Genomic DNA, 115,343 nt, shown 5'->3' on the forward strand with positions numbered 1-115,343 from the left:
TGTGTTTGTTTTAACTTTACCACGTTGAATACGACCAATACCGATAACACCAACGAAGCTATTGTAATCAAGGCTGGAGATTTGCATACGGAATGGCGCATCTGCATCAACCTGTGGCGCTTGTACCACATCAACGATAGTCTTGAATAGTGGCGTCATATCATCAGCTAGATTGTCTGACTCTAGACCTGCAACACCATTTAATGCTGATGCATAAACGACTGGGAAATCTAACTGCTCGTCAGTTGCACCTAGATTGTCAAACAAATCAAATATTTGATCCATTACCCAATCAGGACGTGAGCCAGGACGGTCAATTTTGTTAATAACAAGAATTGGCTTTAGACCTTGCTCAAATGCTTTTTGTGTCACAAAACGAGTTTGAGGCATTGGACCGTCAACAGCATCGACAACTAGAAGTACGCAATCGACCATTGACATTACACGCTCAACTTCACCACCGAAATCGGCGTGACCTGGGGTGTCGACAATATTGATACGATATTCAGTGTCTTCAGTCTTATCTGTCCATCGAATGGCTGTATTCTTAGCCAAAATAGTAATACCACGTTCTTGCTCAATATCACCTGAGTCCATTGCACGTTCAGCAATGTTTGCACGGTCGCCGAAAGTACCAGATTGATGTAATAACTTATCAACCAAAGTCGTTTTACCGTGGTCAACGTGGGCAATAATTGCAATGTTACGCAGGTGTTTGATATCGTTCGCCATATAAAATGCTCGTTTTGTCTTAAAAAAATGCAGTAGCAGTAAGCGCCGCTGGATAAACTTCTATAATAAACCAGACAGACATTGAATATCTATTTTTAGAAAACCTCATAATACTGAAGGTCAAAAAATATCAAATAATTTTAATATAATCAAATATCTATGCTGATGAATTCATCGTACAGATGGCTATGCTAATGTACATTCTGTCAATTTACAGAATGTTTGGGCGGCTAGTATAACATTATTGCTTCATAAATTTATGTAATAACTTGCCTTTCTCAATACATAAATAAAAAAAAGCCACCCAGTGGGTAGCTTTTTTTGTAACTAACTATTTAATATCATAGCCAATTGGCTAATACTTACTGAACAACCATATCTTTAGTTTGTTCAACAGTCATTGTTTTGTCACCAGTGATGATGGCATAAACACGACGGTTCATAGCGCGACCTTCTTCAGTATCGTTTGGCGCGATTGGTTGGTCATAACCATAACCAACAGTTGATAGACGGTTTGGAGCGATACCGAATTCGTTTGTTAGCATAGATTTAACAGCAACGGCACGGGCTTCAGATAGACGTTGGTTATAACGTGCTGAAGGACCAGTTTTAGAAGCATGACCTTCTACACGTGCTACAGAGTTAGGATACTCACGCATCTTCTCTGCTACTTTAGCAATTTCTGGTTTGTATTGGTTTTTGATACCTGATTTGTCGTTATCAAAGAATACACGTAGTTCCATTTTCAGCTCATCAGTAATATCTACTGGTACTGGGCAACCGCGCTCATCAACTACTACGTTCATTGGAGTGCCTGGGCATGCATCGATGCTATCAGGTACGCCATCACCGTCAGAATCAAGATCAGATTCAACGATTACGATTGGAGTATCGTCAATCATTGGCTCTTGCATTGGTGGTACTGCTACTGTAGGTGCTAAATGGCCACCAAGAACAACTTCTAGACCGGCCAAAGCCATGCCTTCCCACCAGTTGTTATCAAAGTTATGAATCGCACGAGCTTCACCACGTAGGCTTAACGCGTCGTTGATACGATACATAGCACCAAGACCTAAGTTACCAATAGTGTCTTTAGAGCTTGCTACTTCAGTACCAGCGTCAACTACTTGACCATTAGAATTAGTATACTGTTCTTGGTTCTCTACTTCGATCTTAGATTGACCAGCACCAATTAGTACATATGGCTTAAGTGCATTATCAGTGTAACCAGTGAATTCTTCAGTACCAATTAAGAAGTTACCAGAAAGCATGGTTTGTTCAACGTCAAAGCGGTTAGCACCAGACTTTGCTGAATCTTCAGAAGCTTCGCCATTGGTGTTTGTAACACCATATTCTACTTGGAACTGAGTAGATGGAGTCAGTTCGATACCCAATGCAGCACCAGTATATAGACCACTTTCCTGAGCAACGCCACCGTTAGGGTTACCTACACGATCAGTGTTTGTTTGCAAGTTCTTACCAGTGGTAAGTAATTCACGTTGCTTATCAGATGTATCACCAAACTCTTCAGTCATGTGATAACCAAGTAACAATGGGCTGATTGTCACGCCAGCGTTAGATGCTACAGGTACGGCCGCTACAGCAATCAGAGCTAGAGCAATTTTATTCAATTTCATGGACTTCCTCCAAAGGATAATTTTAGTAATGCGTTAAGCAAAACCGATTTTCAAGACACTCTAAATTAGACATCTTTGACGCATTTTAAGTTACAAAGCAAAACCAATTAAGGAGTAGCTTAGCGATTATCAATCCAGTTTACAACTTTTTTCGTTAACGAGCTACACATTATTACACGATAATGTTGTAACTAAAACACAATAACCAGCTCAAGTTACCTAGAACTAACACACCTTACGCTTTTCATCTTTTGTATGTCAGTTCACAATAGAATAAAAACCTAATCTCATCTATTGTCTGAGCGCATTTTAATACAGTTAGTAATTTTTCTCTATTATTAAAAGCTTTTATTCACTAATTGAAACATTTTTTGACAGTACACATATATTCTGTTTATATTACAATAACCGACATTATTCTGCTATTATAACAAACGGCCATATTTTAAATTTTTTGTAACGCTCATGAATGAACCTTACATTTCAAAAACTGCTTGATTTATACCCGAATAACGATCAAAAAACAACATCACTCTACTTAAAAAAATTCCACCCTTTAGACACTGAAACCTTATGGCATTACCTTTTAAGATCTCATCAAGTTATGGAAAGCTCTCTACTGTTATTCTACTCATATTCATCTTATTCAAACATGAAACTATTCACAACCTATACCCTATCTGCACACTTCGAACTTATATTGCACTTTTTTGCAAAATTATCTTCAATGAAAACACTTCTGCAAATACAAATTTTTCTAAGACTGATTTTTCTACGACTGTAGGCAGGCAAGGTTTTACGTTGTTGGAACTCATTACTACTGTCGCTGTACTAGCGGTTATCATTGCCATCGCAACCCCAGCTATTCAAACCCAATTAGCACGCATGGAAGCCAAAAGAATCAAAAATCAGATAGAAAACACTCTGAACTTAGCGAAAGCTGAGAGTTATATTAGAAAAAAGAATGTAATTGTTTGCCTATCTGACACTAAAGGACATTGTGATAGAAACAGTGATAAGTGGCTATTGGCATTTATAGACAAAAGCCATAGTAAGAATTTTGATGCTCAAGTAGATGTACTAATAACTCAGCAGTCATTAAACCTTAAATACAGTCGGTTAAGTTTAAGAGTAGGAAATAGAAGACATTACATTAAGTTTTGGGGTGATAGTGGTACACCTCGAGGGCATTTCGGACATATCAAATATTGTCCAACCGTTGCTTATAATAAAGCAATGTATCTTATATCGTTCAATCAGACAGGCATTATCAAACAAAAATTTAATAAAAATCATCCTACTCAGTGTGGCAAATAATTAGATTAAGATATGATTTTTTTAGCTATATATCTTTTATTCATCGTATTTTTCATTATGATAACGGCTCGATCAATTCCTAAAAATACAGAATCTGCGACGAATGCATGGCCGGTGTTCAATTTGTAGTTGCTCTACACTTGCGTAATGACATTAATATTAATTATCACAAAAACAGTATTAGGCGTGCCTTGTATTGCTACTGGTAACGCTGATACTGCTGCCATAGTAAACGACTTTGCAGTGGCTGATAATCGAGCAAATGATCGATTAGATATCGATGTAGCTTTGACCAATTATTCAATGTTGTTTCAGTCATACCTAGCTGTTCCATCTCAATCAAATCAGTACCAGCGAAATAACTCTCGTTAGTAGCACTTTCTAAATGTTCAGCCTGTATATTATTCTGCAAGACAGCGACTAAACCCACATCGGGTAAAAAACGATAAGCGCAATCAGGCACAATAATATCTTGGACACTGTCATGCGTTAGCGTCAAGCTAAAACCCAGCTCGCTAAACAAGTGCTGCTCAAATTGGCGCAAACACAAGCGTAATCCATTCGCGCTCAGAGGCTGTCTCAGTTGCTGTAGACTGTTTTGATAATGCTGCCACAACACTGGCATCGGGTCTTCAGTCGGCAACAAACGCCATAGTATTTCATTCAAATACAACGCTGAGTATTGCTGTTGACCGGTAATATTTTCGTAAGGCACTGACGCTAAGGCAACGGTAGTAATATCTTCTTTTTCGATATTGGTTTGAGTGAGGTTTTGAGGTGCGATATGAATTTGGCTGAATGTCTTTAAATCACGTTTACCAGTGGCAAAGAGCTGTAAAGGCATAAATAGCGGTGCGCCTGTTTTCCCAACACCATGTATGACACCATGCTGCTGAGAAAACAAATAATATAAGGCGCGCTTTTCTTGATAGGGGCGCTGATGTAATAAATAACCGATTAACGCTTCATTACGCATTTTTTATTACCTCAGCATGGAGCTTTGTGCTGCAAGTACGAATACAATTGCCAAAAAGCTATCGTTCAATCGCTATTAATAGCCTAAACTGGTCAACGCACGTTCGTCATCAGACCAGCCGCGCTTAACTTTGACCCACAGTGTCAGCATGATTTTTTTATCGAAAAGCTGCTCCATATCCTTACGGGCATCCATACCAACTTGCTTAATACGTTGGCCTTTGTCACCAATAACAATGGCTTTTTGACCGCTGCGCTCAACGTAAATAGTAGCGTCAATAAACGTACAGGCCTTACGTGGGCGACCTGTTTTTGGATCAGTATGTGCAGGCTCATCTTTGAACGCATCAATTTGTACGGTCAAATCGTAGGGCACTTCATCGCCCGCACTACGCATAATTTTTTCGCGGATGATTTCACTGGCTAAGAAACGCTCTGAGCGATCGGTAATCTGCTCTGTATCATAGATAGGCGCAGCGACTGGTAGATGTGAGGCAATGACCTCTTGCAGACGATCTAAATTTTGATTTTTTAGAGCAGACACTGGTACGATATCGGCAAAATCAAAGCTGTCACTGAAAGTTTCAATAAGGGGCAGCACACTACCTTTATCTTTTAAGGTATCAGATTTATTGATGACCAATACGACCGTCAAGTTCGTATTGCCAAGTTTCTGTAATGTCAGTAAATCATCATCACGCCATTGATCTGAATCCACAACGAACAATACCAAATCAACGTCTACTAAAGCAGAGACCGCTGCTTTATTCATACGCTCATTAATAGCACGCACTTCATTACGATGAATACCTGGCGTATCCACAAATACCGCCTGCATCTCATGGTTCGATAAAATACCATGAATACGATGACGAGTCGTTTGCGGTTTACGTGAAGTAATAGATAGCTTTTGACCCAATAAGTGATTCATCAAAGTTGATTTACCGACGTTTGGACGTCCAACGATGGCAACGTAGCCAGCCTTAAAGTCATCAGTAATGCGCGTATGACTACTTGGCGCAAAGAACTCTTCAATGGCCATATCATTTTCTAACGTGACATCTTCTGAGTGATCAATACTATTGTGAAGGGTATCAGCATTATCTTGGTTTTGATTGAACTCTGTATTTTCGGTCATATCGTTGGCACTATCTTCATTATTTGGCGGCAAATCAGTACGATTACGCATAGATTAATCCTATAGGGTTTATAACCAGCTAAACGGTGCTTGATGATGTAGTGGTTATATCAGCACTAAAAAAGCGAAACCATCATCGACTGGAAAATATTTGGGGGTTTAAAATAAGTAACATTTATGATAAGTAGAACAAGGGCTTATCAAAATAAAAACGTATTAGAAGGCTTCAGTACAATTGAAGTTATGTTTACCACGAATCTCATATCAACTATGAACGTTTTTTAGCCGAACTTGGCAACTTATGCAACTGATTAATCATAAGTTCTGCGGCTTTTTGTTCAGCGATACGTCGGCTTTCACCAGATTCCGTAATATCGGCACAATTGCTGATGTTGACATGACAACGTACGACAAAAATCTGATTCGGTGCGTTGCCACGCGTTTCCATAAGCTCATAATTTGGCAAATCAAATTGCTTAGATTGTAGCCATTCTTGCAACCGGCTCTTCGCATCTTTCAGGGCTTTTTGGTCATTCACACTATCGATTAAATCCCCATACCATGAGAGAACACAACGACGAGTAATGTCCATATCTTGGCTGTCTAAATAAATCGCACCAATTAAAGATTCTACGGCATCAGCTAATATAGAGGCGCGATTACGACCACCGCCTTTTCGTTCACCAACACCTAGTATCAGATGATTAGAGAGCTCTAGGTTTTGAGCAATAATAACCAATGACTCTTGGCGCACCAAAGTCGCACGCATGCGAGTGAGGCGGCCTTCATTTTGGCTGGGATAACGATGATATAAAGCTTCACCCACGATCATCCCTAAAAGCGCATCGCCCAAAAACTCTAAGCGCTCATAATTTTTTTTGCTATCAAATGAGCGATGTGTCAATGCGAGTTTTGGCAGACTCAAATCATTAAACACATAGCCTAACTTGCGCGTCAGTATTGCTAAACGCTGAATAAATTCAGAGCTAATAATAAGCGTGTCAACAGACGCGTTATTGTTTGGGGGAGTAGATACCGCTTGAGAATGTTGCGAAGTTGGTTTCATGCGAGGCTTATGGTTATCCCTTCTGTTTTACTGATGTAGTTAGTAATAAGATTTATTATTTATAATCGCTTTAAGTCTTATGAGGAAAATTCGGGATTTTTTAATACCCTGTTCAACTATTTTGCGGTTGCCATTTCGATATCACCTTCAAAGCGATTCAAAATATCAATATTACCAAAAAAGTTATTGGTGACTGCATATTGCTTATGAATAGCCAACTGACCTGTTTTTTTATCAGTAAAAGTAAATACATCTTCGGCATTGGTGTCATATTCAGCATTGATAGATAACTGTCTATTGACACGTTCAACGAACTGCTTGGCCGTTTCTTTGTTGTTATTTGATTCTGCAAGCTGTGCGCTCAAGATCTTGGTCAGTTGATAATCTCCAATTTGAGCGGGAACGATAGCAATGATTAGTTTGGCAGCAATAGCCAGAAATATAATGGTTAAAACAATACCCGTTACACTAGCACCACGCTGCACGGCCAATCCAGATAATTGCTGCATTATAGTACTCCTCTACTGGTAGATAACTATATTTGGTACCTACCTATCTGATAGGTAATCATTTATTAAATAGCAACAATATTAGCATAAAACTATTATCGATAAATCAACCAATAGAGCGTCTCGTCAACTTAACTGCTCACGCATTTAATCAATGGCGCCATTGCGCTGGAATGTTGGTACATTTAGACCTGGTGGTTTGTGCATCCAGATATAAACGGCCTTACCGGCTAAGTTTTCGTCAGGAACAAAACCCCAAAATCTTCCATCAGCACTTCGATCGCGGTTATCACCCATCACAAAATAATGACCTTCTGGAACTTTAATTCGCCAAGTAGTACCTTCTGAACTCACTACTTCTGGCGATTGCTGCTGTAAAAACGGTGCATACTGAGAACTATTCATCCCATTCAAGTAGCGAACAAGATGCTTGTGGTTATCTGGCGACTCTTGGAAGTAACGCGCCTCAGATTCTTCTTGCTGCCCCAAGCCTGCGGCCCCTTCTTCTGTCAGCATCTGCCCTGGCGCAATTTCTCCGGGTGAGTAAAGCTGTGAAGTCAATTCAGCATCTGGTAAGAAATCTACAGGCTTAGTATCGATAGGCACATCATTAATAGAAATGGTACCTTGGTCGTAGCTGACAGTATCGCCAGGCAGACCAATAACACGCTTAATATAGTAAATACTTGGGTTTTCAGGGTAGCGGAATACGGCGACATCACCATGTTCCGGCTCGCCCGTATCCAATACTTTATTATAAGTCAGGGGCAGTCGTACCCCATAGGCGTATTTATTGACAGCGATAAAGTCGCCCGTGTATAACGTTGGCACCATAGACGATGACGGGATATTAAATGGCTCAATTAAAAATGAGCGTACTATCAATACTATTGCCAATACAGGGAAAAAGTCATAAGCCCAGCGGATCAATAGGCTTTCTTTGCCTCGTCCGCGAGTCTTGCGCTGCTTGAACGCCAGCTTATCTAACAGCCAGACAATACCTAAGCCTATAGTCAACGGCACTAAAATTAAATTGAAATCAAAATCCATACTAGTTTGCCTATTAACGAGCTGCTGCTTTAACGGTTGCTATTCATCAATTAATTGCACTAATGATTGTCACTTTTACACCAACAATGAATATTCACTACTTATTCGACTTGCAGTACAGCCAAGAAGGCTTCTTGTGGAATCTCCACATTACCCACTTGCTTCATGCGTTTTTTGCCCGCTTTTTGCTTAGACAATAGCTTTTTCTTGCGCGACACATCGCCACCATAGCATTTAGCCAGTACGTCTTTACGCATGGCTTTGACGGTACTACGGCCGATGATTTGACCACCAATAGCCGCTTGAATTGCTACATCAAACATCTGACGGGGAATCAGCTCTTTCATTTTACCAACAAGCGCATTACCACGATACCGTGATTGAGTTTCATGCACAATCATTGCTAAGGCATCGACTTTATCACCATTGATTAGCACATCCACTCTGACCAATTTATCGGCTTGATAACGCTCAAAGTTATAATCCAACGACGCAAATCCACGAGAAACAGACTTCAGGCGATCAAAGAAATCCATGACGACTTCGCCCATTGGAATATCAAATATCAGCTGTACTTGTCGACCCATAAAGCGCATATCAACCTGAGCACCTCGACGTTCAATACACAAGGTCATCACATTACCCAAATACTCTTGCGGTACTAGAATTTGACAGCGAGCAATCGGCTCACGAAACTCTTCAATATTGTTCGACTCAGGTAAATGTGATGGGTTATCGACATAGATAACCTCACCGTTCTTTTTCTCAATCTCATAAATCACAGAAGGTGCTGTCGTGATCAAATCCAAATCGTATTCGCGCTCTAGACGCTCTTGGATAATCTCCATATGGAGCATACCTAAGAAGCCACAGCGAAAACCAAAGCCTAATGCATCAGAAGTATCAGGCTCAAAAAACAGCGAAGCATCATTAATTTGCAGCTTTTGCAAGGCTTCACGGAATTTTTCGAAATCTGTAGACTCTACTGGGAACATACCAGCATATACTTGCGGCGTGATTTGCTTAAAACCAGGAATACGGTCAACATCAGGCGTTTTAGAATGGGTAATCGTATCACCAACTGGCGCGCCAGCAATGTCTTTGATACCAGCAATAATAAAACCGACTTCCCCTGCCTCTAAGATACCGGTATCTAATGGCTTCGGTGTAAATACACCAATAGAGCTAACGGGATGTGCTTCTTTGGTCGATTTGATATAAATCTTATCGCCTTTTTTTACGGTGCCTTGGCGCACACGTACCAAAGAAACCACACCCAAATAACTATCAAACCATGAATCAATGATTAACGCTTGTAGTGGCGCTTCACGGTCGCCAGTTGGTGCTGGAATAAATTCGACCAACGCTTCTAACAGCTTGTCGACGCCCAAACCGGACTTGGCAGATACTCGTGGTGCATCAACAGCGTCAATCCCAATAATATCTTCAATTTCTTGAATAACGCGTTCAGGCTCAACTTGTGGCAAATCAATTTTATTAAGTACCGCCATCACCTCTAAACCCTGATCAACAGCGGTATAGCAGTTGGCTACAGACTGAGCCTCTACCCCTTGCGCAGCATCGACGACCAATAGCGCGCCTTCACAAGCGGCCAATGAGCGCGACACTTCATAAGAGAAATCAACGTGTCCTGGGGTATCAATAAAATTAAGCTGGTAACGCTCACCATTAGGATGGTCATAAAACAACGTGACCGATTGCGCTTTAATAGTGATACCACGCTCGCGCTCAATATCCATGGAGTCAAGTACTTGCGCCTGCATTTCACGATCTTGCAGGGCGCCGCACATTTGAATAAAACGATCAGCAAGCGTCGACTTGCCATGATCAATGTGGGCAATGATTGAAAAGTTACGAATATTGGCTAATGCAGTCACAAAGCGCCTACTAAATTAAGGGTGATAGAATAATAAAATAAAAAGAATAAATAATGCTGATAAGCGCAATAGATAAGATCATCGTCTTTAAATAAAGAGGAGATAATCAGAATAAGCTTGTTCGTTAATAGTGCTATTTCTAATCACTGCTCAGGACACGAACTCTTATGCGCAGGCATGAAAGAGTATTCTAGCAGTTTTCCACTACAAAGTAAGGCGATTTTATTAGCAGAGGCGTGATTTACAGGTGAAGTTACGAGCAGAAAACGCTAAAGACAGAAAGTCAGGTGCTTAGCAAAGCGCTGTTACCTTCTAGCAGGTTAATAAACAACCACCATTCAAGGCAAATAAACTATTGAGGTGTATCTTTTTCGGAGAGATCACTCTTTATAGAATTGCTTCCAACTGGATACAGATATTTATGCATCCATGGCGACTTACCATAAAAAGCACCATTGATTTGAGTTTGCTCTATCAAATACTCACGGAATCGCAGATAAAACTCATTGTCTGGATTTTTAGGTTGCTGCCAAAACTCATCAAGCGGTTTTTGATCGATAAGCTGAGGCGTATTGTAAATAGCACGGCCCATAACCTTGGTCGGTTTTTTGTGATATACCGACTGCAGACCTGTTGTACTATTAATTGTCACCATGCCGATACTATGCTTCATTAAGGTTGGCAGATGCATGTCACAACCATAAAAAACCCGATGTGCCACTTGATAACGCACAGCCAAGCTCGCAACCAACTCACGGTAATCTCGATGACCTCGATCTAACGGATGGTGTTTAAATACTAATAGCTGTTGCTGATTGGCACAATCTGCAAAACTTGCAATAGACTCATCAATGAACTGCACCACGTCACGGTAATCACTATGATGCGTAATCTGTGAGTCATTGTGCACTTGTAAGCTAATCAAAAAGTAATTATGACTGTCTTGATTTGTCAGCCTGCTTTGCAATTGCTTATCAGGTAAGTATCCTTTGAGTTTACGCCATGGTGCTTTGAGCCACGCTATGGCCTCTTGCCATGCAGTCATACCGCGATAATGCGAGTAGTGCGGATAGCGACTTTTATATACCCAAGCGATAATGTAGTAGACGATAGCAGCAATACTCAAACGATAAAAACGATTGTGGGTATATATCGGATGGTCATTGGCTTTTTTGAGCGCTTTAATATCAGCCGTATTCAAGCGTGAGTAGCCATTGATGCCGTACTCTTGCAAGGTAATATAATCAGGACGCAAATACCCTTCTTCAAATACAAAAAAAGAGATACCCAATCGATCACTAGTACAGGCAGCTTGCGTATGATGCGGACGACAATCACCAAAGCATACAATAGCATCAATACTATTTTTTTCGATAAAATCCTGCAACCAAGAAGAAAAGCGCGCTAAGGTGTCGGTATATTCATAAGTATTATCATGATGATAAAAAAACGCATCGCCAGCATTAAAATTAACTTTACTAACCTTAATATCTTGAGATTGCAAAAATGTCGAAAAACGGTTAAAAAATCCGCCCATCTTCCCTTGTAGCAGCAAGACATGTCCATGAGTAAGCAAGTGAGACATCGAAACTGCCATAGTATTGGGCTACCATTAATTGACGGATAAAAAAGAAGCGCGAAAACGTATATTAAGCTGTGAAAATACACACCATTGATAGGTGATTATATCGAAAAAATCCATGCTTGTCGCAGTGGTTCTGCGTTACCCATCTACAATGGGCTAAAAGGATATGTTGCGTAGGCGCTGTTGCCATTTATGACGTTGTTGCATGAAACGCGTGGCAGCTCGGCGTTTAAGCTGGGTGGGTTTGAAATTGGCAGAAAAATTTGATAGAGACAGTATTAAGGGATTGACTGAACTATCTACTTCACTAGATATGCCAGCTTGTGATGATCCGCTTTGGTTATTTGCGAGTGGATATAAATAATCAATGACTTGCTCTACTTGCGCCAGCCCATAACCATTAGGTAGACGATATAGTGGATAACTTATGAGTACACAGTATAGCAATTGCTCAAGCGTTAGTGCAGTGTCTCGTTTACGCCGCTTTAAATATTCAGTTTTTGGCGCTAGCGTCGCGTCGATATCGGTCGTTAAGCCCCAACCTGCATAAAAGGGCAAACCATAACAGCTCACTTTCAGGCCACGGAGCAATGCCTCAAATCCTGTCAATGAGCTGATAGTATGTATCTCATCGACGCATTCTAAACAATCAGGCATCGCCGTATCATAAGCGACCGCTTGGACTTGACGCAAATAGGTTTCCGCTACCTTGCCTGCTCGCAGTCCTGCTTCCACATCAGGATGCGGCTTATAAATCAGATAAGCATCAGGATTTTCTTGGCATACACGCTCGATCAAATCGCTATTGGTTTTAATGTCCGAGCCGCAATACTGCACCGATAAATCATCTTCTACTTGACCGATAATGAGAATACGAGATTTCCCAGAACGCTTGGCATCCTGCATCCAAGCGTTCTGTTGATCATCAGCGCTGCCTGCATTCATGCCAACATTGTACTTACTCACGCGCTGAGTCAGCAGTTTGTCTTGAAGTTTTTGTACGCGCACGCTTTGCTTTGGACTCAACACCTTGCAGTGACGCAATAACGTTTCTAAATCTGACGGCTGGGTCGCATCATAATAGATGCCCTGCTGATCTATCACCACCGACAATGGTGCTAGTAACGTAGCGCCCAAACCATTTGAGCGAATAAATCCATCTTCCATACAATAAATAGTAGGCTGATTAATAAGCTTATTTTGTCGTTTTTTTCGTAATTGCTGGCGTTTGGCTAAACCCCAAACAAGCAAAGGTTGCTGATAATTGACGCGAATATGGTCTGGATGCAGCATATTTTTTAGACGAGGTTTTGGTTTGATAAATAACGTCGTACGTGGCAAATCGACAAAAGCTTTAACAAAAGGTAGCTTCCAACGGCTAAACTCATATACCGTCAAGTGACTTTCAAGGCGCGCTTGCCAGTGACGATTGGTCACCAACCATTCAATCGCTGTATCAATATCGCAAGCTTGTCTCGTCGCTGGATCGACATAGCGACTATACTCAATATAAGCGCTATAGAATAACGTCTCTAACGTCGTATTCACTTTATTGACAGATGATAGGGGAAATAAGGCTCGGTTTGGTACTGTTCCCTTTGCTCGCAGTGTTTTTGTAAAAGCGTGACGGCGTTTTTGGACCGTTTTTAGCAAACGTTTTGGTGCCTCGCTGTCATCAGTAAGACCCCAGCCACTATACCAATTGACCCCAAAGCAATGCACGGTTTTACCAAGCATCAATGCTTCAAAACCCATATGTGAGCTGACCGTATAAACGTGATCTACTTGCGCGAGTAACTCTATAGGATTGAGTGCTTGATTTAAGAGTCGGACGTTTTTGGGTAGCTTTAGATTGGTTAAGTAACCTGATTTTGCTGCAGGATGAGCCTTGACCCAAATATGAGCGTTGGGATGGTTGCGACAAGCGGCTTTTAGCATCCGTTTAAACTGACGTTTGTCAGCGCCAGCACCTTCAATAGACGCATCACCAGCCACTTGGTCAATTAATAGCACGTGTGACTTTAGCGGGTTTTTTATTGTGCCAGCCTTCTCTTCATCCACCCATTTATCTAATGATGGACACGCGATTACTGCGTTATACTTGCTGAGTCTTTCATCACAGATACGTGCTATCAATTGCTTGGCGTGTTTGTTATCTAGTGCACGTGTTTCAGATTTGGCATCGCTCTTAGCACGCTCAATGATTAATTGCTCAAGGCGTGAGCTGTGCGTCAAGTCAAAATAAATACCAATGTCATCAACAATCACGCTCAGCCCGTGGCGGCTACTAATACCTGAATCTAATGAACGCAAAAAGCCATCTTCGATACTCAAAGTCGCAAGATTTTGCTTTGTAGCGACCTTATTAGCTCGTTGATAGCTTTTTTTATGACCCCAACCGATAAAAGCATCGGGACGCGGCTTCAGTGAATGCGTTATTTGGTGCTGTATAAATGTCGGTAATGGCAATAAAGAAAGTAGCGCTGGTTTATTTTCAGTCAAGCCGTGCTGTAGATTTGACCACGGATACCAGCGCTGGATATCCGCCTGCAACACTTGGGATAACAGCACGTTATTACGACGCATGCCTTTTCCAATAACGGCTAAATGCTGCGGTATTTGGTTGTTGGCTGATGGTAAAAATAGTGCATTATCAGAGGTAGATGCAATGGGTGCTTTGTCTTTGTCTGCGACGCTTTTTGCCATCATGAATACCTTTACTTACTATTTTTACCATTAATATTACATCAACCCATAGCGCGTTTATAAATCTAGGACAACTTTAGCTGCGATAGCCAACTGATAGACAATCTGCGATAGGCCACGGGTGATTTCTACGCGTTTGGTTTTGACTTTCGGCAGCACCATAACTTCATCACCTTGTTGGATACGATAGGCCGTATTGACCACTTCACTGGCACCATTTTGATGAATAATTAAGATCTCTTTAGTGTCAGCATTGTCAGAGAAGCCACCCGAATTGGCAATATAGTCGCCAACGGTGTAATCTGGATTAAAGGTAAGCGCACCCTGAGCACGCACTTGACCATTTACTGTAACCACTGATGTTTGAGCCGGTATCTCAATGATATCGCCTTGCTGCAGAATAATGTCTTGCCATGAATTTGGTAACACAACGATTTGACCAGTCGTTTTAACATTACGAGCTTTCGCTACGAACTGTTTGACCAAATTGGCATCATCTTGACGAAGTGCTGCTTCTTCACGAGTTGTAGACTGACTAGCGAGCGTCAACTCTTCTAGACGATCAAGCGACTCATTAATCATACGTTTTTGCTGCTCGGCAACGGATTCGCGATATATGGTCAATTGCGTCAGTTTTGCCAGTGGGCTCGGTTGCAATTGCGGAACGATATCCTTCAGACGAGCGCCATAGGGTACAACCATCGCACCATTACCAGTATGCGCCCCTTTAACCTGAACGGCGATTGTGCCCGCATATCGATCCGAGGTCACCACCATTTGATCGCCATTATATACTGGGACGTTTTGTGCTGCAGAGAGAGAGTAATACTCTGCCGTTTGCGCACGTCCGGCACTACGAGTGATGCTAACATTGGTCGCATTTGCGGCTGGACTGGCAACTTGCAACACATCACCAATGGTTAAATCATTCACATCAAACTCAAACGTATATTCGTTCTGGACCTCTCCAGCCACTTCGAACGTTTTTTTCTGCGGCGCGACAGTAATCACATCACCATCACGAAACGCGAAGGACTGCAATTTACCAGCTAATAGGAAATCATACAGGTTGACTTGCTGTAGCATCTGACCATTACGTTTGATTTGAATATCAATATAACTACCACGCGTCGGATCAACACCGCCTGCTCTATCTAAGTAAGACAATACCGAGTCTGCCGCAAGCCCGCCGTAATAACCCGGCTGTTTAACAAAGCCAGTAACGAAAACTTTCACTGGTTGTGCTTGCTCTAAGGACGCATAAACGCCAACGTTCGAGCGGTAAACGCGACTGACGGCACTTTTAACCACATTTTGCAAACTACCATTCTGTACGCCAGAAATACGTACTGGACCAACATTTGGCAAGAAAATATTACCTTGTGGGTCAACGGTCGTAGTCGCCGCATATTGATAAGCGCCCCACATCCTTACTTGGACATTGTCGCCAGGGTTAATCACATAACTGTCATTAAAAGTGGAGCCTGATGTAGTCGAAAATGCACCGCGAAATAGCTGCTCACCAAACATCATATCTTGCGTATTAATATCTTGGTAAGGACGCGTGGTGTTGATGACCGATTGGCTTGGCAAGCTTGCCGCGTTAACCGCCTCTTGCGTGGTCGCCTGCCCTGGCACGCCGCCCGCAAACGCTTGCGTTGAGACATTAATATTATTACGATTCTGATCCTGACTCATACTGTTGTTGCTGGTACCAAAGCCAGACCCTGATATTTGATCAGCATAACTGCTCGCTGCCATGGCTGGCATACTAGCTGTTGCCATGGCTAAACTTATCATCGTCACGATAGCACGTGGTTTCATATTCATGCGTTGTATTCCTTTGCTGATCTATCGATCATTACTGATATCTTTTTTGTCAAAACTAGCTACGATGATCACGAACCACTGCCATGACTAAGCGCACAAATCCGTAGAATATTAATAGCAATACTAATGATGTCCAGATTATATAAGCACGGCGCGGATATAATGCTTCTTCGGCCTCATAAGGCGTAGAAATCACGATTAAGTTTTTCATCTTCTTAAAGGCTTCTAAACGGGCTTTTTCGAGTGATGATAACGATAATTTATAAAGCTCAGTGGCAAACTCGACATCAGCTTTGATGGTCTCAAATTGTACGGCTTGACGGTTCAATTTGGTCGTGTTTGGCGATGTCAATTTGGTTTGTTCTTGACCAATTTGTTCTTCAACCGCCTTAATCTGACTTCTTAATGAAACCACTTGCGGGGCATCTGGGTTCAAGTAGCTGAGCAGTTGCCGTTCCTCAGTACGTAACGAGCTAAGCTGTGCTTGCAAACTACCAATCAGCTGATTGACAACCTGAGCGTTAGACTCTGGATCATAAATCTCATTTTCGTTTTGATAGTTTAATAGTTTTTCTTTAGTATCATTTAAGCGATCTTGCGATTCATCAAGTTGCGTCTCTGCAAATACCAGCTGATCGCGAGCCACTTCTTGTGAAATACGGTTTACGAATTTTTCAGACTCATTCAAAATTGTTTTATTGAGCTCAAAAGCATACTTTGAATCAAACGCTTCTGTCGATACCGATAGCACATAACTTTGCTCATCTAAATCAATGTGTACGCGTTTTTTGAAGTATTCAAGCAGCTCTTCTTGCGTAGCATCAGGATCAATCTCATTAATCGGATCCGAGCCATCGACATAGTAAGCCTCGCGAAACTTAAACTTATTGTCAAGGCGCTTTACCATATCATTTGACAAGATATACTCTGTCAAATAAGTCGCGTCTTCTTTGCTGGTACTATTGACACCCAGTAAAGCTGATAGACCACCGCCAGAAGGCACGCTGGTATCGCTCACCTGTTTCACTACCACATCAGCAGTTGAGGTAAAACGCGGATGAGCAAGCGACATGACATAAAATATCATGAGCACCCAAGGAAGGATCACCAAGCCGATAAACAGCGAGAAGTTGATTATATTATTTTTTTGCTTTGTGGATATGCTTTTCATAAACCTCAATCGCTTCTGTTGTATCGTCAAAGACGTGTGCTGTTTGATCCATTAGCACAATACCAATATCACAATTACGCTTAATATCGCCAATATTATGCGACACGATTAAAAATCCTGCTTGCGCACGGCGTGCTGCCAGAATTTCCTCACTACGCTTACGAAAAGCGGCATCACCAACCGCACCCGCTTCATCGAGCATATAGTAATCAAAATCAAAGGCCAAGCTTAAACCAAAGGTTAAACGGGCACGCATCCCTGAAGAATAGCTTTTCACTGGCATATCAAAATAATTACCAATGTCTGCAAATTCTTCGACGAAACGAATTTTTTCGTCAATATAAGGGCCGCTTGAGTATAAACGACAAACAAATCGTACATTTTGACGACCCGTTAAGCTACCTTGAAAACCGCCTGCGACTCCTACTGGCCATGAAATCGTAGAATCGGTAATAATTTCACCGTGGTCCGGCTTATCGAGTCCACATATAATACGTAGTAAAGTGGATTTGCCCGCTCCATTACGACCAAGCAAACCCACACTTTGTTTATCACCAATGGTCAGGTTTAAATCTTTAAAAAGATAGTGCCGACCCTGTTTGGTCATAAATGACTTAGAAACATTTTTAATTTCAATCATTCGTTTGCCCTAATTTAAAGCTGGTATCACGCTTAATGATTTATTTAGAGCGTATTAAATCTCTTTCGGCTGCTTTATACATGAGAAGACCCAAGAAATTTACTGCGACTGTCCATTTCAAGAAATAACTCATATCAATATGATAGGCAGGATAATTCGGTGCTAACGCGTGTCTTATCAACTCGATATTATGAATAAAAGGATTATAGAGTAGATAACTAAAATAGGGCTCAGGAACAACATGAATAGGATAGATAATCCCAGACATGAAATATAATATAGTGAAAATAATACCAATTACTTTACTAATTTCACCACCATAATAACCGACCACCATCATGATCAAGGCGACACCAAAACTAAACATAAAAAGCGTTATCCAACAAAATAGGACAATATGTAAATTTTCTAAACTGGCATAATCGTTAAAAAAAGCTAATCCAATCAACAATATAACAAATGTTATAAAATAAATAACCAACTCTAAAGCTGATCTAGCAATGATAACATCAATGTGCCGTATCGATCGGTACATCAGAAGTCCCTGATTGGCTTCAACCGCTCCTAGTGCTCTAGTCGCAATCGTCTGAAACATACGAAAAGGCACCATTCCGGCAACCAAAAATAACGGGAAGCTCATTCCTGGTAATGTCCGTTCAATAATCACGCCAAAAATCACTAAAAATATAAGCATTTGGAAAATGATTTCTAACGGCGCCCACAAATAACCCAATCGGTAGCCGCCAAAGCGCGTTTGTAGCTCACGCATCAGCAAAGCGTGAAATGCCGCACCCATGACTTTGAGGCCACTGCGATGCTTGATAGGACGATAAGGAGGCAATTGTACAGACATAGCGTTACATGACTTTACCGAAAACAGTCCCTATGATAAGTAAGCGCGACACAAGTTACAACAATTAATCTGTTTCTAAACAGATAAACCTATGATTTAGCAAGAAACTAGTAGGTAAGTAATAGCAAATTTAGTTAAATTTGATCAGTATTTAACTATGTTATCTGTTTCTCACTCATTTATTGAACGCAAAAAAAAAACCAATCGCAAAGGATTGGCTTTTTTAATACTGCAGTCTTGCTATAAATGGTGGCGATGAAGAGACTTGAACTCTTGACCTCACGATTATGAGTCATGCGCTCTAACCAGCTGAGCTACATCGCCATTTAAGGCTCGGTATAATACCGATAGAAGTGACTAACGTCAACCCCTAATTATCGTTTTTTTGCAAAAAATAGGAATTTTATTCAAATTAATGGCAAATATTGATACTACTAACGATAAAAACGAACAATAAAAAGGTTTGGTAAACCGATAAGCCGGGTTCTGTCGTGGACAATCATTCCTCTAGGCGTATCATCGCTAATACGCTCAAGCAACCTACCCGCATCGAACGCGGGCCGCGCCATGCCGATGCCTATTTGGTCTTGCTACGCGTGGAGTTTACCATGCCGTGAACTGTTGCCAGCCACGCGGTGCGCTCTTACCGCACCCTTTCACCCTTACCGATAACATCTTGCGATGCCACAGGCGGTCTACTCTCTGCTGCACTGGTCGTCAAGTTACCCTGCCCAGCCGTTAGCTGGCACGCTGCCCTATGTAGCCCGGACTTTCCTCCCCTGCTCATCTGTTGCCAGTGTGCAGCGGCGATTGCCTAGTCTACCAAGCGCGCTAGTATAGCAAAACTAATGACTGCGTGGGAATGTCTTTTTAGATTATTTATATTCCCGTATTCGATTATTTAAATAAAATCTTTTGGTAACGTTAGCTCATTAGCATTCGAGTCGTTTTTATCTTGTTGTGCCAGCTGTAACCAGTGAGTGTCTGGATAATTTTTCTTGAGATAATGTTGTAAAAAATCAATCGTGCTATTCGCAATCTCAGCATCGGTATTATCAGCAGCATCGTGAATATGATTATAAATAACGCTATGAACCTTTAAACCACGCGACGTTATGGCTTCTAAGCTCAGCAACGTATGATTGATACTACCCAAGCGCCCAGAGGTAACCAAAATAATAGGATAATTTTGAGAGGCAATATAATCCAAGGTTAATAATTGCTCAGTGATGGGCACAAGTAAGCCACCAGCGCCTTCCAATAACACCACATCATAATCTGCTTGCAAGCGGCGTGTCGCATTGGTAATCATTTCAGGGTTGAGCGTTTGCTTTGAAAGTCGTGCTGATAAATGCGGTGACGCAGGTTTTTCATATCGATACGGACAGGTTGTAAAATCAAGGTCACACGGCTGTAGCGGCATACCCATCAATTCGCGATGGGTAACAATATCATCAGCCATGTTCATCTCACCGCTATATCTATCTATTGCGACACCTGTTTGTACCAGCTTTTGGGTTATGACATCGATGCCCTGCTGCATAAGTGCTTTGGCAAGCAGACCAGTGGCATAGGTTTTGCCAATATCGGTATCGATACCAGAGATAAATAGCACGCTCATAGCTAACCCTTTTTAGTCAAAAAAATCTGCTTCAAATAAGACGTGACGACAGTGAGTAGTGACTGGCATAAAGCCTCTAGCTCCTCATCAGTGATGATATAAGGCGGCATGATATAGACCAGTTTACCGAACGGTCTGACCCAAATGCCATTATCAATGAGCAATGACTGAAAGATCGGCATATCAACGGCATCATTTAGCTCGATTACTGCTACGGCTCCCAAACAACGCACTTCGGCGACACCCTCTAAAGTTGCAGCAGAGATGAGTTGCTGCTCCATGATGGCCTGCATATTTTCTGTGCGCGTTTCAATATCGTAAGACATTATTAGATCAATTGAGGCACAAGCGACGGCGCAAGCCAAAGGATTACCCATAAAGGTTGGGCCATGCATAAGCGCTGGATAATCACTTTGGCTAATGGTGTCCGCTATTTTTCGTGTACACAAAGTGGCAGCAAAGGTCATATAACCACCTGTCAGCGCCTTTCCAATCGTCATAATATCAGGACTGATATCGGCATGCTCACAAGCAAACAGCTTGCCACTACGACCAAAACCTGTCGCAATTTCATCAGCAATCAATAATACGTCATGCTCATCGCACAATTGGCGCAATAACTGTAAATACTCAGGGCTGTAAAAGCGCATTCCACCTGCGCCTTGAATGATTGGCTCAATAATAAATCCGGCAAGTTTATCGCTATTTTCAGCAAAAAATACGGTTAATGCATCACGCTCGCTTTGGGTTAACGCACGCTCAAATCCGAGTGGCGGTGATGGCACAAAATACTGCATCGGTAATTGTTTGCCATATAAATTGTGCATGCCAGCGACTGGGTCGCAAACACTCATCGCATGCCATGTATCGCCATAATAACCAGAGTGAGTTGAGGCAAACTGCTGCTTGGCTGGCCGATTGGCAGCAACTTGATATTGCAATGCCATTTTTAACGCCACTTCTACCGCAATGCTGCCACTGTCGGCATAAAATATCGCCTCAAGCCCAGAAGGGACAATAGACAGCAGTTTTTTACCCAAATCTATGGCGGGTTGGTGCGTCAAGCCGCCAAACATCACATGTGCCATCTTACCCAATTGCTTGATAATCGCCTCATTAAGCACGGCGTGATTATAGCCATGAACGCTCGCCCACCAAGACGACATCCCATCAATCAGACGCCTGCCATCTTGAGTGACGATATAAATGCCTTCTGCATGGTCAATAACGATATTTGGATAAGTCGGCGGCAAACTGGCGTAAGGATGCCAAAGGTGTTGCTGGTCAAAGTCGTCTGTTGATTTTGTAGATAATATTTTCATATTTTATTGACCAGTAATACGCTTATACTTTGACATCAAATCGCTTTCGGTTTCGACATAATTTGGGTCATGAGGAATACAGTCAACGGGACAGATGACCACACATTGCGGCTCGTCAAAATGACCCACGCATTCGGTGCATAAATCGGGGTCGATAACATAGATATCGTCCCCTTCTGAGATAGCCCCATTCGGGCAGGCAGGCTCGCAGACGTCACAATTGATGCATTCATCAGTGATTAATAGCGCCATAAACTGCTCCTTTTTTGTTTTACTTGTAACGGATAATTTTTGACTGCTGTACTACAGTTGATCCACTATGAAAAACACAGCGCTACTCGGATAAGTTTTGCGCCGCCTCTGTCTGCGTAAGCACAGCAAGCAAGGAAAATTTATACCAGTAGCGCGTGATAATATTTGAACTTATTTTATTTAAGACTGACTATACTTTGACTATTTTACTACTTACTATCAGCCCATACTTTATCTAATTAATGCCTGTTTTTAACTGCGTATTTAAACCTACTTGAGCTTCAGTTTTTCAACAAAGGCTTGCGAGACACAAGACGGCACAAATTTCGTCACATCGCCGCCCAGTTTTGCAATTTCACGAATCATAGTAGACGAGATAAACGAATAATTTTGGGAAGGCGTCAAAAATACCGCTTCAAAGTTTTCGTCAAGCTCACGATTCATATTAGCCAGCTGAAATTCATATTCAAAATCTGACATGGCTCGCAGACCGCGCAAAACTGCCGTGGCATTTTTTTCACGCATAAAATCGACCAGCAAACCTTTAAAACCAATCACCGATACTTGCGGTAAATCAGCAAATACGGTCTTGACTAAGCCGACACGCTCCTCGAAATCAAATAAAGGCTTTTTGTGATGCCCTGAGGCAACGGCAATGACAACCTCATCGAATAATTTGGTGGCGCGCGTGACTAAGTCCACATGTCCGTTGGTAATGGGGTCAAAAGTACCGGGATATAAAATTTTGGTGTGCAATTTTGAAGAAGTAGAAGGGTTCATAGCGTGGCTAATAAGTTCAATGATATTAGGCCATATGCTAGCAAATTTTGCTCAAACTTAATACTTATCTGCTACATTTGTCCTAACAGCAGACTTACCTTTTCGCCAAAGGCTTTGCTACAATAGCGGGTTCGACTCATCCGTCTTATTTCTTATCATTTAAGTAAAAGACAATTTAAAGGTAAGACAATCCAAATGACCGGGTTAGGATGAGGAATTAGTGGGACTAGTTAGATAAGAACGCCACATTTTTAATGGGTTCTTATGGAGAAATTATGTCAAAAAAATCAAAAAAACCGGACAATCAAATTTGTGCGAATAAAAAGGCTCGTCATGAGTACTTTATCGAAGAGGCATTTGAGGCAGGTCTGGCACTACAAGGCTGGGAAGTCAAAGCGATTCGTGCAGGTAAAATGACAATTACCGAAGCGTATGTCATCTTCCGTAATAATGAAGCCTTCTTATTTGGCGCGCATATTCAGCCATTGCTATCCAGCTCAACGCACGTCAGTCCGGATAGTACTCGTACTCGTAAGCTGCTGCTCAATCGCCGCGAGATTGAAAAACTGTTTGGTGCTGTCAATCAAAAAGGCTATGCCTGCGTGCCGCTGTCTTGCTATTGGAAAAATTCGCTAGTGAAATGCCAAATCGGCTTGGCACTGGGTAAAAAGCAGCATGACAAACGTAAAACGCTAAAAGACCGTGACTGGGAACGTGATAAGCAGCGCGGCTTTAAACAGCATTTAGATTAAAGATCGATTATTTTAATCTAACACCAAAAGGACGATTTGACATTTTGTTAAATCGTCCTTTTTATTGGATAAATCGGTTTCATTCATGACTCTTTAAACGGCATTGGCCATTTTTTCCATGTGCATTCCTTTACGAGCGCGGCGCAATTGACGTACACCGTGGATGATCAAACAAACAATGCCTAGCCAAATCAGCCCATAACTATAGATCATCGCTGATTCAAACGGATTGCCCAATACGGTTATTGCCAAAATGAACAACAATGCTGGTTCTAAATAACTCATCATGCCATAAACGTTCACGGGCAGCATTTGACTGGCATCAACGTTGGTTTTCATCGCCAAAACACTAAGTACACCCAATCCTGCCAGCATCATAATAAAGAAACCAGAACCGCTAACGAGTATCAAACTACTGGGTGCCACAAAAAACAAATAGGCCAAGGCAAATGGCGCGAATATCGTTAAATCAACCAATAATCCAGTCACTGCGCCAATACCTTGCAGACGGCGCAAGATATAATAAATAGGATAAGTGCCGCAAACCCAAAGTGTTGCCCAAGAGACACTTTGCGTGCGTACAATTTCACTGCCCACGCCTAATGCAGCAAATGCCACGGCCAACCATTGCAGGCGGCTGAGTTTTTCGCCAAATAAGACGCAACCAAACACCACCATCATCAATGGGAATAAAAAATAACCCATCGCCGTTTGTACGCCTTGCCCATTAACTGGTGCCCACATAAAGAGCCAAAACTGACTGAGAAATATCGGCGTGGGTAACAATAGCCATGCCCATTGCTTGATTCCTGTTATCGCTTTTAATTTACCAACATGCAAACCTAAGCGCCCACTAATAATCAAATAACCTATCAATGCTGCCCACATCGCCAGCATACGCCAAATAAATACTTGCGTGCCTGACAATGGCGCTAAAAAGCTGCTATAAGCATAGAGGACGCCAAACAATACGTTTGATAATACTGCCAATACTACGCCCAATATCAATGTGCGTTGCTGAGTGCTACCCGCTGTCCAAATCGCAGGCAACGGCAAGCGCGAGACAGTCGTGGCTAGTGTATTTGCGAAGACAGTAGAAAGCATTGAAGTAAACATAAAAACACCACGAGTTTGAATAGAGATCAAAAAGATCAGTTGTTATTTTTGAAAACCAAATGTCATCTGAGCTGATTATTTTTCCAATGAAGCTTGGTTTGTTAGGAGCTATTCTACTAAGGTGCTACGAAAAAATTTCTCTATATTCATTTATTATTGATTGAATTTATCAATTTATGACTAATATCTGAATTATTTATCATTTTTTAATTTATAGTGGTTATTCATAGTCATTGTTTATGATAGTGAGAGAGAGATATTTAATAATGAGACTTTTGAGGAACTATAATGAATCCAAATCTAGATGATATTGATAAAGCCATTTTAAACTTGCTACAAGATGACGCGACACTACCGTTAAAAACGGTGGCGGAACGTGTTCACATCTCTATCGCAACGGCTCAACGCCGCATCCAATCACTGATAAGCAATGGCATCATTACCAAGCAAGTCGCTATCGTTGACCCCAACAAGGTGGGCTACGGTCTGACGGCAGTGGTGATGATAGAGATGTCGCGCTCTAATAACTCGATGCAACATCGGTTTGAGCGTTTGATGCATGCACAGCCACAAGTAATGAGCTGCTATGAGGTATCCGGTGATGCCGATTTTATGTTGATGATAAATGCCAAAAATATGAATGATTATCATCAATTCACTCGTAATTTATTGACTTATGAAAATAACGTACGCCGTTTTACCAGCCAGTTTGTGATGAATTTAACTAAAAGTGGCACAAAGATTTTGCTGGATTAAGTGAGGTAAATATAACGATTAATTTTAATCCGTCTTTATTGTCAATTATAAGTAGATAATTATCGACCAAACGAGGTACGATGTGAACGGAAGTTTGATAATAAATACTAGGGCGTGTCCTCAATCTGAAAATGGTGATAAAAATAAGATAAATGGCAGCCAAACAAGGAAAATAGTGCAGATAATATCGAGATATTGACTGGCTATTTGACATAGTTTGGCAAGATTTAGCTATTTTTAGCCCGTTTAGTCGCTTTTGTTCAGATTGAGGACATGCCCTAACCAGATATGAACCTTTCATCACCGTAGTCGATTGTTACAGACAAGGAAGCCTTACCATGAACCAGCATAAAGATAGCGCTCTCGATAAATTGCAAAAAACGAATAGTAGCAAGCATAAAAATGCTTTACAGAAACGATTGAATTTGAAAACTGTGGTTATAGGCGCATCGCTCACAGCATTGCTCGCCAGCTCAGGCTGTGCCACCAGCTCATTGTTAGAAAGTGACAATCACGTCAGTACTCAAACGACTAAAACCACATTGTCTGAAGATCAGATCGTCGCCTTTGGTCGTCCTGCTCAGGCTTTACCAAAAATGCCCAACGCGACGATGGTTATCGTCGGTGAAAAAAACAGCTATGTGTTGACCCAAGGCGGGACAGAAATGGTCAATCTGTTAACTAACCTGACGCCAAAAAACATTCAAGTCGATAATGAGATGAATTTTTATGTGCCCAACAATGATGGTTACTTTCAGGGTGAGATGAAACTGTCTTACGCCAAATTAAAAGATGAGTTTAAACGCTCTGACTATCAGTTCTTTTTGCAGAATAATGGCCGCGATTGCACCTCAGCCAGTGACCAGCGTATCAATGCTCAGCGCTTTTGCTTTAGCGTGCCAGTTAAAGGGGCTATCTATCCACAAGTCAGTAACTTGAGCATCATCCAGTCGAATTATCGCGCTTTGACCAAGCCCTATATGGTGAAATTTTATACACAAAGTCAGCAAAACCAAGTCCATCGTAGTGGCGCAAATACAGTTCAGAAGCTAGTTTTATTACCCTTTGCCTTAGCATTTGATGTCGTTACCTTCCCATTTCAGTTGTTAGAAAATTAGAAAAGTAAACGTCTAATGCTTTTTTATACTAAACTTTAGTCTAAAGTAAGAATGGTTTTGACAGATTGAAAACCATTCTTACTGGTACATTCTCTCACGCTATCAATAACTTATCGCTAATCCTTTATCGCATCATGAGTGTAATTCATGTTAAAATGAGCGCCTTTAAATGAGCCGTCATTATTCTTGATGAATAACGGTGGTTTTTTAGTGCCATTTTCTACTCAACAGGTCTGCCCATGTCTGCCGATACCATTGCTCGCACCGCCTTTAAACAAGGCACCAAACCACTTTACGATTATGACAAACATTGGGCGAGCTGCTACGAGCCTGCGCCTTATCTGCCGATGAGCCGCAAAGAAATGGACGATTTGGGCTGGGATGCCTGTGATGTCATCATCATTTCAGGCGATGCGTATGTCGATCATCCAAGTTTTGGTATGGCGATTATCGGACGCTTGCTAGAGTCGCAGGGGTTTCGCGTTGGCATCATTGCCCAGCCAGATTGGAAGAGCAAAGACGCCTTTATGGAACTGGGTAAACCTGTTTATGCATATGGCGTGACAGCGGGCAACATGGACAGCATGATTAACCGTTACACCGCAGATCGCAAAATCCGTAGTGATGACGCGTACTCGCCCGGTAATGTCGCCAACAAACGTCCTGACCGCGCGGCTATCGTCTATAGCCAGCGCTGCCGTGAAGCGTATCCTGATGTGCCGATTATCTTGGGCGGTATCGAAGGCAGTTTACGCCGTATCGCTCATTATGATTACTGGTCGGATAAAGTCCGTCGCAGTATTTTGCTTGATGCCCGTGCCGATGTCTTATTGTATGGTAATGCTGAACGTGCCATTGTCGATGTGGTACATGGTTTATCAAAAGGCTATAGCTTTGAGCAAATGAGCAAGTTGCGCGGTACGTCGTATCTATTGACCCCAACGCGTCGCCATTGGCAACAAGATATGACCGAGGTCGCCAGTAACGATGTCGATACCGTTGGTCGTGTTGATCCGATTATCAATCCTTATGTGATGACCGAAGACGTCGATCAATGCTCCATTGAACAAGACAAACCTACCGATTCGCCAGTTGGACAAGCGATGATGTCGCAATCATCAATGTCATCTAAGTATCAAGGTTTCGTTTCTGAGCCAGTAAGTAACAAAATTCTCAATGCTCATCAAGTCGACGAAGAAACGCAAGTCGTACAAATGCGCGGCTTTGACAAGCCAATGACTGCCCGTAAACATAAGCTAAAAATGCCGCCACGTGAGCAAACGGTGATTCGCTTGCCTGATTATGAGCACGTTAAATCTGATCCGGTGCTTTATGCTCATGCCAGCCGTATCTTGCATCTTGAGACCAATCCGGGTAATGCTCGTGCGCTGGTACAACGTCATAGCAGCGGTGCTGGTAATTCATATACCTCCATCGATGTTTGGCTCAATCCGCCACCGATTCCGCTCTCAACTGAAGAGATGGATTATGTGTTTGATTTGCCGTACGCACGTCTGCCGCATCCAAGCTATGGCGATGCGCGTATTCCTGCTTATGACATGATTAAATTTTCTGTCAATATTATGCGTGGCTGTTTTGGTGGTTGTACTTTTTGCTCAATCACTGAGCACGAAGGACGTATTATTCAAAGCCGCTCAGAAGATTCAATCTTGCGCGAAGTTGAAGCGATTCGTGATACCGCGCCCAACTTTACTGGCGTGATTTCTGATCTTGGTGGCCCCACGGCAAACATGTACCGTCTCAGCTGCAAAGACGACACCATCGAAAAGAACTGCCGCAAGCCCTCTTGCGTCTATCCTGATGTCTGTGAAAACCTAATCACCGATCACAGCAATTTAACCAAATTATACCGTAAAGCTCGTGATATCAAAGGCGTGAAAAAAATCCTGATCGCGTCAGGATTGCGTTATGATTTGGCGGTCAAAGATCCTGAATATGTCAAAGAGCTGGTCAGCCATCATGTCGGCGGATATCTAAAAATTGCGCCTGAGCATTCTGAAGAAAATGTCTTGTCGAAGATGATGAAGCCTGGCATGGGCAGCTATGATAAATTCAAAGCTATGTTTGAGCAGTACAGTCAAGAAGCAGGCAAAGAGCAATATTTGATTCCTTACTTCATCGCCGCCCATCCGGGCACTAAAGATGAAGACATGATGAACCTTGCGCTTTGGCTAAAAAGTCATGGCTATCGCGCTGACCAAGTACAAGCGTTTTATCCAAGTCCGATGGCGACAGCGACCACCATGTATCATACGCACAAAGACCCACTACATAAGATTAGCCGTAGTGAAGGTGATATGGATATCGTCAAGTCTGGTAAGCAGCGTAAATTGCACAAAGCGTTCCTCCGTTATCACGATCCAAAAAACTGGGTCATGCTGCGTAAAGCGCTGCAAGATATGGGACGCAGTGATTTGATTGGCAAAAACCGTGGCTGCTTGATTCCGCCATTCAATGCCAGTTTGGAAGGTCGCGATGCTGCGCAAGACAGCTATCAGTCAGCGCGCAAAAAGAATAGTCGCCTTGGTAATGACTCGGTGAAGCGTAGCCATAGCTCAGCGGCAAACAGCTCGTCAACCAATAGCCCTGTTGGCAAAAACTCTACCAGCAAAAAACGCGTGAGTAAAGGCAATTTCCAAACTCAGCACACAGGTCTGCCACCGCGTAAAACGAAATAGTTTAAACGTCTTAATTCAGCTCAATAAAAGCGCCTATCGACTAAAAATCGCTAGGTGCTTTTTATTTGATAGGCGCTTCTTAGTCGGTAGACGCTTTTTATTTGAATAGCCTCATTTAATCCTGCAGTGATTTAAACTGAGCAACACTCCAAAGCACTATACATATCACGTTACATTACTCAGTGATTGGGTAACTCAGCAAATACGTAACAAACAATTTCCAACATTATCTACGAACTGTTTTGGTTACCATGTGCGCTATATACTTAACGCATTATTAAGAATATATACATAAAAACGAATTTAATTTGGAGAAACTTATGAAGACCTTAACTAAAATTGTAACTGCCCTACCTGCCCTTGCATTGCTAAGTGCTTGTGCGACCACTGCCCCTACTACTACGCCAAATGCCTCAGAAACGCCTGCTGAAGATAACATGCCTGTTAAAGATAGCATGCCTGATGCCGCTTATGACCGTATGGCAGCAGCCCCTTATACTTGTACTGATGGCAGCAAAATCATGGCAAAACAGTCTATTAATAAAAAACAAGCCATGGTAAATGCGACCTTGCCAAAAGTAAAATGGACAGAGCAAAAGATCGTCTTGAACGGCGGTGTGCAAGGTGATACGGCAAGCTATGTCAATGACTCAAACCCAGAAGCGGCCTACGCATGGCACATGAAAGGCGACAAAGGTATCTTTGCAATCAAATGGGCGAACGGTAAAGAATACCAAGTAAACTGCCAAATCTAGTTAGTAGCTACAAGCAAAATCTATAGCAAATATAAAGTAAATAAACAAAAAAACAGTCATCTAATGATGGCTGTTTTTTTGTGCGCGTTTTTAAAAATACGGCTATTACTTTGATATTTTCATAACAAGCGCATGTTTGCTGCATTTCGCTAGAGAAGCAGCACGAAAGCTGTCAAAATAGTAATAATGTAAGAAGCACTTATAAAAAAATGCTCGTCCAATCATAAAGAGGATACGTCGATGGTTAAGCGCGTTATAAGTATGATCATCATCGCAACTGTCAGTATGTGCGTGCTGCCTGCATGCGACAACAGTGCTGAAACTACCAGCCAAGCTTCTGAACCAGCGGTAACGACAGCGAAGCCTTCAGTACAAATACCAACGCCAAATACTATCGATTGGTCATTGGTCGCCAGTGGTGAAACACCTGCTAACCTCGCCAATTATCAATATCCGTTTGCGCTCGATAGTCAAAATGTAAAAGATTATGCGACATATTTCGATGTGGATAATGCCACTGCTCAGCATAATCTAACGGTGAGTACAGCAAGTAATGAGGCGCTATCCAAAGTCTTGGATCAGCTGAGCGACACCTATGTCTCACACGAGATAACCGATGGCAATGATATGAAACTTGTCATTCATACCACGCCCGATGTCGCTGCCAGCAGCTATGATTATGTGCTGTCTGATGACTTTGCTAAGGGATTGGTATTGCCTATTGAGATCAAACCTGATGGTAAGAAAGGTGATGTGAAGACGCATGGAGAAATGGCGGAGTAAGATGGGATATACTCAACTCTTTTATTAAAATGAGATAAAAAATGATATTTGGAAATCCTGGCATTTATTATGAAGATGGTACGTATAGTGAATTTGCTATCGTCATTGAGCATCTAACAGCAGAATTTTATAGTCTTAATTTATGCGTTGATATAGAAATGATTCCACCGCATCTGGCTTATAACATGAAAAGTATGTTTTTAACACCGCTCAGTGATAGAGCTGTTTTTGAAATCCAATCTCCATCGTTATTTCATCTGAGTAATAAAGAGTTGATGATTGCTTTAGCAAAACAATACTGTTCTGAGTGGAAAGTGGAAGAGCGAATAAGATTAGGTCTTCAACCGACATTGTACACACCAGCTAAGATCGAAGAATACGAAGAGAGCCTATACGATGATAGCTATTTTGATTTTGAAAATTTTGTAGATTATCTTTGGGATATAGAGCCACATGAATATGGAGACAAGGGGTGGTATCCGTTTATTATAAATCATAAAGAAGAAACCAAACTGGTCATCATTCACATACATCGTAATCCTAAAAATTTAGACGATTATCCTGAAGACTTAAAAGAGTATGAAAGGTTTTTCAACGCCGATAAGTCACCTAAACAACCTAAATATTTTGATGAGCACTATTGGTCAGTAAAAGTAATAAAGATGAAGACGGCAGAAGTGCTGTCGGTTGTAGATAAAGCCTATGAGTATTTATTTGGTGATAATGTAGACTGATAAAACGTGCTCTAGGGTGACGCACGTTTTTTCTTAATGGCTGGTATTACCCATTGAAATCAAACCTGATGGTAAGAAAAGTGATGTGAAGGCGCACAGGGAAATAGTGGAGTAGAATTTAATATCGTGTGTTTTTGCGCATACGCTACCAAGAAACTCTAAGTTGCAGGGCGCGCCCTTCGCACCAACGTCCAAACCTAAAGAAAATTAAAAGTTCTTATCTATACAAATATCCAAATGTTTAGTTATTCTTTAAAGAATTCTTTCAATTTAAAGATTCAATTCTTAAGTAGTGCGCGGAGCGCACCCTACTTTATTCATTACAATAGGAATACACATGAAAAGTAATAATGAAAAAATAGCTCTTATATCTGAATTTAAGGAAGAATCTTTTAGATTATTAGATATTAGGTTCCTACCTCCTAAAGTTTTAGTTCCTAGCGACTTAGATAACTACAAGTTTATTTCAAGAGATGTAGAAGAAGTAAATATTAAAAATTTAAAAATACAATTTTTAACTCCAAGTATGGTTGCCCTTCAGATTAATATAGCTAACGAATCAATTAGGAATATTAAAAAACTAAAAGACAGGATAAAAATAATTCCTTCCGAACAGAAAAAAGAAGATAGAGAGCTTGGTGAGAAAATGATAGGTCATACTTTGGAAGTATATGAATTTATCGAGCAAGCTCAAAAGTCTATTATATTCAGTTTTACTGCTTTAGAGACTTTCGTAAACTTATCTATACCAAAAGATTTTATTTGGGAAAAAACCACTACAAGAAAAAAAGAGATTTATAACAAAGAGCAAATTGAAAGATATATTCCGTGGAAAGAAAAAATAAATCTGGTTATTACTGATATATACAAATTGCCAGAAATCAAGCAAACTAAGTTTTGGTCAAGCTTAATGGAGCTACTAGAAATAAGAAATAGGTTGATTCATATCAAAAGTTCAGACGACACTGAAGTCTTGAGTGATATTTTAAATAAAGATATAATTAGAATATGCTTTTCTAGTCAAGAATACATAAACTATATATCTGAAAATGTTACTGAAAATGAACATATAAAAACTGTAGATATTGAAAAATTTCCTATTATTTCAGATAGTAGAAAGGTTCGTTTAATTCAAAAGGCAGGCGATATACAGCCTGTCTATATTCCAGAAGAGTTTAGATAGTAGACTTAAAAAAGGTAGTTACAAATATCAAAATCTATAACTACCTCAAAAGAAGCGCCTTTAAAACTTATATTTTCACATCATAACCAATATTCTTTCTTTAAACCTACTCCCCAACCATCGCCAAAAACTCTTCCTCACCCACTATTTTGACGCCTAGCTTCTCAGCTTTTGCCATCTTCGAGCCAGCTTTATCCCCTGCCAGCAGCGCAGTGGTTTTCGCAGAAATACTACCTGAGACTTTTGCACCCAGCGCTTGCAGTTTAGCTTTGGCTTCATCACGCGCCATGCTATCGAGCGCGCCCGTGATGACCCACGTTTGCCCATCGAGCGGCAGCCCTTCTGATGCGACCTGCTCGACATTATCCCAATGCACGCCCGCTTCTCGTAGTGCGGTGATGACTTCGATATTGTGCGGTGCGCGGAAGAATTCATACGCCAGTTCAGCAGTAATAGTGCCCACATCAGGCGTTTTTATCAGGGTTTCAATACTGGCGGCCATCAAGCTATCTAAGTCACCAAATTGCTGAGCAAAGTTCTGTGCCGTCCCTTCACCAACGCCTCGAATACCCAGCGCATAGATAAAACGTGCGAGCGTGGTATGTTTGCTGGCATCAATGGCGCTGATGATGTTTTGCACTGACTTTTCACCCAGTTTTTCAAGCGTAACCAGCTCGTCCGTATGCTTGTGCAACTGATAGATATCAGCGACGGTTTTGACCAGACCATGCTCAAAAAAGCTAATCAACCAACTCGCGCCAAGCCCATCGATATCCATCGCTCGACGTGAGACAAAGTGAATAAGTGCTTCTTGCTGCTGCGCGGGACAAAACAGACCGCCCGTACAACGCGCCAATGCCTCATCTTCGGGCAGCAAGACAGGAGAATCGCAAACGGGACAAGTTGATGGAAGTGTTACTGGTTCAGAATCTGCTGGACGTTGATCTGTCCAAACGCGCGTGACTTTGGGGATGACATCCCCTGCGCGATGAACGCTGACCATATCGCCTGCGCGCACATCCAAACGCTGAATCTCGCCAAAATTATGCAAGGTGACATTGCTAACGGTGACGCCGCCGACTTTCACAGGGTCTAATTTACCAACGGGAGTAATCGCGCCAGTACGTCCTACTTGCCACTCAATCGCGTGTAAGCGTGTCATGACCGTTTCGGCAGGGAATTTATAAGCGGTTGCCCAGCGCGGTTCGCGTGACAAAAACCCAAGCTGCTGCTGCAATGCGAGGCTATTGACCTTAATCACCATACCATCGATTTCAAACGGCAAATCACTGCGCGCATCGATCATGGACTCATAATAAGTTTGAGCTGCTTTTGGATTTTTGACGACCTCCACCGCACTGATCGTAAACCCAAGTTCTGTCAGCCATGTAAGCGCGGCTGATTGGGTTTCGATGGTTTTGGGCAATCCTTGGTTAATCGAATAACCATAGAATGCCAGCGGGCGACTGGCTGCAATGCTTGGGTCTAATTGACGTAAGCTCCCAGCGGCAGCGTTGCGTGGATTGGCAAAAGTTTTACCTTCGTTCTCTTCAGCAAGTCGATTGAGACGCTCAAAACCTGCCTTTGGCATCAGCACTTCACCGCGTACTTCTAGTAGCTCGATATCGGCAGCATCGGCTATCCATAGAGGCAAATTACGAATGGTTTTGGCATTTTGAGTGATATCCTCACCTGTTTGCCCATCACCGCGTGTCACCGCTTGTACAAACTGTCCGTGCTCATATTTTAGCGAGACCGCTAACCCATCAAGTTTTAGCTCCATCTCGTATTCAGGATTTTGCTGAGACACGCTTAGACGATCATTAACGCGGCGCATAAAGTCGCTCAAATCGGCGTATTCAAAGACATTACCCAGCGAGAGCATAGGAATATCATGGGTGACTTGAGTAAAGGCTGACAGCGGTATATCACCGACTTGATTGATTGGACTGTCAGGCTGTACCAAATCCGGATTGGCTTCTTCTAGCTCAAGTAAGGCACGGCGCAATTGATCGTATTCACTGTCTTCTAAGGTAGGATTGTCGAGCACATAATAATTATAATTATTCGTCTTAATGGTCTCGATAAGCGACCGCATCGTCGAGACAATCTCTGTACTATTATTTGTACTACCATCAGCTGTACTGGCTATATTAGATGTCGCAGCTGTTGAGTTTTCTGCTTGAGCAGATGGATTTTTAGAATTATTTGATGAGATAGAGTCAGTCATAGTCGGCGTCTTTTTTGCGATTCAAGATGCCGATATCATAACAAGTTTGCAGGAAGCTCGGATACCGTTTTATAGAAAACTATAGTCGGTCCCAAATAAAATAAGAATAAAAACGATAATGCGCTACTGGAATAATTTTTTCTTGCTTGCTGTGCCTGCGCAGACAGAGGCTGCAAAAAATTTATCCCAGTAGCACTGTATCTATTTTATAGTAGATAACCTGCAAAATTTTAGAAAAAGAACAATAAAAAAGGCAAATAACGTCAATCGCTATTTGCCTTTTAGAATACAGTTACTATTAATTAGCTTTTATTAACCAGTCTTCAGCTTCTAACCTTCAGCTTTTAACCTTCAGCCTTTAACTTTCATAGTCGCGAACTTGGTTACGCAGTTGTTGCTTGTATTCTGGGGTGATTGGTTCATTTTCTTCATCCAGCATAATGGCGTCCAAATCGCTTGCCATCATATAGGCAATGCTCATCATACTATCGAAACTGCGTACGGCTTGTGGATGCGGCAACGATAAAAACACCACCACGCCGTTGTACGTATTGGTCGCCACGCTATGCGGATCAAAAGGCGCGATACCGCTATCGGTAATACCCATCATGCTAAACCACAACATACCTGTGCCGTCTTTTTGCTCATAGCGATGGAACATATTCATCGCGCCATAGCGCAGACCGTACTTATCAATCAATGCCAATAAATCACGACCACGGATAATAGACACGGGACGATCACGATATTGGTGTGGCAAGATGGTGATATTGATATTGTCTTTGGCATTGATTAATGGGCCGTTTTGGGCTTCATCAACAGGCTCTGATAAATGCTGATCGAGAATCGGACTGTTATTGTCAAAACTTGGCTCTTCGGCGGTGTCAATCGATGGCATCAGACTGTCTGTAGCCGACATCAAGCTTGAAAACGCATCAGGCTCTTGTTCGGCATGCATCTGCTCAGTAGATTGTACAAACTCAGCATTTTCGCTACGCTGCTGCTCATCCTGCCAGCGCGCATAATCTGTATCATCGATTACGCTACTTTCATGCAGATTGCTATCATCGCTTATATCACTGCGTCCAGCCGTCAACTGTGCATCAGCATGTGGCTGGGTCATAGTTGATTGCGTCAAAGGCGCTTCTTCAACGACAGCATTTAGATAACTGCGGTCAGGGCCGATGCTGGTCTCGCCAGCAACCGTATCATCAAAGTCTGGCTGATCGACGATATTGCGCTCATGACGCGGTATGATAGGAATACCATTTTTATCATAATTGACCGCAGCAGCTTCAGCATTTTTGCGGCGCTTAAAGCTACGAATGACCATAAACAGCCCTGCAAGCACGATAAATGCGGCAACGGCAATCAATATAAACTGAATAGCGGTCATAAGAAATACATCCTAATATATGACAAAAGGGAATACATAAGAGAGGGGAAATGGCAATAGTCTAGCATGGCTAATTAACATCGTCACCATATAGTCATCGTTTATCGTCAGCCCGACACACTTGCGTTACGTTACAAACTCAATCCTAACTATACCACCAGAAACGGCTGCCAGTTATCACTTATTTTTGCTATTCAGCAATGCTTTTAATTAACAATGCTCTTAACTAGAAATGTAACGTGCAGCCTCATCGAGCGAGACGCTGACCAAAGTAGAAATCCCAGCACTTGGCATCGTCACGCCTTTGAGCTCGCCAGCAATCTGCATCGTCAGCTTATTATGACTGATAAAGACAAACTGCAAATCCTCCGCCAATTCATGAATCAAACTGGTAAAACGGGCGACGTTGGCATCATCAAGTGGCGCATCGACTTCATCCAGTACACAGAATGGCGCGGGATGTTGCTTAAATATGGCAAAAATCAAGCTCAGCGCGGTAAGGGTTTTTTCACCGCCCGACAGCACAGCCAATCGGCTATTACGCTTGCCCTTTGGTTGTGCCATCAAAGTCAGCCCTGCGCGCCATTGCTCAGACTTGTACTTATCAGCGGGTATATTGGCTGGCATATCGTCCGTGTTTAAAGTCAAACTGGCTTGCCCGCCACCAAAGACTTTGGCAAACAAATTGGCAAGCTCGTTATTGACGGCCTCTAGCGTCTGCATAAACAGCGTCTTGGTCGTCTCATCAATCGAAGCAATCGCTTCTGTCAACGTATCCATACTGGCCGCAATGTCTGCTGTCTGTTTTGCCAATGGCTCTAAGCGTTCATTAACTTCCGCCAATTCTGCCACTGCCGCTAGATTGACCGCACCAATTTTGCCCAATTGCTGCTCAAGGCTTTTATACTCTTTCTCAAGCTCAGCGATTTTGTCAGGACGTACACGGCGATCATGGGCGATAAAATCCGCCAACAGGTTTGAGACACTCATGGTTTGCTGCGGGTGCGGCGACAGGTTCGATGCCGCTTTATATTGATGACTGACACGATAATATGCGTCTAAGGCATCTTGTGTATGACTGCTGGCATCGTCCAACCTTGCAGCGCTTAGTGCCAGCTCAGTGCCGTGATTAGCCAGCTGATTTTGCTGAATTTGCAGGCTATTTTGTAGCGCCTCTAATTCTGTTTGCTGATGAGCATAATCTTGCTTAAGCGCGTTCAAGGCCATCTCGCGCTTCGTTAATACTACTTGCTGTGCATCACGTGCACTTTGAACTGTTTGCAATGCTGCTTGCAACGCTGGCAGTTTATTTTGCTGCTGCTCATGGCTGGCTTTTAGATGTTGCTCGTTTTGTAGCGACTTGTCATGCTGCTGGGTCGCACGCGCAAGACTACTGGCGCTATGCTCTAAACGTATCTCGCTTTGCTGAATACTCAGCTGCAATGCTTGCCAAGCGTCATCGTCTGCTTGACGCGCGCGGTTCAGCTCATTGCGCTCCGCTTGCAATTGCTGGCTCGTCGCTCGTGCATCCGCTATCTTGGGGGTCAATGCTGCTATTTCACTGTGAATATGCTGCTGCTCATGATTCAGCGTTTGCTGCTCTTGCGCCAATTCTTGCTGCTCTTGCTCAAGTGCCGCTTTATCAGCATTTAGGCGTTGGCTATCGGCTTGCAAGCGCTCAAAACTTGCACGCTGCGTGGTTAGCTGCTGCTGACATTGATGTTTGTCACGGGTTAACTGCTCGATTTGCGCACGCGTCTCTTCTACATTAACCGTCAGGGCATCAGCGTCACGCTGGTTATTAGCGATGGCTTTTTCCTGATCTTGTATGGTGGTTTCAAGTGCTTCAAGCAGTGCTTCTAGCGCTTGTAAACGGGTGCGCTGCTGCAAACGCTGCGTTAAGAATTGACTATTACTATCATTCTGCGTGCCAGCAAATTTGCTTACGTTAATCGTCCCTTGCCGACTGATAAGCCAACCATCTGTGCTGAGCAAAATGGCGGAAGCTGGCAGAGCTTTTAAGATATCAGTCAGCGCCTCAAGCGTTTGTTGATTGCTTATTTCAGTCGATGCGATATATAAATAGCAGTGCTGCCACAGCGTTAAGTTCGGTGCCGTAATCAGCTGTGATAATGGCAATACCTTATCAACCAGTTTGTCTGGCAAATTATCAATAAATGGCGCTGCATTCGCGTCGTTTTGCTCGGCAGATAACCACAAGCTATGCCCTGTCTCTACGGCTGACTTGTTTTTTATACTGGAATTTTGGTTTTGTAGCGTTTGATAAGTCAGTAAATCGGTTATGCCATGCTCAAGTGCTTGCCATAAGCTGGCTGATTTTTGAGAATTGCCATTATCATTATCAATGCTTGGGTAGATGGCTGATTCGGTTTGGTTTGAGTGCTTAGTTTGATTGGCTTGATCGGTAATCAGCACATGGCTGTCTAACCATAGCGCCAATACACTATCGAGCAACGAGGCGTACTCTTGCCCCTTTGCGCTCAGCTCAATCTGCTCACGCAAGGTTACAATAGCCAAGTCGTGACTGTTATTGACAGCGTTCGTGTCTGAACCCGTTTGCTCATTACGAGGCTGTTGAGATTTTGGCGTCGGTTTAGGATGCAGTATCTGATGTAGGGTATCGTACTCGCCTGCCAGTAATGCATGACGCTTTTCATGCTCGCTCAACTCGCGCTGCTGCGTCATCAGGCTTTGTTGTAACTTGTGAGCTTGCGGCTGTAACTCGGACAGGCGCTCATCGACGCTGTCTTGTTGCCGTTCAATCTGCTGCAACTGTTTGCTTAGCTCAGCAACTTGCGTCTCTAGCGTTTGGTGTAAGTCTTGAACATTTGGATTTTCTAGTGCATCACTATTGTTAGAAGGCGATATATTAGCAGAGGACATGTTAGATGGCGGCGTGTTAGAAGGCAACAGTGACCGCTGTAATTGCTGCCATAGATTCTGCCAGTTCTGCTGGCGGCGTTGCCATTTATCATCACTTTGCTGGTAGCGTTTTTGCGACTGAGTATTCATCGCTTGCTGTTGCTCAAGTGTGCGGGCATTATCTTGCAAGCGTGACAGCTGGTTTTGTGCTTCATGCCATGCACGTTGCAGGGGCTGCTCGCTACGTTTATGCGACTCGCGTTTGCTGGTCAATTCACTCAGCTGTGGACGCAATGCTGCTAGTATATTTTGCTGCTCAGCTTGCTCTGCCGTTAACTGGTTAATCTCACCAGCGGCTTGCTCGCGCTGCTGATCTAGGCTGGCCAGTTGCTGCTCGATAGTGGCCAGCTGTGATTTTGCCTCGCCCAGTTGATGCTCCGCTTGTTGATGGTTTAGCTGCTGCTGGTAATGTACGCTTTGGGCATCGTCTTTTAGCCATTGCTCTTGATTGATATGATCGGACAGCTTATCTTGCTTGGCTTTTATATTCTCATAGCTGGCTTGTAGGGTTTTAACCGCAGTAGCGCTACGCTCGTGCGCTATTTTTTGCTGCTGCTGAGTATGTTTGGCGTGATATAACTGTTGAATGGCGAGCTGCTGCTTAATATCAGCCAGCGTCAATGCCAGCGCTTCGTAACGCTGGGCACTGGCTGCTTGCTTAGACAAGGTCTTATGTTGGCGTACCAGCTCGCTTTGCATATCATGCAGACGGGCTAAGTTTTCTTGGGTTTTCTCTAGCTTTTTTTGCGTTTCTTCGCGGCGTGCTTGATAGCGTGAGACGCCTGCCGCCTCTTCGATAAATTCGCGCAATTGCATGGGGCTGGATTCGACAATACGCCCAATCATGCCTTGTTCAATAACCGCATAACTGCGCGCGCCAAGTCCCGTACCCAAGAACACATCGACCACATCACGGCGACGACAGCGCGTGCCATTGATAAAATAATCCGAGCGTCCCTCTTTATTTATTTGACGACGGACGGACAGCTCTTGATAGAGATTGAATTCATGGCGAATACCCGTCTGCTCATCTTGCGTATGCTCAAAGGTCAGCTCGACACTGGCGACACTTTTGGCCGCTTTGTCTTGCGTACCCGCAAAGATGACATCGCTCATCGCCCCGCCACGCAGCTGCTTGGCAGAGGTTTCACCCAGCACCCAGCGAATAGCGTCAATGACGTTGGATTTGCCACAGCCATTCGGCCCGACAATGGCGGTGATACCATGACGGAAGGTAAAAGTCGTTGGATTGGCAAAGGATTTGAAGCCTGCCAGTTTTAGGGATTTTAAACGCATGAAGGATCAATAAACTTAGCAAAAACAGGCGGCTATTCTACCTGAAATTATGATGGATTTTTAGGGTTTGTGAGGTTTCATCGAGTTTTCAACAATTGCATATTAGAGAGCTTAAATGTTTATTAAAGCTTGTCCCGTCTATATTAAGTAGATTTAACTGAAACAGCTTCTCTCATATTACTTTCAAGGTAGACATATTTGTTATCATTCGCTTTTCAGCAAAAATCTCTTTAACTGTATATGTTAGGTATGTCTTCAATCTAAGCAATAATATCTAAATGGGCTAATATTTTTCAAATACATGCTGAACTTTAGCGCTATTAAAACCAATGGACTTATAAAAATTATGCGCATCAATGCGAGTCTCGTTACAACGAACTCGAACCTTTCCTTTATAATTTTCTAAACTGTTTTCAACCAGATGGCGACCAATACCTTGACCTCGAAATTCAGGATGAACCAGCAAACCGCCAATTTCATAAAAATCAGCAGATGCTAACCTACGAGCATAGAAAACATGTAACCAACCAACAATTCGACCGTCAATTTCAGAAACATATACCTCGTCTTCATCAGATTTCATAATATTGAGCAGTTTTTCAGTCGCTTGAGTTTGAGAAGTCTCCGCATAACCTAGATACTGCGATAGATCATGAATTGCATCAGCGTCCGCTTCGACTGCCAGCCTAACAACTATTTGCATTTTACTTTTCCTTTTATTTTTCGACTATTTTATAATCTTATACTGGCACGCTATCCGCCACTAACGCAGTGCTAACATAACCCTATCTATCGTTTTTTGGTTGGGGTCAGCCACTTCATTACCTTGCTTGTCTAACCAAAGTTTTCTACCTTTATATTTGGCAAATACCACGCCATTATCAAACTCTCCAATGATGTCATATATCGGCGGTACGACGATTGTTCCCGATTTATCAATAAAGCCAAAGTTATCTTTTTTCATCACGATAGCTAGGCCATCAATAAAGCTCTCTGCTCGTTGATAGGTAGGTTGGATAACCATATTGCCTAAGGTATCAATATAGCCATACTTGTTTTTCTTTTCTACAAAAGCCAGCCCTTCTTTAAACTCTACTGTCCAATCAAACTGATAAGGGATTTTGACAATGCCCATTTTATTAATATAACCCCATTTATTATTGAGCTTAACAGCCGCCAATCCAGCGTTGAAGCTATAAGCCTGCTCAAATATAGGCGTGATTATCATTTGACCTTGTTTATCGATGAAGCCCCATTTTCCATTTAATTCAACCCCTGCCAAACCTTCTGAAAAATTCAATGCGTTGGTATACACCAAAGGTGTAACCAGCTGTCCTGCTAAATCAATAAAACCCCATTTACCTGCAATATCTAATTGTACGGCGGCTAAATCTTCTTCAAAACCATAAGTCTCTTCGTATTTGAAAGGGATAGTAACTTTTCCCAATGGATCAATAAACCCGCATTTCCCGTCCTTTTCTACAAAGGCTAAGCCGCAATAAAAATCGTCCGCATCATCATAAATAGTAGGAATGACCAATTTACCCGCTTCATCAATAAAGCCATACTTAACATCATCATAGCTTTCACTATCTTTCATGACACAGACAATACTGCGACCATTCTGTAGGGGCATGACGTCATGATAAGGCAAGGTAGCAACAGTATGACCATTATTATCAATAAGGCTTCTCTCGCCCAGATAGTCCATAACTTTCACCGTCTCACTAAACTTTGTAAAGTAAGGTCGTGGTTTTTTGGCTGCTTCAATTCGCGCGCGTTCGGGATGTGAAAGTAGCCAAGGAAAAACTGAATATAAGGTATTTTTGAGGCTCATAACTGCGTCCTTTCTAAGTATCATTAGCTTGTTATGCATTTATGAACATTCTATATGACGAGATAATATGAGTATGAGCACTGCTTGTATTGAACGACCATACCCTAATCCTACTTAAGAGCCACTGCCCACCAGAAAACGCTCATGCATCTATTAGTATCCTTTATATCACCAATTTAACCGTTTGTACTACTTAGCTTTTATCATAGCAACTATCATATAAGCATGATGAATTGTATTTGCCAAATGATAACCCGACCTTTATGCTGTTTAATTTATATGCGTTATCACTCTTAAATCAATCATATCGACCAAACTTATGCTATCAGCTACCCACTTATCCGATTCTAAATCATACCAGCTCGACCATTTACCTGAGCTGAATCATCGCCACCTTGCTAGTAGCAGCTCTACCAATAGTGAGCTCATCGCAGCGTTGCAAGATGGCACCTTAAATTGCGCCGAGATGCATTTATTGACCGCAGAGACCCAAAGCTCAGGGCGTGGACAACACGGGCGCTCATGGCAATCGCCGCGTGGCAATGTTTATCTGTCGCTATATCACCCAGTGCATATGCCAGTCAGTGGTTTATTGTCACTAATTGTTGGCGTTGAGCTGGCAAAAATGCCGATCGTCCACACATTAAATGAGCAACTGCGTGCGCAAGGTTTGACACCAATTGGGGTAAAATGGGCAAATGATTTGGGGTTTTATCAAAGTCAGCATCCACTTGATAGTCAACCGACCTTGGATATACTTGCCTCAGATAAACCTGAATTAGCCCAACGAACGCTACCCTTTCATAAGCTGGCTGGTATTTTGATAGAGCCAGTGACGAAATCCGGCAAGTTGGTCGGCATCGTCATAGGCGTGGGTCTCAACGTACAAGCCGCACCCAAACTCACCGCGCAAACCTCTGAAGGGATGAGTTATCAAGCGATTAGCTTGCAGGATATTTGTGAGAGTATAACGCCAAAAGCATTGGCGATTGAGCTGCCAAGCCTGCGCGTGCTTTATCAACAGATGAGCAAGGCTTTGATGGCAGCTATGACGCGCTTTGAGCATCTAGGATTAGAGAAACCTACGGGTCATACCTCTTACTTGGACAGCTTCTTCAAACAGTTTGACTCGATGGATGCGCTAGCGGGTCTGCGCCTACGTGTCACTCAAGATCACAACAGTGAAGACCAGACCGTCACCGGTCATGCTTGCGGTATTGATACACACGGATGTTTGCAATTACGCCAAGATAGCGGTAAGATTTCTGCGCTTTTTACGGGACGCATCGACGTTATTCATCAGGTTTAAACCGCTTACTTAACGAGCACTAAACGTGAGCCAAGCATTAGCTTAGTCTATTGATAATTGGTTGACTGTATATAAGGATATTTATGCTCTGGCTTGATCTTGGGAACACTCGTCTAAAATACTGGCTGACCGATGACATCGGGCAGATAGTCGCACATGATGCCAAGCAACATTTGCAAGCGCCTGCCGAATTATTGATGGGTCTGACTGATCGTTTTGAGCGTTATGCGCCTGACTTTATTGGTATCTCATCAGTGCTGGGCGAGGATCTGAATATAAAAGTTTCAGACACATTAAGTCGTCTGAATACGCCGTTTGAGTTCGTTCATGTCGATGCGATGCACCCGCTTATGAAAAGTCATTATAATGACAAACAGCTCGGCTGTGATCGCTGGCTACAAATGCTAGGGGCCGTTGATAAGAAAAAACGTCAATGCATTATTGGCTGCGGTACGGCGGTGACGATTGATTTGATCGATCATGCTGAACATTTAGGCGGTTATATATTTCCCAGTATCTATCTGCAACGTGAGTCGTTGTTTTCTGGCACCAAGCAAATTACTATCTCCAATGGTATCTTTGATAGCGTTGGTCAAGGGATAACCACACAAGATGCGGTCCATCGCGGGATATTATTGTCGATTGTTGGCGCGATCAATGAGATTAGCCATCGCCACCCAAACTTTGAATTGATTATGACGGGCGGTGACGCAGCCATTATTGCCCAACACATCAATCGCCCAGTGCGATTGCGAGATGATTTATTATTAAATGGGCTGGCGCGTTATTTTGATTATCGTAAGCAGTCATGATAAGTCGTCAGTCGTTTTAACTAAAAAAAGCAGTACGTGTGAGGCGTAATGCTTTTTATTTGGATTATCAGCTTAATACTAATTATAAAATTATTGCTGATTAAATACGATCGGTATTGTAACTCTGCCATTTACCAACTGCCCTTTTATAGCAAAAGGTTTGAAACGAGCCTTTTTAAGCGATGTAGAAAAAATAGAATCTATATTCTCCACACCACTGCTTTCAATTACTTTGACTTCTCCAATATTACCTTGCTTATCAACGTATAATGAAAAGACCATTTTAAAGGGTTTTCTATCATAAGGTCCAATAATGTTTCCATGTTGATTAATAGAGAGAGGAGTTAAATATCGCTCCATAGAACGAGCAACTCGATCAAACCTTGGCGGTCTCAGCCAGCTAGCATCTCGGGTAGAGAGTTGAATAACTGGTTCAGGATTAGACAAATCGACCAACTCTGCATGCGCTATGGTCGTATTCGCTATAAAGGTAAAGAATGCAAGCCCGATGGCTAAAAAACCATGCTTGACTATGGTTTTCAAGTGAGTAGTAATATTAGAAATAGTATTAAAGGCTAATTCGATATGTAATTTATTGATCATTATAAAAGTCTTTTATTTAAGTCATTAAAAAGTGCCACGCTATTAGCTATATAACGTAGCACATTTTTAGATCTCAGAATAAAATTATTCGATAAAAGTTAACTTTTCAGATAACTAGCACTATTTACTTGGTCTCATTAAACAGCTCACGACCGATTAGCATACGGCGAATCTCGCTAGTGCCTGCGCCAATCTCATACAGCTTGGCATCGCGCCAGTAACGACCAAGCGGATACTCATTGGTATAGCCGTTACCGCCAAATATCTGAATGCCCTCGCCCGCCATCCACGTGGCTTTTTCGGCACACCATAAGATCACACTGGCACAGTCTTTACGCACTTCTCGGCTATGACCCGCACCGCGCGCGTCTAGCATGTCGAGGTTTTTACCCACAGTGTACAAGAAGCTGCGACCTGCTTGCAGTATGGTGTACATGTCGGCGACTTTGCCTTGGATGAGTTGAAACTCGCCGATGGCTTGACCGAATTGTTTACGATCATGGATATAGGGAACGACATTATCCATCACCGCTTGCATGATGCCGATAGGACCTGCGGCCAGTACCGCACGCTCGTAATCTAGTCCACTCATGAGCACCTTAACACCTTCGTTGAGGCTGCCTAAGATATTTTCGCGTGGTACTTCGACATTGTTAAAGGTCATCTCACCCGTATGGCTACCGCGCATACCCAGCTTGTCGAGCTTTTGCGCCGTACCAAATCCTTTCATACCTTTTTCGACAATAAATGCGGTCATGCCTTTACCGCCAAGCTCAGGATTGGTCTTTGCATAGACCACCATCACGTCAGCATCAGGGCCATTGGTGATCCACATTTTGCTGCCGTTTAACACATAATGTCCGTCTTTTTCTTCGGCTTTCAGCTTCATACTGACGACGTCTGAACCAGCGCCCGTCTCACTCATTGCGAGCGCACCAATGAACTCACCGCTGATGAGTTTTGGCAAATACTTTTGCTTTTGTGCGTCTGAGCCATTGCGTTTGATTTGATTGATACACAAATTTGAATGTGCGCCATAGCTCAGCGCGACAGAGGCAGAAGCGCGGCTAATCTCTTCCATCGCAACCATATGCGCGACGTAGCCCATATCTGCACCGCCGTACTCTTCAGGAACGGTGATGCCATGTAGACCGAGATCACCCATTTTTTGCCACAAATCCATGGGGAATTGATCGCTACTATCAATCTCACTCGCACGTGGGGCGATTTCTTTTGCCGCAAACTGCTGAACGACGTCACGTAACGCATCGATGTCTTCGCCAAGCTGAAAATTTAATCCAGGTAAACTCATAACCATTCCTTGTCTATAAATGTTTTAATGCTTAAATTTTAATATGTTTTAGAGCAACTTCATTTTTGATGCCATTTTTTATGTCACGGTCAATTCTAAGTAAAGCCGATACGTTAATAATCTCGCACTACTGGTGCCAATTTTTCTTGCTTGCTGTTCGCAGGCGTGACAGAAGCTGCGAAAAATTTTCTCCAGTAGTACTTGTATCTTTTTTAAAGTAAATGACTTATATATTGGTTAAGACTGACGTTTATTAATCAGTGCTCGTGCCACATTTGAACCGTTAGGACGACCTAAGAATTTGCTAATACGCTCGCCAGCAACGACCAATTTATCCAAATCAATTCCGGTGCTAATTCCCATACCATGTAGCATATAAACTACGTCTTCAGTTGCAACATTTCCCGTTGCGCCTTTGGCATAGGGACAACCGCCAAGCCCAGCGACTGAGGTGTCAAATTCACTGACACCCATTTGTAAAGCGGCTAACGTGTTACTTAACGCTTGACCATAGGTATCATGAAAATGCCCTGATAGTATAGCGATATCCGCATATTCAAGCGCTGCCTGTAACGCTCGTTGTACTTTGAGTGGCGTACCAACACCAATGGTATCTGCAATGCCGATTTGCTCAGCACCAATCTCAAGCAAACGTTTGGTCACATAGGCCACTTGGCTGGGATCAATCTCGCCTTCGTAAGGGCAACCGACGGTACAAGAAATGACCCCACGTACTTTGATGCCTTGCGCTTTTGCAGCAGCAGCAACGGGCGCGAAACGCTCAATGCTCTCATCGATACTACAATTGATATTTTTTTGGCTAAAGGTTTCGCTGGCTGAGCCAAAAATGACGATTTCGTCGGGACGATGCAAGATCGCATTTTCAAAACCGCGCATATTGGGCACGAGTACCGAATAACAGACGTCGGCGTGCCTCGTAGACTCGATTGCTTCTAGTAAAGCGCTATTGTCGCCCATTTGCGGCACCCATTTCGGTGACACAAAGCTAGTGGCCTCAAGCTTTTGGACACCTGCCGCAATCAAGTCGTCGATAAGCGCTTGCTTTACCGCCGTCGGTACCGTCATGGACTCGTTTTGTAAGCCATCACGAGGACTGACATCAACGATAGTGACGTGTTTTGGATATGAGATACTCATACTAACTGTCCTTTCTCTGTTCTTTTTACTGATTCTCTTCACTGTCAATGCGCAGCAACTCGTCGCCATCAGCGACCAAATCACCCGCCGCAAATAGCAACTCTGCAACCACACCATCGGTCGGCGCGATAATCGTATGCTCAATTTTCATGGCTTCGATGACCGCAAGTGGCTCACCTTTTTTGACGGTATCACCAACGGCGACTTTGAAAGCAACGACCTGCCCTGGCATTGGCGATTTTAAACTGCCAACGGCGGCGGTGTCTTCATTCACGTGCGCCATAATATCAATCAATATAATCTCATCACGCCCGCTATCGCTAAAGACATAGACAGTCTCATTATGCATCCAGCTTTGCGCGCTGACACGTGCACCATCTAGCCATAAGGTATGGTTGTTTGCGTCACTACTGTCGTAACTGACTTGCCCTTCGTAGACAATTTTTGCTTGCTCATTTGTCTCTTTACTGTCTATATCGTTGTTAACGGTGTCTTTCTCAAGGATGAGGTCGAAACTACTGAGCGTTTTTGCGCCCTTTTTATTATCTGCGCAGTTTGCATTATGCCAATGGCTAATACCTGCGCGATAAGACTGCTCATCATAAATCAAGCTAAATGAGCGGGTATAGTCGCTATAAGCACGGAAGCCTGTCGCCTTGCTAAACGGATCTTTGTCTGTATTGTGCAACGTTGCTTCGCTAGCAAGTTGCTGGACAATAGCGGTCACAACCAGCGTCGATAAATTAAGCGGATGTTGATTAAACAGCACCTCACGCTCACGCTCAATCAATGCGGTATCGAGATTGGCCCCGCTAAACGAATCGGTATTTAAAATATAGCGCAAAAACGCCACGTTATTTGGTAAACCGACGATACGCGTTTGTGCCAATGCGCGATTGAGCTTTGCCAATGCTTGTGCGCGAGTGGGCGCATGAACGATCAGCTTGGCAATCATAGAATCATAGAACGGACTAATCACATCGCCCTCGCGTACCCCATCATCGATACGCACATCGTTAATAGTAAAGGTGCTGTGCTCAGGTTTTTGATAAGTGAACAACGTGCCCGTCGCTGGTAAAAACCCATTGTCAGGATTTTCAGCACAGATGCGCGCTTCAATCGCATGACCATTGATAACCAACTCGTCTTGCGTTTTGGGCAGTGGCAAACCTGCCGCTACCAACAGCTGCCACTCGACCAAATCGACGCCAGTAATGGCTTCGCTGACAGGATGCTCAACTTGCAGACGCGTATTCATCTCCATGAAATAAAAATTCATAGCATCTTCGCGCTGCTCAACGATAAATTCAACCGTGCCTGCACCAAAATAATTAACCGCACGCGCCGCTTCGATTGCAGCGGTTCCCATCGCTTCACGCATAACTGCGTCGACCCCCGGTGCGGGCGCTTCTTCTAATACTTTTTGATGGCGACGCTGCACTGAGCAATCACGCTCAAACAGATGCACATAATTGCCGTGTGTATCACCAAATACTTGGATTTCGATATGACGTGGTTTTAGCGCATATTTTTCGATCAATACTTGATCATTGCCAAAGCTAGTAATCGCTTCACGTCGGCACGAGTCTAACAAGTCAATAAAGTCGCTACTCTGCTCAACGATACGCATGCCTTTACCGCCGCCGCCAGCACTGGCTTTGATTAACACGGGATAACCAATAGCATCTGCCTGCTGCTGCAAAAATGCGGCGTCTTGGTTATCGCCATGATAACCGGGTATCAGTGGCACGCCAGCCGCTTCCATTAAACGCTTGGATTCAGATTTGCCACCCATGGCGCGAATAGCAGCGGCCGATGGTCCAATAAAGACCAAATCTGCATCTTGACAAGCCTGCGCAAAATCTGCGTTTTCACTTAAAAACCCATAACCGGGATGTATCGCTTGTGCACCAGTCTGAATCGCAATCGCAATGATTGCATCACCTTTAAGATAGCTGTCTTTTGGCGCAGAACCACCCAAATAAATAGCCTCATCACAGACAGCCACATGCTTGGCTTCGCGGTCAGCATTAGAATAAACAGCGACGGTACTGATACCTAGACGCTTGGCAGTCGCGGCCACTCGGCAGGCAATTTCACCACGGTTGGCGATCAAAATTTTAGTGAACATAACTATCCCTGTGTCTTGTCGTTTTTATTTGATGTCTTGTCTGTTTGCGCATTTATCTGTCGTTAGTCTGCTGTCAGCCAATCAGGCTTACGTTTTTGCAAGAATGCTTGCACGCCTTCTTTTCCTTGCTCTGACGAGCGGATATCGGCGATACTTTTAACAGTGTCAGCAATTAATTCATCGGTAATCGGTGCGCCTGCGACGTCATGTAATAAGCGCTTGCAGGTCTTGACCGCATCAGGGCTATTTTTGCTCATTTGATCGCACAATGCCGCAACCGTATCATCTAGTGATTCTTCGCTGACGCGCTCATGAATGAAACCAAGCTGACGCGCCTTTTTGGCATCAAATACTTCCGCACTGAGGAAGTAGCGCTGTGCAGCTCTAGCGCCCATCGCTTTTATGACATAAGGGCTGATAGTAGCGGGCGCTAACCCCAAACGGACTTCACTCAAGCAAAAATTGGCAATCTTAACGGCAATCGCCACATCACAAACGGCAACCAAACCCACACCGCCTGCATAAACGTCACCCTGAATCGCGGCAATCGTTGGTTTGGGGCACTCATAAATAGTCTTAAGCATTTGTGCCAATTTATCGGCGTCCGCAAGATTTTCTTCATAGCTATAATCTGCCATCGCACGCATCCAATTAAGATCAGCGCCTGCACAAAACGCTTTTCCAGCAGCCGCTAAAACAATGACACGTACCTCATTATCAGCGCCAAGCGTCTTGAATACGTCGGTCAATTCGCCAATCATCTCATCATTAAAAGCATTACGAATTTCAGGACGGTTCAAGGTTACGGTGGCAATATGCTGCTCAACATTAACCAATAGGCTTTTATAATTTTCAGAGTTTTTATCACTATTTTTTGTCATCATCTTCTCTATATTTTTATGTATGCATCTCTTTCTATAGACGCTTAATCAAACTTTCAGTCAATCCATAATAATACTAGTACAAGGAAACCGAATGCAGATGTACAAATCGTACTTCAAATGAGGCTGACGCAGTAGTTGCTTATTATGGGAAGATAGAATGCTTACATTCTAAAGACCCCAAAAGTCGTCTCTTCAATCGGTGCGTTATGAGCCGCACTAAGCGCCAATGCCAATACGTTACGGGTGTCAGCTGGGTCAATCACGCCATCATCCCAAAGACGTGCAGTGGCATAATAAGGATGTCCTTGCTCTTCATACATCTCACGGATAGGCGCTTTAAAGGCCGCTTCATCTTCGTCGCTCCACGCCTCGCCTTTACGATCAAAGTTATCCCGCTTGACGGTTGCCAATACTGACGCTGCTTGCTCGCCGCCCATGACAGAGATACGCGCATTTGGCCACATCCATAAGAAACGCGGGCTATAAGCACGGCCACACATGCCGTAGTTACCGGCACCGAATGAGCCACCGACAATAACGGTAAATTTTGGCACTTTGGCATTGGCCACCGCCATCACCATTTTGGCACCATGACGAGCGATACCTTCGTTTTCGTATTTACGGCCGACCATAAAGCCTGTGATGTTTTGTAGGAATATGAGTGGGATTTTGCGCTTACAACACAGCTCAATGAAATGCGTACCTTTTTGCGCGGACTCACTAAAAAGAATCCCATTATTGGCAATAATACCAACAGGCATCCCTTCAATATGCGCGAAACCACAAACCAACGTCGTGCCAAAACGCGCTTTAAATTCGTCAAAAGCGCTGTCATCGACGATACGGGCGATGATTTCTTTGATATCAAAAGGCTTGCGCTTATCGGTTGGAATAACACCGTATAACTCTTTAGCATCATAGCGCGGCGGACGCGGCTTAATTTGGTTGGGAATGTTTTTAGTAGGACGATTCAAGTGGCTGACGATATTGCGAGCTATCGATAACGCGTGCGTGTCGTTCTGTGCTAAATGATCGACCACGCCTGACAAACGAGTATGTACATCGCCGCCTCCCAAGTCTTCTGCCGTGACTTCTTCGCCTGTTGCCGCTTTAACCAATGGTGGACCGCCCAAAAATATAGTGCCTTGGTCTTTGACAATAATGGACTCATCGCTCATCGCTGGCACGTAAGCGCCGCCAGCCGTACAGCTGCCCATGACCACGGCAATCTGGGGAATGCCAGCCGCACTGAGATTGGCTTGATTAAAGAATATACGGCCAAAGTGTTCTTTATCAGGGAATACCTCATCTTGGTTGGGCAAGTTTGCGCCACCAGAATCAACCAAATAAACACAGGGTAAATGATTTTCTTGAGCAATTTCTTGTGCGCGTAAATGCTTTTTGACGGTTATTGGATAATAAGTGCCGCCCTTTACCGTGGCGTCATTACAGACAATCATGCACTCGATACCATTGATGCGACCGATACCCGCAATCACGCCAGCCGCTGGAATATCTTCGCCATACATATTGTGCGCCGCCATTGGCGCCACTTCTAAGAATGACGTGCCGACATCCAGCAAGCGCTCGACACGCTCGCGCGGTAACAGCTTGCCACGTGCTAAATGCTTGGCTCGTGCTCGCTCTGATCCGCCCTGAACCACTTTACGCAGGTGTACATATAAGTCATCAACCACAGCTTGCATAGCGGCGCTGTTTTGCTGGAATTCAGCTGCGTTTGGACTCAGTTTACTGGTTATGATAGCGCTCATGATATCCCTTTTCTTTAATACATAAATGCGAGTAACTTTTTTATAGTCGTTTTTACTCACCTATTCATTATCGTTTTTATTCAGATAAATGCTAGATGAGGTAACATATGCAATAGAGTGGCTGTTATAGACCTAACTCTTCTCTCATCTGCTCAATGATTTTATATTTCTGAATTTTGCCAGTGATGGTCATCGGGTATTCAGTCACGAAGCGATAATAGGTCGGCACTTTATAATGAGCGATGTGTTCACTACAGAATTGACGTACTTCTTCTTCGGTCAAACTGTCCGGCTCTTTTGCAATAATCCACGCCGCCAATACTTCGCCATAACGCTTGTCCGGTATACCGACGATTTGTACATCACGAATTTTGGGATGACGATACAGGTAGTTTTCGATTTCGACAGGATAAATGTTTTCGCCACCACGAATGACCATGTCTTTACTACGACCAACGATTTTGACATAACCGTCCTCATCCATCGTTGCCAAATCACCCGTCAGCATCCAGCCGTCTTGAATGGACGCGCGTGTTTTAAAACGGCTGCCCCAGTAGCCTTTCATCACCGAATAACCACGCGTGAGCAGCTCGCCCGTCTCGCCCAATGGCATAATCTCGCCAGTCTCAGTATCGACGACTTTGACCTCAAGCGCTGGCTGCACCAGTCCTACGGTAGATACTTGCTTTTCAAGCGGCGTATGCTCATTGGTTTGACAAGAGACAGGACTGGTCTCAGTCATGCCATAAGCAATGGTCACTTCCTGCATGTGCATTTTATCGATGACACGGCGCATGACTTCAATTGGGCAGCTAGAGCCTGCCATAATACCAGTGCGTAAGGTTGATAAATCAAAGTTCTCAAATTCAGGGTGATCAAGTTCAGCGATAAACATCGTCGGCACGCCATGCAGACCGGTGCATTTTTCTTCTTCGACCGCTTTTAGCACCGACAATGGCTCAAAACCATCGTTCGGATAAACGATACAACCACCGTGCGTAAGGATTGCCAAATTACCAAGCACCATCCCAAAACAATGATAGAGCGGTACGGGAATGCACAGTTTGTCCTCTTCGGTGAGATTCATGGCCTCACCGATAAAGTAGCCGTTATTTAAGATATTTCGATGGCTTAACGTGGCGCCTTTTGGCGTGCCAGTTGTGCCACTAGTGAATTGCACATTGATAGCATCGGTATTTTTAAGTTGCGCTTGGCGCTCTGCTACTCGTGGGTCGTTGGCATCGCCCTCGCTCATCCATGCAGAGAACTTCTGCATAAAACCAAATTCTTCATCGCTGCTTGGCTCATCAATCCAAATGATACGCTCAATCGTTGGAATCTCGACCAAATCAAGTTGGGTATAATCTTTATGATAAATCTCAGGGCACAACTCTCGGATCAAACTCGCATAATCACTGGTTTTAAAATGGCGCATTAGAACGAGTGCCGAGCAACCCAGTTTATTTAAGGCGTATTGCAGCTCAAAGGTACGATAAGCAGGATTGATATTAACTAAGATAACGCCGACTTTTGCGGTCGCTAATTGCATTAATAGCCATTCAGCATTGTTGTGTGACCAGATACCAATACGATCACCGATCTCAAGTCCCATCTCAATCATGGCACTGGCCAGCTGGTTAACTTGCTGCTGTAGCTGTTGATATGTCCAGCGGATGTTTTGATGACGAGAAACCAAGGCTTCACGCTCAGGATATTTAAAGACAATGGCATCAAAAAAATCACCAATGGTCGCTTCAATTAGCGGCACATCAGGACCTTTATCATAACTTTGGGTGAGTGGCGCATTGGCTGAGCGCGCGCCCATATTGATACTAGGAATAGTATTTAGAATAATATCGAAATCAGGGGTCTGAGTCATAACGAGTCCTTTCGTTTTACTTTTTATAGTGCTTATTAATCGTGCTTATTGATAGCTTGCAAATAAACCAATCTTCCTTGAACAAGTCTTACATAGTGTTCGCTACTATACCGCCATAAACGAAAGGCTGTCAATAATATCAATACAATATGTATCATTTAAAAGCGTAATATAAGATTAATGCGCTGTTGATTACTAAACTAGCATTCTCTTATGTCGTCAGTGTTAAATAAGATAAGGTCAAATATTATCGCGCGCTACTGGGATAAATTTGCCTTATTTATAGTCGGGTCAATATAAGAAAGACACAACGCAGAACTTATTCCAGTAGCATTTTGATTGTTTGATAGTAGATCGACTCTATGACTCAAATTGCAAAAGCCAGCTTTATACCATAATAGTATAAAGCTGGCTTTCGTGGTTATTAATAGTTATTAATAGTGCAAACTTACTCTAGAACCAATTCTTCTATCATTTGCTCGACGATTTTATATTTTTGAATTTTGCCAGTGATGGTCATTGGATATTCATCAACGAAGCGAAAGTAGGTTGGTACTTTATAATGAGCAATGTGGTCACGACAAAACTGCCTAACCTCTTCTTCACTTAAGCTACCCGGCTCCTTTTCGATAATCCATGCCGCCAATACTTCACCGTACTTTTTATCAGGCACACCGACAATTTGTACATCACGAATTTTAGGATGACGATAGAGATAGTTTTCGACTTCTACTGGATAAATATTTTCACCACCACGAATAATCATATCTTTGCTGCGTCCAACCACCGTAATATAGCCATCTTCATCCATCGTTGCCAAATCACCAGTATGCATCCAGCCGTCAGTGATCGCCGCACGGGTTTTAGAGCGACTACCCCAATAGCCTTTCATGACGGCATAGCCGTGCGTGAGTAGCTCGCCTGTCTCTCCAATCGGGACGACGTCGCCTGTTTCGGTATTAATTATTTTAACCTCCATGGCTGGTAGCACCATTCCCACTGTCGATACTCGCTTTTCAAGAGGCGTTTGCGAGCTGGTCTGACAAGATGCTGGGCTGGTTTCGGTCATGCCATAAGCAATGGTCACTTCCTGCATGTGCATCTTATCCATGACGCGGCGCATGACCTCAATCGGACAACTAGAGCCGCCCATAATACCAGTACGTAAACTGGACAAATCAAAGCTATCGAACTCTGGATGATCAAGTTCTGCGATGAACATCGTTGGTACACCCAGTAACGCAGTACATTTTTCTTCTTCGATCGTTTGCAATACCGTTAGCGGATCAAAGCCGTCATTGGGATAAACGGCGCAACCACCGTGGGTCAATATGGCGAGATTACCACCCACCATCCCAAAGCAATGATAGAGCGGCAGTGGAATACACAGTCTATCTTCTTCCGTTAGCCTCATTCCCTCGCCCATGAAATAACCGTCATTTAATATATTTCGATGGGTTAAGGTTGCCCCTTTTGGTGTGCCAGTTGTGCCACTGGTAAACTGTACACTAATAGCGTCGGTGTTTTTGAGTAAGGCTTGGCGCTCAGTGACGCGTGGATCATTGGCATCGCCCTCTGCCATCCAAGTAGAGAATTTTTGCATAAAGCCAAATTCTTCATCGCTGCTTGGCTCATCAATCCAAATAATACGCTCAATCGTTGGAACCTCGACCAAATCAAGTTGGGTATAATCTTTATGATAAATCTCAGGACATAGATCGCGAATCATTTGCGCATAATCGCTGTTTTTAAAATGGCGCATTAATACCAATGCCGAGCAGCCCAATTTATTCAAAGCATATTGCAGCTCAAAAGTACGATAAGCAGGATTGATATTGACGAGAATTACGCCTACCTTCGCAGTTGCTAATTGCATCAGCAGCCATTCAGCATTGTTGTGTGACCAAATACCAATACGATCACCGATCTCAAGTCCCATCTCAATCATGGCACTGGCCAACTGATTGACTTTCTCTTGTAGCTCACGATACGTCCAGCGGATGTTTTGATGGCGAGAAACCAAGGCTTCACGCTCAGGATACTTATCGACAATGGCATCAAAAAAATCACCGATGGTCGCTTCAATCAGCGGCACATCAAGCCCTTTATCATGGCTTTGGCTGAGTGGCGCATTTGCCGAACGCGCGCCAATATTAACTTTTGGAATATTAGTGAGAGTCTTGTTATTAATAATATTGCCATTAAGAGTATTGCCATGAAGAGTATTGTCATTAACAATATCGTCGAAATCGGAAAGTTGAGTCATAACGAGTCCTTTCGTTTTGCTATTTGGGGTTAGTCTTTAGTATTGCTTATAGGCATTTATTGCTTACTTATTTATGCAGTAAAAATGCATTAAGGACAAACATAATATTCTTCCTTGAATATTTTTCATCACCAATATTTCTAATAGCTGCCGTTAGTAGAAAATCAAACCAATACATAGTCAAAACACCCTAAAGACACTACGATACTGCTGATATCAATTTTTGGTAGCCTCTGTCTGCGTAGGCACAGCCAAAAAAATTAATAGTAGCAGTGCGTGATGTATCGATATTACTTTTCACTGACTATAGCGCCTTAAACAAAATTCTGTCAATAATATTGATAGATTAAGTATCGCTTATTATCCAATCAGATCAGCAGTAAGTTTACGATCTATCGAAAAATGATGATAAAAAATTAGAAAAGCCAGTGCTGCTTTATGATGGCAACACTGGCTTGAATTGAAAAACTTCTGTTTTGACCATTATGCTTTAGGTATGACAGGCGCTTTGATGGTCACGGTGGCACTCACTTCATTATTATCATCTAGCAAGTCCATAATCAGTTCATCATCGCTTTCGCTGGTGACTTGCCAATTGCCATCCGCTCGCGGTACGCCCGTTGCCATCACAGAGATGGCTTTATTTTTTAGGCGAATCATAGGCGGCTTGTGATCATAACCGCCATGCTCTATACCCAAAATCTCATCGGCGATAGTCGCAGCCTGCGCCCGTAATGGTGCGACATAACGACAGGCGACTCCATTGATCGACATACAATCGCCAATGGCATAAACGTTAGCAGCATGGGTACGCAAGGTGGACGCGTCAACGACGATGCCCGTACGGCGATCAAACTCAACACCAGCGGCAGTGGGCAGTTTATCATCGACGGTCAGACCAGTACTAGCAATGACATGATCAACGATTACTGTCTCAGATTGCACAGCCGTGCTGCTATCTGAAGTTGATGCTATCGGCTCATAGCTGACTTTCAACTTACCCTCGTCACGGCCTTCATTGCTACCCTCACTGATACGAGTGACGTCAGATACCTGATAACCGCCCAAAAAGTTAATGCCTTGTGATTTCACGGCTTGGGCAATACGAGCAGTCGCTTTTGACGGTAGCATTTGCGAGAGTGGCGCGTCATTTAGGTCAATCAATGTCACTTGATGACCCGCTTTGAGCAAGTCTTCTGCAATCTCAGTCCCAACCATACCAGCACCAACAATAGCGATATGTTGACTACCTGTTGCTAGCTTTTCTTGAAGCTGGCCAAAGCGTTCGATATGATTGACGTGCCAAACCAAATCTTCTGGCAAACTTTTTGGAAAGATAGGATGTGCCCCCATCGCCAGCACCATTTTGTCATAGCCGAGAGTAGATGATGTGTCTACCGAATCAGTCGCGGCAAGCTGCACTGTCTGACCGACAGGATCAATATCTACCACATGAGTATGAGGCAGCAACGTCACTTGTGCCGCTGCCGCTGCATCAACGCCAGTCGCACGCACCAAGTCCGATGCGCGTTTGTTTTGACTGATCGCCATCGTCAGCATTGGCTTATGATAACGGTCGCCGCTATCGGTGGTAATTAAGGTAATCGGAATGTCTTTGTCTTTCGCACGAATGGCATCAATGACGTGCCAACCTGCCAAGCCAGCGCCAATAATGACCACACCTTTTTTTGGTGCTGTTGCCGATGCTGCAAATAGGTTTTCTGCGCTCATTTTAGCTCCAGTATAAATAAGAAATTATTTTAATTATCGAGAATAATGGCAGCTATTGTACCAGTAAACAGTACGTTACTCACCTCAACGTCTTTATTGAGCGGATAAATTAATGGACAAAAAAAGCGCCCGATGGGCGCAGTTTTTATTAAAAGCATAATATTAGTGATTCAAAATCTTTGACAAGAACATCTGCGCGCGATCACTTTTTGCCCCTTCAAAGAATTCATCTTTACTACAATTTTCGACGATACTACCTTCATCCATAAAGATAATCCGGTTGGCTACCTGACTGGCAAAACCCATTTCATGAGTCACACACATCATCGTCATGCCATCACGAGTCAGCTCCACCATGACATCGAGCACTTCTTGAATCATCTCAGGATCAAGTGCCGAAGTTGGTTCATCAAACAGCATCGCCACTGGATCCATCGCAAGCGCACGAGCAATGGCTACTCGCTGCTGCTGCCCACCAGATAGCTCTGCTGGATATTTGGCGGCTTGTACCGTCAGGCCGACGCGGTCTAAATACGCCATTGCTTTTTGCTTGGCCTCCGATTCTTTGCGTCCCAACACTTTAATTTGCGCCACGGTCAAATTATCAATAATGGTCAAATGCGGAAACAACTCAAAGTGCTGAAATACCATGCCAACACGGCTGCGTAATTTGGGTAGATTGGTCTTTGGGTCACCAACAGAGATGCCATTGACCATAATCTGACCTTTTTGAAAAGGCTCAAGTCCGTTGGCCGTCTTAATTAAAGTCGATTTACCACTACCCGATGGGCCACAAACAACGACCACATCGCCTTTATGGACATGGGCGGTACAATCCTTTAGCACCTGAAAATCGCCATACCATTTGCTGACATCACTCATTTGAATGACTATCTCGTCGCTCGCATGACCATTATTGGTGACCAGTCCACCAAAATCGTTTATATACGTATCAGCATTGCTCATCACTGGCTCCTAACCACATTATTTTCGATAATCGTCATTAATAGTAATCATTAATAATCGTTGTTAAATAAAAGTCTTAAAACTAAAAAACGTGTCTTAAATACGATTAAAACCTTAAGCGTTTTTGCAGTTGTTGCACACCAATCGATGCACTCAAGCTGATGACAAAATAAACCGCACCAGCACCTAAGATATAAGGTGTCAACAAGCCCATCAGCTCACCACGGACATAAGCGGCGCGGAAAAAGTCCGTCAGACCGATGGCAAATACCAATGTCGTGTCTTGGAATAAAATAATACATTGCTGCAAAATCAGCGGGAGCATCTTACGAAACGCTTGTGGCAAAATAACCAGACGCATGGTCTGACCATACGTCATGCCCAAGGCTCTAGCCGCATTGACCTGCCCACTACCAATGGATTGAATACCTGCCCGTACGACTTCTGAGAAGTAAGCCGCCTCAAACATCATGAAGGCAACCACACAAGAAGCGAAAGCCGCATTCAGCTGTAGATAACTACCCGCTATCCAAAAATAAATCATTGGTACGGCAAAATAAAACCATAGTAGTACCAGCAGTAGTGGCACCGAGCGGAAATAATTCACATATAACTTGGCAGGTATTTCAAGTGCTTTGATGCCAGATAAGCGCATCAATGCCAAGACCGTACCCAAGCTGATACCGCCAATAATGGCTAAAAACAGTACCTTTAAGGTCGTAATCATCCCGCCCATCAAACCAGGATAGGCGGTTGCTAACTCAGTCATCATGCTCATTTCTGACCTCCTGCAATCAGCCCAGGCACACGCAGCTTACGCTCAATCAAACCCATAATGGCAATCAAGGACAGATTAAAAACCAAATAGATAATCGTCGCATATGTATAAATCTCAATACTATTTTGCGTATATTCACTGATAGTTTTGGTTTGACTAATCAACTCCATTACCCCAACTAGCGAGGCCACAGAAGCGTTTTTAAAGCAGTTGGTGAGCTCTGAGCTCAGTGGCGGCAAAATAACTCGAAAGGCTTGCGGTAATAGTACTTCTTTATAAACTTGCGGAATGCTAAAGCCCAGTGCATAAGCGGCATTAATCTGCCCATCAGGTAACGATTCGATACCAGTACGCACCTGCTCAACGATACGAGCCGCCGTAAATAAGCCAAGACCAATACTCGCTGACAGCATGGCTGACGTATTAGGCGACAACTCCCTATACCACCAGTCTTGAATCGCGGGCGTGAGCCAGCCGGGCGCAATATAAAACCAAAAAAACAGCTGCACAAGCAATGGGATATTGCGAAAAAATGTCACATAAGCCGTACCGACCGCACGAGCTGTCTTATTAGGCAATGTGCGCATGATACCAAAGATCGTACCCACGACCATGGCGATAGCCCATGCAATACTACCAATCAATAATAACCAGCCAAGACCAGTTATCATCCAATGGATATAAAGCTCGCTACCGATACCGGTCTGCTCAAAGAGCACACCCCAGTTCCAGCTATAATTCATGCTTGTCTCTCCGAGCAGCGATTAAAAAGCCTACGCACCAGATTGATTTTATATGGCAATCTGAACGCGTAAGCTGTGTTGAGGAACAAGGAGCTTTATTGTGCCGTCGCTTCTTTTGGTTCAGCGCTGTCATGCGGATTGGCAATCAGTGCTTTTAAGTTGTCTGACATCTCAAAGTTTAGATTGACGTTTTTCGGTGGCACTGGGTTCAAGAACCACTTGTCATAGATAGCATTAATTTCGCCTGACTTAAAGACATTATTAAGCGCTTCATTGACCACGGCTTTGAATTCAGGATCGTCTTTACGCATCATGCAACCATAAATCTCAAACGATTGTGGCTCGCCCACGATAACCCATTCATCAGGATTTTTTGCTTTGGCTTTTTCGCCAGCTAGCAATACGTCATCCATCATAAAGGCATCAGCACGGCCGCTTTCTAGCATCAAAAATGCTTCGCCATGATCTTTTGCAGAGATGATGTCCATACCCACTTTGTTATCATCGTTGTACTGACGGATGTAACGCTCTGAGGTCGTACCTGCTGTGGTAACCAATCTTTTACCTTTTAGATCGGTAAAATCTTTAATGCCTGAATCTTTTTTGGTGAGTAGACGCGTACCGATTTCAAAGAAACCATTAGAGAACGCTACTTGTTTTTGACGCTCTTCGTTATTGGTGGTTGAGCCACACTCAAAATCGACCGTGCCATTCTGTACCAATGGAATACGTGTTTGTGAGGTAATCAAGTTATAACGAATTTTAAGATCTGGCATGTCGAGCTTTTGTTTAACAGCTTCAACCACTTTCAGTTCTAAATCGTGGGCATAACCAATAGGCTGATTTGGATCGTCAGAGATATAAGAAAATGGAATAGAGGAATCACGGTGACCGACTACGATGGTGCCTGAGTCTTTGATTTTTTGTAGCGTACCATTGGTATTTGCTGCAGCGTCTGTCGTCGTTGCATCGTCTGCAGGGGCAGCATCAGTTGCTGTTTGATTGCTGTTATTACAGCCTACTAAGCCTAAAGCCATAAAAGCGGCCAGAGTTAACGGTTTAGAGAATAAATAGCTCATGAAATACATCCTTTTATTACATTATTCCAAGATTGAAAGAGTGCTTTGACACAGATTTTAGTCATTGACTCTATTGTCACGCATCCCTATTGTTGTTGCTGTTATTTATCACAATGCAACTTAATGTTACTGTACAACAAATTAACGGACGTGGGGGAACTTTTTTTCATGAGACTGACATTTTATGGTTTGCTGATTATTTATTTGACTGACTACAAAATAAAATGAGTGCTATAGTTGATCCACTATAAAACAGACACAGTGCTACTGGTATAAATGTTGCGCTGCCTATGTCTGCGCAGGCACAGCAAGCAAGGAAAATTAATACCAGTAGCGCGTGATAATATTTGTACCAGCGGGCCGATACTTTAAACGTAACTCTTTTATAATAGATTGACTATATGTCAAATTGAATTTGCCTCTATTTGGCAGATGAATACCTTAAAACGATTCAGCAATCTATGAGCGGCAATTGATAAATCACGATGAATCCCCATAAAGCTAACAACTTCTTAATACTACAAATGACCTATGACACAAGATACTCAAGTCCCAAGCGCAGACAGCCAAAGCATTGACAACCATAGCGACAACGATGTACGCCAACGTTTCTTTATTGAAGATTCACCCGTGCGCGGTGATGTGGTGCGCCTATCACGCAGTTATGCGAGCACGATTGCCCAAAAGCCTTACCCTGAAGCGATTAAACGACTATTGGGTGAAATGCTGACGGCAGCGAGTTTGCTAATCAGTACGGTCAAAATCAACGGTCGCTTATCTATTCAGTTACAGTCATCAGACAGTGATAGTTTGCTCAATTGGGCGATGGCAGAGTGCGACCAAGACGGCATCATTCGTGCCCTTGCCAGCTGGAAAGGTGAAACTGACGTGCAAGTGCAGGCTTGGGAAAGCTTGACGCATGCCAAAGAGGCATTTGCGGAGCTGGGCGCGACGGGGCAAGGCGTATTGTTTATCAATATTCAGCCTGAAGGTGGCGAGCCGTATCAAGGTATCGTTGAGCGCAGTCATGACAATTTGGCGGATTGCTTAGCGCATTATCAAAAGCAATCGGCGCAGATTCCAACGCTGATTAATTTGGCATGTGATGGCTTGCAGGCGGGTGGTATATTGGTACAGATGCTACCTCGTACTGCTGAAGAAGCCTATGAAGTCGAGCAAAACGAAGATGCGGGTATCGATGATGATTTATGGATACGCTTGTCAGTATTGACGCGTACCATCAAGGCAGAAGAGCTGACGACGTTAGATGCCAACGAGATTCTTTATCGCTTGTATCATGAAGAAAACATTGTCGCTCCCGACCCTGCTCCCCTAGCATTTGGTTGCACGTGCTCACGCGAAAAATGTGAGACAGCAATCGAGCAAATTGGCGAAGCGGAAGCGTTGGAAATCATCGAAGACCAAGGCGGTACGTTTGAGATGGATTGCGGGTTCTGCGGTGAAGTCTATAAATTTAATAAAGACGATGTAGCAGCAATATTTGCTGACTAGTTTTTTATCGCTACATATCAGTCTTTTTAAAACCCCTAAGTGTGATGCTTGGGGGTTTTTTATATGGTGAAATAGACAACATTCTTATCATTTAAGCTGGAGTTTATAAGCTCTATCTTTGAACAAAAACTAAATCATCATAAATATTTAGAAGAAGGCTTAGAAGATGGATATCGCACCGATGATATAGACTAAGACCCATGTTAAGACTAAATTCTACAACGCCAATGCCAGACTTCTAGGATAAGAATATATCCGATCTCTGTCCGCATAATCGCTGTGTCCATTGTCCAGCAACCATTCCACCACTTGTTCACGGACTCGTCTACTATTAACCAAGTTCATATGACTCACGCCATAAAACACTGCTTTATGACCATCGGGTACGAACAACGCGTGTTCAACATCATCCTCACCCAGCGCTGATGCAACGGATACCAAACCATCGCCTAATAGGCTAGTCATCTTAGAATCATAATGAGTCTCAAGCAAAGCACTGGCGGCAAAGTAGGTTTTGATACCACTTGGTAAATGCGCAGGATGTCGAAAATCTTGTGGCAGCACGCTGCGACCCTCCAACATACTCCAGTCGGCATCCCGAATACTGCCATGACGCAAATCAATAATGCCCGCACTACGCATGTCCCCAAGCTTGGCAAGCGACCCTGCAAACGGCAGTTTGGCGATAATATCTTGTACATGGTTGCCAATACGCTCAAGCACCGCGCCATGATGGGGCGAGCCTAAAGTAATCAGATTGCCCACGCGCATGATCCAATCTAGGTGTTCTTGCTCTCCGTAAAACAATGCACTGCGAGCGACCAAGCCACCCATACTATGACCGACCAGATCTATCTGGCCGATATTGGGATTATCATCGACCAAGTTTTGTAATAATTGGGAAAACTGACGACCGCTACGCGAGATACGGCGGCCAGTATTATAATCAAGATATAAAACCGTCGTCTCTGGCTGACTTTGATTGATGGCATAGCCCATTCCATTGTGCTCTTGCGATCGCCAGTTTAAGTGGCTCATACATAGACCATGACATAAAATGGCAATACGCCCTGACAACTCTCCGTGTTGTGGATTGCCCTCTTTATCATAAAGCATCGTGGGAATCGCCAGCGCATTTTGATGATTCACAAGATGATCGCCCATGACACCATTGAGCACATTCACGAGTTTTTTTAATGAATCAGGCAGTGGTTGAGCCGTTTTTCGGCCAACGTTGTTTTTGTATAGTCGTAGCACTGACGCTAGATTGTTACCCACCATCAGCATGATTTGACGTACTGTGCCGTAGATACGCCCAGTGATACCGCTAGGCCACTTGTTCAGATATTTTTCATTAAAATGACCCAAAGGACGCAAAATCACTTCACGGTGGATAGCCTCGACGATATCAGTGACTTCAACCACACCCATCGTTGCAAGCTGCGCCAATCCTTCAAAAAAATCAGCAAAAGTGACAGGCGTCGTTGTTGTTCCACTTTTTTCATCCGCGAGCAGTTTCATCAGCTCATCTACATCGATTGCTTCGAGTTGGTCTATTTGCTCATACAAATCACTATAGAGTGGCTCACTGTTGTCTGAGCCGAAATGTGCCTCAAGCTCATGCCGATCTTTGGCGTCGCTGCTAGCACTGCCATAGCTAACACTGTCGTGATAAAATAAGTCTGTATTACTCATAGCGTTCATTATGTTGGCACATTCAGCGAAAAGAATAGTCGCCTATGTTATCCTTTAAATACAGAAAATAAAAGAGAAGGATTTGACTTGTAAGTAGTTTATTATCAAAGGAATTTAGGGCGTATCATAACAAACCACGCATATAATTCTAACCCAAAAAACACGACTGACAATCAAATCGCTCAGCTTAAAAAAGAGAGGTTGCGAGCGCTCGCATTACTTGTGCGCCTAATTTTTTGGTGTGTATAGTCGATCCACTATAAAACAAACACCGCGCTACCGGGATAAGTTTTTCGCCGCCTCTGTCTGCGCAGGCACAGCAAGCAAGGAAAATTTATTCTAGTAGCGCGTGATAATATTTAACCTTATTTAGGACAGACTATATTAGGGCATGTCCTAAATTCAAACGATAATATCTAAATGAGCTAAAAATAAAAAATCCCAAGCCGTAACTTGAGATTTTTTATTTATTTGACGAAATACAGTTACGGTTTATGAGCCACTAACTTTTTAAGCCATATTTTCTGCTGAATCAAAAGACTCTGCCAAAATGACACCGCCATCTTCTTTGGTAATCATCACCGTCGCTGAGCGCGGTATACTGCCTCCAGCAACAGCGCCCCATGTATTACCTGGGTGCTGAATATTAATAAAGAGCGTTTTGAAATCTGGTGTCATAGTGATGCCTGTCACCTCACAGCCTTCAGGGCCAACAAAAAAGCGTTTGATATTGTCGTTACTCGCAGCCATACCGACGCGCGTTGGTTGTCCTGCTGAGGTGGTTATGGTGGTGCCATCGCTGACCTTACCCGGCAGCGCCGCAAGCAGCATACAGCTAGTGGTATCAGTATAAGCGCCGTCATCGGTCTGAATCCACAACACGCCACGGGGATCGAAGTATAGACCATCAGGAGAAGACAGATCATTCGTGTTATTTAATTGCGATAAGTTCTCTGCCGCTAGATCATAAGGGGTGGCAAACAGATAAATATCCCATTCAAAACTCAGTGCCGCATGGTCGCCGCCTGCTTCTGCCCAACGAATAATATGACCATTGTCATTACCTGCTGGTTTGCCATTGACTTGATAACTGCGCGGGTTAGATGCTGACAGCGGTTGATCTTCTTTGACGCCGCGATTACTATTGTTGGTCAAGGTCACATATACCTCGCCTGTCATCGGACTGACTGATACCCATTCAGGTCGATCCATCTTGGTCGCACCAAGTGTATCAGCCGCTGCACGCGCAAAGACCAATACTTCATCTTGTCCATTGAAAGGCAACACGCTATTTGAGGCGTCCAAGCCATTTTGACCATAAATCAGTGCTTTCCATTCGCCACTACCATCTTCATTGAAGACAGCAGCATAGAGCGTGCCATCATTTAGATACTTGTCACCCGCTTTTAGGCCGCCACCGATATCACTATTCGACCACGTGGCTTTGGAGACAAACTTGTAGATATGTTCACCTTTAGCATCATCACCCATATAAAAAACCACAGGCTTGCCTTGCTCGACTGGCGCATAAGCACAGTTTTCATGAGCAAAACGTCCCATTGCAGTACGCTTTTGTGACACAGAGTTTTGATCAAAAGGATCGATTTCTGTGATATAGCCAAAGGTATTGAAGTTATTGCGGTAGTCATCAGTAGCATTTGCACCAGCAGCGGTCATATCCCAGCGTGAAAACTCGTCGGTGATTATGGCATCTTTTGCATCTGGGGTATGCCATAGATATCTAGAGCCTGGGGAGTTTTCTGTCGCGCCGTAACGCACGCGACCATAATTATGACCAGCGCTCAATTGACTGGCATCTTGACCACGGGCAAACACGCCCAAAAAGTTCTCTTCTGTAGTCAGATAAGTGCCCCAAGGTGACAAGCCCGCGCCGCAGTTATTATTGATGCCGCGAGTCTGGTTTCCTGTTGGATCAAACTTAGTCTTTACCAAATCAGAGCCTGCCACAGGACCTGTCAATTGCGCAGTCGTACTGCTGGTGACACGGCGATTGTATTTTGAGTTTGGCACCATCTCATAGCCTTTGCCATCCGCGCGGCGAGTCATCTCAACCACGGCTACTCCGTGACAGTTGACTTCACGGCGCACATCACTGGCAAGACGACGACTTTGAAATAAAGGAGAGGCATCTTTATCTTGAATAACGTGGTAGCCAAACGGGCTTAATTCGGCACTATTCACGTATTCATGATTCATAACCAGCAGACCATTTTCTGAAGCCTTGGCATCGTACCCATTGCCTTTTTTGCCAAAAAACCACATACCATCGTGGTTGTCGCCCATACGCCATTCAAACGACTCTGCCGACTGCTCACGATTGTCTTTCCAGTCCTCAATTCCAGACATAAGCGGTGTGCCTAGCGGTAATATGATTTCTGCTTTATAACCTTCTGCCACCGTCATTGTTTCGGCTGTTGAATGCGCCACTGCCGTGAATTTTAAAGTCTCAGGACGTTTTAAATCGCCTTGTGCAGGGATAGCCGCATTGTTGTCATTATTGCCGATAGGATTGCCACTGCTGTCATCGTCGTCAGTACAACCAACCAAGGGTAACGCTCCAAAAAACGCCGCCGCCGTCAATCCTGTGCCGCCTTTTAAAATACTACGGCGGTTTAGACGACGACTAATAATGGTTTGAAAATCGATATTATTGGTAGGATTTGAATCTTCAACGATTTCGTGGGCATGTTCTAGCTTGTTATTTAATAATGTCATTATCAGTCACCTTGCTGTTAGGCTGGATTGGCATAAAAAACTTGATTACGGCTTAAAGTTACAGCCACCAAAATACGAATTATGCCTAAGTCTACTGAGAGTTTATGACAGTACGTTGAAAAGCAGATGACAGTTTAATGACACGCTGTAATGACAAATCTTAATGAAGATCAGATTCTATAAAACGAAAAAATCCCAAGCGATGACTTGGGATTTTTGATATGATTTATTTGATAAATAGTAACGTGTGATGACTATAGCTGGCTTAGCGAACCTGTACTTGCCATTCATGCGCGCCAAGTTTTAATGTTAATAGATCACCTGCTTGTAAGATACCAACGCCACTTGGTGTGCCCGTCATGATTACATCACCTGCTTGCAAGCTAAAAGCATGGCTAATTTCTGCCAGTAGCTCATAAACCGAAAACAACATTAGGGCGCTATCGCCATCTTGTCTCAGCTCATCATTGATAGTGAGTTGATAGCTCACTTGACTAAAGTCACCAAACGCTTGTGGATCAATCCAATCAGCAAGTACGCACGCGCCATCAAAGCATTTGGCACGCTCCCATGGATGACCTTTTTCTTTGAGCTTACTTTGCAGGTCACGTAGGGTCAGATCAAGTCCTACTGTCACGCCGCCAATCGCTTGTTTGGCTTGTTCAGCAGTAGCCGCCGATAAGTCCGCTGCCAGCTGAATACAGAGCTCCGCTTCGTAATGAGTATCACCATAGGTCGCTGGATTGGGACGGACGATATCATGGCGCACACTGACGACTGACGATGCCGGTTTCATAAACAGGATGGGCGATTTTGGGATTTCATTGCCCAACTCTCGGGCGTGTTCGGCATAATTGCGGCCAACACAGACTACCTTACCGATAGATGCACGTATGCTGTCGTTCCCATTGGCGACGCTCATATCATCATTAACGTTAGCAGCAATGGCATTGACCAAAGACATGTGTGGGGATTGACTCATATTAGGTGCTCTCAGCAAATTATCGAATATGTTGATGATACATACTGCACTATCTGACACTATTTTTCTAATATAATTTTAGAACCAGCTACTAAGGTATGGTATGAGTCATCACATCTGGCGGCACATAGTTGGCATGGCGATTCATGCGTTTTTCAAACAACCTAAAACTAAATAAAATCACCCATGACAATAGCAAATAAACAATACCAGCGGCAAAAAACAACTCCATCAAGGTATAAGTACGCGCACTAATCGTACGAGCAACGCCTGTAATATCCATTAGAGCGATGGTCGATGCCAGCGCACTGCCTTTTAGCATAAAAATCACTTCGTTACTGTAGGCGGGAATCACGATACCAAAGGCGCGAGGTAAAGTGATACGTGTGAGCTTTTGCCACTTCGACATGCCAATGGCATCCGCCGCCTCGAGCTCACCAACGGGAATCGTTTGAATAGCGCCGCGAATGATTTCTGCTAAGTAAGCGCTGGTGTTTAGGGTAAAGGCAATAATGGCACACCAATATGCTTGGCTGAGCACAGGTTCCCATAAGAACGAGTTGCGTACGGCCTCAAACTGCCCTAAACCATAATAAATCAAAAATATCTGTACCAGTAGCGGTGTGCCACGGAAAAAGAAGATATAGGAAAAGGGTAATATCTGTACCAACCAGTTTTTTGACAAGCGCAGTTGCGCTAAAATCAAACCAAAAAACAGTCCAATAATACCTGAGACAATAACAAGCTGTACGGTCAGTACTGCCCCGTCGAGTAAGTCAGGAATACTATCAAAAATGACCTGCCAATTCCAATCCATAGTAGCTCTCCTCTATCCTATGGTCGATTGACGGTGAGTGGACTGACGGCTCAGCTTTTTGGCGTAGCGTGCCGCTGGATTGGCACGCCATTCAAGCCACATCATAAAACCAGTAATCAGCATGGTCAGACCCAAATAAATAATTGCGGCTGCCATATAAAAAGTAAACGGCTGCTGTGTTGATTGGGCGGCACGTGACGACTGATACATAATGTCTTTGAGACCCACAACCGATACTAGAGCGGTATCTTTGAGCAAAACTAAAAATAGATTGCCCAGTCCCGGCAAAGCGATTTGCCAAACTTGCGGTAAGGTGACACGATAAAACGTCTGAAAAGGACGCATGCCAATCGCTTGCGCCGCTTCACTTTGTCCTATGGGGATCTCTTGGATAGACATACGAAAAATTTCAGTCGCATAAGCACCAAACGCAATAGACAATGCCATGACGCCGCCCCAAAAGGCACTAATCTCAACATAGTCGTTATAGCCGAATTTTTTGAGAATCGTCATGAGCAGTATAGAGCCGCCATAGTAGATAAACAGTACCAGCAGCAATTCTGGAATACCGCGCATAGTCGCCGTATACACAGTCGCAATCTTACGCAGCAGCCAAATATTAGACAGCTTCGCTGTGGCACCGAGTAGTCCCAAAGCCATGCCGATGACTAAACTGGTCATCGCAAGCTTGATGGTGACGGTAGCGCCGCTTAGTAATAGCGCGCCAAATCCTTGTAAATCAAACACAATTATCCACTCAGTCTCTTTATATTAGCAATTTGCAAAATATGAGTTAAAAGAATCAGCATCAATAGCTGGGTGCTGCTGACAATCGTATTGTAGACCAAGTAGACATTGGCCCTTTGCGTCATAGATTGACGTCAAATGAGTACGATTATTGCTGCGAAAATTGACACAGTAGAAATGAGCGCTGATTTTATCATATTCGCTACGGGCTATGTTAATACTCAAACATAAAAGCGGCGCTTAAATCAGCACTTATCTTGCTAAAAGCCTGTTAGATTAGTTAGATTGGCGCAAACCGAGCGGTCAATATTACTAATATCCAGCCATTTTTATAAAAGCAAAAAAGGATATCACCATTGAGGCAGTATCCTTTTCATTAAAAAACAAGTACGACCACGCTAACGGTTACTTCTAAAAACTTTTGACGCTTACTTCGCTGGTTTTGCTGTCGTCTCAGCATTTACCGTTGAGACGATCTGTGGAACAGCAAAGTATTTTTGATTGATTTTATCATAAGTGCCATCGGCTTTGATGTTGGCCAATGCCTGATTCAGCTTAGCTTGCAGCGCATCGCCTGGACGCACCGCAATGGCAAAATTATCATTGATATCGATCTCATCACCTTTGAGCGCGTAATTACTGCCTGCGCTTGTACCAAGCCACTCTAATGCTGGCAGTTTGTCAGACACCATGGCATCAACGCGACTCGAACCCAAATCCAAAAACGCATTGCTCAACGTATCATAAAGTTTCATATCCGCTTTTGGATACGCCTTTTCGAGCCACTGCGAAGAGATGGTCGAACGCTGAGCAGCAATAGAATGCGAATCAATATCGCCGCTATTACTAGGGTCAAAATTGCTGTCTTTTTTGGCCAAAAAAACCAAGGTATTGCTAAAATATGGATCCGTAAAGCTCACTTGTTGCTCGCGCTCAGGCGTGACTGACATAGCTGCCACAATCGCATCATATTTGCCAGCTTTTAGACCGGGGATGATACCGTCCCAATCTTGCGCGGTGATTTCACAAGTGGTTTTCATATCGGCACAGAGCGCGTTGGCAATATCTATATCAAAACCGCCAAGCGTGCCATCAGCATTGGTATAATTGAAAGGTGCATACGCCCCTTCGGTACCAATACGCAATACATCACCCGTCGTCGCGGCTTTTTGGCCATCATTATTGGCATCATCTTGACCATTACTACAACCCGCTAACACTAAAAGCGCAGTCATCGCGACTAAGGACATCGAAAAACAAGGCACTGACAAACGCAACCCTGAGAAACGTCGTGCTCTTATGTCATTGATAACGGATGCATTCGTCATCGCATTATGTCGGTCAACATGGTTGTTCATGATCATCCTTGGCATTTGCTTATAAAATATAGCAGTAACTTTTTCTTTTAATCACAAAGAAGATAAGCGATTAATCATAAAGAAGATCGGCGATATTAGTTAGTCGCGGCGTCAGTTTTTGCTTCTGGCGAGACAGCAGTATCAGCATTAGCGGTATCACCTTCAACCACCGTGTCTGCTTTTACCTCTGTGGTTGCCACCGCTTTTTGAGCCGCAGCCGTTGAGCTGGTGCCAAAGTAGCTGCCTGTGATTTGATCATAAGTACCATTGTCTTTTAGCTCAGCCAAAGCTTTATTGAACTTGGCGACCAGTGGATCTCCTTTACGAAACGCGATACCCATCGCATCTTCGTCAGTGCTGATTTCTTGTCCTTTGACTTCATAGTTTTTACCAGCATCGGTTTTTAACCAATCAATACCAGTGACTTTATCAGACATCATCGCGCGCACACGACCTGAGGTTAGATCTAGATAGGCATTATCTTGGGTGTCATAAAGCTTGACATCAGCCTCTGCATGCTCATCTTGCAAATACTGCGAGGCAACGGTTGAGCGCTGTGAGGCAATAGGTTGTCCTTTCAAATCGGCAACACTAATGTCATCGCCTTTTTTACCAATTAAAATAATACCGGTATGAAAGTACGGGTCAGTAAATTCGACCACTTCTTTACGTTCAGGTGTGATCGACATGCCAGCGATAATCGCATCAAATTTCTGTGCATTTAGCCCAGGAATCAAGCCATCCCAGTCTTGGGAAATAACGTCACACTTGGCTTTCATTTGCGCGCATAACGCATCGACCAGCTCAATTTCATAGCCAATTAATTTGCCATCAGCATCCGTATAGCTGAATGGTTTGTAGCTCGATTCGGTAGCGATTTTTATGTTCATGGGTGCGTCGGATGTAGTATCTGCCGTTGCAGCGCCATCTGCTGGCGTTGAGCTGTTGTTACAACCAGCCAGCATAAGTACGGCGGCACTTAATGGCGCAAGCCAAAACGCTTTGTTTTTTAGGGATTGGTTTTTTGAAGATGTCATAGATATTGTCATGTTTGCTATTCCTTCATTTCTCAATTAGAAGATTATTGACCAAAGTTCGCTTGCTCAAGACGTGCCAGCTCACCGTTACTGCGGATCTCACTCAGCGCTTTATCAAAATCTTTTTTGAGTGCGTCACCTTTGCGAACAGCAATGGCAATATTATCGTCGTTGTCGATTTCATCACCAACGATACCAAAGCCTTCAGGGTTGTCTTTTAACCATGACTTGGCAGATACTTTTTCGGCCAATACGGCATCACTACGACCAGATTTTAAATCCAAATAGGCATTGTCATAATTGTCATATAACTGTACGGTATTGCCGTCTTTGCCTTCATAATTGTCTTGAAGATAGGCGCCTGGCGTGGTCGAACGCTGTCCACCCAATGTCAGATTTTTGATCGCCATAGGATCAAAACCACTCTTAGGATCAGTCAACCAAACCATAGTGTTAGCAAAGTAAGGTTCGGTAAAATCGACTTTTTCTTGACGTTCAGGTGTAATCGACATGCCAGCCACAACCGCATCATATTTCTGTGCCAGTAGACCAGGAATGATACCGTCCCAATCTTGAGCAACGATTTCGCATTTGGCTTGCATCTGCTCACATAGCGCATTAGCGACGTCGATATCATAACCTGCCAAGCTGCCATCAGCGTTGGTATAGTTAAAAGGAGGGTAAGCGCCCTCGGTCGCGATACGAATGGTCTTGCCAGACGTGTCTGCTGCAGAGGCGTCAGCGCTAGCATCAGTCGCTTCGTTAGCTGGTTGGCTACAAGCACTTAGCATCAACGCGGCGGTAATGGTCATCGATGACCACAGTAGGCGAGAATTCGACATCATATATTCCTTAAATTCTGATAGGGTTTTAAGATAGGGTTCTGATATTTTGTTCTCTGACGTCCCTGCCAGACAAGCAATATAGATAAATAGGATATACCAGCAGCCGTGATAATCGACCAACTGTAAGCCTTTTGATAATACCTGAGTCAAATATCAAAAACAAACATTTTGCCTACCAACTGTCATTAAACTGTAATAAACAGTTAATGTTGATTATTGAATAGTCATTTTTATGTTTTAGACATTTTTTGGACAGCAAATTTAGGATGGTAAACAAGTTACCACCCTAAGTTTTTGAATACGGGACTAGTTTTGACGATGCGATGCCATAAAGTCTTTGACACGCTCAGAGGTAGGATTATCAAAAATTTGCTCGGGTGTGCCCATCTCTTCTATGACACCTTGATGCAAGAAAACAACTTTACTTGATACTTCTCGAGCAAAGCGCATCTCATGGGTGACAATCAGCATGGTACGACCTTCTGCTGCCAACTCACGCATGACTGCGAGCACTTCGTTGACCAATTCAGGATCTAATGCTGAGGTTGGTTCATCAAACAGGAGTACTTGCGGCTGCATAGCAAGTGCGCGGGCGATGGCCACACGCTGCCGCTGACCACCTGACAAATTCGCTGGATAAGCATCTTTTTTATCGAGTAGACCAACCTTATCGAGTAATTTCTCAGCATTGCTAATAGCCTGAGCTTTTTTGATTTTTAAGACTTGGGTTGGCCCTTCGATAATATTTTGCAGAATCGTTTTGTGCGGCCATAAGTTAAAGTTCTGAAAAACAAAACCCACGCGAGCACGCAAACTTTCTAATTGCTTGACATTTGCTGCTTGTAATTCACCCGACTTGGTAGGCTTTAGCACAAGCTCGTCGTTACCGATGATGATACGGCCTTGATTGGGATTCTCGAGCAAGTTAATACAGCGCAATAAGGTAGATTTACCGGAGCCTGATGAGCCCAAAATAGAGATCACATCACCATCATAGGCAGTGAGTGATACCCCTTTTAGCACTGCTAATGAGCCGTAGCTTTTATGGACGTCTTGTAAATCTAAGGCGATAGGCCGAGTCGGTTTTTTTGCAATATCAAGCATGGTTTAGCAGACTTCCAATAAATATGAGTGAAAACGTGAGTAAAAAATAGCCGTAGGTACTATTGGCATCAACCACAGCAATTATTGTGATATCACTATGGCTCATAAGGCAAAAACGTCATATTGTCTCTTATTACACAGTAAAAAGGCAAATCTTGTGTAAGCCAGTGAGTTACTAAGTTGGCTCAGCATCTGTGTGTCACTGACATAAAAAAGCTCAGACTGTGTTGACAGCGCTGAGCTTTATTTTATCACTTAAATGTAAGAGACGTGGCTTTATCTGAACACAGTTTTATCTGAGCATAGTAATGATTAGACAGTCATTAATTAAACGGCCATCCTCATAATAAAACCGTTATCACAATGAATTAGTATGTTGAGACATGCTCTGAATCTTCAGTTCCGTCTAACACTTCTGAATCATCGGCAGTCGCCACTGCTACATCGTCATTAGCATCAACGGCCACACCGTCGTCAGCGCTGGCTACAGCAACATCGTCACCTGCCGTCGCAACACTGCTATCACCCGCTGTCGCGACACCACTGGCTTCATCTTCTACTGTCGTCTGAGCATCAACAGGCGATTCCGTTTCCATCGGCGCCTCATCTTTTTTGCCGCAAGCACTTAACGTCAACGCTGCTGCGACCAATCCAACTGTCAGCCAGTGCTTATAACCGCTGTCTTTTTTGATGTTGCTATTTTTCATAGTCATTTCAATTTCCCATTCTTATTTAACATACTTAATTGATATTTTTTATGAGTAGTCATTTATCTATTAAAGGCTTTCACTTATCGTCTTAGCATTCAAAATCTTAGAATTCAAAATCTCAACATTCACAGTCTTGGCATTTACTATACTCATGAATAATCATGGCTACCTTAGTATTTACAAAGCAGTTCTGTTAAAGCACGTAACGACAAATTTAGCGTTTGTCTGTTATGTCAATGACGGCTACATTATGAGAAGCATAGGATACAATCAAAATGACGGCTGTATAAAGTAGCCGATAAACGCCTTTTAAAACGAGCGCTGTTCACAAAACCATCTTTACTATCATGCCAATCTCCTCTATGTTAAATAGCATAATGCCGTATTGGTGTTTAAACCTTCTTTTTGCTAAATTTTCGCCTTTTTTGGCGCTTTTTCTGTTTAAAACATTTATTACATAAGGAAAATAATTGATGAGTCAATCTAATATCACAGACGTTACCGAATATATGCAATCTGTCGGCAAACAAGCACGAGCCGCCTCACGCGCCCTCGCAGCTGCCAACACTGGCGATAAAAATTCAGCGTTAATGGCAATTTATGATGTGTTAAAAAATGCCAAGCAAGATATTTTGGCTGCCAACAAAATCGATATGGATAATGGTCAAAATAACGATCTAGACGCCGCCTTACTTGATCGTCTCGAACTAAATGACGCGCGCTTCGACGGTATGTTACAGGGTCTAAAAGACGTATCAACACTGCCCGATCCTATCGGTGAAGTCACTGATATGACCTATCAGCCATCAGGTATTCACTTAGGCAAAATGCGCGTACCACTCGGCGTGGTCGGCATGATTTATGAGTCGCGTCCTAACGTAACGTTAGAAGCCGCCTCATTGGCGCTAAAATCAGGCAACGCGATTATATTACGTGGAGGTTCTGAAGCGTTTGAATCCAATCAAGCGATTGCCAAATGTATCTTGGAAGGTTTACAGAAAGTCGGTCTGTCTGAGCATAGCGTACAAGTATTACAAACGACCGATCGCGCCGCTGTCGGTGAGCTTATTACCATGACTGACTATGTTGATGTCATCGTACCACGTGGCGGCAAAGGCCTCATCGCACGTATCAGTCGTGATGCCCGTGTCCCTGTGATTAAGCATTTAGATGGCAATTGTCATACGTTTATTGATAGTGATGCTGATCCTGAAATTGCCGTGAAAGTAAGTGTTAACGCAAAAACCCATCGCTATGGCACTTGTAATACCATGGAGACGCTATTGGTCGATGAATCAGTCGCAGGCGAGCTATTACCAAAGATTGCTGAAGCGATCATTGCCGCTGATGATGCGATGCAATTACGCCTTGATGACAAGTCTCAAGCTATCCTAAATGACAACTCAACGCTAAAAGGTCATCTATCTGCCGCGACTGCGGAGGATTGGGATACCGAATATCTAGCGCCTATCTTAGCCGTAAAAGTGGTGTCAGGTATTGACGAGGCGATTGAACATATCAATACCCACGGTAGCCATCATACCGATGTCATCATTACTGACAACTATACCAAGTCTCAACGCTTCATTCGCGAAGTAGATTCTGCAAGCGTGATGATTAACGCCTCTAGCCGTTTTGCCGATGGTTTTGAGTATGGACTTGGTGCTGAAATTGGTATCTCCACTGACAAAATACATGCCCGTGGCCCTGTTGGACTTGAAGGGTTAACCTCACAAAAATGGATAGTTTATGGTCATGGTGAGACACGCGCTTAACTTACTGCCGCTAAATTTTGTCTAGCAACCTATCACCTAACGTCTAACTTGACGTATAATCCACAAAAAAACGTCAGCTCAATTGCTGACGTTTTTTATTAGCCGTACATATACTATGGTCAAAAACCCTTAACGCCGCTACGATACTGCTGAATATACGTATATTGCGCAAAATCATTTTGCATCATGACAGAAAATTTTATAGGAAAGTGGGCTCATGCAGAGTGGTGAAATTAAGTATTGGAATCAAGACAAAGGTTACGGCTTTATCAATGTGGATAATCAAAGCGAAGACGTGTTTTTTCATGTGAGTAAAGTGCGTTTGTCACAGCCTATTACCGTTGGTCAAAAAGTCTACTTCAATAGCGAACGTAACGCTGAAAACCAGTTAAGAGCCACAGAATTGACGTCCTCTTCACTCAGTATACAAGATGACATTGCAACAGATGTGCCCAAACGTTCATCCGATAATACTAGCCATAATCACCACTCTCAGAACACTCAAAGCCATCAACATTCTCAAAACAGTCGCCGCGACGGGCAATCCCAAAAAAGTCCTTTCTCTACCTTATTTATTCTCGTTGCCATTATCGCTGTCGCAGTTTATTTCTTTGGGGATTTAAAGTCCACTTTTTTTGCTGGTAGTGCTGAATCAGCGACGCTATCGCAATCATCATCTGATAACTTAAGCCCAACCGCTACTGCTGGCATAACGGGTGATAGGCAAATAGACGATACCATCACCTTGATTCAACAAGGCGGGCCGTATCCTTATCCTAATAAAGATGGCACGACATTTTATAATCGTGAAGGCACTCTACCAGCGCAGTCACAAGGCTACTACCGCGAATATACCGTTCCGACACCGGGGCTTTCGCATCGCGGCGCGCGGCGTATCGTCACTGGCGGTAATCCCCCAACTGTCTACTATCTGACGGTTGATCATTACGAGAGCTTTAGTCAATTGCAGGTAAAATAAAATGAGCCAAGCCATCTATTATCTTGAGCCGCACGACATCGATCAAAATCACATTAACCAAAACGGTACAGCTCAAAGTGCTAACATTCCTTCACAGGCTGTTAACATACCTGTAGGTGACGTACTAAATAAAACCACATTATTGCAAAGTTTAGCAAACGTCTGTGATTTTCCCAGCTACTTCTCAGCTAACTGGGACAGCGCATGGGACTGCTTGACGGACAGCGCAGTGACTCATTTAACGCTGAATTTAACAGCAGTAAAAGAGATAAATACCGAAGATTTTGATGTCTTTAAACGCATTATTGAAGATGCCTACAGAGATTTTGGCAAGCCGCAATTGTGGGTTATTATGCCGCCTGCGGATGATGTTTAACCTTATAAATCATGGTTAACTTGAAAACTATTAACCCTATAAACATAGCTTTACCGCTAATCATTACATAAACCTGAATTCGAGATAAAACCATATTTATCCCGAATTTGGGTTCAATCATTTGTATAGGAAGGATTCACATATGGAAATTACCTTAAACGGCTATTACACGCTGATATTAGCCACCTTAGTGCTGTTACTTGGGCGCTTTTTGGTTAAAAAGATTAAGTTCTTAGAAGACTTTAACATTCCAGAGCCCGTGGCTGGTGGTTTGGTTGCCGCCATTATCATTTACTCGCTTAACATAATTTGGGGTTATACTTTTAACTTTCACCAAGGATTGCAGACAGCAACCATGCTGATGTTCTTTGCCTCCATTGGGTTAAGTGCTGATTTTGGTAAGCTGAAAGCAGGCGGGACACCCTTGTTAATTTTCACCATTGTGGTGTCCGTATTTATTGTATTGCAGGACGCTGTTGGGGTAGGAATGGCAAGCGCATTGGGACTGGATCCGCTGCTCGGCTTGGTCACAGGCTCTATCGCGCTGACTGGTGGACACGGTACCGCTGGCGCATGGGGCACTGTATTAGAGCAAGAGTATGGTGTGGTTGGCGCAACGACTCTTGGTATCGCAGTGGCAACCTATGGTTTGGTCGCAGGGGGAATCATCGGTGGGCCTGTTGCTCGTAAATTGATTCAACAGCTTGGTTTAAAACCTACACCTGACAATCCAAATCCAAGCGACGTTGAAAAACTTGCCAATCAACAGTCATTATATAGCACCAAACATGACGAAGATGCAGGGCACGAACATGGAGAAATGTTTGAAAAACCGGATAACATTCGTCTGATTACTGCCTCTTCTACTATCGAATCATTGGCATTATTCGCCGCCGCGTTGGCTTTTGCAGATGGTATGACCATCCTTGCAGAAGGCACTTGGTTGGAATTGCCTACCTTCGTTTGGGCACTGGCAGCTGGCGTAATTATCCGCAATTCACTGACTCTTATTTTCAATTTTGATATGTTTGACCGTGCTATTGATGTGATTGGTAATGCCTCTTTGAGTCTGTTTTTGGCGATGGCATTATTGTCATTGAAGCTATGGGAATTGACGGATTTGGCCGGCCCTGTACTGATTATTTTACTGGTACAGACCTTTGTCATGATCCTCTATGTTTACTTTGTCACCTTTAAAGTGATGGGCAAAAACTACGATGCAGCGGTACTGTCAGCAGGTCATTGTGGTTTTGGTATGGGCGCGACGCCAACGGCGATTGCCAATATGCAGGCAGTCACGGACCGTTATCTGCCATCACCTAAAGCGTTCTTAATTGTGCCGATGGTTGGTGCTTTCTTTGTCGATATCGTCAATGCGACGGTATTGCAGATATTTACCAAGTTGCCGTTTATGTGATTGGTTAAATAATAAAGAAAAATCAATAAAAAAGGCTGGGCTACGTAATCGTAGTCCAGCCTTTTTTCTATTCAGACTTCCTATAGTGGTTTGATTGGCACAATTTAAACTGTTATGCGTTAAAGAAGCGCTAGTTTGCAGTAAAAATTGGCATAAAAAGCCACTTAACTATCAAGCCAAGCGGTTACCTGCCTCTATCCCACTCAGTGAATTACTATTTATTAGCATAAACCAAGTAAATCAATGGATAAAGATATTTGTATGGACTTGATTTCTTTGTTTATATAAAATCAAACTAATGACGACTATTTTGGATATTTATGTTCTTTAATCCGATTTTATCAAAACTGAGCATCAGCATCGCTCTAGCAATAACTGTATTTGCACAAAATGCTTGGGCGGATGATTCATTGACTGAGATATGTAAAAAGCCACCCGTAGCAAACTACGATAGCATTGATTGTTTGAATGAGGGATTAGCGAGAGTAATGCGCACCACCTTTGAAAGCCCATATACTGGCGAGAAATATGGTTATATCAATGCCTCAGGACAGATCGTTTTACCACTGCAATATGATAAAGCTGAGTCTTTCCAAGAAGGTCTAGCGGCTGTCGCGACATCTCGCCCATTGGCAAATATAGTTATGCTACATAAATGGGGCTTTATTGATAAAACCGGAAAAATTATCGCATTATTACAATATGAAAATGTTGATTCTTTTTCTGAAGGCTTAGCTATGGTTGAGAGAAATGGTAGGCACGGATTTATCAATGAAACTGGAGAGGAAGTCATCTCACTACAATATAGCCAAGCTAGTTCTTTTTCTGAAGGCTTGGCTGGTGTTGAAAAGGATGACAAATGGGGATTTATTGATAAAACAGGAAAAATTATTATTCCCATGCAATATGAACGTGTCTATGAGTTTTCTGAAGGCTTAGCTCTTGTCGAAAATGAAGATAAATATGGCTTTATTAATCGACAAGGCGACGAGGTTATCCCTTTAAAATACGGCGATGCAACCTCTTTTAGTGAGGGATTAGCCAGTGTATCCATGACTGAACGCTGTCCCTCCTCAGATAATAATTATGGATTTATTGATAAAAAAGGAGATTTTGTCATTCCAAAGCAGTTTGATAGCGCTTACTCTTTTGAGCAGGGTATCGCACGGGTAGAAAAAGAGGACAAATGGAGTCTTATTGACTCAAGTGGCAATAAGATTACTCCTATACAGTACAGTGCTATTGAATTTTTCGATGAAGGTCTAGCCCGCGTTGAGAAAGACTATAAATTCGGTTTTATTAATAGGGCCGGTTACGAAATCATACCCACAAAATATGATTCTGTTGAAGACTTTAGTCAGGGATTAGTCATCGTCACTAGAGAAGAAAAAAAGGGCGTTATTAATAGTGCAGGAAAGGTCATTGTGGCTGTAGAATTTGACAATATCTCGCACACTGCCGACGGTATTATACATATCTCTCAAGCAGGCAAATCTGGCTTTTTAGATGCGTCAGGCAACGTCATCTCTCCACCACAATACGATGAGGCTGGTGTGTTTATTGAGGGTCTAGCGTGGGTTAAAAAGGGCGATAAATATGGTTTCATTGACAAACTAGGTAACGCCGTTATCCCTCTGCAATATGAAAAAGTTTTAGACTTTAATGAAGGCCTAGCTCCTGTCACTAAAAACGGTAAATCAGGGTTTATAGATACGGCAGGCGCTATCGTAATTCCTCTACAATATGACTATACTTGGCATTTTGATAAAAGCTTATTGGCAGTTGATATAGAAGATATGATGGGACTAATCAATAAATTTGGCCAAGTGGTCATACCTTTAGAATACGATAATATTGGTATGTTTGAAGCGGGCTTGGCGCCCGCTAAAAAAGACGGATTATGGGGCTTTATTGATACTGAAAATAAAACCGTTATTCCCTTTAAATACGATAAGGTTGAGCCTTTTATCGATAACATCGCTCTTGTCACCAAAAATGATCAGGTAGGCTTGGTAGATAAATTGGGTAAAGAGATTGTACCAGTACAGTTCAGTGATCTTAAGTTTTTAGATTTGACGTATATTAATTTTTTGGATGAAGATATAGAAGGTTCTACGACCTTTAAATTAGAAGACGAGCAAGGTAATACTCTAGCTATAGTAGATAACAAAACGAAATTTTCAGAAGATAGCTTATGGTACTTTGAAGGAGACATCACTGGTGTGAAACAAGACGCGCAGTTAGGATATCTCGATAATGACATCGCCATTATTCCGCAGAACCAAGACGCTATAAAGCCTTTTAATAAAGGCGTCATACTTGTTAAAAAAGACGGTCGGAGATTTTACATCAAAGCAGAAATGAACTGACCAAAAAAAACCGCCTAGCAACAGCTAAGCGGTTTTTTATTGCTTCCGGATTATTGACCAGATTTCACCAAGTTATCTAGGATTGTTGAAAGCCATGCGTTGTTATCTTCAATGTAATTATCACCTAACTCTACGATCTCATCAGCCGATTGAACGGAGTCAGGATGCTCAAGCCTTGCCTCTTTTATATACGTCTGTCCATGCGCTACCATATCTACCATGCTCTTTTTGGTGACTTCAAAATGACATTGCCAACCAAGCACCCACGTACCTAACGCTTTATGTTTTGGCGTTTGATAGATAAAACCTTGATTGGCCCAAGCTTGTGACGTTGCAATTGGCGTAGCGCCTTCAGGACACTCAAAACCATCGCCATGCCAATGAAATACAGTAAATTCCTCTTTTGGTAGCTCTTTTAGCAGCGGATGCTTTAACCCTTGTTTGGTCAATTGAATGGGCAGCCAGCCAACCTCTTTTATACCAGATGGCGCAACGTTTGCACCCAAACTATCTGCTATTAACTGTGCACCTAAGCAAACACCAACTACCGTTTTTCCTTCTTCGATACTTTGCTGAATGAAAGCCTTTTCATCAGCTAGCCACTGAAAATCTACTTCATCGTGAATGCTCATTGGTCCACCCATAATGATCAACCAATCAAAACTGTCTTGAGCGGGTAATGGGTTATTTTTATAAAAATGAGTGACAATAATGCTGTGACCTTGCCTATCTGCCCATTGTTTAATATAGCTAAGTTCTTCAAAATCAACATGGTACAAAGCATGGATTCGTAGCGTCATCAAGTTATCCTTTTATTAAAAAATAAAAACCGCCTAGCAAACGCTAAGCGGTTTTTTTGTTAACCAATCCTCACAGAGCGTTGGCTACCATTAAAGCAACTGGCTTACTGGTTTTTTTCGTAAACGGGCAATTCTTTGCAGATCGCTTCTACTTTGCCACGTACTTCAGTGGCAACCGCTTCATCACCGCGACTGTCTAGCACGTCACAGATCCAACCGGCCAAATCACCTGCTTGCGCTTCGTTGAAGCCACGAGTAGTAATCGCTGGCGTACCGATACGAATGCCAGACGTCACGAATGGTGATTTTGGATCGTTTGGTACGGCGTTTTTATTGACGGTAATGTGCGCATCGCCAAGCCATTTATCTGCTTCTTTACCCGTCATTTCTTGCTTAACTAAGCTGATTAGCATGAGATGGTTTTCAGTGCCGCCAGAGATGATTTCATAACCGCGATCTTGGATGACCTTTGCCATTGCTTGGGCATTTTTGACCACTTGCTGTTGATACGTTTTAAAGTTGTCTTCTAGCGCTTCTTTAAAGCAAACCGCTTTTGCCGCGATGACATGCATCAACGGGCCACCTTGGTTGCCTGGGAATACGGCAGAATTAAGCTTTTTGGCCAGCACTTCATCACGTGCCAAAATCATACCTGAGCGCGGGCCACGTAAGGTTTTGTGCGTCGTGGTGGTCACCACATCAGCGAAAGGTACTGGGCTTGGATATACGCCACCAGCAACCAAACCAGCCACGTGTGCCATATCAACGAGTAAATACGCACCTACTTCGTCAGCGATGTCACGGAAACGCTTCCAGTCAACCACTTGCGAATACGCTGAAAAGCCAGCGATGATCATTTTTGGCTTGTGCTCGCGGGCCAGGCTGTCTACTTGGTCATAATCGATATGACCTGTTTCTTCGACCAGCCCATACTGTACCGCGTTGTAGTTGATGCCTGAAAAGTTGATATGCGCGCCATGAGTCAAGTGACCACCCGCGTCTAGACTCATACCAAGTACGGTGTCATTGGCTTCAAGTAATGCTAAAAAGACGGCAGAGTTTGCTTGGCTACCAGAATGCGGCTGGACGTTAACGTACTCAGCACCGAACAATTCTTTTGCACGGTCAATGGCCAATTGTTCAACGACATCAACATGCTCACAACCACCATAATAGCGCTTACCAGGATAGCCTTCAGCATATTTATTGGTGAGATCCGTGCCTTGTGCTTCCATGACTGCTTGCGAGCAGTAGTTTTCAGAAGCAATCAATTCGATATGGTTTTCTTGACGAACGCTTTCTGCGGCCATCGCTTCAGCAAGTACGGGATCAAACTCTTTGATAGATATATCTTTAAACATAGTGATGTCCTAAGTAGTGACTGTCGTTAAAAAACGTGATGAAAAAACTGTCATTGAAAAAAAGCTGATAGCTTTCCCACAATAAAACCACTACTGCGTAAATAGCGCTGAGTACTGTTGCATCTCAGCGTACCGCTCGCTTGTATTGGGAGTATTATGGACAGGCTTTATTAGCAAATAATTAATAGGAGTAAGCGAGGGCAATGCGTCTGTCAGTGGCTTATCCAATTCGGCAATAAACTCGATCCGTGCTTGCATCGAAAGCATCGCTAAACATTAAGTGTAACATGAAAATTTATGCGGTGAGCGCAAAAAAGCCGTCCCTTAAGCGAAGCAAATTAAATGGCCATATAACGCAGATAAATAGCCAATAAAATAAATGGTTTACCCATTGTTAGCGCGTGATGCCATCTATAGTCAATTCAATTTGAAAGTGGTACAAGAACCGAGTGCAGATCTATAGTCGAATATTTCAAACGAGGTTAACGCTGTCGCATTTTATAGTGGACTGACACTATTTTATAACGACTGTTTCATAATAATGTCTATCAAACGTATATTTATTAAGCGAGATTGGACAGAAATGCAGGCAAAAATATTTCGCTGATCAGTAATTTGCGGCCATACCAATCATAACGCGTTTGCCGTTGCCAGCCCGCGCGACTATGTTGAATAAAGCGTTGATTGGGCAGCGTACGACTGCGTTTAAACAGCACATAACCGATGGGTGTGCCCTTGAGCTTTTGTAAACGACGCGCCCGACCTGTCAGGCTCGGTAGTGGAAAAACACTCTGCGCCTGCACCCACGGTCGCGCGTCATTGCCATAGAGTTGCACCTCACGTACCCACGCCAGCATGGGACGGTTAAGCATCGCACCTTGCACGCCCAGTTGTTTTTTTTGTGCTAAGGACAACGCTCTATACCCTTCAAAGCGACGTTCTACGCGCAATGGCTGCTGTGCTTTAACCTCAAGCATGGCAGTCAAAGAACCTTTCGCATGAAGCCATGGTATTAGCTCAGCGGGCGGTAAAAGATGATTAGAAGAAAAAAAATTGCTGGACATAGTTAACGGCTAATAGTAAGTTTTTGGATAGTAGATAGACAAGGATGATGGGTTATCTTAGGTATCACTATCAAATTCAGGCATATTATCGGCGTTAAATGGTAACGCTTCAAAAGCTTGCTGGCGATACTGCGCCATATACAATCGGTCTTTGGTACAGAAATCACTAATCGCTGGCACAAAACGCGAATCATAAATACGGTGAAGAGAGTGCGTCGTCGTTGGAATAAAACCACGAACCAGCTTATGCTCTCCTTGTGTGCCCGGATCAAAATACGTCAAACGTTGCTCGATGGCAAACTCAAGACCTTGATAATAACACAACTCAAAATGCAAGCTGTCGTACTCACCCAGCGCCCCCCAATAGCGACCGTATAAAGTCGCCGTATCACTGACACTGTCGCTATTCGGGTCATCGTATAAAAATAAACTACTGGCAATAATATCACCATTTACATCTAGCGCTTGTGCCAGCATGAGATTTGCAGACAAGCTGCGTGCCAATGCCATAAAAAAGTCGATGGTTAAATACGGCTGCTGACCGCGCACCGCATACGTCATAACATAACAGTGATAAAACGCTTTCCAGTCCTCATCATTAATCTCGTCGCCGCATTTGCGCTGACAAGTGATGCCTTGCTCGGCGACCTTGCGTCGCTCAGCACGGATGGTTTTGCGCTTTTTGGCTTTGAGTGTCGCCAAAAACGCCTCAAAGTCTATAAAAGGCTGGCTGTCTCTGAGTAAATCTTTGTTTTGCCACAAAAACTGACACCCTTGCCGCTCCAGTATCGGCATGTCGATAGCTACTGTCTCTAGACCCTTGTCTTGGGCTGCTATCGCAAGCGCGACGTCAATATCAGTCGGCATGGCGGTAGTCGCGATAGAGGCCAGCTCAGGCGTGACAAACAATCCATGCCAGCTTGAAGCGCCCACTTGCTGAGCGATATCATCCACGCCCGCGATTGCTGCTTTTATAATTTCCTCATTTAAAGTCTCACCTTTTGCCAACCAAAGGCGCTGACCTGTAATCGGTGTATAAGGTGCGCTTGTGACCAGCCTAGGATAGTAATCGACGCCGTAACGCGCGTAGGCTTCTGCCCATGCGTGATCGAACACAAACTCACCACGATGATGACCTTTTATAAATACTGGCATTACAGCAACGGGCTGCGATACGTCTGCTGCGTCTTTTGCTTTGTCATCGGTGTCCGCGACGCGATGCACCAAAATAAATATCGGCAACCAACCTGCCTGCTCGCCAATCGCACCTGTATCGATGAGCGCCTGCCAAAAGGCAAATGACATAAAAGGCGTATCAGGTGTTTGCCAGTCCGTTTGGGTCTGCCAACTGGTGTCATTAATTAACGCGTACTCTAAACTCATACTCATGGCCACTATCTATTTATTGATAACCCATTGGTTAATCACCTAGCCTAGCAAATTTTGGCCAGTTTGCTGTCACAATTTGCAAAAAATTGCCGTATTTAATGAAAACCACCAATAGGACTATAGGCAGTTTTTTATAATGGTTATTTTTTAGCATGATGCAAATGTGTAAGAAAACTTGCTATAAAAACTGATACAAAGACAGGATGCTCGGTCTAAAATAGGATGGCACACCTTTGAAATAGCGCGATGCTGGTATAAGTCTCGCTTGCTGGCTGCATGCAATATAGTCGCGACATCTCAAAAAATTTTTCTTAGTCATACTGCGTTTTTTTGGCATTAGAAAAACACACCTTGTATGGAAAAGGTGATATTGCAGCCGATGGCTGGTAGAATAAGGTTGTTATTAGCTTAATATAATTCAAACACATAGGATATGAGCGAAAACAGTATACTTAGTTCACTATACGAGATTGACATCACCGTTAACTTATAGTGGATTAACGACTTAGCAGTAATTGCATACCGTCTCAAAGCACCGTTAATGACCATTAAAAAAGAGACGTATTAAGTAATTTCAGAAGATTCTAAGCGGCCAGATATGATGAACGTGATCATATCGTTCAACATTGCATAGTACCAGTTAAATATATTCAACGTCATATTTGAGCTTTATTTTTAACTCCAGCCTAAAGGAAGACACTACTAAAATGTCAAAAATCATTTATACAAAAACGGACGAAGCCCCAGCGCTAGCCACTTTATCATTTTTGCCTATCGTTAAGGCTTTTACGCAAACAGCGGGTGTTTCTGTTGAAACCACCGATATCTCTGTTGCCGCACGAATACTGGCTGAATTCCCTGAGTACTTAAAGGAAGATCAACGCGTTCCTGACAATTTGGCTGAGCTGGGTCGCCTAACGCAAGATCCAAACACCAATATCATTAAACTGCCTAATATCAGTGCTTCTGTACAGCAGCTAAGAGCCGCGATCAAAGAGCTACAAAGCAAAGGCTATGCCATCCCTGATTTTCCAGATGATCCCAAAACGGATGAAGAAGAAGCCATTCGTAAGCGCTATGGTAAAAATCTAGGCAGTTCTGTCAATCCCGTTTTGCGTGAAGGTAATTCAGACCGCCGTGCACCAAAAGCGGTAAAAAACTACGCGCGCAAACATCCGCACTCTATGGGTGAATGGAAGCAGTGGTCAAGCACACATGTATCGCACATGCACAATGGTGACTTTTACGATGGCGAGCAGTCTATGACTTTAGACAAAGCCCGTACCGTGCGTATGGAGCTGTTGACTGATGCTGGCGAGACAAAGGTACTAAAACCAAAAATCGCTTTGCTAGACAAAGAAGTAATCGACCTTATGTTCATGAGCAAAAAATCGCTGCTTGAATTTTATGAGAAAGAAATGGAAGATTGCCGCGAAGCCGGTATTTTATTCTCCTTGCACGTCAAAGCCACCATGATGAAAGTTTCGCATCCTATCGTGTTTGGACATGCGGTTAGAATTTATTATAAAGACGCCTTCAAAAAACATGGTGCGTTGTTTGATGAGTTAGGTGTTAACGTCAATAACGGTATGGCAAGCTTGTACGAAAAAATTGCAGAGCTGCCAGCCAGCAAACGTGAAGAGATTGAAAGCGATTTGCATGCTTGTCAAGAACATCGCCCACGTCTTGCGATGGTTGATTCAGCAAAAGGAATTACCAACTTTCATTCACCCAGTGACGTGATTGTCGATGCATCTATGCCAGCAATGATTCGCGCAGGCGGTAAAATGTGGGGCGCTGATGGCAAAATGTATGATTGTAAAGCGGTCATGCCAGAATCTACCTTTGCTCGTATTTATCAAGAAATGATTAACTTCTGCAAATGGCATGGCAATTTTGATCCAACCACGATGGGTACGGTTCCTAACGTTGGCCTAATGGCTCAAAAAGCAGAAGAGTACGGCTCGCATGACAAGACATTTGAATCTAGCGAAGCAGGTATCGCTCGTATTGTCGATATTGATACGGATGAAGTATTGCTTGAACAGCGTATCGAAGAAGGTGATATCTGGCGCATGTGTCAAGTCAAAGATGAGCCTATCCAAGATTGGGTAAAACTTGCTGTCAGCCGCGCACGCGATTCAGATACGCCTGTCATCTTTTGGTTAGACCCATATAGACCACACGAAAACGAATTGATCAAAAAAGTTAAAATGTACTTAAAAGAGTATGATACCGAAGGTCTGCATATCGAAATCATGTCACAGGTTCGTGCCATGCGTTATACCTTAGAGCGTGTCGCTCGTGGTCTGGATACGATTTCTGCGACAGGTAACATCTTAAGAGACTATCTGACTGACTTGTTCCCAATTCTAGAGTTAGGAACGAGTGCTAAAATGCTATCAGTTGTTCCACTGATGAAAGGCGGCGGTTTGTTTGAAACAGGCGCTGGTGGTTCTGCACCAAAGCATGTTCAGCAGCTGGTCGAAGAGAACCATTTACGCTGGGATTCATTGGGTGAGTTTTTAGCCTTAACGGTGTCTTTGGAGCATTTGGCCAAAAACGACAATAATACTAAAGCGCAAATATTGGCGGACACGCTTGATAAGGCCACAGAAAAACTGCTGTTAAATGACAAATCACCGTCACGCAAAACGGGTGAGTTAGATAACCGTGGTAGTCATTTCTATCTGGCTATGTACTGGGCAGAAGAGCTGGCTGCACAAGATCAAGACGCCGATCTAAAAGAGAAGTTCTCAGCGCTGGCGCAAAATCTTGAAAGCAATGAGGCCGCTATTATCAAAGAGTTGAATGATGCTCAAAACAAATCGGTTGACATCAGAGGCTACTATTTGGCTGATGAAAAACTGGCTGAACAAGTGATGCGCCCAAGTACTTTGTTTAACGAAGCCCTAGCTTCTTTGTAAGCGCTTTCTTTATAATGTGCTAAAGATAGCTTGGCTTAAGCAGATTTTATCCAAAGGCTTTACGCCGGCTTAAGTCAAAGTAAGTAAAACACCCCGCAGGTCTTAGATCTTCGGGGTGTTTTTTTGGGCGATAAAAAACTATTGAAAAATAGCTTTATCATTAAAATACGGTGAAAACGCTACTCAGCCGCGCTATATCGCTTTTAAAGTAAGTTGACTATATACTGCAATGATTCATCACCGATTTGAATGTAGGAAATATTATTTTATGTCGACCTCTAGTCTCATTTTATTTAATAAACCTTATGGGGTACAAAGTCAGTTCCGTAATGACGACAACAATGATCACACCACCCTATCACACTATTTTACGGATAAATCCTTGCGAGTGGTGGGCAGGCTTGATGCGACCTCGGAAGGCTTACTGATTTTAACGAGTGACGGACGTGTCAATAAAGCCATTACTCATCCACCAAAAGCCAATGCTGGACGTAAACAAGGCAAAACTTACTTGGTGCAAGTTGAAGGAACAGCAACCACAGCACAGTTAAATGAGCTGGCCTCAGGCGTTCAACTAAAGGATGGCAAAACACTGCCAGCGACGGCACTGATGGTAGAAGAAGTTGATTTACCCGTTGATTTATGGCAACGTGAGCCACCTATTCGTGAGCGTAAAAATGTACCAACGTCATGGTTGCTGCTGACGATTTACGAAGGTAAAAACCGCCAAGTGAGACGTATGACCGCTCATGTTGGATTGCCTTGCTTACGCTTGATTCGCTGGTCGGTTGCAGGGTTCGAATTGGGTGACTTGGCTGTTGGTGAGTTTGTGCGCGTTCATTTAAACAAGGAACATTATCAGCAGTTAGGAATTACTCAGTAGCTGGTTCGCTAAATTGATGGTTAAAGCATTATATATAAAAAGGTTTCAACACTGAGGTTCCAATATTATGGAAAAGGTTGATTGGCATAAAAATCATATTGATGACAAGACATTGATCACAGATAGCTATAAAACAACCCAGAATGTTCGTCGATATTTTGAATCTAAGTTTGGTGCACCGTGTAAGTTTGACCGTGACTTTATGCATTGGATGAAAACTGCAACGGGTTTGACCATGGGCGACGCGTCACAAGAATGGATTAACCGTCAAAAACAAAAGTAAATCACTCAATTCAAATAACCTGTAATAGGGATATTATGATTGATGGGCGCATTATAGGATTTTATATAGTAAAACGTTAAATGATAAGAAGCGTTTTATGGAAGTAAATGAAATAAGTACAACCTCAGGTCTAGTCGAGCAATTACATTGTTTGCTAATTGGCTGTGTCGAGAGTGGCGCATCTGTGGATTTGTTAACGCCAGTCGATGAGCAAGAAATACGATCATATTAGTCATCTGTAGAAGAAGATTTTGAATCAATCACAGCTGGACTAAATGGAGCTGGTTGTATGTGAAGGATTATGAGTTATGCGACCTTTCGATTAGAAGGAATACGAATGCGTGATATTCTAGATGGCAACGATGGTATTCTTTAAAGCCATCAAGCATTAAAAGATAGAATGCGCCCCCTTTACGAATTTTCAAACACTGCGTCTCGAATGAGTAAGGTTTATCTGCTAAGATTTAGCACTTAATTGGTTATGTGTAGTAAATTTCAGCCAATTATCATTTAATTTTTATAATAGGGATATGTCATGATTGCTCCTCGTCGTGTTGTTTTGTTGGTTACCAGTATTTCTGCGGCGCTTATACTGAGTGCTTGTCAGCCGACAAAAAACAACAGTGAAGCAGCATCTGAAAATGACATCACGCCACCAGTCACGGACATAGCTGACACTCAAAACAACATCGAAGATGATGGGCTTATAGAAAATGAAGACGACGTGAATGACACACAAATGACCGACATACTCAGAGACTATACGAGGTCGATGACAAAAATGCATGATGAGATGATGGTTGGTATGAGTTATAACGACCCTGATACTGCTTTTGCTAAAGCGATGCTTGGTCACCATCACGGCGCGATAGACATGGCAAAAATTCAACTGAAATATGGTACGGATGATACCATGCGTCAGCTTGCCCAAGACATTATCGATGCCCAGCAGGCTGAAGTCGATATTGTAAATAAATGGCTCGCCAGCCATCCTGATGCGTCCAAACCTAAGCCAAATACTGAGACGATGCAGCAGGCCTATGCTAGGAGCATGGACGTCTTAAATGGCGAAATGGTATTGGGTATCGCCGATCCGGTGCCTGACATGGCGTTTGCCCGCGGTATGCTACCCCATCATATTGGCGCAGTAGAGATGGCAAAAATCCAGCTAAAATATGGTACCAATGAAGAGATGCGGCAATTGGCTCAAGATATCATCGATACCCAGCAAGCCGAGATTACAGTGATGCAAGATTGGATTGCAAACTTTGAAAAGAATGAAAATATTAACGATGAGCTTAGTGAAACAGAAGATGAGAATAACATTAAGCCGCCTGTGACCTAAACGCTCATTTATTTTAACTTCTCTATAAAATATCAAAAATCTCGAAGCTAATGACAGAAAACCCCTGCTAATTATTATTTTTAGCAGGGGTTTTTATGTTTAATGAGCGTAATTAAGAGTCACGGAAATCAATGTACTTAAACCTGATAGCGATTCATGGCATCAAGCCATGGTTGCCAGCTCGCTTTTGCTTGTAGACCATCCTCGTGATTTTCTGAGAAGCTATCCCCTTCTAGCAAATGCAGACTTACTTTATGCGGAAAGCCTTCCTTAGTAAGATTATTAATATCACTGTCTTGCTGATCGATATTCAACATAGTCTGCGGCTGTACATTGACACGCATCAACTCATCACGGCGAAAAACATAACACTCAACATCGCGCTCTGCGGTACTCAGTGACGCCAGCTGTTTATTGTCCGCTTTGATACCGTCAATCGCGATAATGATATCATTCGCTGAGAGTCCAGCTTTAGCAGCCGCACTATTACGTTGTACGCGACTAATCTTGAGTCCAGCAGGCGTGTCCGTACAGCGCATGCCCCAAGGCACATGCTTATCAGCCGTCTCTTTGGTGTTGGTACGAATCTTGATACCATTGGCTCTTAGCATGGATTCAAGAGGTAGCTCCTCAACGCCATTGACATAACGCTGCTCAAAATCTTCCCAATCCGCTATTGGCATAAACTGCCCAATGACGACGCCCATATCGGCACTACTGATACCAATACGTTTGTTATCGTTTTGCTTGGCTTGCGCATAAAAAGCTTTGACCACATCAAATAAGCGATAGCGACCCGCACTCTTTTGTAGCAACGTTAGATCCAAACATAACGCCACCAGCGCCCCTTTGTTATAGTAGCTGATACCAGCATTGCCTGTATTTTCATCACTGCGGTACAGCTTGATCCACGCATCAAAACTCGACTCGGCGATGCTTTGGTGTGCGCGGCCTGGAGTTTGATAATAGCGGTTGATTTGTTCGGCCAGTAATTTGAGATAGCTTGGTTTATCAATCACGCTGGACGCTTGCAACATAAAGTCATCGATATAAGAGGTAAAACCTTCAAACACCCAGAGCAATGGCGTATAAGCTTCACGGCGCAAATCCACTTTTAACATGACATCTGGACGTACAGTTTTGACCCACCATGAGTGAAAATACTCATGGCTACATAAGCCCAAAAAGCGCTGATAATCGGTGCTTGGTACTTTTGGTTCATGGATACTCGGTAAATCGCGGCGCGGCGTAATGAGGCTGGTCGAATTGATGTGTTCAAGACCGCCATAATCTTGACCACTGGCGAACGTCATAAAAGTATAATCGTTAAAGGACGCATCACCCAGCCAATCTAGATAAGTCTGGCAAATCTGGGTCACATCTTGCTGTAGCCTGCCCATATTGGCGCTGTGCTTCCCTGACAGATAAAACCTGTGAGATAACGTTTGATGCGCATTGTCTTGGATAATAAAATCAAACGTATCTTGTTCTGCGATTTCAAAAGGATAGTCAATAAGCTCGTGATAGCTATCTGCTTGTAACGTATAACTGTGTTTAACATTGTCGTGCTTAACATTGTCGCGTTGGGCATTGCCGCGTTTAATATTATCGTGTTGATCCTCGTCGTATTGAGCATCACTGGGCTGCTCATCAAGGCGCAAATGAGTATACGGCAGACCACACGCCAGCATCACACGACTGCCCTCTTTGTCTGCCAAGAACGCAGCGGGGACGATTAAACTTGCCTTTACTGGCATGAGTTCTTGACCGTCAATTGCCAATGCCAAGGAAGTAAAGTTACCATACAAACGCTGCTGATCGACATAAGCCGTTCGCACAGATAAATCATAACAGTAGACTTCATAATCCACGAGGATCGTCTGCCCTACTTTGGCGTTGGGAAGCTGCCAAGTGTTCTTATCTGTTTTTTGTGCTCGATAAGTCTCAGACTGTTTTTCATCATCAATGATACGATATTGCACCGCCGTAATGTTTCGAGCAAACTCACGCATCAAATAACTGCCGGGAATCCACGCTGGCAGCCAAAGCTGGGGCGTGTCAGTCGTTGCCGTAAAGTTAATTGATACATCAACCAAATGCTCAAAAAAACGCGCGAAATCGAATCGATAGCTAATATCAGCTTTTATTTTGGTATGAGTATTCAGTGTACTAGTATCGGTTGACTGAGTATGAGAAGTATTGGCAGTTGAATTCATGTTTTTTTATCCTTGTTTTATTGTTATGGTAAAAGTCTTGGCGCAAAAACGCAACGGACAAACCGTGAATACGTAATAGTCACTACTAAAACACAGAAAACAGCGTTTTTTTTATAAAATATGCCATTTATTAGTATTAAATGGCATTTTTTATTGTTTTCACCTTGAAAGTTATATAACCCATCTCAATTAAAGACGCTAACTGCTAAAGTTACTTTAATAAACTGATGATAATTGACTAATGACGCGCCTATTTGGCTTGCCAATTGGATTTTTTAGGTTTATTGCAACGTATTTAATTTTTTACATAGATATATTTAGGATAACTTATGACTACTATCGCAAAAGACACAGCCGTCACATTCAATTACACACTAAAAGACGACGAAGGCAACATTCTTGACCAATCACCAGAAGGTCAACCACTTGCTTATTTGCATGGCCATAGCAATATCATTCCAGGCCTAGAGCAACAGTTAGAAGGCAAATCTGCTGGCGAAAAAGTCAACGCAGTTGTAGAGCCTGCTGACGGTTACGGCGAATACCAAGAGCAAGCGGTACAACATGTGCCACGTGATAACTTCCAAGGTGTTGATGATATCCAGCCTGGTATGCAATTTCAGTCAGAAGCTGGCGGCCAAGTAATGCTGGTTACTGTTACTGATGTAAATGATGATGAAGTGATTGTTGATGCAAACCATCCATTAGCTGGTAAGCGTCTAACATTTGATGTTGAGATTCAAGAAGTACGTGCAGCCACTGAAGACGAACTCAACCATGGCCACGTACATGGTGCTGGTGGCGTTGAGCACTAATCTCTTTTAGAGCTCAATGAGAAAGGTTTAGACGATACGTTGATGATTGAGCGTATCGTTTAAACTAAAAAGGTCAGTGGCTTTGTCTACTGACCTTTTTTTGTGATTATCATTTATAAATTCTTTAAAAAATTACGATGTGCAATTTCTATCGATCACGCTGCTATAGTCAGTGAAAAGTAATGTCGATACATCACGCACTGCTGCTATCAATAACGCTTCTATAGACGTAACAAAGCCGCACAACGACAAGCGTTATGCGGCTTTTATTACCAACCATCCATGTTAACGTTATATGATACCTAATCCCGAGATATCTTATAACTGACAGGCATCCAGCCTTATTATCCTTAATTTCGTAAACCATCTATCCCTGATGCGACCTTTAAGATACCAATCCCTAGTATCATGAACCTTTTCGTTCAATCGTGCCGTGCATTTATAATCGCAGATTGACGCTTAGTTAGTAAGAGGTTTAAGCGTCAATTGATGTAAGCATATGCTTACACGCACTTTACAAAATATATTTTTTGATTTACAGCGTTCATTTTTTAGAGCTTTTCTTTTGGACTGAGCAAAACCTCAGGCTCAGCGCTAAGCATGATGTAAGCTGCTTCATTGATGAAAGCTTCGTCTTCAGGTAACTCTGTACGCTCAGCAGCTTTCATGCGACTACGCTCTTCAAACTTTGCATCCATCGCGGCTTGATAAGTATTCCAGTTCGAATATGGGCTCTCACCAGTGGCGATGAGACGTCTGTTTTCAGCTTCCAATGAACGCTTTTCAATCAATTGCATCTTGGCACGACGACTATTGATATCGAGAGGGATAGCTTTTTTCTCATCATCCATATCACGAATATCATTTAGCGCTGATAAATAAGTAAACTGTGGATTTTGCTCTTGACGAATTTTGGACTGCTGATTAAGTGTCGCTAGCGTATTGGCACTAAACTTCCCTTCAGGCTTATAGGGTGCGGTTTTGATAGTGTCCCACGGTAAGGCATTTTTCTGCGCGCGCTCACCAAAGGTTGCGTCATCATAGATATTAACCAATTCTACATCAGGTACGACCCCTTTATTCTGCGTACTACCACCAGTGATACGGTAGAATTTACGCTGAGTCAATGTGGCAGAACCCAAAGCCAAATTATCCAGCTGAATCTGTGCAGAACCTTTACCAGTTGTCGTACTACCCACCACTACTCCACGTCCATAATCTTGGATAGCGGCTGCAAATATCTCACTCGCTGAGGCAGAGGCTAAGTTGGTGATGACCGATAATTTGCCACTATAAAGTTGCTCACCGCCATCGTCATCACGGTAGACTTGGATATTACCGCGATTGTCACGGATTTGTACCATTGGTCCACTCTTAATGAAGAATCCGAGCATTTTGGCAACTTCATCTAGCGAGCCACCAGGATTATTACGTAGATCAACCACTAAACCATCGATATTTTCTTTATTCAATTCTTTTAACGCTTTTTCGGTATCGATGCTCACGCTGCGATAATCTTCTCCATTGCGGCGTGCACGGTAGTTCAAATAAAAGCTTGGTATTTCAAGAACACCAATACGTTTTGGTGTTTTATCAATATTGGGTCGCTGTATTTCTACGACGCGATGGGTGACACCCGACTCTTCTTGTTGAATAATATCACGCACCACTGTCACGTTACGGGCGCTGGCGTCCGGTGCATTAGGCTGACGCACTTTAATCGTCACCGATGTGCCGCGTTTACCGCGAATCAAACTGACAATCTCACGCGTTGACCAACCGACCACATCGGTCATGTTTTCACCATCTTTTGCGATACCAATAATCAAATCATTGGGCTTAATCTGCCCAGATTTCGCAGCTGGACCACCATCCACTAAGGTAACGATTCGGGTATAATCTGGATTTTTACGATCAGGACGAATAGAAACGCCAATGCCTTCTAATTGTAAGCTGGACTGGATTTGTAACTCATTGGCTTGCACTGGCGCGTAATAATTACTGTGCGGATCATAAGTCAGCATCGCCGTATTTAAGATAGTTTCCATGATCTCATCATTGGTGAGACGCTTAAACTGCTCTTGCTGCCGTGATAAACGATTTTGTAAAATCTGACTTGGCGTGCGCTGATCATTACGAACCAAATCCTGCCCACGAGTGATGTCTGGGTTGCTTAAAAATACTTTTTCTTTGGCTTTCTCGTCTTCTTGACCCAAGGTAATACTCATCAACTGAAATTTCAGCTGACGTGCCCAATAATCACGCTGCTCTTTTTGGGTTTTAAAATGGCTGAGTTTTTCACGGTCGAGCACGATGGTATCTTTACTGGTCAAATCGAGCTTCGTTTTTAGCATTTTACTCGCCATAATAAAGTACTCATTTGAACGTTTGCGATAACGCTCAAAAACGTCTACCCCTGCAGACAAGTCACCACGCTTCAATCGAGCACCGAATTCATCAGCGTATTTTTTCTTAAACTCATCGACATCAGACTGCAAAAATAAGGTATGGTTTGGATCAAGGCTATCAATATACATAGACAGAATCTCGCCACCCGTTTTACTGTCTAACGGTTGATTGAGATAGTGGCTACGATCCAGCAAGGCTGCTACTTGACGCGTGGTGACTTTTTGTTCAGGTGTCTGTACAAAGCCTTCGGTATTGGTTTCGGCTACGGCGGTGCCATAGCTTTGGGTGAGAATAATACCGGCGATGCCCACTGACGCTGCACTGAGTAACCACTGTGCTGGTTGTTTTTTCATCATATATACCTAGTTATATTGAAGTTAATAATATTATTTGTGTTATCAGAATTAAAAATTATTGAGTCAGTTTTTGCCGATAAATCTTATTTTTTCTATTATTCGAGCACTTTGTTATTGATCATTATCTACTAAATATTTATTTAAATATTTAATTAATTACAGCCTCTAAATCTTGTCGTTGACTGCTAGTATATCGCTAAAAATCAATCGATATTATCATGGGTATAAACAGTGAACTGTCTCAAACTGTATAAACAATCTTACACCCAACGCCTGCACATACCAAACTTTCTATTATATTTATTGCACCCAGCTATCGGAATCGATTGTTGATGTTTTAATGCATCGCCGCGAATTGATTTGCACCCATTAATCTGCCACATTATACGCCATTAACAATACCTGTCATAATAAGGCTGTTTTGATAATAGGTCAGCGATGTCATTTATTATCTTCTATTTTTAAGCACCTCTATAACTTAGTATTTCTATAACTAAGTATACCTATAAATAAGTATTCTTATAACTCAGTATTTCCATAATATGACAATGTATCACATCACAAGGATTATCCTATGTACGGCGTTTTAATGATTGATATCGACAGTACCACACTGACGGCTGAAGATATTGGCTTAATCAAACAAGCACAAATTGGTGGCGTGATATTGTTTGCACGTAACGTCGCCGATGCCGCGCAAGTACGAGCATTGTGTGATGAGATACGCTACCACAATCCTGATATATTAATCGGAGTCGATCAAGAAGGTGGCCGCGTCGCACGACTACGCAAAGGCTTTACGCCGTTACCTGCGATGGGCCGGCTCGGTGATTTATTCAACCAAGAACCAAACCGTGCGCTCAATTGTGCTTATGACTGTGGTTATCTGATGGCAGCAGAAGTACTGGCGGTGGGTATTGATTTGAGCTTTGCGCCCGTGCTCGATAGAGACGGCATCAGCCAAGTCATCGGTGATCGCAGCTTTCATCATGAGACGCAAACTATCACCGCTTTAGCAACCCAGTTTATGCGCGGTATGAAAGCGGCTGGCATGGCGACCACTGGCAAACACTTCCCTGGTCACGGAGCTATCGCGCCTGATTCACATGTGTCAGAAGCCATCGATACACGCAGCTTAGATGAAATCATCAATAGCGACATGCAGCCATTTGCACAAACACTACCATGGTTAGATGCCCTCATGCCCGCGCACGTGATTTTTTCGCAAGTAGATAACAAGCCAGCAGGGTTCTCCAAAATTTGGCTAAAAGATATCATTCGTGATCAGCTTAAGTTTGATGGCGTCCTCTTCTCTGATGACTTATCGATGGCAGGAGCAGAAGCGGCAGGCGATATCAGCGCTCGCGTGAAAGCTGCTATTAAAGCTGGTTGTGATATTGCGCTGGTCTGTAATGATCGAGTTTCGGCTCATGAAGCGGCAGAGGCGGCACAGGATTTGCCTTATCCCAATCAAAAACGTATTAAAACGATGTGTGGCGATATTCCTATTTGGCAAGGCGATCTTGAGTCTACTTGCCAGCAGTTTGACTATTGGCAGCAAGCCAAACAAAACGTCACGCAGACTTTCTTTAATACGCCATTAGAGAACTCCTCTGGAGATGCTACTGCTTTAAAAGATCCTACTATTTATAAATAAATAATGAATGCAAAATATAGTCAATTCTAAATAAAGTAAGGTCAAATATTATTGAGTATAAATATTACCACACGCTACTGGTATAAATTTTACTTGCTTGCTGTGCCTGCGCAGACAGAGGCGGCGCAAAACCTATCCCAGTAGCATTGTGCTTGTTTTACAGTGAATCGACTATACAAGGATTACGCAAAAAAGTATTCTGCTGGTATCTGCTTTTAAATTGAATCAATCATATCTATAAAATCCAGCTCATCACATATCGTTTTACCAAAATAAAAACCGCTCCTTTATAAGAAGCGGTTTTTTTAGTCATTGATAATCATCTGCTCATTTTGAATAAGCGAGAACTAGACAAGCGATAAAATATTATTTCGCTGGATCTAACGCAGTACCTTGAGTGGCATCATCACCATCTGGCAATAAGTCATCATTATCGCTGTCTAATGGGTTTAGATCTGGATTAAGCGCATCATTACTGATTGCCATGCCATCATTTGCTGCATTAGGTTCAACATTTACCACCGTCGATCCACCATTACCCATTGTCGCTTCCTCATAGACCACAAACTCAATACGGCGGTTGCGGAAGCGACCTTGTTCAGTAGAGTTATCAGCGATAGGATCGGTCTCACCCATGCCTTTGGTGACCAGTTTACTGGCATCAGCGCCTTTTGACACCATGTAATCCTTCATCGCCTGAGCACGCTCTTGTGACAGCTTCATATTATATGGGTTGCTTGCGGTATTATCAGTGTGACCGATTATGCTTAGCGTCATATCTGGTACTTGTTTCATGATCTCAACGGCACGGTCTAAGATCGCTTTATTGGCATCAGGAATAATGTCTTCATCCACGGCAAAGTTCACTACTTGCAGATTCAACGCACGGGCAACATCACGAGGATTTGGGTTTTCGCCAAGGTTGTTCATTGCCATGTCAGCGGCGGCCAAGCTATCATCAATTTCACTTTGCTCGTCTAATGGCCCTTCAGCTGTTACCGTCATCGCGGGTGCAGCGGCTTGTAGGTCAGCCACTAACTTATCGAGCGCGGCCGCATCTGGCGCATTGACAGTAATGTTATTGCCTTCGATGACCATGCTGGCGTTTGGTACGTTTTTGATAATAGGTAAAATAGTCGCAAGTTGGGCAGCGGCTGGCATATCTACGGCAAAATTATCATCGACATCCGCACGGCATTTATTGGCCTCATCACCGAACGCACTGGTCAGCGCATTCATAACGGTGGTCTGTAGCGTCTCGTCACCAACGCTCATACGGCAGGCGTACAATTCATTGTTTTCACCAGTAGCGATAGTTAACGAGGCAGGCTGAATATCCGCTGCCACTGCTTGCTCACCACCTTCATTCGCTTGCTGCTCAGTTGCCATTGGCGTAGCGACAGGCTCAGGATTTTCTTGACAACCACGAAGCAGTGCCCATGCCAATGCACCTAAGATAATCAAACCAATGATAGGCAACAGTGCTTTCAGAAAGCTACCCGACTTTTCTTCTTCGCGTTGTAGAGGCGCTGTGCTAACGGTATCAGATATGCGTTCACCAGCAACAGGCGTTGCCGCGAGCATGCCAGCTGGTAAGACCGTACTGGCCCACACTGGAATATGATGCTGATAACTAGCAAGGTTGTCATTCAAGAATTGTGGTACGGGAGTCGCCCCTGCCAAGCTCTTGATTTCATGAAAAGCAAGCGGCGCTGCCATCGCGATTAAACCGCGAGCGGCTGTTTGATCAACATTATGCGTGCTGGCCAATTCACGTGCGATTTGATCACGATGCGAATCATCTGTCCAAACACGGTCATAAAACCCTTGATCATCACGAGCGATATTTTCGCTGGCGAAGCGACTATAAGTTTCTTGGTCAGCAAGACGAGCAGCAAAAACAGCGTAAAACTGCTCAAGCAAGTTCTGCTTCGCTGGGCTATGGTCATCGCCTAATACCGCAGGACTCACGGTGCGTGTCAAATGATTGATAATATCCATAATATGTTTCCTCCATTACTTATTAATATAATTTGAATGATAAAAAATAAAATCACAGTGTGAAATTTCGATGTAGAAATTTTTGATACAAAATAAGAGCAAAAATCCTGACAGCTAAAATGATCGAGAGCGATATTCAGTCTTTGTTATTATAAAAATATTGTGTCTATTTTCACAATGAAGGCGCTGTTGTACAAATGATACGTTAAGTAATGTTTCAGCCGCTACTCGTAACTATAAATACGTCGGCATACAAACCAATAACATATAGTCAAGCCTAAATAAAATAAGACCAAAGACTATCACGCGCTACTGGTATCGATTTTATATTGAACTGACTGTCGTAATTAATAATGACGGTAATCGTATATATAAAAACAGCCGTTATCTTACTTGCGCTGGCTCAGCAACGATGACACTACTCGCCATATCGTCTACTTCTGATTGTGAGATAGGACCCGACGGCCTGTTGTTTGTAGGGCCATTGCTACTTGAATTACGAGGTATATTAGTGAGATTGCCGTTATTACTGCGCACCGGATTATTGCGTGCTGGTGCAGGCATCACACTATCGCCCGTATTGTCATCTCCTGCTTGGTACTCTCCAGCACCCGCACCATTATTGCTTACATTACCATCAGAACTATTCGCATTATTGCTATAACCGTCGTTGTTATAAGCGTTGTCTACCACGTTAGCATTGGAATCAAACTGATTGTTGACCCCGTTCATGCCTGACATATTATTTGCAGTATCACCATTAGTATTCGGCAATGGTAAAGGCGCAACACTATCTATGGTCATGGTTGGTGCCAACGTACGTATATCTGTAGCCAGTCGTTGCAATAACAAATTATCTGGCGCTTCTAAAATGAGACGGTCATTTTGCAAATGCAGACGGGCAAACGGTATCGGTCTGAGCAAAGTCAGGATATTGGACAACGCCTCGGTAGGTATATTCGCTATGCTGTTTGCGATGCCCGCTTGTACGGTCAATTCACAAATACTCGCTTGCTCACCAAAACTGGTATTGAGCGCCTGTTGCAACGTGCTTTGTAGTGCTTCATCGCCAATTGTGCCGCTACAAGTGTATAGACTACCGCTGTTGTCCACCCCAACGATTAGCTCAACGGGTGTCATGACTTGTGCTGGCGGCGCTAGTGGCGCTACCACAACGGGCTCTGTTACCACTGGTTCTACCAGTGGTACGCTATTAGGTCTGGTTAATATTGCCCAAGCAGCAAGCCCTAGCGCTGCAATGGCGACTATCAATAAAAACACCCTTATCAGTAGATCATTGCGCTGATTGCGGGTACGCACTTTTTCGTGCTTCATACTGCTGTTTTCTGCCCAATGATGTGCCGATGGATTGACATGAATAGCATCGGTATTGTCACCAAAATGGGTCTCAGTATTTTCTAGATGACGGCTTTCTACATTGCGACTTTCTATATCGTTATTTGCGATATCGGCACTTTTTATATTGGTATTTACTATATCAATATTTTCTACATAGGACGCTGTAGATGCAGCGATTGCGCTGGTGCTTGGAATAGACTGATGCATACCACCCAAAACAGTATCGACCATTGGCACAGTATTAGCGTCTGTAACGATGATAATAGGTGCTGACCATATCGGTAGATACGGACGCAATGCTGCCTGCTCTGCCTGCAAAAACGCTGGCAAAAACTGTCCATTGGCCAATATTTTGAGCTCACGATAAGCCAGTGGCGCGGCATTGATGAGCAGCTGTAAGGTAGTAGACGTATCAATATGATGAGTGGTTGCCAGTTCTTGGACGATAACTTGCCGTGTCTGTTGATCTTGCCACAGCTGTTCAAACAATGAGATTTCTGTTGCTCTGCTCGCAGCAATCACCTCATCAGTACGAATTAATTGTGAGTAAACCTGAGGCACTGCCAATCGCGCTGCTAAAATGGCATAAAACTGCTCAAGCAAACTAACATAAGCCACGTTATCCTTGATGTCGCTGTCGCCTAACACCGCTGGTGTAACGGTTTTTTCTAATTGGTCGATCATACTCATAGATTATTGCCTCTTTCGGCCTTCACTTTAAATCTACAAAAAAATGAGGTGTTTATTTTATTTATAACCATCTTACTTTAGGATATTTCTATTATTTTTCACCATTGTCATCAAGATATAGTCGATACTGAATAAAATGGATACACGATACTACCCTGCGTGACTGGGGTAAATTTTTCTTGCTTGCTGTGCCTGCGCAGACAGAGGCAACTTACAAACGTATGGTTTTTTGATTTTTGCTCACAGAGTTACAAGCGTAAACGAACAACTTATACGAGAGTTCTACTAAAACATCCTAAAAACGCATCGTTTTGTCACATAATAGTTTTTTGTATTAGGCTAACTACTGTTAGTATAACTTTATTATTAATAGCTATACCTAATAAAGTGACTAATAATAAAGTGCCTAGCAATAAAGCGCTTAGCAATAAAGTCATCGGTTATGTTTAGTCATTACCCAGCCGTACGCTTAGGCTTAGGCTTTGAACATTGTCATTTATAACATTGTCATATATCAGGCACGTCCTAAGGATTTTCCTTTGTTTAACCACACGACTCTTATCATTATTATTACTGTTATTGTCAGCTTATTGGCATGGCAAAACAAGGCGTTATTTAATCGACTGATTTTTTATCCACCAGCGGTAAACAATGGCCAGTGGGATCGTTTTGTCACTCATGGTTTTATCCATGCCGATAGTATGCACCTACTCTTTAATATGTTTACTTTATACTTTTTTGGTCGTGCTATCGAAGGCCTGTATCAACCTTTCTTATTTGGTTATGGTTTTGTGGTTTTTTATGTATTGGCCATTATCGTTGCGATGATTCCAAGCTATATTAAAAATAAAAATAGTGCCAGTTATTTAAGCCTTGGTGCCTCAGGCGGTGTATCAGCCGTCTTGTTTGCTTTTATTTTGCTAGCACCGTGGGAAAAAATCTATCTCTTTGCCGTTGTTCCTATTCCTGCGATACTTTTTGCGGTGGCTTATATCGCTTATAGCATCTATGCTGATAAACGCGGCGGCTCAAATATCAATCATATGGCACACTTATGGGGCGGGGCGTTTGGTGTTATCGCCACGATTATTTTAGAACCAAAAGTGCTGTTACACTTTATCAATGCCTTATTGTCGCCTGGTTTTTAGATATAGTATCTCTGAATAAAATACAGTATCTCTGAATAAAATTAGCAGAAATAACTATTGGCAAAAGTAATTGATTGTAGAACTGGCAATCGTCATGAAATTAAATATGACAACTGCTTAAAGTCCGTTTGAATGGCTATTTGCCTTATAGTATTATCTTACGTTTTGCACCCTTTTACACACTAAGATTTGATAGTTAATTATGATTATAGATGTTATTGGTGACATTCACGGCTACGCAGACAAGCTTGTTGGTTTGCTCACTCAGTTAGGTTACCGCCATAACGGTCAGTACTTCATGCCACCAGTCGGCCATCGAGCGTTATTTATTGGTGATTTGATTGACCGTGGACCACAGCAAGTCGCTACCTTGGAGATTGTATTTGCCATGTTGGATGCCGATGTGGCTGATGCGGTGATGGGCAATCATGAATATAATGCATTGGCCTTTGCCACGCTTGACCCTCAAGACTCCACCCAATATTTACGCTCACACAACGACACACATTTACGCCAGCATGAAGCATTTTTGGCCGAAGTCCCGTTTGGCTCAGACAGCCATCAGTATTGGCTACAGCGCTTTTATGAGCTTCCTTTGTGGTTTGAGAATGACTCTGCCTGCTTTGTGCATGCCTGCTGGGATGTCGATAGCATGGCTGCATTAAAGCCGTTATTGACAGAGGATAATCGCTTAACGCAGCACGCACTCATTCTAACCTCCAAAGAAAACACTGTGCCGTTTGACGCGCTAGAGCGGGTATTAAAAGGCGTAGAAACGGCGCTACCTGATGGCATGGTAATGGTCGATAAAGAAGGCACTAAGCGCACTAGAGTAAGAGTTCGCTGGTGGCTTGATAAGCTAAATACCCGCACGCTTATTGAGGTGGCACGTGCACCTTTGTCCGCATTGGCACAAATTCCAAATGATGCCTTGGCCGAAAATATCGACTTTGCGCTTAAAACTGATAAACCTGTGTTTGTCGGACATTATTGGCTGACAGGGACGCCTGAACCGCTGAGTCCGCAAGTTGCCTGCACCGATTATTCGGCAGCGGTAGATAGTGGTTATCTCACTTGTTATCAGATTGATACTGAACAACCTTTGCCATTGAACGCCAGTCATTTTGTACAATACCAGCATGATGATTATGCCAGTACAAACCAATAAAATCAGCGCTATTGCTGCCGCTTCGCTATTAAACATTAAACTTGGCTTTACGAAGACGGCAAAACTTTTGTATGATGGTCGTTTTAAGGATATCAAAGCATGAGCACTACATCGGCTATCATGTCAGCTACCACCGATACTGTTGAGCAAAACGCACCTATCACCTCTCCTGCTGGTCAGCCAAAAGTTGGCATCATTATGGGATCGCAATCTGATTGGGCAACCATGAGCGCCGCTGCACAGTTGCTAGCAGACTTCGATATCGCCTTTGATTGTGAAGTGGTTTCGGCACACCGTACGCCTGATAGATTATTTGATTATGCCAAAAGCGCGAAAGGCAACGGCTTACAAGTTATCATCGCTGGTGCGGGCGGTGCCGCCCATCTGCCGGGTATGTGTGCCAGCCAGACGTCACTGCCTGTCTTTGGTGTTCCTGTAAAGTCCTCTATGCTGAGCGGTTGGGACAGCTTACTGTCTATCGTACAAATGCCTAAAGGTGTCGCTGTTGGCACGTTAGCGATTGGTGCAGCAGGCGCTTATAATGCCGCGCTTCTTACGATTCAAGTACTGGCCTTGCATGATGAATCGATTGCTACTAAGCTAGACCATCTGCGTGCCACGCAAACCGACACCATTCTTGCCAGCCCAACGCCTGGTATTATCAACAATTAATCTCGTTGACTGTTAATAATTTATAGCAAGCACTGCTGATACCAATGACCCAGCTATAAAAGGTTTTTACTTGATACTTTTTTTAGATGGTCTTTACTTAATACAAGGTGCATACAATGCACCTTTTCCTATTTTGATAGATTAATTTTCAGATTTTAATACACCAAAAACATTATTCATTTTTAACTTAAAGAGCCTGCCATGACTACAGCAAACGCTTACCCTGTTACCCAAACCATTCGTACCATCGGTATTTTAGGCGGTGGTCAGCTTGGTATGATGCTTGCCGAAGCCGCCTTACCATTAGGCTATCAGTGTGTGTTTTTAGAAGACAATGCTGATTGCCCCGCCAGTTTATATGGACGCGTCTTTCATAGCGAGCAACTAGAAGCATTCATTGCAGCGGCAGATGTTTTTACGCTGGAGTTCGAAAACACGCCAACGTCGACGGTCAAGCAACTGACTGATTTATCAAAATCAGGTAGTAAACACGGCATGTTTCCACCGCTGATTGCCCTTGATATCGCACAAGACCGCTTAAAAGAAAAGCAGATGTTTAATGTGCTTGATATCGCAACCGTTCCCTTTAAATCCGTCAATTCTGAAGCTGAATTACAGCAAGCGTGTGATGCATTGGGACTGCCAATTGTGCTGAAAACCAGCCGCGGCGGTTATGATGGTAAAGGTCAGTTTGTCATCAAGCAAGATAGTGATATCAAAGCGGCTTGGCAAGAGCTCAAAGACGCTGTTAATGGCAAAGGCTCACTGACGCCAACGCCCGCCCCCTTGATTGCAGAAGGCTTTATTAACTTTAGCCGTGAAGTTTCTATTATCGCAGCACGAGGACAAGATGGTCAGGTACGCTGTTATGACTTGGTCGAAAATCATCATCATCATGGTATTTTGGCCAAGACTCAAGCGCCTGCCGTTGGTACCAGCCATTTGCTCAAGCAAGCAACCGATGCCATTACCACGGTTATGGATCATTTAGACTATGTTGGGGTTATGGCACTTGAGCTGTTCGTCACCAAAGACGCGCGCGGTCATGACTCTGTACTCGCTAATGAGATTGCGCCGCGTGTGCACAATTCTGGGCACTGGAGTATTGAGGGTGCGGTCACCAGCCAATTTGAGAACCATATTCGCGCGGTGGTCAATTTGCCATTGGGCGATACAGACAATGTACATCCTGCGATTATGCTCAACGTGTTGGGACAATATCCCGATATCAGCGCGGTGCTAAATATTGATGGCGTGCACTATCATAGCTATCACAAGGCTGAGCGTGACGACCGTAAAATTGCTCACATTACCTTGATGCCTAATGACGTGGCTAATTTAGAGACTGCTTTAGCCAAGCTCGTTACGATACTGCCCAATAAAATGGGTCTTGATAATAAATCGATGGCTGCTGTTGATCTGCCAAAAATGGTAAATAATCCAACTATTACCGACACTGATGACGCCTTAGAAAATACCAGTTTCACCATTACCAATGTCACCACTAAGAGCAATCAAACAGACAGCGTAGATGCTAAGGCCACAGTGAAGAAGGCTAAGAAATAATGCAGATTTGGGTGGATGCCGATTCAGTGCCACTGATCGCCAAAGATTTGATCATAAAAACCGCTGAGCGTACGCAAACGATGGCGATATTTGTCGCCAATCAGCCAATTAAGCTGCGTAAGTCACCGCTACTTGTCATGACAGTGGTGCCATCAGGGTTTGATAAAGCCGATGATTATATCGTGGAGCAAATACAACCCGGTGATCTCGCTATCACCAGCGATATTCCTTTGGCCAATGACATTTTGGACAAAGGCGGTATGGTATTGACGACGCGCGGTATGGTTTACGATAAAAACAACATCAAGCAAAAACTCAACATGCGCGACTTTATGGACACGATGCGCGGCACTGGTGTGCTAGAGCTACAAGAAATGAGCGGACAAAAGCCTTACGGCGACCGTGACAAAAAAGCGTTTGCTGATGGTCTCAATCGTTTGGTACGTTAGTACTTCTCATCATTGCCATGTGATATCCATTTTTTCTAAACTATCTTTTTTCACTTATCTACTCTTACCTTTCTTATCAATCCTTTGCTCTTACTTCCTTGCAAACGGTATACACTCTATAACCAAACACTATGCAATCAGCACGCTTCATAACGAAGTGTGACGCCTATTCTTGTTACGCTATGCTCAGTTTTAATCCAATCCCAAAAGACGTGATTAGCCATTTCGAACTCGTTTAGCCTACTAGATGTAGTGCTTTTACTCGTTTTTTGCTACTCAAATTTTTGGAAATGGTATTACTATCAATAAGCATATAAATAAAAATAGGAATGATTATGAAGATTTTAGTAATTGGCGCTAGTGGTCGAGTGGGAACTGATTTAGTTAAGCAGCTATTAGCAGAGAATCATCAAGTTATCGGCACCACACGTCAAGAAAAGATATTATTTGATGCCGACAATTATAGCCAAATTGACTTAGATATCACCGCTGAAAAAGACGCCATTCAAGATCAAATGGACAAAGACATCGACGCGATTTATTTCGTGGCAGGTTCTGGTGGTAAAGATGTCTTAGAAGTCGATTTGCATGGTGCCGTTAAGACCATGCAGGCCGCGCAAGACAAAGGTATCAAACGCTATATCATGCTTAGCGCCACATTTTCACTAGATACTAGTAAATGGGACAGCCCTGCCATTATGAACTTGAAAGGCTACTACATTAGTAAGCATTATTCAGATCATTGGTTAGTGAATGACAGTACGCTTGACTACACCATCGTACAGGCTGGTGCATTAAAAGAGAAAGCAGGCACTGGTAAAATCACCATCAACGATAGTGAAGCTGGTGAAAATACAATTGAAGATGTCGCCACTACATTAGCGGCAGTGTTGACCGCTGACAATACCATCAAGCAAGTTTTTGGGCTTCGTAACGGTGACACGCCAATTAAAGAAGCGATTGCCAGCTTATAACCACTCTATTCGCAAGTTAAAAACTTATCAAAAAAATGCGCCCTAGTTTAGATACTAGGGCGCATTTTCGTTTTATTAACTCTAAACCTTAAATGTGTAATGCTAAGCCAAACCGCTAGGAAAAGAAATAACGTCTTCTAAGCTACTCGCTCCCGTTATCACCATAAGCAATCTGTCTAGTCCAACCGCAATACCGCTACAAGGTATGAGATCATCAGAGGCTCTAATCAAATGCTCATCAATTGGCATGGATGGTAGATTATGACGCTGACGCAATTGATTGTCTTGTTCAAAGCGTTTTTTTAATGCTTGTCCATCTGCCAGCTCATCATAAGCATTGGCAATCTCAACCCCATTGATATACAGCTCAAAACGCTTCGCCACGTTGTTCCCTTCTTTATCGAGGGCAGTTTTTGCTAATGCCGCTGTAGCAGGTGGATATTCTATAATCAATGTCGGTAAATCATGCCCCAGATTTGGCTCGACCGCGTGGCTGAATAATAGATCAAGCCAGCTTTGACGACGGTCTTGTTCGCTATCTGTGCCACAGCTTGCTTCACTATTAAAATCAAACCCCGTCAGACCTTTGTCTTCTGCCACTGCTTGTAGAGCAGACAGACTGGCGGTCAGCGGGTGTATGCCAACGAAGTCCATAAAAGCATCAACATAGCGATAGTGATTCATCACAATGGGATAGCCATAGAGCATTTCTAATAATTCGCCAACCTCAAATGCCATATCTGCCAAGCTATAATTTGGCTGATACCATTCCAGCATGGTAAATTCAATATTGTGCCTTACGCCTATCTCATTGTCTCGAAATACCGGACAAATCTGATAGATAGGCACTTGCCAAGTGGCCAATAAACGCTTCATGGCAAATTCAGGTGAAGTATGCAGATAATAAGTACAGGGTTTATCTTGGTAAGTGACTTGCGCCGCAACTGATTGTAAAAAAGTATCAGTATTGCCTGCTTGCGATAGTAGCGGCGTCTGTACTTCTAGCACTTGTCGTTTAATAAAAAACTGACGAATGCAATTCATGAATTGTGCACGCTGCTGCGCCATAGCAAGTGACATGGTGGGCGCGTAGCTGGGCTTGTGATCAGACGAATTACTGGCTTGGTTCATTATTATCTACTGCGACTGACGAATAATAGGTTTTAAAGGGTATTTTTAAACCAGATTTATAAAGGGTTTTTAGCTATTAACATTGCCATTCACGGCGTAAATGATAATCGTGTCTTAGCCGATCAAAGTCAGCGCCACTTACTTGACCATCAACGGCCTCTTTTCTTAATGCCGCATCATCTTGCCTGATGTCATAAAACTTGACTAGCTTATCTGGATGCGCTTTTAATTCTGACCATAAAAACATATTGAGTGGCAATAGTGCCTGCATAGATTGGGCGGGTATCACTGCCAATTTTTCACATAGGGCATCATAGATGATTTGTGTACCGCGCAGCTTGCCTTCTACCGTGTAGCCGGCGATATGCGGTGTGGCGATGGCAAGCTTGGATAATAAATGCTCGGCAATTTGCGGTTCATGCTCAAACACATCAAGCACGACTTGTCGCGCAGTACGTTCGATATCTGCTTCAAGATCGCTTGCATCAATAACAGGCCCACGCGCGCTATTAATCAGCATCGTCTGAGCTGGCATCATTGCCAACGTCTCTGCATTGATTAGATGACGCGTTGGATAGTCAAGATCGCGGTTAGCGCGGTTAGTACGCTCAGTATTTTCGTCTTTTTTATCCGTACTTTTTTTGTCCGTAAGTGGCACATGTAAGCTGACAACATCACTTTGGCTAAGTAATTGCGCGAGACTAGCATTGTTGATAGTTGAGGGCGGTAGCAATGGGTCGTAACCCAATACCTGCCAGCCCAAATCATTTGCGTAGCCTGCAAGCGTATTGCCAATATTACCCAGTCCAATAATACCAAGCGTCATTGATTGCTGCCAATACTGCGGACGCAAGGTCAAAATAGCCGTCAAAACATATTGCGCGACAGAATGCTTACTACAACCAGCAGCATTGGCGAACGTAATATGACGCATCGTCAAATAGTCCTGATCGACATGATCTGTACCGATAGTCGCAGAACCAATAAATTGCACACTCTCATTATCAGCCAATAACGCCTCGCCCACTGGCGTCACAGAACGTATTAATAAAACATCAGGTTGCAGATCTGCGAGTAATTGCGCATTGATATCACGTCCAGCAACGGTGACAATATTCACGGTCTGCATCGATGCTTGCCCAAGCGTTGACGCATTAAAAAAATCGTCCAAGTTGGCGATATTGCTATCAGCGATAATAGTGATATTTTTCGTGGTATCCATTCTGCCCTTCATCATATTTGCAACATTATTAATGGTGACTTTGTCTATAAAAGTATCTGAATATTTACTCTGCTTTATCAATGGGTGGCAGCGCTTGGCTATCTGATAACACCACTTCTTGTGGCGCAAATAGCTCATTTTTATGATTTGAAATCCATTCGCGCCATACCGCCAATCCGATAGCCAGTACCACAGGGCCAATAAACAAACCGACAAAGCCAAAGGCTGTCAGACCACCCAATACGCCAATAAAAATGATGATAAAAGGAATTTTGGTCGCGCCACTAATCACAATGGGACGAATTAAATTGTCCACCCAGCTAATCACTAAAGTGCCCCACAGCGCCAAACCGATTCCTTCTACGGTATGACCTTGGCTCAACAACCAAATTGATACCCCGCCCCAAACGAATGGCGTACCAAATGGAATCAATGCGATGATAAAAGTGACAATGGTCAATAAAATAGGACTTGGTGCGCCAGCGAAATAATAACCAACACCCGCAAGGAGCGCCTGTGCCAATGCCGTCAGCCCGATGCCATATACGACAGCGCGCGTCGTCGTGCCTACAGAGTCAATATATCCATCAATACGATTGCCAATGATATTGCGGAGCGCTTGACGAATCTGGCGAACCAAACTGGTGCCGTCACGGTAAAAAAAGAACAATGTCATTAGTGCCATGCCAAGTTTGGCCAAAACACTGAACACCACATCAAATGCTACTTTGCCATAATACAGATGCGACTGAACCCACATACGAAAAGCTTCAAGCGTTCCCTCGGGATTTTTATTGATTCTCCACAGCACATCTTTGACTTGCTGACCAACGATAGGCAGGTCTTTAATGGAACTAGGAACGTCTAAATAGCCAACTTTTATACGATAAACCAAGTTGGTGATTAAGCTCAAAGCCTCTTGCTGTAAGATAAAAACACCAATAACCAGCGGCACACCTATCATTAACGATATGCTAACGGTCATGATAGCCGCGCTAAAATTCGGACTCAGCTTAACTTTTTCATAAAAAAAGTTATAAATTGGAAAGGTAACATACGCTAAAATTGCCGCCCAAAGTGCCGGTACAATAAAAAACTGTATCACCTGAAAACACAATACGAATAACGCCACCAATAAAGTAATGGCCAGCAAGCGCTGAATAATAAATTCTTTTGTCCAATTTTCAATCATAGCGTATAAACCAAAAGCAGACAGCAAGGATTTATCGTGACCTTGCTGGCAAGTTTATAAATGTGTGATGAACATCAACTTATAGACCATGTCCATAAACTGTATTCATTAGCGAGGGTCGTAAATCATCTATATACAGACAAAAAATATAAGTAAAATCCACTTTATGAGTGTCAAACCATAAAACACTTTACCATGCTTACGGTCTATAAATCCTATTAAAACAGGTAAGATTCAAGCAATGGTGACCGCTCATTATGCAATAAAATATGATAATTTTATAAGGCTATGTTGTAATTTTTACTTACAATTTTATCTGTCTAAACTTACTATACAATTACAATAATGAATAGAACCTCATACATGCGTTTAGTAGGTAAAAGTCATATATTTGAAGCCTGTTTTGTATTGCGCGCTAAACTGACATCTCACAAGGTAATTCACTGGCGCGTTCTATCTGCGGCGACAATTAATGTTATACTAAAGCAATTATTTTAAAGTTTTCAACGTAGTTAAGTCGGTTTTGCTTTATTTTTGTGATGCTGATACAGACAGATCATTTTTCAAACTGTAAATTAAAACCCGCTGTTATCGTCCTTCTCTAAACTATTATAAGATCTAACTTTTAGAGTGGCGCCATAATTTTGGATATTGTGCGTAAACGTTATATAAAGGTTTGCGCAATTTTTAAGCTCATCATATGGGTTCAACATTCGCGCTCAATATGAAAGCGTACTATTTTTTAGTTAATTTCGGATTTTATTTCATTTTAAATCAATATTGATCCACCAAATTTTAAATACTATATCGATAGGAACAATAACAATGTCAAAAGACACTGATAATATCAAACCCTCAAATGAGGCCAATAATACCAACAAACCACAAGATACTGTTACTTTTGCCTTAGCGCAGTCCCATTTCTTAGTAGGTGATATCACAGCCAATACCGAAAAAATGCGCGCACTAGCATTACAGGCCCGCGAACAAGGCGCAGATGTCATTATTTTCCCAGAGCTAGCCCTTTTAGGCTACCCTCCTCAGGATTTATTACTACGCCCAAGCTTATCAGGCCGTGTCAAAAACGCGTTGTCGACCTTGAGTGATATCAATGATATCGTCATGATTGTCGGCTACCCACATGTCGATCATCACGGTACTTTTAACTCTGCTGCTATCTTGCATAATGGTCATCAAAAAGGCTTTTATCATAAGCAAATTTTGCCAAACTATGGCGTATTTGATGAGCGCCGTTACTTTGACAAAGGTCGCAACCAAGTTTTGTTTGATTATAAAGGCATTACTATTGGCCTACTCATCTGTGAAGACTTATGGGAAAAAAGCCCTATTTCTGAGCTTAAAAAGCAAGGCGCTGACCTCATTGTTAGTTTAAATGCGTCACCTTTTGAGATCGAAAAGCAAGCCAATCGCAAAACGATGCTGGCCAAACGTAGCAGTGAAAATAATTTGCCTATCCTCTATGTCAATGCAGTCGGCGGTCAAGATGACTTAGTGTTTGACGGTGGCTCTATGGCAGTACAAGCTGATGGTAGCATCGCACACGAAGCGCCGCGCTTTATGAATCAATTATTATTGGCTACCTTAGATGTCAAGACGGCCAAATTTAACAGCCAGTCTAAAGCGCCATTGACGCTGAGCCTTGAGTCAGAGATGTATCAGGCATTGGTTGTCGGCCTACGTGAC

General features: G+C 43.1%; 90 protein-coding genes, 1 tRNA gene and 1 other RNA gene (2 of these 92 cut by a window edge). 31 read left to right on the forward strand and 61 right to left on the reverse strand.

What is annotated here, in order from left to right:
- Window positions 1-732, reverse strand: the 5' portion of a protein-coding gene (gene typA, locus JMX48_RS01925) for a translational GTPase TypA (protein WP_201533677.1). The gene continues 1,119 nt to the left of window position 1, outside the view; the window shows 732 of its 1,851 coding nt (coding positions 1-732); the start codon lies at window positions 730-732; its stop codon lies beyond the left edge, outside the window.
- Between the two features lie 362 nt (window positions 733-1,094).
- A complete protein-coding gene (locus JMX48_RS01930; RefSeq protein ID WP_201533679.1) occupies window positions 1,095-2,369 on the reverse strand; it encodes an OmpA family protein in 1,275 nt (424 codons plus the stop codon).
- Window positions 2,370-2,942: 573 nt separating this feature from the next.
- Here JMX48_RS01930 and JMX48_RS01935 point away from each other — a divergent pair.
- Complete coding sequence (locus JMX48_RS01935) at window positions 2,943-3,686, forward strand: prepilin-type N-terminal cleavage/methylation domain-containing protein (RefSeq protein ID WP_201533681.1); 744 nt, start codon at window positions 2,943-2,945, stop codon at window positions 3,684-3,686.
- Between the two features lie 199 nt (window positions 3,687-3,885).
- On the opposite strand, the gene recO is transcribed toward JMX48_RS01935, so the two are convergent.
- The 18 genes from recO to coaD all read right to left on the reverse strand — a co-directional run bounded on the left by recO (window position 3,886) and on the right by coaD (window position 23,082).
- The gene (gene recO, locus JMX48_RS01940; RefSeq protein ID WP_201533683.1) at window positions 3,886-4,662 is read right to left on the reverse strand and encodes a DNA repair protein RecO; all 777 of its coding nucleotides are present in this window, start codon (window positions 4,660-4,662) and stop codon (window positions 3,886-3,888) included.
- A gap of 75 nt (window positions 4,663-4,737) precedes the next feature.
- The gene (era, locus tag JMX48_RS01945; protein WP_413786335.1) at window positions 4,738-5,703 is read right to left on the reverse strand and encodes a GTPase Era; all 966 of its coding nucleotides are present in this window, start codon (window positions 5,701-5,703) and stop codon (window positions 4,738-4,740) included.
- Between the two features lie 364 nt (window positions 5,704-6,067).
- Window positions 6,068-6,865, reverse strand: a complete 798-nt coding sequence (rnc, locus tag JMX48_RS01950; RefSeq protein WP_201533686.1) for a ribonuclease III — start codon at window positions 6,863-6,865, stop codon at window positions 6,068-6,070.
- 116 nt (window positions 6,866-6,981) lie between these two features.
- Window positions 6,982-7,374 (reverse strand): DUF4845 domain-containing protein, encoded by a 393-nt coding sequence (locus JMX48_RS01955; protein WP_227687853.1) that lies wholly within the window; start codon window positions 7,372-7,374, stop codon window positions 6,982-6,984.
- A 147-nt stretch (window positions 7,375-7,521) separates the two neighbouring features.
- On the reverse strand, window positions 7,522-8,424 hold the full coding sequence (lepB, locus tag JMX48_RS01960; protein WP_201533689.1) for a signal peptidase I: 903 nt from the start codon (window positions 8,422-8,424) through the stop codon (window positions 7,522-7,524).
- 101 nt (window positions 8,425-8,525) lie between these two features.
- On the reverse strand, window positions 8,526-10,322 hold the full coding sequence (gene lepA / locus JMX48_RS01965) for a translation elongation factor 4 (protein WP_201533692.1): 1,797 nt from the start codon (window positions 10,320-10,322) through the stop codon (window positions 8,526-8,528).
- 352 nt (window positions 10,323-10,674) lie between these two features.
- Window positions 10,675-11,919, reverse strand: coding sequence for a capsule biosynthesis protein (locus tag JMX48_RS01970; RefSeq protein WP_201533694.1), 1,245 nt, complete (start codon window positions 11,917-11,919; stop codon window positions 10,675-10,677).
- A 144-nt stretch (window positions 11,920-12,063) separates the two neighbouring features.
- Window positions 12,064-14,613 carry a capsular polysaccharide biosynthesis protein gene (locus tag JMX48_RS01975; protein ID WP_201533696.1) on the reverse strand — a complete coding sequence of 850 codons (2,550 nt, stop codon included), beginning with the start codon at window positions 14,611-14,613 and terminating at the stop codon, window positions 12,064-12,066.
- A gap of 57 nt (window positions 14,614-14,670) precedes the next feature.
- Window positions 14,671-16,443, reverse strand: a complete 1,773-nt coding sequence (locus tag JMX48_RS01980; protein WP_201533698.1) for a polysaccharide biosynthesis/export family protein — start codon at window positions 16,441-16,443, stop codon at window positions 14,671-14,673.
- A 55-nt stretch (window positions 16,444-16,498) separates the two neighbouring features.
- Window positions 16,499-17,614, reverse strand: coding sequence for a capsule biosynthesis protein (locus JMX48_RS01985; protein ID WP_201533700.1), 1,116 nt, complete (start codon window positions 17,612-17,614; stop codon window positions 16,499-16,501).
- Window positions 17,583-18,254, reverse strand: coding sequence for an ABC transporter ATP-binding protein (locus JMX48_RS01990; protein WP_201533702.1), 672 nt, complete (start codon window positions 18,252-18,254; stop codon window positions 17,583-17,585). The genes JMX48_RS01985 and JMX48_RS01990 overlap by 32 nt, the downstream gene beginning before the upstream one ends.
- A 40-nt stretch (window positions 18,255-18,294) precedes the next feature.
- The gene (locus JMX48_RS01995; RefSeq protein ID WP_201533704.1) at window positions 18,295-19,107 is read right to left on the reverse strand and encodes an ABC transporter permease; all 813 of its coding nucleotides are present in this window, start codon (window positions 19,105-19,107) and stop codon (window positions 18,295-18,297) included.
- A gap of 247 nt (window positions 19,108-19,354) precedes the next feature.
- Window positions 19,355-19,431: transfer RNA gene (locus tag JMX48_RS02000), tRNA-Met, on the reverse strand.
- Window positions 19,432-19,566: 135 nt separating this feature from the next.
- Window positions 19,567-19,933: RNase P RNA component class A (gene rnpB / locus JMX48_RS02005), an RNA gene on the reverse strand.
- A 75-nt stretch (window positions 19,934-20,008) separates the two neighbouring features.
- Entirely contained in the window at window positions 20,009-20,728 is a 720-nt protein-coding gene (bioD, locus tag JMX48_RS02010) for a dethiobiotin synthase (RefSeq protein WP_201533706.1), read from the reverse strand.
- A 2-nt stretch (window positions 20,729-20,730) separates the two neighbouring features.
- Window positions 20,731-22,050 (reverse strand): adenosylmethionine--8-amino-7-oxononanoate transaminase, encoded by a 1,320-nt coding sequence (gene bioA / locus JMX48_RS02015; RefSeq protein WP_201533708.1) that lies wholly within the window; start codon window positions 22,048-22,050, stop codon window positions 20,731-20,733.
- Between the two features lie 3 nt (window positions 22,051-22,053).
- Window positions 22,054-22,302: a YfhL family 4Fe-4S dicluster ferredoxin gene (locus JMX48_RS02020; RefSeq protein WP_201533711.1), complete on the reverse strand. Its 249-nt coding sequence runs from the start codon at window positions 22,300-22,302 to the stop codon at window positions 22,054-22,056.
- Between the two features lie 270 nt (window positions 22,303-22,572).
- Window positions 22,573-23,082, reverse strand: coding sequence for a pantetheine-phosphate adenylyltransferase (coaD, locus tag JMX48_RS02025; protein ID WP_201533714.1), 510 nt, complete (start codon window positions 23,080-23,082; stop codon window positions 22,573-22,575).
- A 275-nt stretch (window positions 23,083-23,357) separates the two neighbouring features.
- Here coaD and smpB point away from each other — a divergent pair, with 275 nt between their 5' ends.
- Entirely contained in the window at window positions 23,358-23,834 is a 477-nt protein-coding gene (gene smpB / locus JMX48_RS02030) for an SsrA-binding protein SmpB (protein ID WP_201533717.1), read from the forward strand.
- Window positions 23,835-23,927: 93 nt separating this feature from the next.
- On the opposite strand, the gene JMX48_RS02035 is transcribed toward smpB, so the two are convergent.
- On the reverse strand, window positions 23,928-24,950 hold the full coding sequence (locus JMX48_RS02035) for an EamA family transporter RarD (RefSeq protein WP_265088758.1): 1,023 nt from the start codon (window positions 24,948-24,950) through the stop codon (window positions 23,928-23,930).
- A 288-nt stretch (window positions 24,951-25,238) separates the two neighbouring features.
- Here JMX48_RS02035 and JMX48_RS02040 point away from each other — a divergent pair, with 288 nt between their 5' ends.
- The 7 genes from JMX48_RS02040 (at window position 25,239) to JMX48_RS02070 (ending at window position 32,978) form a co-directional block, all read left to right on the forward strand.
- Window positions 25,239-25,706, forward strand: coding sequence for an Lrp/AsnC family transcriptional regulator (locus JMX48_RS02040; RefSeq protein ID WP_201533719.1), 468 nt, complete (start codon window positions 25,239-25,241; stop codon window positions 25,704-25,706).
- Window positions 25,707-26,044: 338 nt separating this feature from the next.
- The gene (locus JMX48_RS02045) at window positions 26,045-26,824 is read left to right on the forward strand and encodes a hypothetical protein (protein ID WP_227687854.1); all 780 of its coding nucleotides are present in this window, start codon (window positions 26,045-26,047) and stop codon (window positions 26,822-26,824) included.
- Between the two features lie 239 nt (window positions 26,825-27,063).
- Window positions 27,064-29,523 carry a YgiQ family radical SAM protein gene (locus tag JMX48_RS02050; protein ID WP_201533722.1) on the forward strand — a complete coding sequence of 820 codons (2,460 nt, stop codon included), beginning with the start codon at window positions 27,064-27,066 and terminating at the stop codon, window positions 29,521-29,523.
- Between the two features lie 320 nt (window positions 29,524-29,843).
- Window positions 29,844-30,278 carry a hypothetical protein gene (locus JMX48_RS02055; protein WP_201533725.1) on the forward strand — a complete coding sequence of 145 codons (435 nt, stop codon included), beginning with the start codon at window positions 29,844-29,846 and terminating at the stop codon, window positions 30,276-30,278.
- Between the two features lie 261 nt (window positions 30,279-30,539).
- Window positions 30,540-31,061 carry a hypothetical protein gene (locus JMX48_RS02060; RefSeq protein ID WP_227687855.1) on the forward strand — a complete coding sequence of 174 codons (522 nt, stop codon included), beginning with the start codon at window positions 30,540-30,542 and terminating at the stop codon, window positions 31,059-31,061.
- Window positions 31,062-31,102: 41 nt separating this feature from the next.
- Complete coding sequence (locus JMX48_RS02065; protein WP_201533731.1) at window positions 31,103-31,795, forward strand: hypothetical protein; 693 nt, start codon at window positions 31,103-31,105, stop codon at window positions 31,793-31,795.
- A gap of 337 nt (window positions 31,796-32,132) precedes the next feature.
- Entirely contained in the window at window positions 32,133-32,978 is an 846-nt protein-coding gene (locus tag JMX48_RS02070; protein ID WP_201533734.1) for a hypothetical protein, read from the forward strand.
- A 106-nt stretch (window positions 32,979-33,084) separates the two neighbouring features.
- Here JMX48_RS02070 and ligA read toward each other — a convergent pair whose 3' ends face one another.
- The 5 genes from ligA to JMX48_RS02095 all read right to left on the reverse strand — a co-directional run bounded on the left by ligA (window position 33,085) and on the right by JMX48_RS02095 (window position 42,680).
- Complete coding sequence (gene ligA / locus JMX48_RS02075; RefSeq protein ID WP_227687867.1) at window positions 33,085-35,076, reverse strand: NAD-dependent DNA ligase LigA; 1,992 nt, start codon at window positions 35,074-35,076, stop codon at window positions 33,085-33,087.
- Window positions 35,077-35,566: 490 nt separating this feature from the next.
- A complete protein-coding gene (locus JMX48_RS02080) occupies window positions 35,567-36,604 on the reverse strand; it encodes a cell division protein ZipA C-terminal FtsZ-binding domain-containing protein (protein WP_201533740.1) in 1,038 nt (345 codons plus the stop codon).
- 222 nt (window positions 36,605-36,826) lie between these two features.
- Window positions 36,827-40,843: an AAA family ATPase gene (locus JMX48_RS02085; RefSeq protein WP_201533742.1), complete on the reverse strand. Its 4,017-nt coding sequence runs from the start codon at window positions 40,841-40,843 to the stop codon at window positions 36,827-36,829.
- 283 nt (window positions 40,844-41,126) lie between these two features.
- Window positions 41,127-41,546, reverse strand: coding sequence for a GNAT family N-acetyltransferase (locus JMX48_RS02090; protein WP_201533745.1), 420 nt, complete (start codon window positions 41,544-41,546; stop codon window positions 41,127-41,129).
- A gap of 60 nt (window positions 41,547-41,606) precedes the next feature.
- Window positions 41,607-42,680, reverse strand: a complete 1,074-nt coding sequence (locus JMX48_RS02095; RefSeq protein WP_201533747.1) for a WG repeat-containing protein — start codon at window positions 42,678-42,680, stop codon at window positions 41,607-41,609.
- A 319-nt stretch (window positions 42,681-42,999) separates the two neighbouring features.
- Between JMX48_RS02095 and JMX48_RS02100 the strand changes: the two genes are divergently transcribed.
- Together JMX48_RS02100 and JMX48_RS02105 are read left to right on the forward strand one after the other, a co-directional pair.
- Window positions 43,000-43,989: a biotin--[acetyl-CoA-carboxylase] ligase gene (locus JMX48_RS02100; RefSeq protein ID WP_201533749.1), complete on the forward strand. Its 990-nt coding sequence runs from the start codon at window positions 43,000-43,002 to the stop codon at window positions 43,987-43,989.
- A gap of 83 nt (window positions 43,990-44,072) precedes the next feature.
- Window positions 44,073-44,801, forward strand: a complete 729-nt coding sequence (locus JMX48_RS02105; protein WP_201533751.1) for a pantothenate kinase — start codon at window positions 44,073-44,075, stop codon at window positions 44,799-44,801.
- 90 nt (window positions 44,802-44,891) lie between these two features.
- Here the strand turns inward: JMX48_RS02105 and JMX48_RS02110 are convergent, their stop codons facing one another.
- From JMX48_RS02110 to JMX48_RS02170, 13 genes are all read right to left on the reverse strand, one after another.
- Window positions 44,892-45,404: a TonB family protein gene (locus tag JMX48_RS02110; protein WP_201533753.1), complete on the reverse strand. Its 513-nt coding sequence runs from the start codon at window positions 45,402-45,404 to the stop codon at window positions 44,892-44,894.
- A 124-nt stretch (window positions 45,405-45,528) separates the two neighbouring features.
- A complete protein-coding gene (locus JMX48_RS02115; RefSeq protein ID WP_201533755.1) occupies window positions 45,529-46,716 on the reverse strand; it encodes an isovaleryl-CoA dehydrogenase in 1,188 nt (395 codons plus the stop codon).
- 237 nt (window positions 46,717-46,953) lie between these two features.
- Entirely contained in the window at window positions 46,954-47,874 is a 921-nt protein-coding gene (locus JMX48_RS02120) for a hydroxymethylglutaryl-CoA lyase (protein WP_320158140.1), read from the reverse strand.
- 25 nt (window positions 47,875-47,899) lie between these two features.
- A complete protein-coding gene (locus JMX48_RS02125; protein WP_201533757.1) occupies window positions 47,900-50,005 on the reverse strand; it encodes an acetyl/propionyl/methylcrotonyl-CoA carboxylase subunit alpha in 2,106 nt (701 codons plus the stop codon).
- 62 nt (window positions 50,006-50,067) lie between these two features.
- The gene (locus tag JMX48_RS02130; RefSeq protein WP_201533759.1) at window positions 50,068-50,886 is read right to left on the reverse strand and encodes an enoyl-CoA hydratase/isomerase family protein; all 819 of its coding nucleotides are present in this window, start codon (window positions 50,884-50,886) and stop codon (window positions 50,068-50,070) included.
- Window positions 50,887-51,050: 164 nt separating this feature from the next.
- Window positions 51,051-52,661 carry a carboxyl transferase domain-containing protein gene (locus JMX48_RS02135; RefSeq protein ID WP_201533762.1) on the reverse strand — a complete coding sequence of 537 codons (1,611 nt, stop codon included), beginning with the start codon at window positions 52,659-52,661 and terminating at the stop codon, window positions 51,051-51,053.
- A gap of 124 nt (window positions 52,662-52,785) precedes the next feature.
- A complete protein-coding gene (locus JMX48_RS02140) occupies window positions 52,786-54,540 on the reverse strand; it encodes an AMP-binding protein (RefSeq protein ID WP_201533765.1) in 1,755 nt (584 codons plus the stop codon).
- Window positions 54,541-54,988: 448 nt separating this feature from the next.
- Window positions 54,989-56,806 carry an AMP-binding protein gene (locus JMX48_RS02145; protein WP_201533767.1) on the reverse strand — a complete coding sequence of 606 codons (1,818 nt, stop codon included), beginning with the start codon at window positions 56,804-56,806 and terminating at the stop codon, window positions 54,989-54,991.
- Between the two features lie 483 nt (window positions 56,807-57,289).
- Complete coding sequence (locus JMX48_RS02150) at window positions 57,290-58,537, reverse strand: FAD-dependent oxidoreductase (RefSeq protein WP_201533769.1); 1,248 nt, start codon at window positions 58,535-58,537, stop codon at window positions 57,290-57,292.
- A gap of 162 nt (window positions 58,538-58,699) precedes the next feature.
- Window positions 58,700-59,419: an amino acid ABC transporter ATP-binding protein gene (locus JMX48_RS02155; protein ID WP_201534131.1), complete on the reverse strand. Its 720-nt coding sequence runs from the start codon at window positions 59,417-59,419 to the stop codon at window positions 58,700-58,702.
- A gap of 190 nt (window positions 59,420-59,609) precedes the next feature.
- Entirely contained in the window at window positions 59,610-60,281 is a 672-nt protein-coding gene (locus JMX48_RS02160; RefSeq protein ID WP_201533771.1) for an ABC transporter permease subunit, read from the reverse strand.
- The gene (locus tag JMX48_RS02165) at window positions 60,278-61,024 is read right to left on the reverse strand and encodes an amino acid ABC transporter permease (protein WP_201533773.1); all 747 of its coding nucleotides are present in this window, start codon (window positions 61,022-61,024) and stop codon (window positions 60,278-60,280) included. Before JMX48_RS02165 ends, JMX48_RS02160 begins: the two co-directional genes overlap by 4 nt.
- 95 nt (window positions 61,025-61,119) lie before the next feature.
- Entirely contained in the window at window positions 61,120-62,103 is a 984-nt protein-coding gene (locus JMX48_RS02170) for a glutamate/aspartate ABC transporter substrate-binding protein (RefSeq protein ID WP_201533775.1), read from the reverse strand.
- 531 nt (window positions 62,104-62,634) lie between these two features.
- Here JMX48_RS02170 and JMX48_RS02175 point away from each other — a divergent pair.
- Entirely contained in the window at window positions 62,635-63,615 is a 981-nt protein-coding gene (locus JMX48_RS02175) for an Hsp33 family molecular chaperone HslO (RefSeq protein WP_201533777.1), read from the forward strand.
- Window positions 63,616-63,831: 216 nt separating this feature from the next.
- On the opposite strand, the gene JMX48_RS02180 is transcribed toward JMX48_RS02175, so the two are convergent.
- From JMX48_RS02180 to JMX48_RS02225, 10 genes are all read right to left on the reverse strand, one after another.
- The gene (locus JMX48_RS02180; RefSeq protein ID WP_201533779.1) at window positions 63,832-65,310 is read right to left on the reverse strand and encodes an alpha/beta fold hydrolase; all 1,479 of its coding nucleotides are present in this window, start codon (window positions 65,308-65,310) and stop codon (window positions 63,832-63,834) included.
- A gap of 510 nt (window positions 65,311-65,820) precedes the next feature.
- Window positions 65,821-68,046, reverse strand: a complete 2,226-nt coding sequence (locus JMX48_RS02185; RefSeq protein ID WP_201533781.1) for a PhoX family protein — start codon at window positions 68,044-68,046, stop codon at window positions 65,821-65,823.
- A gap of 265 nt (window positions 68,047-68,311) precedes the next feature.
- Entirely contained in the window at window positions 68,312-68,941 is a 630-nt protein-coding gene (locus JMX48_RS02190) for a fumarylacetoacetate hydrolase family protein (RefSeq protein ID WP_413786336.1), read from the reverse strand.
- A gap of 178 nt (window positions 68,942-69,119) precedes the next feature.
- The gene (locus JMX48_RS02195; RefSeq protein WP_201533785.1) at window positions 69,120-69,845 is read right to left on the reverse strand and encodes an ABC transporter permease; all 726 of its coding nucleotides are present in this window, start codon (window positions 69,843-69,845) and stop codon (window positions 69,120-69,122) included.
- Between the two features lie 12 nt (window positions 69,846-69,857).
- Window positions 69,858-70,592 carry an ABC transporter permease gene (locus JMX48_RS02200; RefSeq protein ID WP_201533787.1) on the reverse strand — a complete coding sequence of 245 codons (735 nt, stop codon included), beginning with the start codon at window positions 70,590-70,592 and terminating at the stop codon, window positions 69,858-69,860.
- 428 nt (window positions 70,593-71,020) lie between these two features.
- The gene (locus JMX48_RS02205) at window positions 71,021-71,842 is read right to left on the reverse strand and encodes an ABC transporter substrate-binding protein (protein ID WP_413786337.1); all 822 of its coding nucleotides are present in this window, start codon (window positions 71,840-71,842) and stop codon (window positions 71,021-71,023) included.
- Window positions 71,843-72,045: 203 nt separating this feature from the next.
- On the reverse strand, window positions 72,046-72,999 hold the full coding sequence (locus JMX48_RS02210) for a transporter substrate-binding domain-containing protein (RefSeq protein WP_201533789.1): 954 nt from the start codon (window positions 72,997-72,999) through the stop codon (window positions 72,046-72,048).
- 32 nt (window positions 73,000-73,031) lie between these two features.
- Window positions 73,032-73,832 carry a transporter substrate-binding domain-containing protein gene (locus tag JMX48_RS02215; protein ID WP_201533791.1) on the reverse strand — a complete coding sequence of 267 codons (801 nt, stop codon included), beginning with the start codon at window positions 73,830-73,832 and terminating at the stop codon, window positions 73,032-73,034.
- A gap of 306 nt (window positions 73,833-74,138) precedes the next feature.
- Window positions 74,139-74,936 carry an ABC transporter ATP-binding protein gene (locus JMX48_RS02220; RefSeq protein ID WP_201533793.1) on the reverse strand — a complete coding sequence of 266 codons (798 nt, stop codon included), beginning with the start codon at window positions 74,934-74,936 and terminating at the stop codon, window positions 74,139-74,141.
- Between the two features lie 368 nt (window positions 74,937-75,304).
- Window positions 75,305-75,649 (reverse strand): hypothetical protein, encoded by a 345-nt coding sequence (locus tag JMX48_RS02225; RefSeq protein ID WP_201533794.1) that lies wholly within the window; start codon window positions 75,647-75,649, stop codon window positions 75,305-75,307.
- Window positions 75,650-76,119: 470 nt separating this feature from the next.
- On the opposite strand from JMX48_RS02225, the gene JMX48_RS02230 reads away from it, so the two are divergent.
- The 5 genes from JMX48_RS02230 to JMX48_RS02250 all read left to right on the forward strand — a co-directional run bounded on the left by JMX48_RS02230 (window position 76,120) and on the right by JMX48_RS02250 (window position 82,562).
- Window positions 76,120-77,421, forward strand: a complete 1,302-nt coding sequence (locus tag JMX48_RS02230; RefSeq protein ID WP_201533795.1) for a glutamate-5-semialdehyde dehydrogenase — start codon at window positions 76,120-76,122, stop codon at window positions 77,419-77,421.
- 217 nt (window positions 77,422-77,638) lie between these two features.
- Window positions 77,639-78,400 (forward strand): ribonuclease domain-containing protein, encoded by a 762-nt coding sequence (locus tag JMX48_RS14155; protein ID WP_201533796.1) that lies wholly within the window; start codon window positions 77,639-77,641, stop codon window positions 78,398-78,400.
- Between the two features lies 1 nt (window position 78,401).
- The gene (locus tag JMX48_RS02240; protein ID WP_201533798.1) at window positions 78,402-78,776 is read left to right on the forward strand and encodes a barstar family protein; all 375 of its coding nucleotides are present in this window, start codon (window positions 78,402-78,404) and stop codon (window positions 78,774-78,776) included.
- Between the two features lie 142 nt (window positions 78,777-78,918).
- On the forward strand, window positions 78,919-80,193 hold the full coding sequence (gene gltS / locus JMX48_RS02245; RefSeq protein WP_201533800.1) for a sodium/glutamate symporter: 1,275 nt from the start codon (window positions 78,919-78,921) through the stop codon (window positions 80,191-80,193).
- Window positions 80,194-80,513: 320 nt separating this feature from the next.
- Entirely contained in the window at window positions 80,514-82,562 is a 2,049-nt protein-coding gene (locus tag JMX48_RS02250; RefSeq protein ID WP_201533802.1) for a WG repeat-containing protein, read from the forward strand.
- Window positions 82,563-82,612: 50 nt separating this feature from the next.
- Here JMX48_RS02250 and JMX48_RS02255 read toward each other — a convergent pair whose 3' ends face one another.
- The 5 genes from JMX48_RS02255 to JMX48_RS02275 all read right to left on the reverse strand — a co-directional run bounded on the left by JMX48_RS02255 (window position 82,613) and on the right by JMX48_RS02275 (window position 87,170).
- Window positions 82,613-83,362, reverse strand: a complete 750-nt coding sequence (locus JMX48_RS02255) for a type 1 glutamine amidotransferase (RefSeq protein WP_201533804.1) — start codon at window positions 83,360-83,362, stop codon at window positions 82,613-82,615.
- Between the two features lie 104 nt (window positions 83,363-83,466).
- Window positions 83,467-84,723: a serine hydroxymethyltransferase gene (gene glyA / locus JMX48_RS02260; RefSeq protein WP_201533807.1), complete on the reverse strand. Its 1,257-nt coding sequence runs from the start codon at window positions 84,721-84,723 to the stop codon at window positions 83,467-83,469.
- 90 nt (window positions 84,724-84,813) lie between these two features.
- Entirely contained in the window at window positions 84,814-84,981 is a 168-nt protein-coding gene (locus JMX48_RS02265) for a hypothetical protein (RefSeq protein ID WP_201533809.1), read from the reverse strand.
- A gap of 305 nt (window positions 84,982-85,286) precedes the next feature.
- On the reverse strand, window positions 85,287-85,787 hold the full coding sequence (locus tag JMX48_RS02270) for a chorismate--pyruvate lyase family protein (RefSeq protein WP_201533812.1): 501 nt from the start codon (window positions 85,785-85,787) through the stop codon (window positions 85,287-85,289).
- Between the two features lie 57 nt (window positions 85,788-85,844).
- The gene (locus tag JMX48_RS02275) at window positions 85,845-87,170 is read right to left on the reverse strand and encodes a GNAT family N-acetyltransferase (RefSeq protein WP_201534133.1); all 1,326 of its coding nucleotides are present in this window, start codon (window positions 87,168-87,170) and stop codon (window positions 85,845-85,847) included.
- Window positions 87,171-87,883: 713 nt separating this feature from the next.
- On the opposite strand from JMX48_RS02275, the gene JMX48_RS02280 reads away from it, so the two are divergent.
- The 5 genes from JMX48_RS02280 to JMX48_RS02295 all read left to right on the forward strand — a co-directional run bounded on the left by JMX48_RS02280 (window position 87,884) and on the right by JMX48_RS02295 (window position 92,614).
- Entirely contained in the window at window positions 87,884-90,103 is a 2,220-nt protein-coding gene (locus tag JMX48_RS02280; protein ID WP_201533815.1) for an NADP-dependent isocitrate dehydrogenase, read from the forward strand.
- Between the two features lie 268 nt (window positions 90,104-90,371).
- Window positions 90,372-90,986: a pseudouridine synthase gene (locus JMX48_RS02285; protein ID WP_201533818.1), complete on the forward strand. Its 615-nt coding sequence runs from the start codon at window positions 90,372-90,374 to the stop codon at window positions 90,984-90,986.
- 67 nt (window positions 90,987-91,053) lie between these two features.
- A complete protein-coding gene (locus JMX48_RS02290) occupies window positions 91,054-91,269 on the forward strand; it encodes a DUF6434 domain-containing protein (RefSeq protein ID WP_201533821.1) in 216 nt (71 codons plus the stop codon).
- Window positions 91,270-91,366: 97 nt separating this feature from the next.
- Window positions 91,367-91,501, forward strand: coding sequence for a hypothetical protein (locus JMX48_RS14160; RefSeq protein ID WP_265088759.1), 135 nt, complete (start codon window positions 91,367-91,369; stop codon window positions 91,499-91,501).
- A 303-nt stretch (window positions 91,502-91,804) separates the two neighbouring features.
- Window positions 91,805-92,614: a DUF305 domain-containing protein gene (locus JMX48_RS02295; RefSeq protein WP_201533824.1), complete on the forward strand. Its 810-nt coding sequence runs from the start codon at window positions 91,805-91,807 to the stop codon at window positions 92,612-92,614.
- A 137-nt stretch (window positions 92,615-92,751) separates the two neighbouring features.
- Here JMX48_RS02295 and JMX48_RS02300 read toward each other — a convergent pair whose 3' ends face one another.
- Window positions 92,752-94,830: a M61 family metallopeptidase gene (locus JMX48_RS02300; RefSeq protein WP_201533827.1), complete on the reverse strand. Its 2,079-nt coding sequence runs from the start codon at window positions 94,828-94,830 to the stop codon at window positions 92,752-92,754.
- Between the two features lie 329 nt (window positions 94,831-95,159).
- On the opposite strand from JMX48_RS02300, the gene JMX48_RS02305 reads away from it, so the two are divergent.
- The gene (locus JMX48_RS02305) at window positions 95,160-95,645 is read left to right on the forward strand and encodes an FKBP-type peptidyl-prolyl cis-trans isomerase (protein WP_201533829.1); all 486 of its coding nucleotides are present in this window, start codon (window positions 95,160-95,162) and stop codon (window positions 95,643-95,645) included.
- Between the two features lie 551 nt (window positions 95,646-96,196).
- Here JMX48_RS02305 and JMX48_RS02310 read toward each other — a convergent pair.
- The gene (locus JMX48_RS02310) at window positions 96,197-98,407 is read right to left on the reverse strand and encodes a carboxy terminal-processing peptidase (RefSeq protein ID WP_201533832.1); all 2,211 of its coding nucleotides are present in this window, start codon (window positions 98,405-98,407) and stop codon (window positions 96,197-96,199) included.
- Window positions 98,408-98,984: 577 nt separating this feature from the next.
- Here JMX48_RS02310 and nagZ point away from each other — a divergent pair.
- Entirely contained in the window at window positions 98,985-100,067 is a 1,083-nt protein-coding gene (gene nagZ, locus JMX48_RS02315) for a beta-N-acetylhexosaminidase (protein WP_201533835.1), read from the forward strand.
- 366 nt (window positions 100,068-100,433) lie between these two features.
- Here the strand turns inward: nagZ and JMX48_RS02320 are convergent, their stop codons facing one another.
- Together JMX48_RS02320 and JMX48_RS02325 are read right to left on the reverse strand one after the other, a co-directional pair.
- Window positions 100,434-102,068, reverse strand: a complete 1,635-nt coding sequence (locus JMX48_RS02320; RefSeq protein WP_201533838.1) for an OmpA family protein — start codon at window positions 102,066-102,068, stop codon at window positions 100,434-100,436.
- 384 nt (window positions 102,069-102,452) lie between these two features.
- Window positions 102,453-104,117 carry a hypothetical protein gene (locus JMX48_RS02325; protein WP_201533842.1) on the reverse strand — a complete coding sequence of 555 codons (1,665 nt, stop codon included), beginning with the start codon at window positions 104,115-104,117 and terminating at the stop codon, window positions 102,453-102,455.
- Between the two features lie 539 nt (window positions 104,118-104,656).
- Here JMX48_RS02325 and JMX48_RS02330 point away from each other — a divergent pair.
- From JMX48_RS02330 to JMX48_RS02355, 6 genes are all read left to right on the forward strand, one after another.
- Window positions 104,657-105,265 carry a rhomboid family intramembrane serine protease gene (locus JMX48_RS02330; RefSeq protein ID WP_201533844.1) on the forward strand — a complete coding sequence of 203 codons (609 nt, stop codon included), beginning with the start codon at window positions 104,657-104,659 and terminating at the stop codon, window positions 105,263-105,265.
- A 202-nt stretch (window positions 105,266-105,467) separates the two neighbouring features.
- Window positions 105,468-106,433, forward strand: coding sequence for a metallophosphoesterase (locus JMX48_RS02335; RefSeq protein ID WP_201533847.1), 966 nt, complete (start codon window positions 105,468-105,470; stop codon window positions 106,431-106,433).
- Window positions 106,434-106,532: 99 nt separating this feature from the next.
- Window positions 106,533-107,105, forward strand: coding sequence for a 5-(carboxyamino)imidazole ribonucleotide mutase (gene purE, locus JMX48_RS02340; RefSeq protein WP_201533850.1), 573 nt, complete (start codon window positions 106,533-106,535; stop codon window positions 107,103-107,105).
- A gap of 201 nt (window positions 107,106-107,306) precedes the next feature.
- Window positions 107,307-108,671 carry a 5-(carboxyamino)imidazole ribonucleotide synthase gene (locus JMX48_RS02345; RefSeq protein ID WP_201533853.1) on the forward strand — a complete coding sequence of 455 codons (1,365 nt, stop codon included), beginning with the start codon at window positions 107,307-107,309 and terminating at the stop codon, window positions 108,669-108,671.
- Entirely contained in the window at window positions 108,671-109,120 is a 450-nt protein-coding gene (locus JMX48_RS02350) for a YaiI/YqxD family protein (protein WP_021814375.1), read from the forward strand. Before JMX48_RS02345 ends, JMX48_RS02350 begins: the two co-directional genes overlap by 1 nt.
- A gap of 335 nt (window positions 109,121-109,455) precedes the next feature.
- Window positions 109,456-110,094, forward strand: a complete 639-nt coding sequence (locus JMX48_RS02355) for an NAD(P)H-binding protein (protein ID WP_201533856.1) — start codon at window positions 109,456-109,458, stop codon at window positions 110,092-110,094.
- Between the two features lie 102 nt (window positions 110,095-110,196).
- Here the strand turns inward: JMX48_RS02355 and epmA are convergent, their stop codons facing one another.
- From epmA to JMX48_RS02370, 3 genes are all read right to left on the reverse strand, one after another.
- Window positions 110,197-111,225 carry an EF-P lysine aminoacylase EpmA gene (gene epmA / locus JMX48_RS02360; protein ID WP_201533858.1) on the reverse strand — a complete coding sequence of 343 codons (1,029 nt, stop codon included), beginning with the start codon at window positions 111,223-111,225 and terminating at the stop codon, window positions 110,197-110,199.
- A 76-nt stretch (window positions 111,226-111,301) separates the two neighbouring features.
- Window positions 111,302-112,447 (reverse strand): 4-phosphoerythronate dehydrogenase, encoded by a 1,146-nt coding sequence (locus JMX48_RS02365; protein WP_227687856.1) that lies wholly within the window; start codon window positions 112,445-112,447, stop codon window positions 111,302-111,304.
- A gap of 64 nt (window positions 112,448-112,511) precedes the next feature.
- Window positions 112,512-113,639, reverse strand: coding sequence for an AI-2E family transporter (locus tag JMX48_RS02370; protein WP_201533859.1), 1,128 nt, complete (start codon window positions 113,637-113,639; stop codon window positions 112,512-112,514).
- An 825-nt stretch (window positions 113,640-114,464) separates the two neighbouring features.
- Here JMX48_RS02370 and JMX48_RS02375 point away from each other — a divergent pair.
- On the forward strand, window positions 114,465-115,343 hold the 5' portion of the coding sequence (locus tag JMX48_RS02375; protein WP_201533860.1) for an NAD+ synthase. The gene runs 807 nt beyond the window's last position; 879 of the gene's 1,686 nt are visible here — the first part of the coding sequence; it begins with the start codon at window positions 114,465-114,467; its stop codon lies beyond the right edge, outside the window.

It is taken from the genome of Psychrobacter immobilis, assembly GCF_904846225.1.
Lineage (GTDB): Bacteria > Pseudomonadota > Gammaproteobacteria > Pseudomonadales > Moraxellaceae > Psychrobacter > Psychrobacter immobilis_F.

Bases quoted from the DNA above. Each gene is read 5' to 3' on its own strand.
- JMX48_RS02120 (WP_320158140.1), bottom strand. From the start codon at position 47,874: ATGAGTATCTCATATCCAAAACACGTCACTATCGTTGATGTCAGTCCT.
- JMX48_RS02275 (WP_201534133.1), bottom strand. From the start codon at position 87,170: ATGAGTTTAGAGTACGCGTTAATTAATGACACCAGTTGGCAGACCCAA.
- ligA (WP_227687867.1), bottom strand. From the start codon at position 35,076: ATGCGGTCGCTTATCGAGACCATTAAGACGAATAATTATAATTATTAT.
- rnc (WP_201533686.1), bottom strand. From the start codon at position 6,865: ATGAAACCAACTTCGCAACATTCTCAAGCGGTATCTACTCCCCCAAAC.
- JMX48_RS02020 (WP_201533711.1), bottom strand. From the start codon at position 22,302: ATGGCGCTATTAATCACTGATGAATGCATCAATTGTGACGTCTGCGAG.
- JMX48_RS02300 (WP_201533827.1), bottom strand. From the start codon at position 94,830: ATGAATTCAACTGCCAATACTTCTCATACTCAGTCAACCGATACTAGT.
- JMX48_RS14155 (WP_201533796.1), top strand. From the start codon at position 77,639: ATGCAGAGTGGTGAAATTAAGTATTGGAATCAAGACAAAGGTTACGGC.
- JMX48_RS01975 (WP_201533696.1), bottom strand. From the start codon at position 14,613: ATGGCAAAAAGCGTCGCAGACAAAGACAAAGCACCCATTGCATCTACC.
- JMX48_RS02100 (WP_201533749.1), top strand. From the start codon at position 43,000: ATGCTATCAGCTACCCACTTATCCGATTCTAAATCATACCAGCTCGAC.
- JMX48_RS02155 (WP_201534131.1), bottom strand. From the start codon at position 59,419: ATGAGTGATGTCAGCAAATGGTATGGCGATTTTCAGGTGCTAAAGGAT.
- JMX48_RS02115 (WP_201533755.1), bottom strand. From the start codon at position 46,716: ATGAGTTTACCTGGATTAAATTTTCAGCTTGGCGAAGACATCGATGCG.
- lepB (WP_201533689.1), bottom strand. From the start codon at position 8,424: ATGGATTTTGATTTCAATTTAATTTTAGTGCCGTTGACTATAGGCTTA.
- JMX48_RS01955 (WP_227687853.1), bottom strand. From the start codon at position 7,374: ATGCAGCAATTATCTGGATTGGCCGTGCAGCGTGGTGCTAGTGTAACG.
- JMX48_RS02035 (WP_265088758.1), bottom strand. From the start codon at position 24,950: ATGTTTACTTCAATGCTTTCTACTGTCTTCGCAAATACACTAGCCACG.
- JMX48_RS01985 (WP_201533700.1), bottom strand. From the start codon at position 17,614: ATGAAAAGCATATCCACAAAGCAAAAAAATAATATAATCAACTTCTCG.
- JMX48_RS02090 (WP_201533745.1), bottom strand. From the start codon at position 41,546: ATGCAAATAGTTGTTAGGCTGGCAGTCGAAGCGGACGCTGATGCAATT.
- bioD (WP_201533706.1), bottom strand. From the start codon at position 20,728: ATGAGCGTGCTATTTATCTCTGGTATCGATACCGATATTGGCAAAACC.
- JMX48_RS02140 (WP_201533765.1), bottom strand. From the start codon at position 54,540: ATGACTCAGACCCCTGATTTCGATATTATTCTAAATACTATTCCTAGT.
- JMX48_RS02095 (WP_201533747.1), bottom strand. From the start codon at position 42,680: ATGAGCCTCAAAAATACCTTATATTCAGTTTTTCCTTGGCTACTTTCA.
- JMX48_RS02080 (WP_201533740.1), bottom strand. From the start codon at position 36,604: ATGACCGCTATTCAGTTTATATTGATTGCCGTTGCCGCATTTATCGTG.
- JMX48_RS02370 (WP_201533859.1), bottom strand. From the start codon at position 113,639: ATGATTGAAAATTGGACAAAAGAATTTATTATTCAGCGCTTGCTGGCC.
- JMX48_RS02050 (WP_201533722.1), top strand. From the start codon at position 27,064: ATGTCTGCCGATACCATTGCTCGCACCGCCTTTAAACAAGGCACCAAA.
- JMX48_RS02085 (WP_201533742.1), bottom strand. From the start codon at position 40,843: ATGCGTTTAAAATCCCTAAAACTGGCAGGCTTCAAATCCTTTGCCAAT.
- JMX48_RS02320 (WP_201533838.1), bottom strand. From the start codon at position 102,068: ATGGATATTATCAATCATTTGACACGCACCGTGAGTCCTGCGGTATTA.
- JMX48_RS02310 (WP_201533832.1), bottom strand. From the start codon at position 98,407: ATGAAAAAACAACCAGCACAGTGGTTACTCAGTGCAGCGTCAGTGGGC.
- JMX48_RS01970 (WP_201533694.1), bottom strand. From the start codon at position 11,919: ATGGCAGTTTCGATGTCTCACTTGCTTACTCATGGACATGTCTTGCTG.
- glyA (WP_201533807.1), bottom strand. From the start codon at position 84,723: ATGTTTAAAGATATATCTATCAAAGAGTTTGATCCCGTACTTGCTGAA.
- JMX48_RS02185 (WP_201533781.1), bottom strand. From the start codon at position 68,046: ATGACATTATTAAATAACAAGCTAGAACATGCCCACGAAATCGTTGAA.
- JMX48_RS02215 (WP_201533791.1), bottom strand. From the start codon at position 73,832: ATGATGTCGAATTCTCGCCTACTGTGGTCATCGATGACCATTACCGCC.
- coaD (WP_201533714.1), bottom strand. From the start codon at position 23,082: ATGAACCCTTCTACTTCTTCAAAATTGCACACCAAAATTTTATATCCC.
- era (WP_413786335.1), bottom strand. From the start codon at position 5,703: ATGGCCATTGAAGAGTTCTTTGCGCCAAGTAGTCATACGCGCATTACT.
- JMX48_RS02290 (WP_201533821.1), top strand. From the start codon at position 91,054: ATGGAAAAGGTTGATTGGCATAAAAATCATATTGATGACAAGACATTG.
- JMX48_RS01990 (WP_201533702.1), bottom strand. From the start codon at position 18,254: ATGATTGAAATTAAAAATGTTTCTAAGTCATTTATGACCAAACAGGGT.
- JMX48_RS02280 (WP_201533815.1), top strand. From the start codon at position 87,884: ATGTCAAAAATCATTTATACAAAAACGGACGAAGCCCCAGCGCTAGCC.
- JMX48_RS02220 (WP_201533793.1), bottom strand. From the start codon at position 74,936: ATGCTTGATATTGCAAAAAAACCGACTCGGCCTATCGCCTTAGATTTA.
- JMX48_RS02255 (WP_201533804.1), bottom strand. From the start codon at position 83,362: ATGACGCTACGAATCCATGCTTTGTACCATGTTGATTTTGAAGAACTT.
- JMX48_RS02230 (WP_201533795.1), top strand. From the start codon at position 76,120: ATGAGTCAATCTAATATCACAGACGTTACCGAATATATGCAATCTGTC.
- JMX48_RS02105 (WP_201533751.1), top strand. From the start codon at position 44,073: ATGCTCTGGCTTGATCTTGGGAACACTCGTCTAAAATACTGGCTGACC.
- JMX48_RS02350 (WP_021814375.1), top strand. From the start codon at position 108,671: ATGCAGATTTGGGTGGATGCCGATTCAGTGCCACTGATCGCCAAAGAT.
- JMX48_RS02135 (WP_201533762.1), bottom strand. From the start codon at position 52,661: ATGAGCGCTATCATAACCAGTAAACTGAGTCCAAACGCAGCTGAATTC.
- JMX48_RS02045 (WP_227687854.1), top strand. From the start codon at position 26,045: ATGAACCAGCATAAAGATAGCGCTCTCGATAAATTGCAAAAAACGAAT.
- JMX48_RS02270 (WP_201533812.1), bottom strand. From the start codon at position 85,787: ATGTCCAGCAATTTTTTTTCTTCTAATCATCTTTTACCGCCCGCTGAG.
- JMX48_RS02250 (WP_201533802.1), top strand. From the start codon at position 80,514: ATGTTCTTTAATCCGATTTTATCAAAACTGAGCATCAGCATCGCTCTA.
- JMX48_RS02365 (WP_227687856.1), bottom strand. From the start codon at position 112,447: ATGGATACCACGAAAAATATCACTATTATCGCTGATAGCAATATCGCC.
- JMX48_RS02150 (WP_201533769.1), bottom strand. From the start codon at position 58,537: ATGAGCGCAGAAAACCTATTTGCAGCATCGGCAACAGCACCAAAAAAA.
- JMX48_RS01995 (WP_201533704.1), bottom strand. From the start codon at position 19,107: ATGTCTGTACAATTGCCTCCTTATCGTCCTATCAAGCATCGCAGTGGC.
- JMX48_RS02265 (WP_201533809.1), bottom strand. From the start codon at position 84,981: ATGCAAGCACGGATCGAGTTTATTGCCGAATTGGATAAGCCACTGACA.
- JMX48_RS02355 (WP_201533856.1), top strand. From the start codon at position 109,456: ATGAAGATTTTAGTAATTGGCGCTAGTGGTCGAGTGGGAACTGATTTA.
- JMX48_RS02305 (WP_201533829.1), top strand. From the start codon at position 95,160: ATGACTACTATCGCAAAAGACACAGCCGTCACATTCAATTACACACTA.
- JMX48_RS02195 (WP_201533785.1), bottom strand. From the start codon at position 69,845: ATGGATTGGAATTGGCAGGTCATTTTTGATAGTATTCCTGACTTACTC.
- JMX48_RS02070 (WP_201533734.1), top strand. From the start codon at position 32,133: ATGAAAAGTAATAATGAAAAAATAGCTCTTATATCTGAATTTAAGGAA.
- bioA (WP_201533708.1), bottom strand. From the start codon at position 22,050: ATGAAAATATTATCTACAAAATCAACAGACGACTTTGACCAGCAACAC.
- JMX48_RS02165 (WP_201533773.1), bottom strand. From the start codon at position 61,024: ATGAATTATAGCTGGAACTGGGGTGTGCTCTTTGAGCAGACCGGTATC.
- JMX48_RS02285 (WP_201533818.1), top strand. From the start codon at position 90,372: ATGTCGACCTCTAGTCTCATTTTATTTAATAAACCTTATGGGGTACAA.
- recO (WP_201533683.1), bottom strand. From the start codon at position 4,662: ATGCGTAATGAAGCGTTAATCGGTTATTTATTACATCAGCGCCCCTAT.
- smpB (WP_201533717.1), top strand. From the start codon at position 23,358: ATGTCAAAAAAATCAAAAAAACCGGACAATCAAATTTGTGCGAATAAA.
- JMX48_RS02125 (WP_201533757.1), bottom strand. From the start codon at position 50,005: ATGTTCACTAAAATTTTGATCGCCAACCGTGGTGAAATTGCCTGCCGA.
- epmA (WP_201533858.1), bottom strand. From the start codon at position 111,225: ATGAACCAAGCCAGTAATTCGTCTGATCACAAGCCCAGCTACGCGCCC.
- JMX48_RS02225 (WP_201533794.1), bottom strand. From the start codon at position 75,649: ATGACTATGAAAAATAGCAACATCAAAAAAGACAGCGGTTATAAGCAC.
- JMX48_RS02110 (WP_201533753.1), bottom strand. From the start codon at position 45,404: ATGATCAATAAATTACATATCGAATTAGCCTTTAATACTATTTCTAAT.
- JMX48_RS02130 (WP_201533759.1), bottom strand. From the start codon at position 50,886: ATGACAAAAAATAGTGATAAAAACTCTGAAAATTATAAAAGCCTATTG.
- JMX48_RS02160 (WP_201533771.1), bottom strand. From the start codon at position 60,281: ATGAGCATGATGACTGAGTTAGCAACCGCCTATCCTGGTTTGATGGGC.
- JMX48_RS02345 (WP_201533853.1), top strand. From the start codon at position 107,307: ATGACTACAGCAAACGCTTACCCTGTTACCCAAACCATTCGTACCATC.
- JMX48_RS02060 (WP_227687855.1), top strand. From the start codon at position 30,540: ATGATCATCATCGCAACTGTCAGTATGTGCGTGCTGCCTGCATGCGAC.
- JMX48_RS02205 (WP_413786337.1), bottom strand. From the start codon at position 71,842: ATGTCCTTAGTCGCGATGACTGCGCTTTTAGTGTTAGCGGGTTGTAGT.
- JMX48_RS14160 (WP_265088759.1), top strand. From the start codon at position 91,367: ATGGAAGTAAATGAAATAAGTACAACCTCAGGTCTAGTCGAGCAATTA.
- JMX48_RS02335 (WP_201533847.1), top strand. From the start codon at position 105,468: ATGATTATAGATGTTATTGGTGACATTCACGGCTACGCAGACAAGCTT.
- JMX48_RS02145 (WP_201533767.1), bottom strand. From the start codon at position 56,806: ATGACTCAACTTTCCGATTTCGACGATATTGTTAATGACAATACTCTT.
- JMX48_RS01930 (WP_201533679.1), bottom strand. From the start codon at position 2,369: ATGAAATTGAATAAAATTGCTCTAGCTCTGATTGCTGTAGCGGCCGTA.
- JMX48_RS02175 (WP_201533777.1), top strand. From the start codon at position 62,635: ATGACACAAGATACTCAAGTCCCAAGCGCAGACAGCCAAAGCATTGAC.
- JMX48_RS02065 (WP_201533731.1), top strand. From the start codon at position 31,103: ATGATATTTGGAAATCCTGGCATTTATTATGAAGATGGTACGTATAGT.
- JMX48_RS02210 (WP_201533789.1), bottom strand. From the start codon at position 72,999: ATGACAATATCTATGACATCTTCAAAAAACCAATCCCTAAAAAACAAA.
- nagZ (WP_201533835.1), top strand. From the start codon at position 98,985: ATGTACGGCGTTTTAATGATTGATATCGACAGTACCACACTGACGGCT.
- JMX48_RS01935 (WP_201533681.1), top strand. From the start codon at position 2,943: ATGGCATTACCTTTTAAGATCTCATCAAGTTATGGAAAGCTCTCTACT.
- JMX48_RS02295 (WP_201533824.1), top strand. From the start codon at position 91,805: ATGATTGCTCCTCGTCGTGTTGTTTTGTTGGTTACCAGTATTTCTGCG.
- gltS (WP_201533800.1), top strand. From the start codon at position 78,919: ATGGAAATTACCTTAAACGGCTATTACACGCTGATATTAGCCACCTTA.
- JMX48_RS02040 (WP_201533719.1), top strand. From the start codon at position 25,239: ATGAATCCAAATCTAGATGATATTGATAAAGCCATTTTAAACTTGCTA.
- JMX48_RS02170 (WP_201533775.1), bottom strand. From the start codon at position 62,103: ATGAGCTATTTATTCTCTAAACCGTTAACTCTGGCCGCTTTTATGGCT.
- JMX48_RS01980 (WP_201533698.1), bottom strand. From the start codon at position 16,443: ATGAATATGAAACCACGTGCTATCGTGACGATGATAAGTTTAGCCATG.
- JMX48_RS02055 (WP_201533725.1), top strand. From the start codon at position 29,844: ATGAAGACCTTAACTAAAATTGTAACTGCCCTACCTGCCCTTGCATTG.
- JMX48_RS02240 (WP_201533798.1), top strand. From the start codon at position 78,402: ATGAGCCAAGCCATCTATTATCTTGAGCCGCACGACATCGATCAAAAT.
- JMX48_RS02180 (WP_201533779.1), bottom strand. From the start codon at position 65,310: ATGAGTAATACAGACTTATTTTATCACGACAGTGTTAGCTATGGCAGT.
- JMX48_RS02325 (WP_201533842.1), bottom strand. From the start codon at position 104,117: ATGAGTATGATCGACCAATTAGAAAAAACCGTTACACCAGCGGTGTTA.
- purE (WP_201533850.1), top strand. From the start codon at position 106,533: ATGAGCACTACATCGGCTATCATGTCAGCTACCACCGATACTGTTGAG.